Annotated in this window: 89 protein-coding genes and 2 pseudogenes; 48 read left to right on the top strand and 43 right to left on the bottom strand. The window is 76.7% G+C overall.

Translation table 11 applies throughout. The features are described 5' to 3' along the window. Positions 1-65: 65 nt before the first annotated feature. On the bottom strand, positions 66-527 hold the full coding sequence (locus LO771_RS01285; protein ID WP_230647434.1) for a hypothetical protein: 462 nt from the start codon (positions 525-527) through the stop codon (positions 66-68). A gap of 217 nt (positions 528-744) precedes the next feature. Here LO771_RS01285 and LO771_RS01280 point away from each other — a divergent pair, with 217 nt between their 5' ends. Together LO771_RS01280 and LO771_RS01275 are read left to right on the top strand one after the other, a co-directional pair. Beyond that, the gene (locus LO771_RS01280; RefSeq protein ID WP_230647432.1) at positions 745-1,275 is read left to right on the top strand and encodes a hypothetical protein; all 531 of its coding nucleotides are present in this window, start codon (positions 745-747) and stop codon (positions 1,273-1,275) included. Between the two features lie 165 nt (positions 1,276-1,440). After that, complete coding sequence (locus LO771_RS01275; RefSeq protein ID WP_230647430.1) at positions 1,441-2,763, top strand: SpoIIE family protein phosphatase; 1,323 nt, start codon at positions 1,441-1,443, stop codon at positions 2,761-2,763. 184 nt (positions 2,764-2,947) lie between these two features. Here the strand turns inward: LO771_RS01275 and LO771_RS01270 are convergent, their stop codons facing one another. The 3 genes from LO771_RS01270 to LO771_RS01260 all read right to left on the bottom strand — a co-directional run bounded on the left by LO771_RS01270 (position 2,948) and on the right by LO771_RS01260 (position 5,932). Next, positions 2,948-3,283 carry a putative quinol monooxygenase gene (locus LO771_RS01270; protein ID WP_230647428.1) on the bottom strand — a complete coding sequence of 112 codons (336 nt, stop codon included), beginning with the start codon at positions 3,281-3,283 and terminating at the stop codon, positions 2,948-2,950. A 146-nt stretch (positions 3,284-3,429) separates the two neighbouring features. Further along, positions 3,430-4,122 carry a type 1 glutamine amidotransferase domain-containing protein gene (locus LO771_RS01265; RefSeq protein ID WP_230647426.1) on the bottom strand — a complete coding sequence of 231 codons (693 nt, stop codon included), beginning with the start codon at positions 4,120-4,122 and terminating at the stop codon, positions 3,430-3,432. A 226-nt stretch (positions 4,123-4,348) separates the two neighbouring features. Further along, entirely contained in the window at positions 4,349-5,932 is a 1,584-nt protein-coding gene (locus LO771_RS01260) for a PucR family transcriptional regulator (RefSeq protein ID WP_230647424.1), read from the bottom strand. A gap of 135 nt (positions 5,933-6,067) precedes the next feature. Between LO771_RS01260 and speB the strand changes: the two genes are divergently transcribed. The 3 genes from speB to LO771_RS01245 are packed head-to-tail and all read left to right on the top strand — an operon-like array spanning position 6,068 to position 9,370. After that, positions 6,068-7,156 carry an agmatinase gene (speB, locus tag LO771_RS01255; protein WP_230647422.1) on the top strand — a complete coding sequence of 363 codons (1,089 nt, stop codon included), beginning with the start codon at positions 6,068-6,070 and terminating at the stop codon, positions 7,154-7,156. After that, entirely contained in the window at positions 7,153-8,691 is a 1,539-nt protein-coding gene (locus tag LO771_RS01250; protein WP_230647420.1) for a cytosine permease, read from the top strand. The genes speB and LO771_RS01250 overlap by 4 nt, the downstream gene beginning before the upstream one ends. Before the next feature lie 7 nt (positions 8,692-8,698). Further along, entirely contained in the window at positions 8,699-9,370 is a 672-nt protein-coding gene (locus LO771_RS01245) for a cyclase family protein (RefSeq protein ID WP_230647418.1), read from the top strand. A 377-nt stretch (positions 9,371-9,747) separates the two neighbouring features. Here LO771_RS01245 and LO771_RS01240 read toward each other — a convergent pair whose 3' ends face one another. Next, a complete protein-coding gene (locus LO771_RS01240; protein ID WP_230647416.1) occupies positions 9,748-10,269 on the bottom strand; it encodes a putative immunity protein in 522 nt (173 codons plus the stop codon). Between the two features lie 439 nt (positions 10,270-10,708). On the opposite strand from LO771_RS01240, the gene LO771_RS01235 reads away from it, so the two are divergent. After that, positions 10,709-11,152 (top strand): hypothetical protein, encoded by a 444-nt coding sequence (locus tag LO771_RS01235; RefSeq protein WP_230647414.1) that lies wholly within the window; start codon positions 10,709-10,711, stop codon positions 11,150-11,152. 131 nt (positions 11,153-11,283) lie between these two features. On the opposite strand, the gene LO771_RS01230 is transcribed toward LO771_RS01235, so the two are convergent. Continuing rightward, the gene (locus LO771_RS01230; protein ID WP_308188802.1) at positions 11,284-12,915 is read right to left on the bottom strand and encodes a family 10 glycosylhydrolase; all 1,632 of its coding nucleotides are present in this window, start codon (positions 12,913-12,915) and stop codon (positions 11,284-11,286) included. 278 nt (positions 12,916-13,193) lie between these two features. Beyond that, a complete protein-coding gene (locus LO771_RS01225; protein ID WP_230647412.1) occupies positions 13,194-14,294 on the bottom strand; it encodes a calcium:proton antiporter in 1,101 nt (366 codons plus the stop codon). A gap of 583 nt (positions 14,295-14,877) precedes the next feature. Here LO771_RS01225 and LO771_RS01220 point away from each other — a divergent pair. Then, a complete protein-coding gene (locus tag LO771_RS01220) occupies positions 14,878-15,126 on the top strand; it encodes a hypothetical protein (RefSeq protein WP_230647410.1) in 249 nt (82 codons plus the stop codon). Between the two features lie 60 nt (positions 15,127-15,186). On the opposite strand, the gene LO771_RS01215 is transcribed toward LO771_RS01220, so the two are convergent. From LO771_RS01215 to LO771_RS01205, 3 genes are all read right to left on the bottom strand, one after another. Then, positions 15,187-16,416 carry an aromatic acid exporter family protein gene (locus tag LO771_RS01215; RefSeq protein WP_230647408.1) on the bottom strand — a complete coding sequence of 410 codons (1,230 nt, stop codon included), beginning with the start codon at positions 16,414-16,416 and terminating at the stop codon, positions 15,187-15,189. 217 nt (positions 16,417-16,633) lie between these two features. Continuing rightward, complete coding sequence (locus LO771_RS01210; protein ID WP_230647406.1) at positions 16,634-17,692, bottom strand: NAD(P)-dependent alcohol dehydrogenase; 1,059 nt, start codon at positions 17,690-17,692, stop codon at positions 16,634-16,636. 247 nt (positions 17,693-17,939) lie between these two features. Further along, positions 17,940-18,329 (bottom strand): VOC family protein, encoded by a 390-nt coding sequence (locus LO771_RS01205; RefSeq protein WP_230647404.1) that lies wholly within the window; start codon positions 18,327-18,329, stop codon positions 17,940-17,942. 131 nt (positions 18,330-18,460) lie between these two features. Here LO771_RS01205 and LO771_RS01200 point away from each other — a divergent pair, with 131 nt between their 5' ends. Further along, on the top strand, positions 18,461-18,991 hold the full coding sequence (locus tag LO771_RS01200) for a MarR family winged helix-turn-helix transcriptional regulator (RefSeq protein WP_230647402.1): 531 nt from the start codon (positions 18,461-18,463) through the stop codon (positions 18,989-18,991). A 42-nt stretch (positions 18,992-19,033) separates the two neighbouring features. On the opposite strand, the gene LO771_RS01195 is transcribed toward LO771_RS01200, so the two are convergent. The 12 genes from LO771_RS01195 to LO771_RS01140 form a co-directional block, all read right to left on the bottom strand. Next, entirely contained in the window at positions 19,034-22,696 is a 3,663-nt protein-coding gene (locus LO771_RS01195) for a phosphodiester glycosidase family protein (RefSeq protein ID WP_230647400.1), read from the bottom strand. A 212-nt stretch (positions 22,697-22,908) separates the two neighbouring features. Continuing rightward, complete coding sequence (locus LO771_RS01190) at positions 22,909-23,592, bottom strand: nucleotidyltransferase family protein (protein WP_230647398.1); 684 nt, start codon at positions 23,590-23,592, stop codon at positions 22,909-22,911. Between the two features lie 96 nt (positions 23,593-23,688). Beyond that, complete coding sequence (locus LO771_RS01185; protein WP_230647396.1) at positions 23,689-25,101, bottom strand: FAD-binding oxidoreductase; 1,413 nt, start codon at positions 25,099-25,101, stop codon at positions 23,689-23,691. A 143-nt stretch (positions 25,102-25,244) separates the two neighbouring features. Beyond that, positions 25,245-28,619, bottom strand: coding sequence for a BTAD domain-containing putative transcriptional regulator (locus tag LO771_RS01180; RefSeq protein ID WP_230647394.1), 3,375 nt, complete (start codon positions 28,617-28,619; stop codon positions 25,245-25,247). Positions 28,620-28,736: 117 nt separating this feature from the next. Further along, positions 28,737-29,654, bottom strand: coding sequence for an LD-carboxypeptidase (locus tag LO771_RS01175; RefSeq protein ID WP_230647392.1), 918 nt, complete (start codon positions 29,652-29,654; stop codon positions 28,737-28,739). Further along, a complete protein-coding gene (locus LO771_RS01170) occupies positions 29,647-30,774 on the bottom strand; it encodes an ABC transporter ATP-binding protein (protein ID WP_230647390.1) in 1,128 nt (375 codons plus the stop codon). The genes LO771_RS01175 and LO771_RS01170 overlap by 8 nt, the downstream gene beginning before the upstream one ends. Further along, the gene (locus tag LO771_RS01165) at positions 30,771-31,910 is read right to left on the bottom strand and encodes an ABC transporter ATP-binding protein (protein ID WP_230647388.1); all 1,140 of its coding nucleotides are present in this window, start codon (positions 31,908-31,910) and stop codon (positions 30,771-30,773) included. The genes LO771_RS01170 and LO771_RS01165 overlap by 4 nt, the downstream gene beginning before the upstream one ends. After that, the gene (locus LO771_RS01160; RefSeq protein WP_230647386.1) at positions 31,907-32,890 is read right to left on the bottom strand and encodes an ABC transporter permease; all 984 of its coding nucleotides are present in this window, start codon (positions 32,888-32,890) and stop codon (positions 31,907-31,909) included. The genes LO771_RS01165 and LO771_RS01160 overlap by 4 nt, the downstream gene beginning before the upstream one ends. Next, complete coding sequence (locus tag LO771_RS01155) at positions 32,887-33,945, bottom strand: ABC transporter permease (protein WP_230647384.1); 1,059 nt, start codon at positions 33,943-33,945, stop codon at positions 32,887-32,889. Before LO771_RS01155 ends, LO771_RS01160 begins: the two co-directional genes overlap by 4 nt. Positions 33,946-33,949: 4 nt before the next feature. Further along, positions 33,950-35,827: an ABC transporter substrate-binding protein gene (locus tag LO771_RS01150; RefSeq protein WP_230647382.1), complete on the bottom strand. Its 1,878-nt coding sequence runs from the start codon at positions 35,825-35,827 to the stop codon at positions 33,950-33,952. A gap of 142 nt (positions 35,828-35,969) precedes the next feature. Further along, positions 35,970-37,340, bottom strand: coding sequence for a M20/M25/M40 family metallo-hydrolase (locus LO771_RS01145; RefSeq protein ID WP_230647380.1), 1,371 nt, complete (start codon positions 37,338-37,340; stop codon positions 35,970-35,972). Then, on the bottom strand, positions 37,337-38,380 hold the full coding sequence (locus LO771_RS01140) for a MurR/RpiR family transcriptional regulator (RefSeq protein WP_230647378.1): 1,044 nt from the start codon (positions 38,378-38,380) through the stop codon (positions 37,337-37,339). Before LO771_RS01140 ends, LO771_RS01145 begins: the two co-directional genes overlap by 4 nt. Before the next feature lie 113 nt (positions 38,381-38,493). Between LO771_RS01140 and LO771_RS01135 the strand changes: the two genes are divergently transcribed. From LO771_RS01135 to LO771_RS01120, 3 genes are read left to right on the top strand one after another with little or no spacing between them, the layout of a single operon-like run. Next, positions 38,494-39,285, top strand: coding sequence for a helix-turn-helix domain-containing protein (locus tag LO771_RS01135; protein WP_255743579.1), 792 nt, complete (start codon positions 38,494-38,496; stop codon positions 39,283-39,285). After that, on the top strand, positions 39,282-40,763 hold the full coding sequence (lysA, locus tag LO771_RS01130) for a diaminopimelate decarboxylase (protein WP_230647376.1): 1,482 nt from the start codon (positions 39,282-39,284) through the stop codon (positions 40,761-40,763). Before LO771_RS01135 ends, lysA begins: the two co-directional genes overlap by 4 nt. Then, entirely contained in the window at positions 40,760-42,898 is a 2,139-nt protein-coding gene (locus LO771_RS01120) for a prolyl oligopeptidase family serine peptidase (protein WP_304944745.1), read from the top strand. Before lysA ends, LO771_RS01120 begins: the two co-directional genes overlap by 4 nt. Before the next feature lie 128 nt (positions 42,899-43,026). Here the strand turns inward: LO771_RS01120 and LO771_RS01115 are convergent, their stop codons facing one another. After that, entirely contained in the window at positions 43,027-44,343 is a 1,317-nt protein-coding gene (locus tag LO771_RS01115; RefSeq protein WP_230647374.1) for a GH25 family lysozyme, read from the bottom strand. 421 nt (positions 44,344-44,764) lie between these two features. Between LO771_RS01115 and LO771_RS01110 the strand changes: the two genes are divergently transcribed. The 3 genes from LO771_RS01110 (at position 44,765) to LO771_RS01100 (ending at position 47,625) form a co-directional block, all read left to right on the top strand. Next, entirely contained in the window at positions 44,765-45,895 is a 1,131-nt protein-coding gene (locus LO771_RS01110) for a peptidoglycan-binding protein (RefSeq protein WP_230647372.1), read from the top strand. Between the two features lie 262 nt (positions 45,896-46,157). Then, positions 46,158-46,739, top strand: coding sequence for an AAA family ATPase (locus LO771_RS01105; protein WP_230647370.1), 582 nt, complete (start codon positions 46,158-46,160; stop codon positions 46,737-46,739). Between the two features lie 343 nt (positions 46,740-47,082). Beyond that, positions 47,083-47,625, top strand: coding sequence for a DUF1697 domain-containing protein (locus LO771_RS01100; RefSeq protein ID WP_230647368.1), 543 nt, complete (start codon positions 47,083-47,085; stop codon positions 47,623-47,625). 46 nt (positions 47,626-47,671) lie between these two features. On the opposite strand, the gene LO771_RS01095 is transcribed toward LO771_RS01100, so the two are convergent. The 6 genes from LO771_RS01095 to LO771_RS01070 form a co-directional block, all read right to left on the bottom strand. Continuing rightward, positions 47,672-48,520: an SDR family NAD(P)-dependent oxidoreductase gene (locus LO771_RS01095; protein WP_230647366.1), complete on the bottom strand. Its 849-nt coding sequence runs from the start codon at positions 48,518-48,520 to the stop codon at positions 47,672-47,674. A gap of 380 nt (positions 48,521-48,900) precedes the next feature. Next, positions 48,901-50,202 (bottom strand): MFS transporter, encoded by a 1,302-nt coding sequence (locus LO771_RS01090; RefSeq protein WP_230647365.1) that lies wholly within the window; start codon positions 50,200-50,202, stop codon positions 48,901-48,903. Between the two features lie 410 nt (positions 50,203-50,612). Continuing rightward, positions 50,613-52,235, bottom strand: coding sequence for a glycoside hydrolase family 3 protein (locus LO771_RS01085; protein WP_230647363.1), 1,623 nt, complete (start codon positions 52,233-52,235; stop codon positions 50,613-50,615). Between the two features lie 47 nt (positions 52,236-52,282). Further along, positions 52,283-53,770, bottom strand: a complete 1,488-nt coding sequence (locus LO771_RS01080; RefSeq protein WP_230647361.1) for a diaminopimelate decarboxylase — start codon at positions 53,768-53,770, stop codon at positions 52,283-52,285. Between the two features lie 105 nt (positions 53,771-53,875). Beyond that, positions 53,876-55,051, bottom strand: coding sequence for an exo-beta-N-acetylmuramidase NamZ domain-containing protein (locus LO771_RS01075; protein WP_230647359.1), 1,176 nt, complete (start codon positions 55,049-55,051; stop codon positions 53,876-53,878). Next, a complete protein-coding gene (locus LO771_RS01070; RefSeq protein ID WP_230647357.1) occupies positions 55,048-55,995 on the bottom strand; it encodes a GNAT family N-acetyltransferase in 948 nt (315 codons plus the stop codon). Before LO771_RS01070 ends, LO771_RS01075 begins: the two co-directional genes overlap by 4 nt. Positions 55,996-56,154: 159 nt before the next feature. Between LO771_RS01070 and LO771_RS01065 the strand changes: the two genes are divergently transcribed. Both LO771_RS01065 and LO771_RS01060 read left to right on the top strand, forming a co-directional pair. After that, positions 56,155-57,477, top strand: coding sequence for a serine hydrolase (locus LO771_RS01065; protein ID WP_230647355.1), 1,323 nt, complete (start codon positions 56,155-56,157; stop codon positions 57,475-57,477). Between the two features lie 235 nt (positions 57,478-57,712). Further along, positions 57,713-58,672, top strand: coding sequence for a MurR/RpiR family transcriptional regulator (locus LO771_RS01060; RefSeq protein ID WP_230647353.1), 960 nt, complete (start codon positions 57,713-57,715; stop codon positions 58,670-58,672). Between the two features lie 72 nt (positions 58,673-58,744). Here the strand turns inward: LO771_RS01060 and murQ are convergent, their stop codons facing one another. After that, entirely contained in the window at positions 58,745-59,656 is a 912-nt protein-coding gene (murQ, locus tag LO771_RS01055; RefSeq protein ID WP_230647351.1) for an N-acetylmuramic acid 6-phosphate etherase, read from the bottom strand. 240 nt (positions 59,657-59,896) lie between these two features. Here murQ and LO771_RS01050 point away from each other — a divergent pair, with 240 nt between their 5' ends. From LO771_RS01050 to LO771_RS01020, 7 genes and pseudogenes are all read left to right on the top strand, one after another. After that, a complete protein-coding gene (locus LO771_RS01050) occupies positions 59,897-61,723 on the top strand; it encodes an ABC transporter substrate-binding protein (RefSeq protein WP_230647350.1) in 1,827 nt (608 codons plus the stop codon). Positions 61,724-61,881: 158 nt separating this feature from the next. Further along, complete coding sequence (locus LO771_RS01045) at positions 61,882-62,874, top strand: ABC transporter permease (protein ID WP_230647348.1); 993 nt, start codon at positions 61,882-61,884, stop codon at positions 62,872-62,874. A gap of 2 nt (positions 62,875-62,876) precedes the next feature. Further along, positions 62,877-63,788 carry an ABC transporter permease gene (locus tag LO771_RS01040; RefSeq protein WP_230647346.1) on the top strand — a complete coding sequence of 304 codons (912 nt, stop codon included), beginning with the start codon at positions 62,877-62,879 and terminating at the stop codon, positions 63,786-63,788. Beyond that, complete coding sequence (locus LO771_RS01035) at positions 63,785-64,804, top strand: ABC transporter ATP-binding protein (protein WP_230647344.1); 1,020 nt, start codon at positions 63,785-63,787, stop codon at positions 64,802-64,804. Before LO771_RS01040 ends, LO771_RS01035 begins: the two co-directional genes overlap by 4 nt. Beyond that, positions 64,801-65,868 carry an ABC transporter ATP-binding protein gene (locus tag LO771_RS01030; protein WP_230647342.1) on the top strand — a complete coding sequence of 356 codons (1,068 nt, stop codon included), beginning with the start codon at positions 64,801-64,803 and terminating at the stop codon, positions 65,866-65,868. Before LO771_RS01035 ends, LO771_RS01030 begins: the two co-directional genes overlap by 4 nt. Before the next feature lie 194 nt (positions 65,869-66,062). Continuing rightward, positions 66,063-67,685 (top strand): D-alanyl-D-alanine carboxypeptidase/D-alanyl-D-alanine-endopeptidase, encoded by a 1,623-nt coding sequence (gene dacB / locus LO771_RS01025; RefSeq protein ID WP_230647340.1) that lies wholly within the window; start codon positions 66,063-66,065, stop codon positions 67,683-67,685. Between the two features lie 103 nt (positions 67,686-67,788). Then, positions 67,789-68,027 (top strand): annotated as a pseudogene (locus LO771_RS01020) (transposase); the annotation flags it as partial. Positions 68,028-68,081: 54 nt separating this feature from the next. On the opposite strand, the gene LO771_RS01015 reads toward LO771_RS01020, so the two are convergent. From LO771_RS01015 to LO771_RS01000, 4 genes are all read right to left on the bottom strand, one after another. Continuing rightward, positions 68,082-68,534: a hypothetical protein gene (locus tag LO771_RS01015; protein WP_230647338.1), complete on the bottom strand. Its 453-nt coding sequence runs from the start codon at positions 68,532-68,534 to the stop codon at positions 68,082-68,084. Between the two features lie 304 nt (positions 68,535-68,838). Next, positions 68,839-69,606 (bottom strand): alpha/beta hydrolase, encoded by a 768-nt coding sequence (locus LO771_RS01010; protein ID WP_230647336.1) that lies wholly within the window; start codon positions 69,604-69,606, stop codon positions 68,839-68,841. Between the two features lie 430 nt (positions 69,607-70,036). Continuing rightward, entirely contained in the window at positions 70,037-71,218 is a 1,182-nt protein-coding gene (locus tag LO771_RS01005; RefSeq protein WP_230647334.1) for an anhydro-N-acetylmuramic acid kinase, read from the bottom strand. A 177-nt stretch (positions 71,219-71,395) separates the two neighbouring features. Next, positions 71,396-72,415: a BadF/BadG/BcrA/BcrD ATPase family protein gene (locus tag LO771_RS01000; protein ID WP_230647332.1), complete on the bottom strand. Its 1,020-nt coding sequence runs from the start codon at positions 72,413-72,415 to the stop codon at positions 71,396-71,398. Positions 72,416-72,868: 453 nt separating this feature from the next. On the opposite strand from LO771_RS01000, the gene LO771_RS00995 reads away from it, so the two are divergent. Together LO771_RS00995 and LO771_RS00990 are read left to right on the top strand one after the other, a co-directional pair. After that, positions 72,869-74,218, top strand: coding sequence for a DUF2637 domain-containing protein (locus LO771_RS00995; protein ID WP_230647330.1), 1,350 nt, complete (start codon positions 72,869-72,871; stop codon positions 74,216-74,218). A gap of 254 nt (positions 74,219-74,472) precedes the next feature. Then, positions 74,473-75,552 carry a M4 family metallopeptidase gene (locus tag LO771_RS00990; protein ID WP_230647328.1) on the top strand — a complete coding sequence of 360 codons (1,080 nt, stop codon included), beginning with the start codon at positions 74,473-74,475 and terminating at the stop codon, positions 75,550-75,552. A gap of 133 nt (positions 75,553-75,685) precedes the next feature. Here the strand turns inward: LO771_RS00990 and LO771_RS31575 are convergent, their stop codons facing one another. Next, on the bottom strand, positions 75,686-76,201 hold the full coding sequence (locus LO771_RS31575; RefSeq protein WP_374228023.1) for a family 16 glycosylhydrolase: 516 nt from the start codon (positions 76,199-76,201) through the stop codon (positions 75,686-75,688). 219 nt (positions 76,202-76,420) lie between these two features. Between LO771_RS31575 and LO771_RS31570 the strand changes: the two genes are divergently transcribed. The 9 genes and pseudogenes from LO771_RS31570 (at position 76,421) to LO771_RS00940 (ending at position 90,877) form a co-directional block, all read left to right on the top strand. Further along, on the top strand, positions 76,421-76,573 hold the full coding sequence (locus LO771_RS31570; RefSeq protein ID WP_374228022.1) for a hypothetical protein: 153 nt from the start codon (positions 76,421-76,423) through the stop codon (positions 76,571-76,573). A 528-nt stretch (positions 76,574-77,101) separates the two neighbouring features. Further along, positions 77,102-80,719, top strand: coding sequence for a glycosyl hydrolase (locus LO771_RS31200; RefSeq protein ID WP_308188801.1), 3,618 nt, complete (start codon positions 77,102-77,104; stop codon positions 80,717-80,719). A 334-nt stretch (positions 80,720-81,053) separates the two neighbouring features. After that, positions 81,054-82,097, top strand: a complete 1,044-nt coding sequence (locus LO771_RS00970; protein ID WP_374228043.1) for a LacI family DNA-binding transcriptional regulator — start codon at positions 81,054-81,056, stop codon at positions 82,095-82,097. Between the two features lie 453 nt (positions 82,098-82,550). Continuing rightward, positions 82,551-83,867, top strand: a complete 1,317-nt coding sequence (locus tag LO771_RS00965; RefSeq protein WP_230647921.1) for an ABC transporter substrate-binding protein — start codon at positions 82,551-82,553, stop codon at positions 83,865-83,867. A gap of 100 nt (positions 83,868-83,967) precedes the next feature. Further along, on the top strand, positions 83,968-84,966 hold the full coding sequence (locus LO771_RS00960; protein ID WP_230647324.1) for a carbohydrate ABC transporter permease: 999 nt from the start codon (positions 83,968-83,970) through the stop codon (positions 84,964-84,966). Next, entirely contained in the window at positions 84,966-85,898 is a 933-nt protein-coding gene (locus tag LO771_RS00955; protein ID WP_374228021.1) for a carbohydrate ABC transporter permease, read from the top strand. The genes LO771_RS00960 and LO771_RS00955 overlap by 1 nt, the downstream gene beginning before the upstream one ends. 122 nt (positions 85,899-86,020) lie before the next feature. Further along, positions 86,021-87,469, top strand: coding sequence for a glycoside hydrolase family 1 protein (locus LO771_RS00950; RefSeq protein ID WP_230647322.1), 1,449 nt, complete (start codon positions 86,021-86,023; stop codon positions 87,467-87,469). Between the two features lie 184 nt (positions 87,470-87,653). Next, positions 87,654-88,889 (top strand): annotated as a pseudogene (locus tag LO771_RS00945) (glycoside hydrolase family 64 protein); the annotation flags it as partial. Between the two features lie 845 nt (positions 88,890-89,734). Beyond that, positions 89,735-90,877 (top strand): YhjD/YihY/BrkB family envelope integrity protein, encoded by a 1,143-nt coding sequence (locus LO771_RS00940; protein ID WP_304944744.1) that lies wholly within the window; start codon positions 89,735-89,737, stop codon positions 90,875-90,877. A gap of 195 nt (positions 90,878-91,072) precedes the next feature. Here the strand turns inward: LO771_RS00940 and LO771_RS00935 are convergent, their stop codons facing one another. Then, entirely contained in the window at positions 91,073-93,238 is a 2,166-nt protein-coding gene (locus tag LO771_RS00935) for a SpoIIE family protein phosphatase (RefSeq protein WP_230647320.1), read from the bottom strand. Between the two features lie 133 nt (positions 93,239-93,371). Beyond that, positions 93,372-94,964 (bottom strand): ATP-binding protein, encoded by a 1,593-nt coding sequence (locus LO771_RS00930; RefSeq protein WP_374228020.1) that lies wholly within the window; start codon positions 94,962-94,964, stop codon positions 93,372-93,374. Between the two features lie 152 nt (positions 94,965-95,116). Here LO771_RS00930 and LO771_RS00925 point away from each other — a divergent pair, with 152 nt between their 5' ends. After that, positions 95,117-95,503 (top strand): hypothetical protein, encoded by a 387-nt coding sequence (locus LO771_RS00925; protein WP_230647318.1) that lies wholly within the window; start codon positions 95,117-95,119, stop codon positions 95,501-95,503. Beyond that, positions 95,500-95,949 (top strand): response regulator, encoded by a 450-nt coding sequence (locus tag LO771_RS00920; protein WP_230647316.1) that lies wholly within the window; start codon positions 95,500-95,502, stop codon positions 95,947-95,949. Before LO771_RS00925 ends, LO771_RS00920 begins: the two co-directional genes overlap by 4 nt. A 93-nt stretch (positions 95,950-96,042) precedes the next feature. On the opposite strand, the gene LO771_RS00915 is transcribed toward LO771_RS00920, so the two are convergent. Together LO771_RS00915 and LO771_RS00910 are read right to left on the bottom strand one after the other, a co-directional pair. Continuing rightward, positions 96,043-96,921 (bottom strand): aldo/keto reductase, encoded by an 879-nt coding sequence (locus tag LO771_RS00915; protein ID WP_230647314.1) that lies wholly within the window; start codon positions 96,919-96,921, stop codon positions 96,043-96,045. Positions 96,922-97,166: 245 nt separating this feature from the next. Continuing rightward, entirely contained in the window at positions 97,167-97,355 is a 189-nt protein-coding gene (locus LO771_RS00910) for a DUF4236 domain-containing protein (protein ID WP_230647312.1), read from the bottom strand. A gap of 320 nt (positions 97,356-97,675) precedes the next feature. Here LO771_RS00910 and LO771_RS00905 point away from each other — a divergent pair, with 320 nt between their 5' ends. After that, positions 97,676-98,626, top strand: a complete 951-nt coding sequence (locus LO771_RS00905; RefSeq protein ID WP_230647310.1) for a DMT family transporter — start codon at positions 97,676-97,678, stop codon at positions 98,624-98,626. 81 nt (positions 98,627-98,707) lie between these two features. Here LO771_RS00905 and LO771_RS00900 read toward each other — a convergent pair whose 3' ends face one another. Next, positions 98,708-99,214 (bottom strand): hypothetical protein, encoded by a 507-nt coding sequence (locus LO771_RS00900; protein ID WP_230647308.1) that lies wholly within the window; start codon positions 99,212-99,214, stop codon positions 98,708-98,710. Positions 99,215-100,053: 839 nt separating this feature from the next. Here LO771_RS00900 and LO771_RS00895 point away from each other — a divergent pair. The 8 genes from LO771_RS00895 to adhE all read left to right on the top strand — a co-directional run bounded on the left by LO771_RS00895 (position 100,054) and on the right by adhE (position 110,057). Beyond that, the gene (locus LO771_RS00895; protein ID WP_230647306.1) at positions 100,054-101,769 is read left to right on the top strand and encodes a sensor histidine kinase KdpD; all 1,716 of its coding nucleotides are present in this window, start codon (positions 100,054-100,056) and stop codon (positions 101,767-101,769) included. Positions 101,770-101,860: 91 nt separating this feature from the next. Beyond that, positions 101,861-102,253: a roadblock/LC7 domain-containing protein gene (locus LO771_RS00890; protein ID WP_230647304.1), complete on the top strand. Its 393-nt coding sequence runs from the start codon at positions 101,861-101,863 to the stop codon at positions 102,251-102,253. A 6-nt stretch (positions 102,254-102,259) separates the two neighbouring features. After that, a complete protein-coding gene (locus LO771_RS00885) occupies positions 102,260-102,643 on the top strand; it encodes a DUF742 domain-containing protein (RefSeq protein WP_230647303.1) in 384 nt (127 codons plus the stop codon). Continuing rightward, a complete protein-coding gene (locus LO771_RS00880) occupies positions 102,621-103,259 on the top strand; it encodes an ATP/GTP-binding protein (RefSeq protein WP_230647301.1) in 639 nt (212 codons plus the stop codon). Before LO771_RS00885 ends, LO771_RS00880 begins: the two co-directional genes overlap by 23 nt. Further along, entirely contained in the window at positions 103,222-103,836 is a 615-nt protein-coding gene (locus LO771_RS00875; protein ID WP_230647300.1) for a GAF domain-containing protein, read from the top strand. The genes LO771_RS00880 and LO771_RS00875 overlap by 38 nt, the downstream gene beginning before the upstream one ends. 269 nt (positions 103,837-104,105) lie before the next feature. Further along, a complete protein-coding gene (gene pflB, locus LO771_RS00870) occupies positions 104,106-106,364 on the top strand; it encodes a formate C-acetyltransferase (protein ID WP_230647298.1) in 2,259 nt (752 codons plus the stop codon). A 98-nt stretch (positions 106,365-106,462) separates the two neighbouring features. Further along, on the top strand, positions 106,463-107,176 hold the full coding sequence (pflA, locus tag LO771_RS00865; protein WP_230647296.1) for a pyruvate formate-lyase-activating protein: 714 nt from the start codon (positions 106,463-106,465) through the stop codon (positions 107,174-107,176). Positions 107,177-107,429: 253 nt separating this feature from the next. Then, positions 107,430-110,057 carry a bifunctional acetaldehyde-CoA/alcohol dehydrogenase gene (gene adhE / locus LO771_RS00860; RefSeq protein WP_230647294.1) on the top strand — a complete coding sequence of 876 codons (2,628 nt, stop codon included), beginning with the start codon at positions 107,430-107,432 and terminating at the stop codon, positions 110,055-110,057. Positions 110,058-110,188: 131 nt separating this feature from the next. Here adhE and LO771_RS00855 read toward each other — a convergent pair whose 3' ends face one another. Beyond that, complete coding sequence (locus LO771_RS00855) at positions 110,189-110,638, bottom strand: SRPBCC family protein (protein WP_230647291.1); 450 nt, start codon at positions 110,636-110,638, stop codon at positions 110,189-110,191. Positions 110,639-110,894: 256 nt separating this feature from the next. On the opposite strand from LO771_RS00855, the gene LO771_RS00850 reads away from it, so the two are divergent. Next, complete coding sequence (locus LO771_RS00850; protein WP_230647289.1) at positions 110,895-111,317, top strand: hypothetical protein; 423 nt, start codon at positions 110,895-110,897, stop codon at positions 111,315-111,317. 160 nt (positions 111,318-111,477) lie between these two features. Here the strand turns inward: LO771_RS00850 and LO771_RS00845 are convergent, their stop codons facing one another. Continuing rightward, positions 111,478-112,356, bottom strand: a complete 879-nt coding sequence (locus tag LO771_RS00845) for a polysaccharide deacetylase family protein (protein ID WP_230647287.1) — start codon at positions 112,354-112,356, stop codon at positions 111,478-111,480. A 101-nt stretch (positions 112,357-112,457) separates the two neighbouring features. Further along, complete coding sequence (locus tag LO771_RS00840) at positions 112,458-113,708, bottom strand: DUF5685 family protein (RefSeq protein ID WP_230647285.1); 1,251 nt, start codon at positions 113,706-113,708, stop codon at positions 112,458-112,460. Between the two features lie 235 nt (positions 113,709-113,943). Here LO771_RS00840 and LO771_RS00835 point away from each other — a divergent pair, with 235 nt between their 5' ends. Beyond that, positions 113,944-114,153, top strand: a complete 210-nt coding sequence (locus LO771_RS00835; protein WP_230647283.1) for a DUF1918 domain-containing protein — start codon at positions 113,944-113,946, stop codon at positions 114,151-114,153. A gap of 382 nt (positions 114,154-114,535) precedes the next feature. After that, positions 114,536-115,222 (top strand): DedA family protein, encoded by a 687-nt coding sequence (locus LO771_RS00830; protein ID WP_230647281.1) that lies wholly within the window; start codon positions 114,536-114,538, stop codon positions 115,220-115,222. The last annotated feature ends 121 nt before the right edge of the window (positions 115,223-115,343 follow it).

Below are 115,343 nucleotides of genomic sequence, written 5' to 3'. Positions count from 1 at the left end.
GTCCGCACCCCGGGGCGGTGCGGCCGGGAAGGGGCCGGGCGGCCGGCGGGCCGGGGGGCGCCCGGTCACACCCGCTCGTCCCGGGCCCGCTCGCCCTGCCGCACCCCGGGGGCCGCACGCGCCGGACGCCTCAGCAGGCCGCCCGGGGCGGCCAGCGCCAGCACCAGCAGCAGGCCCTCGACCACCAGGCTCGCCACGCCCAGCGGCTCGCCCCAGTTGCCCACGTCGTCGTGGTAGTCCGGCAGCCCGGGCCCGCGGGAGAGCACGTACCCGAGGATCGGCCCCAGGGCGACGCCGGCGGCGAGCAGCCACCCCGTGCGGACGGCCCCCGCCAGGAGCAGCACCGCCGCCAGCACCGCGGCGATCTCCAGCGCGTGGTACCCGACGCCGATGTAGGAGGGGTCCTTGGACCCGGGGATCCCGCCCTGGTCCACCACGTGCACCGCGGCCACCGCCAGGCAGAGCACGGCGCCCGGCAGCCTGGTCCCCAGGGGGGACGTGCGGGGTGTTCGGTGGGGGGGCACCATGGCTGCTCCTCGGACGGGGGGTGCTCCGGACGCTGCACACCTGTGGAACCGGCGCCTGCCCGGTCACAGGGGTTGATGCGGCCCTGCGCGGAAAAAAGGGCAAAAGTGGAGTAAAGGCCCCGGCCTTCCCGGTCGCGCGGCGGGTGCCGGACGGCCCGCAGCGGGCAGGCGGCCACGGGAGAGGGGCCGACGGGGCCCCGCCCCGGAGGAGGACCCCATGGCGGAGACCGCCACCACCGCGACCACCGCGACCACCGCGAACCCCGGCACCGGACTGCTGGCCGTCTACCTCAACGACCACCTCACCGGCTCCGCCGCCGGGGTGGAGCTGGCCCGCCGGATGGCCCGGGTGCACGCCGGGACGGCCGTCGGCCCGGACCTGGCGCGGCTCGCGGCCGAGATCGAGGAGGACCAGGGGGCGCTCACCGACCTCATGCGGGCCCTCGGCGTCCCGGTGCGGCGGCACCGGATCCTGCTGGGCCTGGCGGGGGAGAGGGTCGGCCGCCTCAAGCCGAACGGCCGCATCGTCCGCCGCTCGCCGCTCAGCACCGTCACCGAGCTGGAGGCCATGCGCCTGGGCGTGCTCGGCAAGCTCCAGTGCTGGCGCGTCCTGCGCCACCGGGCGGAGCGGGACCCGCGCGTCCCGGCCGCCCGGCTGGACACCCTCCAGGAGCGGGCCGAGCAGCAGGCGGGCCTGCTGGAGGACCTGCGCCTGCGGGCCGCCGACCGGCTCCTCGCGGTGGACTGAGACGCCGCGCCGCGGCCCCGGGCGGGCCGCCCGCCGCCGGCCCCCCCGGGGAGGCCCGCCCGGGGCCGGCGGCGGGAGGCGGCACGGGTGGGCGGAGCGCCGGTGGGTCGCCTAGATTGTGGGGAGCGGACCTCGCCGCTGGACAGCGGACGGGCAGGTGAGGGTGTGACGTCAGCGGAGACCGACTACGCGGCGCTGTTCGCCGCCACGCCGAGCCCGTACCTGGTGCTGGGGCCCGACCTGGTCATCACCGACGTCAACGACGCCTATGTGGAGGCCACCGGGTACGGCCGCGCCGACCTGCTGGGCCGGTACGTCTTCGACGCCCTCCCCGAGAACCCCGTGCAGCCGGACACCGGCGGCGCGGCGGCCCTCAAGGCATCCCTGGACCGGGTCCTCTCCTCGCGGTGCCGCGACACCATGGCCGTCCAGCGCTACGACATCCCCGCGTGCGGCCGCCCGGGGGTGTTCGAGGAGCGGTGGTGGAGCATGGTGAACACGCCGGTCCTGGCCCCCGACGGCTCGGTGGCCCGGGTCATCCACCGCGCCGAGGACGTGACCGCGTTCATGTACTCCCGCCGCCGGAGGAGCCGGCCGCCGCCGCGGCCCGGGCCCGGCGGCCCCCCGGAAGCCGGCCCCGAACCCGGCCGGCGCCTCGACCCCGGCGCCGGTGGGCAGGCCGACCCCACGGAGTGGGAGCAGGTCATGGAGGCCGAGCTCTACGTCCGCGCCCGCGAGCTGCAGCGGCTCAACGAGCAGCTGCGGAAGGCCCACGCCCGGGAGCGCGAGGTCGCCCTCGTCCTGCAGAACTCGATGCTGCACGCCCCCGACCTGGGCCGCCACCCCGACGTGGCGGTGCGCTACCTGCCGGCCGTCGGGTCGCTGAACGTGTGCGGCGACTGGTACGACCTGGCCGACCTGCCCGGCGACCGCACCGCGGTCGCCGTCGGTGACGTCGTCGGCCACGGCCTGGAGGCCGCCAGCGTCATGGGCATGCTCCGCAGCGCGCTCAGCGCCGCGATCCGGGCCGTCCCCGGACCGGCCCAGGCGCTGGAGGTCCTCGGCCTGTACGCGCGGTCCGTCGAGGGTGCGCTCGCCGCCACCGCCGTGCAGGCCGTCATCGACACCAAGACCCGCATCGTCATCTACAGCAGCGCCGGCCACCCGCCGCCCGTGCTCCTGCACCCCGACGGCTCCCACGAACTGCTCGACGTCGCCACCGACCCCCCGCTCGGGGCCAGGCCCGAGCACGTCCCCCGCCCCCAGGCCAGCCGGCCCTACCGCCCCGGCGACACGCTCGTCCTCTACACCGACGGGCTCATCGAGCGGCGGGACGAGGACATCGACGCGGGGCTGCGCCGCCTGACCGACGCGCTCGCGTCCTGCGGCCGCATGGGGGTGCAGCAGCTCGCGGACACCCTCCTGGCCCGTCTCGGGGTCGGCGGCGGCGGCGCGGACGACATCGCCCTCCTCGCCATCCGCCTCTGATCCCGGCCTCCGGTCCCGGTCAGCCGGTCCGGCCGCGGGGTCCTGGCAGGGGCGGCCCGGCCGGGTGCGGTCCGGTACGGGAGCGGTCAGGCCGCGCCGTGGCCCCCGCCGGGTGGTCCGGCCACGGGGTCCGGCCCCGGCCCGCTCCGGGCCGGGGCCGGACCCCGTGGCAGGCGTCGGCGGCTCAGCCGACGGTGGTGACGACGACCTCGCGGTCCGCCAGGAGCGGGACGATGCGCTCCACGGCGATCTCGCGGAAGTGCGCGCTGGTCCGGTGCGCCTCCAGGGCGTCCCGGTCGGCGTACCGCTCCACGAGGACGATGTCGCCGTCCGCGTCGCCGTCCGGCCGGTACGCCCGGTAGCCGAGGCAGCCGGGCTCGGCCAGCGAGGCCGCGACCAGGCCGGGCAGCGCCGCGTCCACCTGCGCGCGGCCCTCGGGGGAGGGGGTCCAGCGGGCGATCACGACGACCTCGCCGGGGCGGGCGCCGGCCAGCGGCCAGGGGGAGGTGCTGTCGCTCATCGGGTGTCTCCTGCTCGTGCGGGTGCGGGTGCGGGTGCGGGTGCGGGTGCGGCGTGCGTGCGGTCGATGGCGCGGGTGCTGGTGCGGGGCTGCGGGGGCCGGAGCGGATCCGGCCCCCGCCCTGCGGGTGCCCGGCGCCGTCCGGGTCAGGCCTCGGCGGACCGGTCGAGGACCTCGGCCAGCGCCTCGCCGACGCCGGTGGCGGAGGCCGGGTTCTGGCCGGTGACCAGGCGGCCGTCGACGACGACGTGGGCCGCGAAGTTCTCGGCGGCGCTGTGCTCGGCGCCCAGCTCCTCCAGGCGGGTCTGCAGGTGGAAGGGGACGACGTCGGTCAGGCCCACCGCGGCCTCCTCGGCGTTGGTGAAGGCGGCCAGCCTGCGGCCGGCGACCAGGGGGGAGCCGTCGGACAGGGTGATGCCGACCAGGCCGGCCGGGCCGTGGCAGACGGCCGCGACGGCGCCGCCGGCCTCCCAGACGTCCCGGGCGATGCCCGCGAGGGCCGTGCTGCCGGGGAAGTCCCACATGGTGCCGTGGCCGCCGACGTAGAGGACCGCGTCGTAGTCGGCGGGGTCGACGTCCTCCGGCCGCCGGGTGGCGGCCAGCTGCGCGGAGATCCGCGGGTCGTCGAGGAAGGCCTGCTGGACCGGGTCGGAGGTGTCCACGCCGTCCATCGGCGGGCGGCCGCCGCGGACGGACACCAGGTCGACCTCGTGGCCGGCCCCGGTGAGGACCTTCCACGGGTGGGCGGCCTCGGAGAGGTAGAAGCCGGTGGTGCGGCCGGTGTCGCCGAGGCGGTCGTGGCTGGTGAGGGCGAGCAGGACCTTGCGGGTGCGGGGCATGTCGTTCTCCTGGGTCCGCGGGGGACCGGTGGGTCGTGCGGGGGAGGGGCGCGGGCCTCCGCGGACCGGTCGGGGTCCGCGGGGCCCGGCCGGGGGCCGCGGCCCCCGGCGCTCCCTCACCGTAGGCCCGCCCGCCCATCGACGACCAATGGGAAGTCCCGCACCGAGCCATAGGAGGACCGATGGCTCCGGCCCGCCCCGGGCGGCGCGCCTCCGCGGCGCGGCCTCACCCCGCCGACCCGCCGCCGGCCGGGTCCACCATCCCCAGCCGGTCCGCGGCGCGCAGCGCGAGCCAGACCTCGGTGAGCGCCGCCGTGGAGGACAGGTCGCGGCCGGTCAGCTCGGCGAACCGCCGCAGCCGGTAGGCGAGCGTGTTGGGGTGGACGTGCAGGACCGCCGCCGCCTCCTCCGTGCGGCGGTCGCGCTCCAGCCAGGTCCGCGCCGACACCAGCAGGCGGGTGCCGTGCGCCGCGTCGTACCGCAGCGCCGCCCCGAGGACGTGGTCGGCCAGCGCGCCCAGCGCCTGCGGGTCGCCCGGCAGCCAGCGGCCGGTGGCGTCGTCGCCGTAGTGGACCAGCGGCCGGCCCGACTCCGCGGAGCGGGAGGCCGCCCACAGCGCCTCCCGCTCCGCGACCCGCACGGGCTCCCCGGGCGTGAACGGGCGGCTCATGCCCGCGACCGCGCCGGGCAGCGCGGCGAGGGCCGGGGCGGCCCCGGGGGCGGAGAGCACGTACCGGTCCTCCCCGCGCCGCAGGACCAGGTGCGGGTGCTCGTCCAGCGCGCGGCCGAGCGCCTCGTCCGGCACGCCCCGGACGACCGACAGCGCCACCGGCCCGTCCTCCGGCAGCCCCAGCCGGGCCAGCCGCCGCCGGGCGGTGGCCGCGTCCAGGGCGTCCTGGAGCAGTTCGGCCAGCGTCTCGGCGCCCTCGCGGCGCAGCGTCTCGCGCTCGTGCCGGACCATGGCCAGCTTCAGCGCCGCGACGGCGGCCAGGTGCTGGACGACGGCCAGTCCGGCGGGCCGCGCGCCCTGCCGCTCGAAGGCGACCAGGTACCCGGCGGGCCCGCCCGGCGCGGGCACGGGCAGCACGAAGCCGCCGGGCACGCTCGGCGGCGCGTCGGCCTGCGTCGGCAGCACGGACAGGTCCGGGGGCGCGGGAGCGCCCGGCAGCAGCGGACGGCCCTGCGGGGTGCAGAGGAACACCTGGTACCCGCTCAGCCGCTCCAGGCGGCGGAAGAGCGCCGCCGTGTCGAGGTCCTCCTCGGCCAGCCAGCGCAGCGCCCCGAAGACCTGGAGCTGCGCGCCGAGCCGCTGCCGGGTGTCCTCGTGGACGGCGGCGGCGACCTCCTGGGCGATGGTGACGAACGGGACCGCGAGGGGCACCTCCAGCACCGGCAGCCCGCGCTCCTCTGCGGCGGCGAGGAACGCGTCGTGCAGGGGAGGGGTGCGCAGCTGCGTGCTGACCGCGAGCGCGGACACGCCCGCGTCGTCCAGCCGCTCCAGGTACGCGCGCTGCCCGGCCGCGTCCGCGGGCACGGCCATTCCCACCGTCATGATCATCTCGGCGCCGAGCAGCCACGGCGTCGGGTCCTCCAGCTCGCTGACGTGCGCCCAGGAGACCGACCGGCCCAGCCCTGCCGACCCGGCGAGCAGCCGCAGCTGCAGCGCCGGGTACGAGAGCAGGTCGCCGACGGTGACCCACTGCCGTCCGCCCCGCCGTGCCCCGGCCCGCCGGCCCTCCTCCGGTACCCGCTCCCGGCCCTCCTCCCGGGTCTGCTCCCGCCGCTGCCCGTCCTCCTTGTGTCCTGCCACAAACGGAGCCTAACTCTTCGTGTCCTGCACGATTGCCAGCCGGGAGCCCCACGGCGCAGACTCGCCCGGACCAGCGCCCCTCCCGCGCCGCCGTCCGGCGCGGGACGACCCGCACCCACCGAGAGGAAGCCCTCCATGACCGAGCCCCGGGGTCCCGTCGACTCCTCCCGGGTCCCGCGCTTCGCGGGCCCCGCCACCTTCGCCCGGCTGCCCCGCCTCGACGAGGTCGGCCGGGCCGACGTGGCCGTGGTGGGCGTCCCCTTCGACTCCGGCGTCTCCTACCGGCCCGGCGCCCGCTTCGGGCCGACGGCGGTCCGCGAGGCCAGCCGCCTCCTGCGCCCGTACCACCCGGGGCTCGACCTGTCGCCCTTCGCCGTCCAGCAGGTCGCGGACGCCGGCGACATCGCCGTGAACCCCTTCGACATCGACGAGGCCGTCGAGACCGTCGAGGACGCCGCGACCCGCCTCCAGGCCGACGGCACCCGCCTGGTCACCATCGGCGGCGACCACACCATCGCGCTGCCGCTGCTGCGCTCCCTGGCGAAGCGTCACGGCCCCGTCGCCGTCCTGCACTTCGACGCGCACCTCGACACCTGGGACACCTACTTCGGCGCCGAGTACACCCACGGAACCCCGTTCCGCCGCGCCGTCGAGGAGGGCGTCGTCGACACCGAGGCGCTCTGCCACGTCGGCACCCGCGGCCCGCTCTACGGCCGCCGCGACCTGGAGGAGGACCGCCGCCTCGGCTTCGGCATCCTCACCTCCGCCGACGTGATGCGCCGCGGCGTCGACGAGGTGGTGGACGCCCTGCGGCAGCGGATCGGCGGCCGCCCGCTGTACGTCTCGATCGACATCGACGTCCTGGACCCCGCGCACGCCCCCGGGACCGGCACCCCCGAGGCGGGCGGCCTGACCAGCCGCGAGCTGCTGGAGATCCTGCGCGGCCTGGCCGGGGCGAACCTGGTCGGCGCCGACGTCGTCGAGGTCGCCCCCGCCTACGACCACGCGGAGATCACCTCGGTCGCCGCCTCGCACGTCGCCTACGACCTGGTCTCCCTGCTGGCCCTCTCCGGGCCGTCCGGCGGTGGGCGGCCCGGCCACCCGCAGCAGTCCGGCCACCCGCAGCAGTCCGACCCGCAGCAGTCCGCCCGGGAACAGCCCCACCGGGACCAGCCCGCCCCGCAGCAGCAGGCCGCCCGGCAGCCCTCCGAGGAGCAGAGATGAGCGACTCCCCCGCACTCACCGAGATCGAGCAGTACGGGGTCGAGCGGATCCCCGACGCGGACCGCACCGCGTCCCCCGCCGACCTCTTCCGGGTCGCCTTCGGCGGCGCCAACACCTTCGCCACCTGCGTGCTCGGCGCCTTCCCGATCCTCTTCGGCCTCTCCTTCCTCCAGGGCCTCGCCGCGACCGTGTGCGGCCTGGTGGCGGGCGCGCTGATCCTGGCGCCGCTGGCGGTCTTCGGCCCGCTCAACGGGACCAACAACGCCGTGTCGTCCTCCGCCCACCTCGGCGTCCACGGCCGGGTCGTCGGCTCGTTCCTGTCGCTGCTCACCGCGGTCGCGTTCTTCTCGATCTCGGTGTGGTCCTCGGGCGACGCCCTGGTCGGCGGCGCCCACCGGCTGGCGGGCCTCCCGCAGAACGACGGCGTGTACGCGGCGGCCTACGGCGTGTTCGCGCTGCTGGTCCTCACGGTCTGCGTCTACGGCTTCCGCTTCATGCTCTTCGTCAACCGCATCGCGGTCGTGGCGGCGTCGCTGCTCTTCGTCCTCGGCGCGGTCGCCTTCGCGGGCGACTTCGACCCCGGCTACCAGGGCTCCTTCCCCTCCGCGTCGGCGGCGGGCTTCTGGCCGGCGTTCGTCGGCTCGGCGCTGATCGTGCTCTCCAACCCGGTCTCCTTCGGGGCGTTCCTCGGCGACTGGTCCCGGTACATCCCCGCCGCCACCCCGCGCCGCCGGGTGGTCGCCGCGGCGTTCCTCTCCCAGGTCGCGACCCTGCTGCCGTTCCTCTTCGGCCTGGCCACGGCGTCGGTCATCGCGGCGAAGGCGTCCTCGCACATGGACCCCGCCGCGCCCGACTACGTGGGCGGCCTGCTGGCGGTCGCGCCCTCCTGGTACTTCCTGCCGCTGTGCCTGCTGGCCCTGATCGGCGGCATGTCCACCGGCACGACCTCCCTGTACGGCACGGGGCTGGACTTCTCCAGCGTCTTCCCCCGGTTCAGCCGCGTGCAGGCGACGCTCCTCGTCGGCGTGCTGTCGACCGGCTTCATCTTCGCGGGCCGGTTCGCGGCCAACCTGTCGCAGAGCATCTCCACCTTCGCGACACTGATCATCACCTGCACCGCCCCCTGGATGGTGATCATGATGATCGGCTACGTCACCCGCCGCGGCTGGTACGACCCGGACTCGCTCCAGGTCTTCAACCGGCGCCAGCGCGGCGGCCGCTACTGGTTCCACCACGGCTGGAACTGGCGCGGCATGGGCGCCTGGCTCGCCGCGGCCCTCCTCGCGCTCCAGTTCGTCAACCTGCCCGGCCAGTTCGTCGGGCCGCTCGGCGGGCTCGCCGGCGGCGTCGACGTCTCGCTGCCGGTCGGCCTCGCGGTCGCCGCCGTCCTCCACCTGGCCCTGCTGCGGCTCTTCCCCGAGCCGCGGGGCGCCTACGGACCCGACGGCCCGCGCCTCGTCCCCGTCGCGGACACGCCCGTGCCCGCCATCACCCCGGCCGCCGGCGAGCCCGCCGACGCCACCGCGGGGGTGTGACCCGGCCGTGCGCCTCCTCGACCTCTCGCAGCCGATCGCCACGGGCATGCCCGTCTACCCGGGCGACCCGCAGGTGGCGGTCCGCCCGGCCCTCACCGCCGCCGCGGACGGCGTGAACGTGCTCCACCTGGACCTGGGCTCCCAGTCCGGTACGCACGTCGACGCGCCCTTCCACATCGACGACGCCCTGCCCGCCCTCGACGCCCTGCCGCTGGAGCGCTTCACCGGCCCCGCCGTGGCCGTGGACGCACGCGGCCTGCCGCCGCACGCCCCGATCGGGCCGGAGCGGTTCGAGGCACTCCTCGCCGGGCTCCGGGCCGGGGCCCGGACCGGGGCGCCGCCGATCGTGCTGGTCGCCACCGGCTGGTCCGCGCACTGGGGGACCGCCGCGTACCGGGACCACCCCCACCTCACCCGGGAGGCCGCGGAACTCCTGGTCGCCGCCGGGACCCGCACGGTGGGCATCGACGCGCTGAGCGTCGACCCCACCCCCGGTGAGGACTTCCCGGCGCACCGCGTGCTGTGCGGCGCCCACGCCGTCATCGCCGAGAACCTCACCGGCCTCGGTCCGGTGCTGGACGCCCAGGCGGCGGGCGAGCCGGTCGAGGTGTCCCTGCTGCCGCTGCACCTGCCGGGCGCCGACGGCGCACCCGTCCGGGCGGTCGCCCGGATCGGCTGAACCGGCCGCGCCCGCGCCGCGCCCCTGCCCGCGCCGGCCCGGCCGTGCGTGCCCGCCGCGCCCCGGGGCCGCCCGCCGCGCCCCGGGCCGCCTCCTACCGCCCGCCGGCCCCCGCCGGCGGGCGGTAGGCCGTCCGCGGCCCGCCGGCGGGACCCCCGGCCCGCGCCGGGTGAGGGCGGGCCGGCCGCCGGGGGCGGCGGTGTCCGGGTTCCCGTGCGGCGGGGCACAACCGGCGCCGCGCCCGCACGGCCCGGTGCCCGTGCCGATGCCGGGCACCGGCTCCGGCCGTCCCGCCCCCCGGGGCGGAGGACCTGCCGGAGGCCTCGCTCCCCACGACCCCCGGCGCACCTGCGCTCCGCGGCGGCGCGCCGTGCCGGTCAGCGGCGAAGGGCCGCGTCGAGCCGGTGGCGGAACGCGTCCAGCCGGCTGCGGCCGGGGCTGAAGACCGGCATCTGCCGCACGATCCCGCGCACGGCCGGCGAGGCGCGCCCGATCGCCCACCGGATCTCCTCGTCGCCGACGCCGGCGTCCCCGCCCGCCGCGAGCTCCCTCGCGCGGGCCGCCTGCATCGCAGGCCCGAGAGCGTGTTTCGCCTGGTGGGGGGTGGCCAAGGGGTGGATGTACGGGGCTGCCGCCGCATACCCCGCGGCGCGGGCGGCGGCTGCGGCGGCCGGATCGCCGACCTCCCGTGCGGCTGCGAGCGCCGCGAAGGCGAGGGGCCGCAGCGGACCCGCCCGCAGCTCTCCGCACGCGAAGGAGCGGATGCCCTCGAGGGCCTCGCGAGGGCGGGGGTCGGAGGGGGCCTTCTCCTCGAACAGGTGCAGGACCCGCTCGGCGCAGTCGGCAGCCCAGGCCCCGAGCAGCCGGCGGTCCTCCTCGCTGATGGTCACCTGGTCCACCGGCCCATCCTGCCGGTTCCGGTGCGCGCTGTCACCACCGGCCTCGTCTGCGGCCGCGCCGGTCCCGTCGGCCCCGCCGGCGCCTTTCGCCGCGACGTGGTGCGACGTGGCGCGGGGGCCCGGGGGAGGAATCCCGGTGGTGCCCGGTGCCGGCGGCGGGGCCGACCTCCGCCCCGTCCGCCCCCTGCCCGACCGTCCGTACCGGGCAGACGTGGACAACCGGTCCACCGGGATCCGGGCGAGGTCCACCCGCCCCGGGGCGAACACGGAGGCCCTCGGACGCGCCGCACGGCCCGCACCGCGGCGGGCCCCGTCGCCCTCCCCGGGCTGCAGCCGCCACCCCGGCACCCCGGCTGCCGGACCACCGCCCAAGGGCCGTGAGGGTGAGACCGGGGCCACGGCGGACACCCGCGGGCTCCCGGGGGATAGGTCTACCGGCATGAACCCTCAGCAGACCCAGGACCCGGCCCGCAGCGCCGACCCCCGGCACGACAGCCCCCGGCACGACAGCCCTCGGCACGACAGCCCTCGGCACGCCGACCCCCGGCACGACGACCCCCGGGAGGCGGGCGTCCGGTCCCGCGCCGAGATCGAGCACGCCCACGCGGCGCTCGACGCCGCGGCCGCCGGACCGGACCGGCAGACGCAGCTGTCGCGGGGATCGCTGGCGGCCTACCTGTGGGCGCTGGGCCTCGGTGCCCCCGCCCCGGTGACGGGGACCCGCGGCGACGGCGCCCCCGGCGCGGAGGCGCTGGCGGCCGAGCTGGACGCGGCCGCCTCCCAGCTGGAGGACCCGGCCCACCGCAGCGTGCCCCGGGACTACGTCCGCGGGGTGCACGACGCGCTGGCGTGGGTGTGCGGCCGCAGCGAGCGGCGCCCCTGACCCGCGCCGGGCCGCACGCCCGCTCGCCCGACTGCCCGCTCGCCCGACTGCCTGCTCACCCGACCGCCTGCTCACCCGCCCGCCCGTCCGGTCGGCCCGTCCGTGCGGACCGGCCCGACGGGCGGCGCCGGTCAGCCGTCCCCCTCCGGCTCCTCCGGTCCGGCGGCGACTGCGACCGCGGGGTGCCCCTCCTGCTGGTTGCGGTTGACCGCCGTCACCACGTACACCGCGCCCCTGCCGCCGTCCGGGTCCGTGAAGGTCCGCGAGGCGCCGCCGCCGGTGACCGCGAGGAGGGAGGAGGCGTCGGCCAGGGCGCACCCCGGCGCCCCGTGCCCGTCCAGGCGCGCCACGGTGTAGCCCTCGGGCGCGACGCCCGGGCCCGCCGTGATCCGCAGCTCCGCGCCTCCGCCCGGCAGCGGACGGGCGGTGACCCGCGGCCGGCCGGGCACCGGGCCGTCCAGCTTCGGCAGGGACGGCGCCAGCGCGGGCCGCCGCCAGTGCTCCTGCCGCACCCGGGTCATGCTCCCCAGCCGGTCCGCGGCCACGTCCTTCATGCTGAAGAACACGTCCCCCGAGACCTCCGGGTGCGCCGCGTCCAGGTCCAGGTGGGCGGAGAGCTCGCCGGGCTGCTGCCAGGCGGCGGGCTGCGCCGGGTCGCCCGCCTTGTAGGCGGCCTGCCCGATCCACAGCGCCGTGCCCGTGCCGCGCACCTGCTCCGACCACCAGGGCACCAGCGCGGCGTAGTCGGCGACGGGCAGGCCGATGTTCCAGTAGACCTGCGGCAGGACGTAGTCCAGCCAGCCCTTCTTCACCCAGCCGCGGGTGTCGGCGTTGAGGCCGTCGTACGCCTGGAAGCCCCCGGTCGCCGAACCGGCCGGGTCGGTGGAGGCGTTGCGCCAGATGCCGAACGGGCTGATGCCGAAGGCGGCCTGGGGCCTGGCGGCGTGGATCCGCTGCCGCATCTCGTCGACGAGCAGGTCGACGTTGTGCCGGCGCCAGGCGGCCCGGTCGGTGGACCCGGCGCCGTACGCGGCGAAGGAGGCGTCGTCGGGGAAGTCCTTCCCCGCCACCGGGTAGGGGTAGAAGTAGTCGTCGAAGTGCACGCCGTCGATGTCGTAGCGCGTGACGGCGTCCATCATGGCGTCCTCGACGAACCGGCGGGCCGCGGGCACGCCCGGGTCGTAGTACAGCTTGCCGCCGTAGGAGACCGTCCAGTCGGGGTGGACGCGCGCCGGGTGCGTGGGCACCAGCTTCGTCACGTCGTCCTGCATGGACACCCGGTACGGGTTGAACCAGGCGTGGAAGCGCAGCCCCCGCTCGTGCGCGGCCGCCACCATGAAGGCCAGCGGGTCGTACCCGGGGTCCTTGCCCTGGACGCCCGTCAGCCACTGCGACCACGGCTCGTACGGGGAGGGCCAGAAGGCGTCGGCCGTGGGGCGTATCTGCACGAAGACGGTGTTGAAGCCGCCCGCGACGGCCTGGTCCAGCAGGGCGGTGAAACCGTCCTTCTGCTCCTGCACGCCCAGGCCGGGGGAGGCGGGCCAGTCGATGTTGACGACCGAGGCGATCCACACGCCGCGCATCTGACGGCGCGGCAGCGCGGGGTCGGGCGTGCAGGGCCCGGTGCCCGCGGCCTGCGCGGCGGGCGGACCGCCCTCCGGCCCGGCGGCGGACGCCCCGGGGGCGAGCAGCAGGGACGAGGCGGCGGCGAGGGTCAGGGCGAGCGCGGCGGCGCGTCCACGTCCGTTCCTGGTGCGGGTCACGGCGGCTCCCGGTGGGGTGGCGGGCGGCGGGCGGAGCCGGTCGCCCGGGGCGTGCGCCGCGGGGGAGGGCTCGACCGGGCCTTTCTTCCACACGTCCGGCGGCGTGGTCAACGAGTACCGCAGAAGTTCCCCGTGGTGAAACTTTCCGCCCTCGCTGCGGAGCGGCGTGCGGTGCCGTGCCCGCCGTCCGGCAGACCGCGTGCCCCTCCGCGTACGGACCGGGGGCGCACCCGGCCCGGACCGGCCCGGCCCGGTCCACCCGTGCCGCTGACGGCGGTTCAGGGACTGACGGCGAGCACCAGGTACGCGGCCAGCACCGCGAGGTGCACCCCGCCCTGCAGCGGGGTCGCGCGGCCGGGGATCACCGTCAGCGTGCCGACGGCGACGGTGAGCGCGAGCAGCACCAGGTGCGACGGGCCGAGGCCGAGCACCAGCGGCCCCTTCAGCCACACGGACGCCGCCGCGACCGCCGGGACGGTCAGCCCGATGCTGGCCATGGCCGACCCCAGGCCGAGGTTGAGGCTCGTCTGCACCCGGTCCCGGCGCGCCGCCCGGACGGCGGCGATGGACTCCGGCAGCAGGACCAGCAGCGCGATCACCACCCCGACCACGGACGACGGCAGTCCGGCGGCGGCCACCCCCGACTCGATCGTCGGCGACTCCACCTTGGCCAGGCCCACCACCGCGACCAAGGAGGGGACCAGCAGCCCCAGGCTCGTCAGCGCGGCCCGCCGCGAGGGCGGCCCGGCGTGCTCCTCCGCGCCGGTGGTCTCGCCCTGCGCGGTGACGGGGAGGAAGTAGTCCCGGTGGCGGACGGTCTGCGTCGCCACGAACAGCCCGTACAGCACCAGGGAGGCGACCGAGGCGAAGACCAGCTGGGCGGTGGAGAACCGGGGGCCCGGAGCGCTGGTGGTGAAGGTCGGCAGCGCCAGGCTGAGCGTGGCGAGCGTCGCCACGGTGGCGAGGGCCGCGCCGGTCCCCTCCGGGTTGAACACCGCCACCCCGCGCCGCAGCGCACCCACCAGCAGGCACAGGCCGACGATCCCGTTGCAGGTGATCATGACCGCGGCGAACACCGTGTCCCGCGCCAGCGTGGCGCTCTTCCCGCCCCCGTCCGCCATCAGCGTGACGATCAGCGCCACCTCGATGACCGTCACCGCGACGGCCAGCACCAGCGACCCGAACGGCTCCCCGACCCGGTGGGCCACCACCTCGGCGTGGTGCACCGCGGCCAGGACCGCGCCTGCCAGGAAGAGCCCCGCCAGCACCACCACGGCCACGGGCAGGCTGCGCCCCCAGGTCAGGACCGTCAGGACGACCGCCAGCAGCGGGACGGCGACGGTCCAGTGCAGGACGCCCGCACGGAGGGAGGAGGCCATGGCCGGAGCTTCCCAGACCGCCGGGCCCCCGTCCGTGCGGATCACCGGAGAGCCACCGGAATGCCGGACACCGCCGCCCGGCGCTCCGGCTGCCTGCCGGACCGCCGGACCGGCCGCCTGCCGGCCTGTCTGTCCGTCTGCTTGTCCGGCCGCGCTCCCGCGGCGGCCTCCCGGACCCCGCAGGATCCCGAACCTCCGGACTTCCTCAAGTGCCGGTTCGGATGGTCCGCCCGGAGGCATGACCGCTTCCGACGGCGACGACCGACGGGGGAACGGCATGAGGGTGACGACGAGGACGGCGACGGCGACGGCGGCGGCGGTGCTCGCGGGGGCGGCTGCGCTCACCACGGCGGGGTGCGGCGGCGGGGGCGGCCCCGCGGATCGGACGCCGCCGGCGTCCCCGCACGCCGGCCGGCCGGCGGTCCCCGCGGCCTCGGGGAACGCCCCGTCGTCCGACGACCCGGCCGCCGCCGCACGGGCGGCATCAGCGCTGGAGCTCCCGCAGTCACCGTCCGGCGACGCCGGTGCGGGTGCCTCCGGATCCCGCGGTCCGGGCATCAGGGCGTCCGGCGCGCTCGACGCGATGGACCGCGACGAGTCCTTCGGCAAGGGGCTCAGGGTCCGCGTCCACGCCGCCTGCTCCGGCCGCGGGACGGTGGTCTTCACCGTCACCTCCGGCCGGGCCGCCGTCCGCCGCACCGTCCCCTGCGCCGACACGCCCGGGGTGGTCTCCTTCGACCTCACCACCGCCGCCACCGCCCTGTCCGTCGAGCGGAGCGCGGGCCGGGGGTCGCGCGGCGGCGCCGCCTACCGGGTCGACACCCTCGGGTAGGCGCCCCGCCCGGCCCGCTGCGGCGGCCGGCGCGCGCCCGCCGCCCCGGCGGGGCGCCCGTCAGGCGGCGCGGCGCAGGCTCGGGGGGACGGCGCCGGGATGCGGCCCGTGCCGCGGGTCGAGCTCGTGCAGGATCTGCTCGGCCTCGTCCAGGACCGACCCCTGGAGCGCCCACAGGGCGAGCGGTTCGCCCTCGCGCGGCTCCAGCTCCCGCGCCGCCGCCCTGTGGGCCTCCTGTCCGGACCGCAGCGCCTCGTCCAGGGCCTCGACGTGCGCGTCGACGCCGCGCACCCCCCGCTGGATGCCCGCCTGGGCCTCGAACCCCCTGGCGAGGGACTCCAGCAGTTCGGCCACCGGCTGCAGCCGCTCGCACATCCGCGTCCGCAGCTCCTCGTCCTCGGGCATGCCGCGGGCCCCGTGGGCCAGGTCGTCCAGACCCCGCACCACCGAGTGCAGCTGGCTGTGGGAGTGCTCCAGGCACCTCAGCGCCTCGCCGAGGCGCTCCAGCCCCTCCGGGTGGGCCCTCCTGCCGCGCCGCAGCCGCCACGGGTTCAGCCGCATGCCCTCGTCCGCCTCGTCGACCGAGCGCCGGGCCTGGGCGAGCAGGCCGCCGAGGGCGTCCAGCCGGGTCAGCCAGGCCCGCGTGGTGCGGTGGTCCCAGCCCTCGCGCAGGCCCTCGGACACCTCCCGGGTGGCGCCGGCCATCCCCTCCATCGCCGCGGCGACCCGGCCCCCGGCGCGGGTCAGGTGGGTCGGGGGAGCGGCCGCGAGGGTGACCGCGACACCGCAGCCGACCCCGATCAGGGTGTCCCACACGCGCGACACGCCGTACCCGCTGCCCGAGGAGAGCACCAGCAGCACCGTGGTCGGCACCTCGCCGGCCTGCGACCCCAGCCGCAGCAGCCGGCCCAGCCCCAGGCACACGCCCACCGCCACGCCGATCGTCACGGCCGTCGTTCCCGCCAGCTGGAAGAACCCCGCCGCGGCGCTCACCCCGGCCAGCACCCCCGCGAACTGCTTGAGCCCCTGACGCACCGTCCGGTAGACGGTGAACTGCACCGTCAGCAGCGCCGCCAGCGGGGCCACCACCGGCCACTCCCCGCGCCCCAGCAGCACGATCGCCGCCTGCCACGCCAGGCCGCACGCCACGGCGGCCTTCACCGCCTGCGCGATGCCCTCCCCGCGGGCGCGGCACCAGCGCCGGGGGTGCCGCACCGCCTCGACCAGCCCGTCCGCCGCCTCGCCGACCCGGGCGCGACCCTTCCGCCACCGTTCCCTGACTGCCTCCATCCGCGCCGCGTACCCGCCCGCGGGCCGGACATGACCCGCGGATCCGGCCGGATCCCCGCGCCCGGCCGGGGAGCGCGCCGGAAGGCGTCCGGCGGGCCGGTCGGCCGCTGCCGGGGGCGCGCACGGCGGCCCGAACGGCCGCACCCCCGCTCCCGGACGTGCCGGGGCGGGGGCGCGGGCGTGCGGGCCGCCGGTCGGTGCGGCCCGGCCGTGCGGCTCAGTCGTGCAGCGACGCGATGTCGATGACGAAGCGGTAGCGGACGTCGCTGGCCGTGACGCGCTCGTACGCCTCGTTGATGCGGTCGGCGGTGATGACCTCGATCTCCGCGCCCAGGCCGTGCTCCGCGCAGAAGTCGAGCATCTCCTGGGTCTCGCGGATGCCGCCGATGGAGGAGCCCGCCATGCTGCGGCGCATGCCGATCAGCGAGAACTGGTTGAAGCTGCTGGGGTGCTCCGGCGCGCCCACGTGCACCAGGGCGCCGTCCAGCCGCAGCAGCGACAGGTACGCGTCCAGGTCCAGGTTGGCGGAGACCGTGTTGAGGATGAGGTCGAAGGCGCCGGCGAGGCGGGTGAAGGTCTCCGGGTCGCTGGTCGCGTAGTAGTGGTCGGCGCCCAGACGCAGCCCGTCGTCCTTCTTGCGCAGCGACTGGCTGAGGACGGTCACCTCGGCGCCCATCGCGTGGGCGATCTTCACGCCCATGTGCCCGAGCCCGCCGAGGCCGACCACGGCGACCTTCCGGCCCGGGCCGGCCTTCCAGTGGGCCAGCGGCGAGTAGGTGGTGATGCCCGCGCAGAGCAGCGGCGCGGCGACGTCCAGCTCCAGGCTGTCCGGGATGCGCAGCACGAAGTCCTCGTCCACGACGATGTGCGTGCTGTAGCCGCCGTACGTCGGGGAGCCGTCAGGGAGCCGGCCGTTGTAGGTCTGGATGCTGCCCTCGAGGCAGAACTGCTCCTCGCCGGCGCGGCAGTTCACGCACCGGCCGCAGGAGTCGACCATGCAGCCGACGCCGACGCGGTCGCCGACCGCGTACCTGGTCACGCCGGGGCCGACCTCGGTGACGACGCCCGCGATCTCGTGGCCGGGGACCATCGGGAAGATGCCCTCGAACCACTCGTCGCGGACCTGGTGGATGTCGGAGTGGCAGATGCCGGCGTACTTGATCTCGATCGCGACGTCGCGCTCGCCCACCGGACGGCGGGGGACGGTGGTGCGCTCCAGGGGCGCCTTCGGCGCCGGGGCGGCGTAGGCGGTCACGGTCGTGGGGCTGGTTGCCATGTCCGGGGTCTCTCCTGTGGGTGGTGCCGGGATGGAGGGCGCGGGACGGCTGCCGCAGTGCCGGCCGCCGTCGGCGCGGCACGCGGGTCCGCCGTGGGCGGATCGGCCCCCGTCCCGTGCTCGCCCTCCGGATGCGGACGGTCCCCTGCCCGTCCTCGCGGCGCCGATGCCCCGGTCCGTCCGTGGTCCTCGTCACGGTCCCCTCGCGGTCACCGTCACGGTCCGCGTCCCCCCGCCGGCCGGCCCGTCAGGCGTCCTGGGGGTACCAGCGCAGCTCCACCGTGTTGCCGTCCGGGTCCTCGACGTACAGGGACACCGCCGTGCCGCGGGCGCCGAACCGGCGGCCGGGGCCGTCGACGACCGTGAACACGCCCGACCGGGCCACCTCCTCCCAATCGAGGGGCTCGACCACCAGGCAGAGGTGGTCGACGTTGGAGCCGTGCTCCGCGCCCTCGGGCCGCCGCACGAGGTCGATGATCGTGTCCGGGCTCACGCGGACGGAGGGGAAGGGGGCCGTGCCCGCCCGCCACTCCTCGACGCGGACGGGGGCGAGGCCGAGCGGGCCGCAGTAGAACGCGAGGGAGCGCTCGACGTCCGCGACGTTCAGGACGAGGTGGTCGAAGCCGATGACGCGCACGGGGGCCTCCGGGGAGCGGCGGTGCCGGCCCGGGAGGGGCCGGCGGGGCGGGCTGGCGAAAGCAGCTTAGCGGTAAGCTACTTGAAGGCAAGTGTGTTTCCTCCGAGCGATCCTGTGCGAGACTTCGTCGCATGGACCGCACCACCCCCGTCCGTCCCGGCTCCCCCGACCGTCCCGACCCCGTGGACCTCGTCGTCGAGCAGTGGGCGCAGGTCCGCCCCGACCTGGAGACCGGCGCGATGGCCGTGTTCGGCCGCCTCTACCGGATCGCCGACGCCATGGGCGCCCGCATGCAGACCGTGTACGGGCGCCTCGGCATCGGCCGCGGCGAGTTCGACGTCCTCGCCGCGCTGCGCAGGGCGGGCGAGCCGCACGTCCTCTCCCCCCGGGAGCTCACCGCCACCCTCATGCTCACCACCGGCGGCATGACCGGCCGCCTCGACAAGCTGGAGCGCGCCGGGTACGTCACCCGCTCGCCCGACCCGCGCGACCGGCGCGGCCTGCGCGTGACCCTCACCCCCGCCGGACTGGAGCTGGTCGAGGAGGCGGTCGGCGCCGGCCTCGCCGTCCAGCGGCAGGTGCTCGGCGCGGCCCTGGCGCCCGACGAGGCGGCCGAGCTCGACCGCCTGCTGCGCCTCCTGCTCGCCTCCGCGGCGGGCTGACCGCCGGCCGGCGCCCCGGTGCCGGGGCGGCGGCCGGTCCGGTCAGCCGGAGGACGCCCGCCGCGCGGCGGCGGGGCCGGCCCCCACCTCCACGCGGGCGGACGCGGTGAGGCTTCCGGAGCGCACCGTCACGTCGGTGCCGCCGGGGCGGACGGCGGTGAGGCGCAGGGTGCGCCGGTCCAGGACGGCGACCACGCCGGGGCGCCGCAGCGCGGCGGCCAGCGCCCGGTCGTCGGCGACGACGGCCAGGTGCGCGCCGGACCAGGCGGCGGTCGCCGGGTAGCGCAGCGGGACGGTCCGGCCGCCCATGCCGTCGTCGACGGCGGTGGCGGAGACCTGCCCGGAGTCCCCCGGGGAGAGCTGCGGGGGGACTGCCAGGCCGATGCGGTCCAGCAGCGGACGCACCTCCGCCCGGAACCACCCGGCGCCGCGCGGGTCCGGCCGGTCGGGGGTGACGCGGGCGGCCTCCGGGTCCAGGGTCACCAGCGACCAGGCGGCGAAGCCGCCGTGGCCCGCGTCCCCGTACGGGGTCTTGCCGACCACCGGGGCGTTGAACTCCAGCAGGCCGTCGGCCCGCCGCACGTGCGCGGTGTGCGCGTGCCCGGTCACCAGCGCGACCTGCTTGCCGGTGCGCCGCCGGAAGTCCGCCAGCCACTGCTCCAGCAGCGCGCCCTCGGAGGGGTCGGACAGCTGGCTGGCGCCGGTCCCGGTGGGGTCGAGCACGGGGTGGTGGACGGCGACGACCACGCTGTCCACGGCCGGGTCGGAGGCGGCGTCCGCCAGCCGCTCCCGCAGCCATCCCAGCTGGGACCAGTCCGACAGGCGCAGCGACCCCAGGGTCGAGTCGAGCAGCACGAACCGGGTGCCCGCGTGGTCGAAGGACTGCCGGGTCGGCCGCCCGGTGGAGGCGGTGAACTGCTCCAGGGTGCCGCCAGCCACCGCGCCCGACTCGTGGTTGCCCACCGCCCAGTACAGGGGGACGCCGGCCGGCAGGTGTTCCGTCAGAAGCCGCTGGAACAGGGCGAAGTCGGCCGGCCGGTCCTGGTCGACGCCGTCCCCGGACAGCAGCACGAGGTCCGGGCGGGCCGCGGCGATCTCGTCCAGCGCCCGCGCCGTGTGCCGGTAGGCGTAGGAGCCGGTGCCGCCGTCGGCGTTGACGTGCGTGTCGGACAGGACGGCGAACCGCCACGCCCACCGCCCCGGCGCGGGGAGGCCGTCGGCGTCCTCGACGACGGCCGGGTCCGGCTGGTCCGGCCGGTCCGGCAGGTCGAGGCGCACACCCACCCGGGCGTCGAGCAGGGCGAGGTCGACCGCCCCGGCGGTCCGCCGGGTGGGGTCGGTCTGCACCAGGTAGAGCCGCTCCAGCGTCAGCGGCGCGGTGAAACCGGTCGGGACCGGCCCCTCGACGCGGCGCCAGCCGGTCCAGTCCACGGCCAGGGAGAAGGTGAAGGGGACGTTCGTCGTGCCCTGCGAGCGCAGCTGCGCCCGCAGCCAGTGCCCCGAGCCGTCGCCGCGGACCCACAGCGCGAGCCGCTGGGCGCCTGCGGGCACCGCGAGCGGCTGCCGGGCCACCGCGTACGCGGCCGAGGTGCCGGTCGGCTGGCCGGTCATGTCGTAGGCCAGGCGCAGTCCGCGCTCCCCGGGCGCGGCCCCGGGCCGGTCGCCGGTCGCCACGGAGGACACCGACGCCGTCGCCTTCGCGCCCGCGGCCGACCACGCGGAGGCGTCGGCGAGGGGGTCGAGCGGCGTGTCGGCGAGGCCCACGGTCACCGGCAGGCGCAGCACGCGGCCCTGCACCGTCGCGGTGACCACCGTGCCCCGGCCGTCGCCGCCCGGCAGGCCGGTGACGCGCAGCGTGCCGTCGGGCCGGGCCGCCACCGAGGCGACGGCGGGGTCGTACTCCAGGTGCACGTCGCGGGGTTCGACGGGGGCGGCGAAGCCCTCGGCGTCCCGGCCGGTCACCGTGACGTCCCGGAAGTCGCCCGGCTCCAGCGACAGGGCCGGGACGTCGGCCTCCAGCCGGTCCAGCGGGCCGAGCACCCGCAGCGGCACGTGCGCGGACACCGCCCCGCTGCGCGCCTCCAGCGTCCCGCTGCCCGGCCGGGCGCCGCGCAGCACGGCCGCCCCGTCGGACCGGGCCAGGCCGCCGGGCACGGTCCGCCACCGGGCCGCGCCCAGCGGTGCCGCGCCCAGCGCCTCGTCGTAGCCGGACGCGGCGACGTCCCGCGACAGGCCGGGGAAGAGCCGGTCCGAGCGCAGCCGCACGTCGATGCCGTGCAGCCGCCCGGAGCCGGCCGGCGGGACCAGGCCCACCGCGTTGGGCACGACCCGCTGCGCGCCGTCCGAGGGGGCGTTCACCACCTCGGCGCCGGTGCCGCCGGGGCGGCGGGCCACGAGCTGCGAGGAGCCGCCGCCGTCGAGCATCACCGCGTCCACCGCCCCGAGCGCCCTCATGCGTTCGGCGAGCTGGAGGGCGGTGAGGCCGCGGGAGCGGCTGGAGGAGCCGTCGGCGACGTACAGCACGAGCCGCCGGTCCGCCGTCCAGCCCATCGCGGTCCGGGGCTTGAGGGCGCTGTTGCCCGCGTCGGAGGTGTCGACGGGGGCGACGGCGCCGCCGCGCACCAGGACCAGGTGGGCCCCCAGGGCCAGCGAGAACGGCGAGGGCGCCGAGGTCCGGGCGTGGTACTCCACCGCCGCCGGGGTGCCGGGGGCGGTCCGCGCCAGGGCGTCCGCGGTGCTCCCGGTGGCGAGGAGCACCTGCGCGCCGTCCGGTACCGGTGTGCGCCCGGCCCCCTCGTGCACGGCGGCGACCCTGCCGTCCCGGACCTCCAGCTCGACGGCGTCCGCGCCCGCCGGGACGGCGAACCGCCGGTCGCCGGGGCCCCAGTCCGGGGTGTACAGGGCGAGGGCGTCGGCCGGCACCGAGCCGGGGTTGAGCCCCGCCAGGTCGTGGCGCACCCCGCCGACGGTCGCTGCGCCCTCCAGCAGCAGGTCGGCGATGCGGCCCACGCCGTCCTGTCCGACGCCGGCGACCGGGGCCGGTGCGGCGCCCGCCTTCAGCAGCGCGCCGTCCCGCACCTCGGGGCCGATCGGGGCGTTCGTGGTGTCGATGGCGAAGAAGTCGCCGTTCACGGCGGCGGCCGCGCCCGCGCCGTCGGCGAGGGCGGTCGGTGCGGAGGTGCCGCTCACGGTGGGGGCGAGCAGCCGCGGCCGGGTGGGTCCGTCCAGGTCGGCGCGGAGCACGTACCCGTCGAGGAACCCCGCCGGGTCGACGGTCCGCTCGCGGGTCAGCGTCACCCCGGGGGCGATCGTCCGGGTGGACGAGGAGACGTCCAGCGAGTCCGCGGACCCGGCCGCCGCCTCCGCGGCCCGTCCGCGCGCCGCCGGTGCGGTCCGGGTCCCCGCCCCCACCCCGGCCCCGTCGTCCGGCGGCACCGGGACGCGCGGGCCCGCCGGGACGGGGCCGCCCTCCCCGTCCGCGCTGCCGGGGCGGGCGGCCCGCACCGGTCCGTCCGCGACCGCGGCGACCGTCCGCACGGCCGCCCCGCCGCCGCGCTGCGGCCCGGTCGGTGCGGCGGCCGCCCCGACCACGGCGAGGGCGGCGAGCAGGGCTGCGGGCACGCGCAGTCCCGCGGCGGGCAGCGGAGGACGGCCGCCGGGCAGGACGCCCGGCGGCCGCACGGCAAAGGTACGTGTACGTCGCATGGGTGGGACAGTAGGGCCTCGTCGCGGCCTGCGGACCGTGTTCGCGGGGACGGTGACGGATCATCGGGGTGAACATCCGGTTCCCCGGCCCGGCTCCCCGCCGCCCCCGCCGGCCGTCCGCCCCCACCGCCGGCCGGCCCCCGCGGGCCCCGCGCCCGGCCGGCGGGCCCGCCGGCGCGCGGCGGCGCGCGGCGGCCGGCCGTGACGCACCGTCACCTAGCGGGCCGCCCCGCCCGTTCCGGTCCGCCGCCGCGGCGGGGCCCGCCGCGCGGCGGCTGCCGCCCGCCCGGGTCCGACGGCCAGTCCAGCACGGTCAGCTCCGGCCACTGCCGCCGCCAGCGCTCCGTCTTCGCCTCGTACACCTCGCGCGGGGCGAGCACCGGGTTCGGCCGCACGACGAGGCCGAAGACGTCGGAGAGCCCGTGCGGCGCGTAGACCCGCCACCGGCCGCCGGTCTCCAGCCGCACTCCCACGCAGCAGGTGGTCGCGGCGAAGCTGTCGATGGCCGCCTCCGTGGAGCCGTGCGGGGCGCACGGGACGCCGAACCTCTCCTCGTACCAGAGGTGGACCCGGGCCTCGTTGCGGACCTCCACCTCGGCGGTCAGGCCGCCGAAGGCGTCCCCGGCCGCCCTGACCACCGCGTCCTCCGCCTCCCACGAGAGGTCGCGGTCGTCGAAGAAGAAGAGGTCGTAGTCCTTGATGCCGTGGGCGGGCGGCCTGCCCGTGACGGCGTTCCACACCGTCTGGACGACGCATCCCCCCGTCAGGTACCAGCCGGGGAGGTCCAGTCCCGCCGCGCGGTCCAGCACCTCCAGCAGCACGCCGTTGCGGGAGAGGGCCGACCGCAGCGCGGCGGCCCCTCCGTCCGGGGGGAGGCGGGGGAGGAGAGGGGGCACCGTCCCTCCCTACCACACGGCGCGCCGCCCGCCCGGGCGGGCGCAGCGGCCCGCCCGGCCCGGAGGCGGGCCGGGCGGACCGGTGGCGGCGCCGGGTCAGGCCGCGGCGGACGGGCGGATGTTCTGGTTGAGCCGGAAGAGGTTGGTGGGGTCGTACGCGTCCTTGACCCGCACCAGCCGGTCGTACACGGCCTCCGGGTAGGACGCGCGCACCTTGTCCTCCGCCGCGTCGCCGGTGAAGTTGACGTACATGCCTCCCCCGCCGTGCCGGGCGACCTCATCCCGGGCCGCGCGCGCCCACGCCACGTGCCCGTCGAAGCCCTCCGGCCCGGGGGCGCGGGCGATCACGTTGCACAGGACCTGCGCGTCGCGCCGGCTGAAGGGGGTCGCGTCCGCGGGGACGCGGCCGCAGGCGCCGCCGAGCTGGTGCAGGTGCAGCTCGCTGGAGGGCGTCGGCGTGGTGCGGTGCAGCCGCAGCACCGCGTCCAGCGCGGCGTCGGACGGCTCGACGAACGTCGAGGTGAAGTAGTTGTGCGCCCCGGGCGTCCACAGCGGGTCCAGCAGCGTCTGCATGGCGGTGTAGGGCAGGGGGCCGACGAGGTCGGTGATCGGCGTGCCCAGCGTCCGCAGCGGGCGGACCGCCTCCTCGGCGTCCGCGAGGGCGCCCGCGTACATGCAGCCGACGGCCACCACCCGGGTGCCGTGCACCTCCTCGGGCAGGAACGGCACCGGCGGCGCCGTGGTCATCACGACCATGGTCGTCAGCTCGTCCGGCGCCCCGGCCGTCAGGTCCCGCCACCGGGTGACGACCTGCCGCGCCTCGTCGAGGGGGTAGAAGACCAGGCCCGCCATCACCTGGGGCCCCACCGGGTGCAGCGCGTACTCGAACGACGTGACGACGCCGAAGTTGCCGCCGCCGCCCCGCAGCGCCCAGAACAGGTCGGCGTTCTCCTCCGCGTCCGCGTGCACCAGGCGGCCGTCCGCGGTGACGACGTCGGCCCCGACCAGGTTGTCGCAGGTCAGGCCGTACCGGCGGACCAGCCAGCCCACCCCGCCGCCGAGCGTGAAGCCGGCGATTCCGGTCGACGAGACCAGGCCCCCGGTCACGGCCAGGCCGAACGCCTGCGTCTCGTTGTCGAACTCCGCCCAGGTCAGCCCCGGCTGGGCGAACGCCCGGCGCCGCGCCGGGTCGACCCGCATCCCCTTCATCCCGGACAGGTCGACGACGACGCCGCCGTCGCAGGTCGAGAACCCGGCGATGCTGTGCCCGCCGCCCCGCACCGCGACCAGCAGGTCCTGGCTGCGCGCGAACTCGACCGCCCGCACCACGTCCGCCGTCCCGGCGCACCGCACCACCAGGGCCGGCCGCCGGTCGTGGGCGCCGTTCCAGACCGTCCGGGCCTCGTCGTACGAGGCGTCGCCGGGCCGCACCACCGTGCCGCGCAGCGCCGCCTCCAGCTCGCCGATGGTGGCGTCCCCGAGGACACCCCGCTCCGTGTCGATCGACATGTCGGCCTCCCTGGGTGGAATCTCGTTCCGACGCCTGGGACGCTACGGCGGGGCGCTTAGCACCGGCTTAGCAGCCGCTGTGCACCCCCGCTGTGCATTCCCGCCGGGCCCGTTCGCGCCGGGCCCGTTCCCGCCGGTCGTGCTCACGCCGGCGCCGCCCCCGCCCCTCGGCCCGCCGGTGCGGCCGCCGCCGGGCCGGTCCGGCGCAGGTGGGCGAGGCCGCGCGCGTCGCCGGGCCCGGTGAAGAGCGCCCTGGCCCGGGCGGTGGCCGCGTCGGCGCCGACGCGGTCGCCCGCCTCCTCCGCGAGCCGCGCCAGCACGACCGCCACCCACCCGGCGGCGCACCGCGACCCGGCGACGTGCTCCAGCTCCTGGGCGCGGACGAGCAGGGCCCGCGCAGCGGCGGTGTCGCCCGCCGCCCGGGCGACGAGCCCGAGGTGGAGCAGGCTGTTGGTCCGGCCCGGGACGTCGTCGGCCTCCTCGAACCCGGCGAGCGCCCGGCCGACCGCCGCCCGCGCGCCGTCGAGGTCGCCGGCGGACAGCGCCAGCAGGCCGAGGCAGCCGAGGGTGATCCCGACCTCGCGGCGGTCGCCGAGGCGCCGCCTGACCGCCAGGCTCGCCTCCAGGTGCCGCCGCGCGGCGGCGCGGTCCCCGCGGGCACGGCAGATGTTGCCGAGGGCGTTGAGGGCCAGCGACTCCCCGCGGGGGTCCCCGAGGTCCCGGAAGCACGCGGCGCTCCGCTCCGCCGCCGCGGCGGCCCCGTCCGTGTCGCCGTCGAGCCGGGCGGCCCACGCCAGGTTGGCCAGCGCGTACCCGCGGGCCTGCGCCGCGCCCACCAGCCGCCCCGCCAGCACGGTCTCCTCGAAGTACACCGACACGCGGCCCCCGGCGCCTTCCTCCACGACGTAGCCGGGCGTCATGACGGGGAGGAACGGCCCGGTGGCGCCGTCGAGGTCCGCCAGCAGGTCCAGGCTCCCGGCGAACGCGGCCCGGGCGGCCGCGCCGTCGCCGAGGGAGGCGGCGCGGATCCCCCGCTGGTACGCGGCGGCCGCCAGGACGGCGGGCACGCGGGCGGTGGGAGCGCCGCGGGCGAGCGCGCACGCCTCGTCGAGCGCCCGGTCCGCCGCGTCCCAGGCGCCGCACATCCACAGCAGGACCGACTGCCGGTGGAGGGCGTAGGCCAGCGCGGCCCGGTCCCGGCCCGCCCGGTGGACCGCCACCGCCTCCGCGGCGGCCGACACCGGCCGGGAGCAGTCGCCGAGCCGGATCGCGAGCACGGCCAGGGCGGCGAGGGCCCGCGCCCGCAGCGGGGTCGGCTCCGGGGCGGCGGCGAGCGCCGACTCCAGCCGGTGCCGGCCCTCGGCGAAGTAGCCGCGCTCGGTCCAGAACAGCCGCAGGGCGACCGCCAGCCGCAGCGCCGTCTCCGGGTCGCTCCCGAGGGCCGAGCCGAGCGCGGCGCGCAGGTTGTCGTGGTCGGCCTCCAGCTGCACCGGCGTGCCGCCGGGGACCCCGGCCCCCTGCCCCTGCCCGTGCCCCTGCCCGCGTTCCGACCCGGCCCCGGGCTGCGGCTCGGGCTCGTAGGCCTCGGCGAGCGCCAGGTAGAAGCGGCGGTGCCGCCGTTCGGTCCCCGCCTGCTCCCCGGCCTCGCGCAGCCGCTCCCGCGCGTACTGGCGGATCGTCTCCAGCAGTCGGTAGCGCGCCTCGCCGCCGTGGCGCTCCACGAGGACGAGCGACTTGTCGACAAGGCGGCCGAGGGCGCCCAGCACGCCGTCCGGGTCGCCGTCCTCGCCGCACACCTCCTCGACGCCGGCCAGGGAGAAGCTCCCGGCGAAGACCGCCAGCCGCCGCAGCAGCCGCCGCTCCCCGGGGTCGAGCAGCCGGTGGCTCCACTCCAGGGTCGCCAGCAGGGTCCGCTGCCGCGTCACCGCACGCCTGCCGCCCTGCCCGAGGAGGGTGAGCGCGTCGTCGAGCCGGTCGGCGACCTGCCGCGGCTCCAGGACGCGCACCTGCGCGGCCGCCAGCTCCAGGGCCAGGGGCATCCCGTCCAGCCGGAAGCAGATCTGCGCCACGGCCGCCGCGTTGCCGGGGCCGAGCCGGAAGCCGGGCGCCACCTCCGCCGCCCGCTCCGTGAACAGCCGCACCGACGCGAAGCGGCCGAGCGCGGCCGGGGCCGGCAGCCGGCGCGGGTCCGGCAGTCCGAGCGAGGGCACCCGCCAGGTGCGCTCGCCGTAGGCCCGCAGCGGCTCCCGGCCGGTCGCGAGCACGGTGACCCCCGGGCAGCGGGCCAGGACCTCCGCGACGAGGGCGGCGCACGCGTCGACCAGGTGCTCGCAGTTGTCGAGCACGAGCAGCAGCTCCCGTCCGGCCAGCCGGGCGGCCAGCGCCGCCGCCGTCCCGCCGGACCGCGGCAGGCGGACGCCGAGCACCTCGGCGACCGCGTCCGGGACGAGCCCGGGCTCCGTGAACGCGGCGAGGTCGACGAACCACACGCCGTCGCGGACGGCGCCGGTGCGGCGGGCCGCGACGGCCAGGGCCAGCCGGGTCTTGCCGCAGCCGCCCGGCCCGGTGAGGGTCACCAGCCGGCTCCGGGCCAGCAGCTCCTCCACCTCGGCAGTCTCGCGCTCCCGGCCGACGAAGCTGGTCGTCTGCGCGGGCAGGTTGTGCCGGGGCGCGGGGCCGGGCCCGGGCCCCCCGTCCTCGCTCCCGTCCCCGTTTCGGTTCCCGTCCCCGATCGCGTTCCCGTCCCCGTCCCCGTCCCCGTCCCCGTCCTCGACCGAGCCCGCCAGCAGGGTGCGGTACAGCCGCCGGGTCTGCGGGTCCGGGTCGGACCCGGTGCCGCTGCGGAGCGCGTCGCGCAGCCGCTCGTACACGGCCAGCGCCTCGCGCCGCCGCCCCGCGGCCGCGAGGGTCCGCATCAGGGCCCGGCGGACCGGCTCGTCGAACCCGTCCTCGGCGGCCAGGGCCTCCAGCACCTCGACCGCCTCGGCGGGGCGGCCCTCCCGCTCCAGCGCCCCGGCGAGGCCCGCCCGCAGCCGGGTGCGCCGCACGTCCGCGGCGTCGCGCGCCTCCTGCGTCCACGGCTCGTAGGCGTCCTCGGGGAGCAGCTCGCCCCCGGCCAGGTCGAGCGCGGCGCGGTACTCCGCCGACCCGCCGCCCGCGGACGCGCGCCGGGCCGCCTCCTCCAGGTCGTCGAGGTCGACCCGGACGCCGCCCTCCGGGCCGAGGACGACCGTGTCGTCGCGCAGGACGACCACGTCCCCGGGGGCCCCGGCCGCGGTCAGGGCGCGCCGGGCGGCGTGGAGCACCTGGTGCAGGTTGTTCGCGGCGGCCGCGGGGTCCAGGTCGGGCCACAGCAGGTCGTAGACCCGGTCCCGGTGCAGCCGGTGGCCCGGGGCCAGGGCCAGCAGCTTCAGCAGGGTCCTGGCCTTGCGCAGCCGCCACTCCCCGGCGGCGACGGGGCGGTCCCCGACCACCACCCGGAAGCCGCCGAACAGGCTGATGCGGACGTTGTCGGACATATCTGCCCCCACCGCACCCTACCGGCGGCCCGGAGCCCCGTCCACGGCACGCGGGCCCCGGTGCCCGTCCCCGGTGCGCCCCGGCCCGGCCGCCGCGCACCGGGGACGGGCGCCGGGTCAGGTGAGCGACGGGTCGAGCAGCCGCACGGTGCCCCGGTCCGCGTCCAGGCGGGCCCGCACCCCGATCGGGAAGGTCCGCATGGGCACCCCGTGGCCGACGTCGGCCCCGGCCAGGACGGGCACCCCGAGGTCCCCGAGGCGGTCGCGGAGCAGCTCCTCCACCTCCTCCGGGGCGCCGCAGCGGGTGAAGGTCCCGCAGACGATCCCGGCCACGCCGTCGAGGTACCCCGAGCGGCGCAGCTGGGTGAGGATGCGGTCCAGCCGGTAGACCTCCTCGTCCACGTCCTCCAGCAGGAGGACCGCGCCCCGCGCGGGCCGGGAGGTCGCCGACCCGAGCGAGGAGGCCAGCAGGGTGGCGGTGCCGCCCGCGGTGACGCCCTCCGCCGTGCCGGGCACCAGGGCCCGGGCACCGGGGAAGGCCAGCTCCCGCACCGAGGCCGGGTCGGTGAGCAGCCGCGCCAGGTGCCCGAAGGCCGGGCTGTCCGGGTGGAAGCCGTCGCAGGCGGGCATGGGCGCGAACAGCGACGCCCAGCCGAGTCTCACCGCGACGGCCTCCAGCAGCGCGGTGACGTCGGAGTACCCGACGACCGCGCGCGGCGCCGGGGCGCCGACGCGCTCCCAGTCGACCAGCTCCAGGGTGCGCTGGGCGCCGTACCCGCCGCAGGCGAGCAGGACGGCCCGGTAGGACGGGTCGGTCAGCGCCCGGGTGAGGTCGGCGGCCCGCAGCGCGTCGGAGCCCGCGAGGTACGCGCCGCCCGCCCGGGCGGAGGGCAGGACGTCGGGCTCCAGGCCCAGGCCGCGCAGCGCGGCCAGCCCCCGGTCGAGGGCGGCCTGGTCGGGCGGCCCGCTGGCGGCGGCGACGGCGACGCGGTCGCCGGGGCGCAGCGCCGGGGGCCGCAGCAGGGACTCAGCCACGGCCGTCCTCCGCCCCGGGTGCCTGCGCCGCGCCCCCCGGCGCGCCGGCCGTCCCCGCCCCGCCCGCCGGCGTGTCCGCCGCCGCGTCCACCAGGTGGCAGGCGGCCTGCCGCCCGGCGCCCGGGTCCGCCGTGAGCACCGGCAGCTCCCGCACCGTGCACCCCGCGGCCTCCCGGCCCGGTCCGTCCAGCGCCGCCCACGCTGGGCAGCGGGGGTGGAAGCGGCAGCCCGCGGGGACCGCGGTCGGGTCGGGCGCCTCGCCGGTGAGGACGGTGGGCCGCCGGCCGCGGTCGGGCCCGGGCAGCACGGAGAGCAGCGCCCTGGTGTAGGGGTGCACCGGCCGCAGCAGCACGTCCTCGACGGTGCCGACCTCGACGATCCGGCCGAGGTACATCACCGCCACCCGGTCGGCGATGTTCCAGGCCAGGCCGAGGTCGTGGCTGACGACCAGCGCGGAGAGCCCCAGCTCGTCGCGGAGCCGCAGGACCAGCTGCAGGATCTCGCCGCGCACCGAGGCGTCGAGGGAGGCCACCGGCTCGTCGGCGACGACGACGGCCGGGTCCAGGGCGAGCGCCCCGGCGATCACCACGCGCTGCTGCTGGCCGCCGGAGAGCTGGTGCGGGTAGCGGGCGAGGAAGTCCTCCGGGGGGCGCAGCCCGGCCCGGGAGAGCGCCGAGCGCACCCGCTCCTCCAGCCCCTCCTTCAGCCCGTGCAGGCGGGGGCCCTCGGCGACCGCGTCGAACACGGTCTGCCGGGGGTTGAGGGCGCCGCCCGGGTCCTGGAGGACCAGCTGGGTGTGGCGGCGGTACGCCTTGAGGGCGGAGCCGGTGTACCGCAGGGGCGTGCCCCGGTACAGCACCTCGCCGGAGGTGGGCCGGGTCAGGCCCACCAGGGCGCGGGCCAGGGTGCTCTTGCCGCAGCCCGACTCGCCGATCAGGGCCAGGATCTCGCCCTGCTCCAGCCGCAGGTCGACGCCGTCCACGGCCCGGGCGGGGCCGCGGCCGCCGCGCGGCGGGTGCACGACCGTCAGGCCGCGGACCTCCAGGGCCGCCGGTGCGGCCTCCGCCGGGCCGGCGGAGGCCGTCGGCCCGGCGGCGGATGCGGGTGCCGATGCGCTCATGACTGTCCTCCTGCTGACGTCCCGGCGGCCGGCTGCGGCGCGGCCTGCTCCTCGGCCTGCTCCCCGGCCCGCTCCCCGGTCGCGTCCGCGCCGCCGGGCTCGGCCGGCACCGCGTCCGCGCCGTCCGCGGGCCGTTCCGCGGCGCCGTCCCGCAGCGCCCCGTCCGGCAGCACCCCGTCCGGGAGCACCCGCAGGCAGGCCGCGTCCCGTCCCGGACCGGCGGGCCACAGCTGCACCGCGCCGGTGCGGCAGTCCGCGTCCGCCTCCGGGCACCGCGGCGCGAAGGCGCAGCCCGCGCCCAGCTGCGCCTGGTTGGGCGGGTCGCCGGGCAGCCCCGAGGGGGCGCGGCGGGAGGCCGGGTCCCCGATCACGGGGAACGCCCCGGCCAGTGCCCGGGTGTAGGGGTGCCGGGGGTCGGTGAGCAGCTGCGCCGACGGCCCGGTCTCGACGAGCTGCCCGGCGTACATCACCGCGAGCCGGTCGCACATCTGCGCCAGCACCGACAGGTCGTGGCTGATCATCAGGACGGCGATCCGCTCCTCCTTCACCAGGTCGGCCAGGAGCTGCAGGATCTGCGCCTGGACCATGACGTCCAGGGCCGTGGTGGGCTCGTCCGCGATGATCAGGTCGGGGCGGCAGGCCAGCGCCATCGCGATCATGATCCGCTGCCGCTGGCCGCCGGAGAACTCGTGCGGGTAGCCGTCGAGCCGCCGCACGGGCACGCCGACGCTCTCCAGGAGCTCCCCGGCCCGGCGGCGGGCCTCGCGCCGGGTCGCCCCCTCGTGCAGCACGATCGGCTCGCAGATCTGGTCGCCGACGGTGCGGACCGGGTTGAGCGCGCTGAGCGCGCCCTGGAAGACGACCGACGCGCCGGCCCAGCGGACCGCCCGCACCCGGCTCCACTTCGCGGTGAGCAGGTCCTCGCCCTCCCACCGCACCTGCCCCTCCACGCGGGTGCCGGCGGGCAGCAGCCGCAGCAGGCTCAGCGCGAGGGTCGACTTGCCCGAGCCGGACTCGCCGGCCAGGCCGAGCGTCTCGCCGCGGTCCAGCGTGAGGTCCACGCCGCGCACGGCGGGCACCTCGCGGCCGCCGCTGCGGTAGGAGACACCGAGGCCGCGCACCTCCAGCAGGGTCATGACGCCCCTCCCGTCCGGGGGTTGAGCAGGTGTTCCACGGTGCGCCCGGTGAGGGTGAAGCCCAGCACCACGAGCAGGATGGCCGTGCCGGGCGCCATCAGGTACCACCACGCGCCGTAGGTGACCGCGCCCTGGGAGAGGGCCGCGCTGAGCATGGAGCCCCAGGTGACGTCGGTGGGGTCGCCGAGGCCGAGGAAGGTCAGGGTCGCCTCGGACAGGATCGCCGAGGCCACGGTGAGCGTCGCGGAGACCAGGATGATCGGCGTGACGTTCGGCAGGATGTGACGGAACATCACCTGGGCCTCGCCCGCGCCCAGGGCCCGCGCCCGCTCGACGAACGGCCGCGCCCCGACCGCGATGGTCTGGGCCCGCACCAGGCGGGCGGTGGCGCTCCACGAGGTGACCGCGATCGCGATCGTGATCGACACCGGGCCCTGCCCGATCACCGCCGCCAGCGAGATCGCCAGCGGCAGGCTCGGCAGCGCGATGAACCAGTCGGTGACGTGCATCAGCGCCCGGCCGAGCCGCCCGCCGTAGTGCCCGGCGACCAGGCCGACCGCGCTGCCCAGCAGCACGGTGAGCACGGTCGCCACGCAGCCGACGGCCAGCGAGGAGCGGGCGCCCCAGACGGTGAGCAGCAGCACGGACCGCCCCGCGTGGTCGGTGCCCAGCGGGTACGCGCCGCTCGGCGGGGCCAGCAGCGGCCCGTCGACGCGGGTGACGTCCAGCTGGCCGTCGCCGATGTACAGGGGCGCGGTCAGCGCCAGCAGGGCGGCCAGCACCAGGATGCCCAGGCCCGCGGCGCCGGCGCGCCGGGCCAGGTAGGCGCGGGCGAAGCGGCGCAGCGCGGCGGCGCGCGGCGGCCGGTACGCGGGGGCGGGGCCCGGGGCGCCGTCCGCCCGGAGGCCGTCCGCCGGTGCGCCGTCGGCCCGGGTGCCGTCGGCCCGGGTCCCGTCCGCCCGGGTGCCGGGGGCCGTCACTGGGCACGCACCCGGGGGTCGAGGAAGCGGTACACCACGTCCGCCAGCAGGTTCATGAGGATCACCGAGGCACTGAAGACGATGAAGGTGCCCTGCAGCAGCGGCAGGTCCGGGACCTGCAGGGCCTGGTAGGTGAGGAAGCCGAGGCCGGGCCAGGAGTAGACGGTCTCCACCGTGATGGCGCCGCCCACGACCGTCCCGAGCTGCAGGAAGATCACGGTGACCGACGGCAGCAGCGCGTTGGGCGCCGCGTGGCGGTTGCGGACCTGGCTGTCCATCAGCCCCTTGGCGCGGGCCGTCAGCAGGTAGGGGTTGCCCAGCTCGTCGATGACGGACGAGCGCATGACGGTCACGTACTGGGCGAAGACGACCAGCACCATCGTCAGGCAGGGCAGCACCAGGTGGTGCGCCACGTCCAGGACGTGGCCGAAGCCGCTGGGACTGTAGGCGTCGCTCATGCCGCCGGCCGGGAAGAGGCTGGGGATCGGCCCCAGGCCGGTGCTGAGGACGACCAGCAGGATCATGGCCAGCCAGAACGTGGGGACCGACCAGAGCGTCAGCGAGATCCCCGAGGTCAGCCGGTCGAACCGGCTGCCGTGCCGCCAGCCGCTGTGCACGCCCAGCCACAGGCCGAGCACGACGGAGAGCAGGGTCGCGGTGCCGGTCAGCAGCAGGGTCGGCCACAGCCGCTCCCCGATCAGGGAGGCCACCGGCTGCTGGAACTGCCAGGAGTCGCCGAGCCTCCCCTGGAGGGTGTCCCCGACGAAGGAGAGGAACCGGTGCCACACCGGCTGGTCCAGGCCCAGCTGGTGGCGCAGGTGCTCCATCTGGGCGGCGCTGGTGGGGCGGCCCCGGGTCAGCGACTGCACCGGGTTGGCCGGCATCAGGCTGAACAGCACGAAGCCGATGACCAGGGTCACGGCGAAGCTGACCAGCGCGGCCGCCACCTTGGAGGCGAGGTAGCGCAGGAACGGTGCGGGGGACCGCCCCGGGCGGGAGGAGCCGGCCGGCTCCTCCCGCCCCGGGAGGGCGACCGCGTCGAGCAGGTCGCTCACGGGGTCACTCCCGGTCGTCCGAGGCGGAGCGGCGCCGCATCGCGAGGACGGCCACGCCGGCCGCCACGAGCACGGCCACCAGGCCGCCGCCGATCAGCGCCGCATTGCTGCCGGAGCCGTCCTTCGCGCCCTTCGCGGGCGGGGCGGCGGTGATGTAGTTCCAGAAGGTGGTCTGCGACGGGTACAGCCCCGCCGCGTCCGCCTTGCCGGTCACCAGGTTCTGCACGGTGTCGGTGCGCACGGCGTCCAGGCCGTTCGCGTAGAACAGCATGATGTCGCTGTTCGCCTTGTAGAGGATGTCCTGCATCTTCCCGATGACCTGCGCCCGCTCGCCCTGGTCGAAGGTCGTGACCTGCTGCTCGAACAGCTTGTCGTACTCCGGGTCGCAGAAGAAGGCGTCGGTGCTGCCGCCGTTGCCCTGGTCGTCGGGGAGCGCGTCGCAGGTCTGGATGCCCAGCAGGTACGTCGGGTCGGGGCCGGTGCTCCAGCTGTCCATGAGCATGTCCCAGTCGCCCTTGGCCAGGTCGTCGTTGAGCTTGCTCATCGACAGCGCCTGGATGTCGACCTTGACGCCGATGTCCTTCAGCCACCCCGCCAGGTAGGCGCTCGCCTGGGTGTCGCGCGGCCGGTCGGAGTGGATGCCCAGGCGCAGCACCAGCGGCCTGCCGGTCTTCGGGTCGGTCCGCACGCCGTCCCCGCCGCGCTTGTACCCGGCGTCGTCCAGCAGCTTGTTCGCCTTCGCCGGGTCGTGCTCGGCCTTGCCCCCGGCCGGGCTCCACGCCCACTGCGGCCAGGCGGGCGGCAGGTAGCCGGCGCCCGGCTTGCCGAGGCCGTCGATGACCTTGGCGACCAGGGTGTCCCGGTCGACCGCCAGGGCGATGGCGCTGCGCACGGCCGTGTCGCCCAGCGCCGGGCTGCCGGTGCCGAGCTTCTTCCCGGACTTCGTCCGGGCGCCCGCGTTGAGCTCGACGCCGAACCAGCGGTTGCCGACCTCCTGGAAGGCCTTGACGTCCTTGTCGCCCTTCAGGGCCTTGTACTGGGCGGCCTCGATGTTGTTGACGTAGTCGAGCTGGCCGCTGCGCAGGGCGGCGACCGCCGCGTCCGGGCTCTTGAAGCTCTGCTCGACCAGCCGGTCGAACTTCGGCGCGCCGAGCACGAAGTCCTTGTTGGCGGTGAACTTCGCGTACTGCTCGGTCCTGAAGTCGGTGAGCGTCCACGGCCCGTACCCGACCAGCGGGAAGGTGTCGTTCTTGAAGGACTTGAGGTCGCCGGTGTGCTGCTCCCACACGTGCTTGGGCACGATCGGGATGCCGCTGACCGGTATGGAGACGTAGGGGACGTTCGACTGCGGCTTCTTGGTCCTGATCACCAGCGTGGTGGCGTCCGGGGCGGTGACCTTCTCGAAGTTGGCGACGAGCGAGCCGTTGGCGGTGGCAGCCGTCTCGTCCGTCATGATCAGGTTGAGCGTCCAGGCGGCGTCCTCGGCCGTGATCGGCTTGCCGTCGCTCCACTTCAGGCCGCTGCGGAGGGTGTACGTCCAGGTGAGCTTGTCGTCCGACGGCTTCCAGGAGGTCGCCAGGTACGGGCCCGGGGTGCCGTCGGGCTGCAGCGAGTTCAGCGTCGGGTAGACCGAGCCGAAGATGTCCAGCGCGCCGTTGAAGTAGGCGAGGAACGGGTTGAGCGTGTCCACCCCGGAGAAGGACATCGCGGCGCGCAGCGTCGTCGGCTGGTCGGCGGCGGCCGCCGCGGGCGCCCCGGCGACACCGGCGGAGCCCGCGAGGGCGAGCGCGGCGAGGGCGGCGGCGGCGCGGGAGGCCCGGTTGCGGGTCCGGGCGGTGCCCGGTCTGGCGGAGGGGGTGCTGCGGTCGGCGTCGGTCGTCACGGAGGCTGCTCCTCGTGTCTCGGGGAAGGGTGCCGCAGGGAAGGGGTCTCGCAGGGGTGTCGCAGGGAGGGGCTGTCGCAGGGAAGGGGTCTCGGGGCGGAAGGGGGACCGCAGGCGGAGGGGCCCGCCGGCGGGGAGGGGGTCAGGCGGGGTCGCGCGGGTCGGTCCGCAGGTAGCGGTCGAGGACCGCCGCGCCGAAGGAGAGGCTCGCGAGCGGCACGTGCTCGTCGACGCCGTGGACGTAGTCCCACACCGGGAAGCCCGGCGGGGTGCTGCCCGGCGCGAAGCCGTAGCAGGCGATGCCGAGCCGGGCGAACGCCTTGGCGTCGGTGCCGCCCGACATGCAGTACGGCAGGACCAGCGCCTCCGGGTCGGCGGCGCGCAGCGCCCGCGCCATCGCCGCGAACTCCGGGGAGCGGTGGTCGGCCGAGACGGGCGCGGTGAAGCTCGCGAAGGAGCGGTCCACGCCCTCCTCGCGCAGCACCGCGTCGACCGCGGCGAAGAAGGCGTCCTCGGCGCCGGGCAGGATGCGCCCGTCCACGCCCGCCGTCGCCTCGCCCGGGATGACGTTGTGCTTGTAGCCGGCCTGCAGCATCGTCGGGTTGAGGGTGTTGGACAGGGTCGCCTCCACCAGGGAGGCCGCCTCGCCGAGCGCGCCGAGGAACGCCGGGTCGGCGGGGTCGGCCGCGAGGCCCAGCCGCTCGCCCAGGCCCTCCAGGAGCGCCGTGACCACCGGCGTCGGGTGCACGGGCCAGTCGAGCGAGGAGAGCCGGTGGACCGCCCGGACCAGCCGGGCCACCGCGTTGTCCGGGTTGGCGCGCGAGCCGTGCCCGGCCGTCCCGCGGGCGGTCAGCGTCATCCAGGCGCTGCCCCGCTCGCCCGCCGCGACCGGGTACAGCCGGCCGCCGTCCGGCAGGTGCACGGTGAAGCCGCCGGACTCGCCGATCGCGGTGGCGACGCCCTCGAACAGCTCCGGGTGCTCCTCCACGAGGAAGCCCGCCCCGTACGCGCCGGTGTCCTCCTCGTCGGCGACGAACGCGAGGACGACGTCGCGCGGCGGCCGGTACCCGTCACGGGCGAAGCCCCGGGCGACGGCCAGCATCATCGCGTCCATGTCCTTCATGTCCAGGGCGCCGCGGCCCCAGACCGCGCCGTCGCGCACCTCGCCCGCGAACGGGTCGAAGGACCAGTCGGCGGCCTGCGCGGGCACCACGTCCAGGTGGCCGTGGACCAGCAGGGCGGGGGCGGCCGGGTCGGTGCCGGGGATGCGGACCACGGTGCTGGCCCGGCCCGGCGCCGACTCCAGGACGACGGGGTCGAGGCCGGCCTCCGCCAGGGTCTCCGCCACCCACTCGGCCGCCGCGCGCTCCCCGCGCGAGTCGCCGCCGCCGAAGTTGGTGGTGTCGAACCGGATGAGGCGCGAGCAGAGCTCCGCCGCGTCCTCGCCGAGCAGGTCGGCGGCCTCCCGGGGTGTCTCCCGGGGCGTCTCCTGCGGTGCGGTGCCGGTGCTCATCGGCCCTCCTCCTCCGTGTCCCTGCCGCCGTCGCCGGCAGCCCCGTCACTGGCAGCCCCGTCGTCGGCAGCGCCGTCACCGGCCGGGTCGCCACCGGCAGCGCCGCCACCGGCCGCGGAGCCGCCGTGCGGCGGGCCGTAGTGCGCCGGGCCGCCGTGCGGCGGGCCGTCCGGTGCGTGACGGGCCGCCAGCGCCCGGTGCACCTCGGCCCGGCGGCGCTCGCGGCGGGACGCGCCCTTGGCCCCGGCGGCGGCGAGCACCGACAGCAGGTGCCCCACCGCGGTGACGGCGGCCGGCGAGGGCAGCGGCTCCCCGTCGGGGCCCGCCACCGCCAGCACGTGCGCCGCGTACTCGGCCAGCGGGCCGTCCGGGTCGTCGGTCACCGCGACCACGGTCGCGCCCAGGGCGTGGAACTCCCGGGCCGCCCGCACCGCCAGGTCGCCGTGCGGACGCAGCGCGAAGACCACCAGCACGTCACGGACGTGCGCGTCGCACAGGGCGTCGGCGGCCGGTCCCGCGCCGGGCTGCACCAGCGTCACGTCCCGCAGCGACGCCGCCAGGGCGTCCGCAAACAGCACGGCGTGGCCGAAGCACCCCAGGTCGCCCAGGACCCAGCGCCGCCGGCCCGCCAGGACCGCCTCCGCGGCCAGCTCCAGCGCGCCGCCCGACTGCAGCGCGTCCAGGACGGCGCCCAGGTTCTCCCGCTCCCTGGCCACGGCGCGGCGCAGCCCGGTGCGCCCGGTCCCCGCGCCCTCCCGTTCGGTGAAGCGCAGGTCCGGGGCGGCCAGCCGGAGACCGGTCTCCTGCCGGGAGCGCAGCCGCAGGTCGTCGGTGTCCGTGAACCCCGCCGTGGCCAGCAGCCGCTCCAGGTCCGCCGCCGTCGCGGACGCGCTGCGCAGCAGCCGGGCGGGGCGCTCCTCCAGCGACGCGGGGTAGTCCGCCGCGATGGCGGCGAACAGGCGCGCACCGGCCTGGCCGCAGACGCCGGCGGCGTCCCGCAGGTGGGTCAGGACGGGGGTGGGGGCGAGTGGGGGCCGCATGGAGGTGCCCTTCGGTCGGATCGGCACGGGGCTGCAGGGGTGGCGTGTACCGTCAGTTAACGGCTCCGGCGGATTGCTTGATCTAAAAGTTGGGCGAGTATTACTGTCGGCATATGACCTCGTCAAGGGATCACCAGCTCCCGCCCACTTCCGAGGACGACGGGCCGTCACCCTCCGCACCGCGGTCCTCCGACGGACCGTCGACCGGCGGCACCCACGCGGTCGACGCGCCGTCACCCGCCCTTCCGGAGCGCACCGCTCCGGGGCCCGGCCCCGGTCCCGCCGAGCCCGATCCCGTCGAGCCCGGTCCCGCCGGTCCCGCCGCCGAGCTGCCCGTGCCGGCCGCCGACCGCGCCGCCGCCGAGGCGGGGCGCGCGGTCGCCCGGATCCGGCGGGGCGCCGGGCTCACCCTGAGCGCGGTCGCGGCCGCCTCCGGCCTGTCCACCGCGTACATCTCGCAGATCGAGTCCGGCACGGCCAACCCCACCGTCCGCACCCTCGCCCAGGTCGCCGAGGCCCTCGGCGCCTCCCTGGGCGACCTGTTCGCGCCGGGCGCCGAGGAGCGGCCCGGACCGGGCTTCGCCCCCCGCTTCGCCGCCGTCCCGCCCCTGGCCCGCACCCCCGGCCACCGGGCGGTCTGGGACCTCACCGCGCACGGCTCCGAGGCCCTGTCCCTGCGGCTCGTCCACGCCGACCCCGGCGACCACGGCGAGCCCGTCCGGCACGCGGGGGAGGAGGCGGTCGTCGTGGTCGCCGGCCGCTGCCGGCTGCACGTCGGCGACACCGCGCGGACCCTCGGACCCGGCGACGCCTGCCACTTCGACGCGGGTGCCGAGCACCGCGTCACCGACGCCACCGACGACCTGCTGCTGCTGGCCGTCCTCACCGGGAAGCAGGAACCATGACCCCGACGGGCACCGCCCCGCCGCCCCCCCCCCCCGCCGGGGCCCCCGACGCATCCCACGCCTCCGAGGGCCCCGACGCCCCCGAGGCCCCCGACGGCCACGAGGCCCCCCACGCCGGCCCGGACGCCGCCGGCGCCGCCCTCGCCGAGGCCGCCGGCCCCGACCGCGCCCCCGAGGTCTGGCCGCTCACCGCCCGCACCGTGGACGGCGTCCTCCACGTCGGCGGCGTCGCCCTGCCCGACCTCGCCGCCGCCTGCGGCACCCCCCTCTACGTCGTCGACGAGGCGGACTTCCGTGCCCGCGCCCGCGAGTGGCGCGCCTGCGGCGCCGACCGCGTGCACTACGCCTCCAAGGCCTTCCTCTGCGCCGAGGCGGTCCGCTGGGTCGACTCCGAGGGCCTGCACCTGGACGTGTGCAGCGGCGGCGAGCTGCGCCTCGCCCTGGACGCGGGCTTCGACCCGGCGCGCATCGTGCTGCACGGCAACAACAAGGCGCCCGAGGAGCTCCGGGCCGCGGTCGCCGCCGGCGTCGGCACGGTCGTCGTCGACTGCCTGGAGGAGATCGACCGGCTCGCCGCCCTCGCCCGGGCCGCCGGCCGCGTGCAGGACGTCCACGTCCGCATCGCGCCCGGCGTCACCGCCGCCACCCACGCCTACATGGCCACCGGCGGCGACGACGTCAAGTTCGGCTTCCCCGTCACCGGCGGCCGCGCCGAGCGGGCCGTCCTCGCCGTCGCCGCCGCCGGGTCGCTGCGGCCGGCCGGCCTCCACGCCCACCTCGGCTCGCAGCTCCTCGACGCCGCCGGACTGCGCCTGTCCGCCCGCCGCGTCGCCGCGTTCGCCCGCACCCTCGCCGAGCGCCACGGCGTCCGCGTGCGGGAGCTGGACCTCGGCGGCGGCGCGGGCATCGCCTACCTCCCCGGCGAACGCCGCCTGCCCGCCGCCGAGTTCGCCGCCGCGCTCCGGTCCGGGATCGCCGACGTCCTCGACCCGGCCGGGACGGCCCTGGCCGTCGAGCCGGGCAGGTCGCTCATCGGCACCGCCGGGGTCACCCTGTACCGGGTCGGCGCCGTCAAGGACGGTGTCCGGCGCCGCTTCGTCTCCGTGGACGGCGGCATGAGCGACGCCCTGCGCCCCGCGCTGTACCAGGCCCGGTACACCGCCTGGAGCGCCGGGCGGGGCCTGCAGGGCCCGCCGGTGCACAGCGTCGTCGTCGGCCGCCACTGCGAGAGCGGCGACGTGGTGGTGCCCGACATCGCCCTCCCCGCCGACCTCGCCGCCGGGGACCTGCTGGCGGTGCCCGCCACCGGTGCGTACCACCACGTCATGGCCAGCAACTACAACTTCCAGCCCCGCCCCGCCGTGGTCTCCGTCCGCGACGGGCGGGCCCGCCTGATGGTCCGTCGGGAGACCCCCGAGGACCTGGCGCGGCGCGACGCGGGCGGCGCGGAGATCGACCTGGAGAGGGCGGCACGATGAGCAGCGAGCAGCACGACGGCGGCGCACGGGGTTCCGCCGCACAGAGCCCTGCCGCACAGGGCCCGGCCGCACAGGACCCCGCCCCGCGGGGCGGCGCCCGGCCCTCACCGGTCACCGCCGCGCACGTGGCCGCCGGCTCCGGCAGCAGCAGCTGGCCGTCCGGCGCGGGCGAGGAGGCGTGGTGGTGCGCCTCCGACCCGAGCACCGCCACCGTCCGCCTGCGCCGCGCCCTGCCCGGCGGCGCCGCGCAGGACGTCCTCGGCGGCACCTGGTCCGTGCGCAACCGCTCCCTCGGCTACGGCGGCCGCCCCTACCTCGTCGCCCCCGACCCGGACGCCGGCCACCTCCTGGTCTTCACCCACCACGGCGACCAGCGCCTCTACCGCACCCGCGTCCCGGCCCTGCGCCCCGGCGGACCGGCGGAGGCGGCGGACGAGCCGGTCCCCCTCACCCCGCCCGACGAGGACGGCACCGAGACCTGCTACGCCGACCCGGTCGCCGCCCCCGGCGGCGGGGAGGTCTGGTGCGTCCGCGAGACCACCCGCGCCGCCACCGGGCCCGACGACGCCGACCCGGCGCCCCGCACCGCCCGCGCGATCGTCGCGGTGCCGCTCGACGGCTCCGCCGCCCACGACCCCGCCCGGGTGCGGGTGGTGGCCCGCTCCCACCACTTCCTCTCCGGCGTGCGGATCAGCCCCGACGGCACCCGGCTCGCCTGGATCGGCTGGGACCACCCCCGCATGCCCTGGGACGAGACCCGGCTCGTCGTCGCCCGCCTGGAGGACGGCACCGCCGTGGAGCAGGCCGAGGTCCTCGGCGGCCCCGGCGTGTCCGTGCCGCAGGCCGAGTGGCGCGACGCCGACTCCCTCTACGCGATGGCCGACCCCGACGGCTGGTGGAACCTGCACCGCGTCGACCTGCACCCGGACGGCACGGCGACCGCCGCCTGCGTCCTGCCCATGGAGCGGGAGTGCGCGGACGCCCTCTGGCGCGTCGGCGCCACCTTCTTCGCCGTCACGCCGCGCGGCGTGGTGCTGCGCCACCGCGACGGCGACGAGCAGCTCGCCCTGTGGGAGCCGGGGAGCGGCACCCTCACCGCCCTGGCCGACGGCTGGACCGAGTTCGGCTCCGACCTGTGGGCCCGCGACGGGCACGCCCTGGTCCTGGCCGGGGCCGCCGACCGCTCCACCGCCCTGCTGCGCGTCCCGCTGCCGCCGCCCGGCGGGCCCGTCGAGCCGCCGCTGCGCTGCGTCCCGGCCGAGCCCGACCCGTACGCGGCCGTGCGCCCCGTCGGCGAGCGGCGCACGGCGACGGCCGCCGACGGGCAGCGGGTGCACTACGTGTACTGGGCGCCCACCGGCCCCGACCCGCGCGGCACGGACGCCGGGGAGGGCCAGGCGCCGCCGCTGCTGGTCCACGTGCACGGCGGGCCCACCAGCTCCACCTCGGTCACCCCCGACACCGAGACGGCCTTCTTCACCTCCCGCGGCTTCGCCGTGGCGAGCGTCGACTACGGCGGCTCCACCGGCTACGGGCGCGCCTACCGCGAGCGGCTGCGGCACTCCTGGGGCGTGGTGGACGTGCAGGACAGCGTCACCGCCGCCGCCGACCTGGCCCGCCTCGGCCTCGCCGACCCGGCCCGCACGGCGGTCCGCGGCGGTTCGGCGGGCGGCTGGACGGCGCTCGCCTGCCTGTCCTCCACCGACGCCTTCTGCTGCGGCGCCGTCTACTACCCGATCAGCGACCCGGCGCGGTGGTCCGGCGGCGAGACCCACGACTTCGAGTCCCGCTACGTCGAGGGCCTGGTCGGCGAGCTGCCGCGCGACCGGGAGCGGTACGACCGCGTCTCCCCGCTGGGCAACGCCGGCCGCATCACCCGGCCGCTGGTCATGCTCCAGGGCGCGGACGACTTCATCTGCCGCCCCGACCAGGCCGAGCGGATCGTGGCGGCGGTGGCCGCGCGCGGGCTGTGGCACCGGTACCTCGTCTTCGAGGGCGAGGGGCACGGCTTCCGGCGGGCGTCCAGCGTCGCCGCCTCCCTGGAGGCCGAACTGGAGCTGTACGCGCACGCCATGGGCCACGCCGCGGAGGGCCCCCGGGAGCCCGCGGCGGCCGGGGGAGCCGCGGCCGGCTGACCCGCCCCGGCGGCCGGGCCCGCGGGGGCGGGTCCGGCCGCCGCACCCGCGGGCCCTGCCGTCCGCGGGCACGCCGCGGCGGGCGTGCCGGTCCTCCCGGACCCGCACGCCCGCCGCGGCCGGCGCCGTCAGGCGACCAGCGCCAGCCACGTCGGCTTCTGCACGGTGGCGTCGGCGGGCAGCCCCTGCGCGACCTGGTAGGAGACCACCGCGTCCCGGGTCGCCGGTCCGAAGCCGCCGTCCACGGTCAGCGACGCGCCGTGGGCGTCCAGCCCGGTCTGGGCGGCCTTGACGGTGCTGCCCGACGCGCCCTCGCCGACCGTCGACACCAGGGCCTGCCAGGTGCGCGGGCCCACCACGCCGTCGGCGGACAGGCCCTGCGCGCTCTGGAAGGAGACGACGGCGGAGCGGGTGCCCGGCCCGAAGTCGCCGTCCACGGTCAGCGACGCGCCGTGCGCGTTGAGCAGGTGCTGCACCATGCTCACCCGGTAGCCCGTCTGCCCCTGCTGCACGGTGGGCCAGGACAGGGCCGGCGGCGCGGCGGGGGTCCCCCCGGTCCCGGCGGCGAAGGCGGCGAGGTCGGCGGCGGTGCCGTTGAAGACGTCCTGGTCCCCGGGGAGGACGCCGGAGTCCGCGTACTGCCAGATGTGCTGGCCCGTCCAGCCGGCCGGCAGCGGCGCGGGGGAGCCGTTGTAGTTGGCGACGAAGAGCGGGTCGGCGGCGGCCGAGGGGGAGTTGCCGGTGCAGGTGGTCCACCAGTCGGTGGTGGTGTACAGGCTCGGCGTGCGGCCGGTCCGGGCCTTCACCTCGTTGCCGAAGTCGGCGATCCAGGCGGTCATCGCGGCCTGGCTGAGGCCGAAGCAGGTCGGTCCGTAGGGGTTGTACTCGATGTCGAGCAGCGGCGGGAGGGTCCGCCCGTCGGCGGTCCAGGTGCCGCCGTGGTCGACGAAGAAGTCCGCCTGCGCCTTGCCGCCGGAGCGGTCCGGCAGGGCGAAGTGGTAGGCGCCGCGGATCAGCCCGGCCGAGGCCGAGCCGTTGTACTGCTGGGAGAAGGTGGGGCTCTGGTACGTGACGCCCTCGGTCGCCTTCACGTACGCGAACGAGGCGCCCTTGGCGGCGGCAGCCGCCCAGTCCACGCTGCCCTCGTAGCTCGCCACGTCCACGCCCAGCGGCCGCGCGCCCGCCGGGAGCGCCGCCGCGAGGGCCGGCGTGGCCGTCGCGGTCGACGTGCCGGTGGGGGCGGTGGGGGCGGCGGCGCGGTCGTGGGCGCGGCCGCGGAGGGTCGAGCCGAGGTGGTCCGCGTCCGGGTGGCTGATCGGCGCGGGCGCCGGCCTGCCCAGGGCGGCGGCGGGGGAGCCCAGCGCGGTGGCGCCGAGCGGCAGGACGGCGGCGGCGAGCACGGCCGCGAACCGCAGGCGCGGCGACGGCGGCAGGGGGTGCGGCATCGGGTGTCCTCCTGGGAAGGCCGCGGTGCCGGAGGGGGGAGGCCTCCGGAGGGGCTGGAGAACAGTAGTGCGGAAATTGACCGTGAGGGCAAGGGCTCGGTCGAAAAGTTTCGTCGACTCCCTGGTGCGGGACCGTGGCGCGCGACCACCGGGTCATCCTCGCCGGACGGTCCGTCAGTTCGGTTTCCGCACTGGTGGGAAAGGTCGTCGCTCCCGGCTTTGACCCGCCGGCGCGGCCGGGGGGCGGCCGTCGCAGCACGACGGCGCCCGTTTTCCCTTCGGGTGCGAAGGAAGAAAGTTTGTGACGGAGGCCTTGCCGGGGACACCCCGGATCGCGACACTCGTGCCCCGTCGGCCGCGTCCTCGCCGCCGGCGGCGCCGGCCGCACGCCCGGCGCCCCCACGCCCACCGGAGGTCGTCGATGCCGTCGATGCGCCCGCTCCGCCGCACCACCGCCCCCGGCACCACTCCCCGCACCGCCCGCACCCCCGCCCGCGGACGCCTGCGTTCCGGCCGCCTCCTCGCCGCCGCCGCGGCGGCCTGCTGCCTGCTCGCCGGCACCGCCGCCACCGCCCAGGCCGCACCGGCCCCCGTCCCCCTCACCTCGTCCTCCTGCCCCTCCGTCATGGTCCAGGGCGAGAACGACGGCTGCGTCACCGAGCTCCAGAACCTGCTGGACACGCACGGCTCCAGCATCGCCGTCGACGGCGACTTCGGCCCCACCACCCTCACCGCCGTCAAGAGCTTCCAGTCCGCCGTCGGCCTCACCGTCGACGGCCAGGTCGGACCGTCCACCAAGAGCGCCCTCTACGCCTCGCCGCTCACCGCCGTCCGGCTCACCTCGCCGCACTGCGCCGTCGTCGTCCGGCAGGGCGAGCACGACGGCTGCACCACCGAGCTCCAGCGGCTCCTGAACCAGCACGGCGCGTCCCTCACCGTCGACGCCGACTTCGGACCCGCCACCCTCGCCGCGGTCAAGGCGTACCAGTCCTCCGCCGGGCTGCCCGCCACCGGCGACGTCGACGCCGCCACCAAGGCCGCCCTGTACGGGCAGCCGGTGCCGCCCGCCCCCGTCGACCAGGGCGCCGGCCGCTACGCCGCCGTCGTCGGGTACGCCCAGGCCGCCCTGAACGCCTACCTGCCGTACGTCTGGGGCGGCGGCCACGACGACGCGGCCACCGGCCCCTCGATCGGCACCTGCCAGGACTACACCGGCGTCATCCAGCCGTGCCCCGCCGACCACACCGTCGGCCTGGACTGCTCCGGGCTGACCCGCTGGGCGTACTGGCAGGCCGGCGTCGGCGACATCGGGCAGGTCACCGACGACCAGATCGCCAACCCCCGCTTCCACGCGGTCACGCAGGCCGCCGCCCTCCCCGGCGACCTCGTCTTCTTCGGCACCAGCCGCACCAGCCCGGCGCACGTCGGCATCTACACCGGCACCTCCTCCGGGGTCCCCACGATGATCGACGCCCCCGCCACGGGCAGCTTCGTGAAGTCCGAGCCGGTCGCCAACCACTCCGGCCTGATCGGCTACTACCACTACAGCTGAACCCGGCATCCCGTCCGCCTGCCCGGTCCCGCGACCGGCCGGCGGACGGGGGCCGTCCGCCTGCCCGGCCGCGCCCGCCCGGCCGCGGTACGGTGCACGGGAGGAGACGGCCCGGCGGGCCGCCGGACTGCCCGGTGCACCGCGCCCCGTCGTGGACGGACGTGGACAGCGGGGTCGCCGTGCCCCGCCGGCCGAAGGAGGCGACCGCGGAACCCCGACGCCCCACCCTTCCACCGCCGGCCGGCGACCCCGGAGGTGCGCCGTGACATCACCCGTCCTGGCCGTGGTGAGCGGTGGGCCCGGCACCGGCAAGACCACCCTCGCCCACGCGCTCGCGCGCGAACTCGGATGCCCCGCGGTCGTCCGCGACGAGATCAAGCAGGGCATGGTCCTGTCCACCCCCGGACACCGGAGCGGAGGCGACGACCCCCTCAATCGCACCACGCTGGAAGCGTTCTTCGACGTCCTGGAGGTGCTCCTCCGGGCCCGGGTGACCGTGGTCGCCGAGGCCGCCTTCCAGGACCGGCTGTGGCGGCCCCACCTGGAACCGCTCGCCGGACTCGCGCACGTCCGCGTCATCCGCTGCACGGCACCCGCCTCCGTCGCCCACGACCGCATCGTCCGACGCGTCCGGACGAGCGCGCACCGGGCCGCACACGCCGATCGGGACCTGCTCGACGCCGTCGCCGCAGGGGAGCACTCCCTGGAGTCCTTCGTCCCGATCTCCCTGGACGTCCCCACCCTCGCGGTGGACACCTGCAACGGCTACAGCCCGGGCCTGGACGCCGTCGCATCCTTCATCCGGGCCTCCCCGGCCACGGGCCCGTCCGCGGGCAGCGGCTGACGGGCCGGGTCCGTCGTGCCCGTTCCGGCACGGCCGGCGCACCGCCCCGGGTCCTCCGGGCGGCCGGTCCTCCGCCGCCCGGTCCCGTTCCGGACCGGTGCCCGGGCCGCGCAGGGGCCGGCCCGCGGCGTCCGCCCCACCGGGGGACGCCGCCGGACGGCGGCGGGGGACGGGGCCGGTCCCGCGGCGGCACACCGGACGTGCGCCGCGCTCCCGCAGCCCCCGGGTACGATCCGCAGCACGCCGCCCGCCCCCGCGACCGCCCCCCGGTGCCCGGGCCGTCCGGCGGTGCGACGAGCGGTCCGCGCCGGTCGCGGACACACGACCGAGGAGGTGGCCGGGCATGCCGGTGCACATCGCGCTGCTGCGCGGCGTCAACGTCGGGGGCCGCACCAGGGTCGGCATGGCCGACCTGCGCGAGCTGTTCACCGGCCTCGGGCACGGGGACGTGCGGACGTACCTGCAGAGCGGCAACGTGGTCTTCACCGCCGCCGCCGACCGGGACGCCCGGACCCTCGCGGCGGAGGCCGAGGAGCGGATCGCCGCGGAGCTCGGGGTGGACACCGCCGTCCTGCTGCGCACCGGCGGCGACCTCGCCCGGATCCTCGCCTCCCACCCCTTCGCCGGCGAGGAGCCGGACCCCGCCGCGCTGCACGTCACCTTCCTCGCCGAGGAGCCCGCCCCCGACCGGGCGGCCCGCCTGGAGGTGCCGCCCGGCGAGACCGCCCGGTTCTCCCTCCAGGGGCGGGAGGTCCACCTCCACTGCCCGGACGGGTACGGCCGGACGAAGCTGAACAACGCCTTCGTCGAACGCCGCCTCGGCGTCGCCGCCACCACCAGGAACCGGCGCACGGTCACCGCGCTCCACGCCCTCGCCGCGTCCTGACGCCCTTGCCGCGGCCGACGGCGCGGGCACGCCGTCCCTCGCCGGATCAGGTGGAGACGTCCACCTGGTAGCGGCGGGCCAGTTCGGCGACGTGAAGGCTCCGGCCGGTCATCGACATGAGTTCCGCGTCGTCGGCGAGTGCGGCCACGACACGCCCCACACCCCGGGGGGACTGGGAGTCGTCCAGGTCGAGGTGGTCCGCGAACTGCATGACGCCCTCCGTGCGGACCAGGCCCGGGTACAGCGCCACGGACGCCACCCCGTCCGCGGCGAACTGCCGGGCCATCGCGGCGGCCAGGCGGTCGTCGGCGGCCTTGGCGACGCTGTAGGCCACACCGTGGGCGCCCGTGTCCATGTCCGTGTCCGTGTCCGTGTTCGCGTTCGCGTCCGCGTCCGTCTGTGCGGCTCCGACGTCCATGGACACCGTGACGACCGCACTGCCCGCGGTCCGCCGCAGCAGGGGTGCGCACAGCGCGCTGCTGACGTAGTGGGTGCGGACACCGGACCCGATCATCGCGTCCCACAGCTCCAGCGGCTGGTCCCAGAAGGGGGCGTTCCACTCGGCCCAGGCGCCGGCGTTGAGCCGCTCGTAGCCGGCCCAGGCGTTGTTCACCAGCAGGTGCAGCGCACCGGATTCGGCGTCGATCCTCCGGACGGCAGCCCGGACCTGTTCGTCGTCGCGGTGGTCGCAGACCACACCGATGCCGCGGCCGCCGGCGGCCGTGACGGCCTCGGCCGTCTCCTCCACGCTGCCCGGGAGGTGCGAGGTCGACCCGGCAACCCGGGTCGAGCGCGCACTGACCCACACCGTCCAACCGGCCCCGCCCAGCGCCAGGGCGATCCCCCGCCCGACGCCCCTGCTCGCCCCGGTCACCCACGCGATTCTCTCCGCCACGGCCCGCACCTTACCGGCGCGGCCCGGAACGCCTCCCCTGTAGCGCAGCTGACACCAAGTCGGATCCGGCACCCCCGGTCACCCCCGGTCACCCCCGGTCATCCCCGGTCATCCCCGGTCATCCCCGGCGGACGGGGCCGCCCCCGACCGCCGGGGCAGCGGCCCCGCCGGTGCCCGTCGGCGAAGGCCGGACACCCCCCGGGCCGCCGTCCTCCCCCGCTGCCTGGTCCTCCCCGGCACCGGCCGGGCCGGCCCCGCCCACGTCCGCGTCCGTCCCTGCGCCACCGCCACCGCCACCGCCACCACCCGCGACCGGCGCACCGGTCACCGCGCTCCACGCCCTCGCCACGGCCTGACGCCCGCACGGCGCAGGGCCCGTCTCACCCCGGTCCCGTCCCGGACGCCCCCGCGGACGCCGTCCCCGCCGGAGTGCCCGGCGCCGGGGCCTCCGCGGCGGGGGACTCCGCGGCGGGAGCCGGCCGTCCGTGCGGCAGGTGCCGCACCGTCCGCGACGCCAGCGGCGCGGCCGCCGCGGCGGCGTACACGGCCCCGGCCGCCACCGCCACGGCGGGCCCGCCGAACCGGTCAGCGAGCGGCCCCACCGCCAGCTGCCCGACGGGGATCGCCGCGAAGGACAGCAGGTCGTCGATGGACGACACCCGGGACAGCGCGTGCGGCGGGACGTGCTCCTGCAGCGAGGTGTCCCAGCCGACCGCCGCGATGCCCGACCCCAGCCCGGCGGCGAGGGCGGCGGCGACCAGCCACGGGGCGTCCAGCCGCGCGCCGAGCGCCAGGAGCGGCAGCGCGCCCAGCACGCTCGCCGCCTGGCCCAGCCGCAGCAGCCGCCGGACCACCAGCCGGTACGCCAGCGCGCTCGCCGCCAGCAGGCCCGCACCGCGCGCGCTGAGCACGAACCCCCACGCCGCCTCGCCGCCGCCCTGCCGGGTCAGCACGGGACCCAGGACCTGCCAGGTGCCGACCTGCACCAGGTTGACCGCGCAGAAGCCCAGCGACACCGTCCACACCCAGCGGATGCGCCGGTACTCGGCCCAGCCGTCGCGGATGTCGGCCGCCAGGCCGGAGGTGCGGGGGCGGGCGGGCACGGCCGCGAGGGGGGACAGGCAGGTGAGGCAGCCCGCCGCGACGAGGTAGGTCAGCGCGTCGAAGGCGAGGGCCGGACCGCCCCCGGCGGCCTCGGCCAGCACGCCCGACAGGCTCGGGCCCAGGACCTTCGCGGTGTTGCGCACCGACTCCAGCAGCGCGTTCGCCTGGCGGATCCGGTCGCCGGGGACGAGTTCGGGCACGATGCCGCGCAGCGCCGGGGTGGTGAACGCGGCGAGGATACCGTTGAGGAAGCCCAGGGCGGCCACGGGCGCCAGGGCGTACCGGCCGGTGAGCAGCAGTGCGGCGGTGGCGCCCTGGGTGAGCCCGGAGCCCAGGTTCGCGGCCACCAGCACGGCCCGGCGCGGGAGGCGGTCCGCCGTAGCCCCGCCCACCAGGAGGAACAGGAGCAGCGGCACCATGTGGGCGGTGAGGACCACGCCGAGGTCGCGCGGCCGCCCCGAGGCGTCGAGGACCGCGAACGCCAGCGCGACCGGCGCCATCGAGGTGCCGGCCAGGGACACCGACTGCGCGGTGAGGAAACGGCGGAAGTCCCGGTGGCGCAGGAGCGGTGGGAGCATGCACCGCAGTCTGCCGAGGCCGACGGTACGGGTACAACTTTTTCCCGGGGGTCCGGGGGACGACGGAGGGCGGCGCCGCTGCGGCTGGGCCCGCAGGACCGGTCCCGGGCCCGTTCCGCCCTGCCGCCGCCCGCCGGGGCGCCCGCGCCGGTGACGGTGCCGGGCGCACCGCACGTCGGCCCGGCACGGCCGGGCGGCCACCCGGCCGGTTCGGGCTCCCACCCGGCCCGGCCGGGCGCCACCCGGCGGTGCTGCGCGAGGCCGGGCTCGCCGCCGGGACGAGAGCCCGCCGGCGGGTGGTCCGCCGACGGGTGGTCCACCGGCGCACCTCCCCCGGCGACGCCCTTGCCGGGGGAGGGGGCCTCCGGATCCCGGGGGAGCCGGGCGGCCTGGCCGGTCGGGCCGGCCGGTCAGGGGCGTCCCCGCAGGTGCGCGAGCACGGCCTCGACGGCCGCCTCGCCGCAGACCCGGGCGGCGCCGTGGGTGGCCACGTGGACCGCTCCGCACGGGGGGAGTCCGGGGAGGCCCATCTCCACCACGACGGCGTCGGGGCGGCGTCCGACCAGGTCGAGCAGGGCGTCCCGCATCCAGGCGTGGCGGTGGGCGTCGCGGACCACGAGGACCAGCGGCCGCCCGGCCGCGGCCGCCGCGACCCGGTCGCCGGTGCCGGTGCCGGTGCCGGTGTCGAGGCCCGGGCCGTGGTCCGCGTCCGCGGCCGTGAGCACCTGGGAGGTGGTGCCCGGCAGGACCTCGGCGAGCCGCCCGGCGACACCCCAGCGGGTGAAGGCGTCGACGGCCACGGTGGCCGCCGGACTGAACTCGGCGACGTGCGGCGCCCCGGCGGGCGGCGCGGTCACGGCGGCGCCGCCCGTCCGCACCCGCAGCGCCCGCCGGGCGGCCTCCAGGCCGACCGCCCGGTCCGACCGCCCCGCCCCGCCCGTGCCGCCCGTGCCGCCCGTGCCGCCCGCCGTGTCCGCCGGCTCCGTACCGTCCGCCGGACCCGCGGTCGCGAGCGCGTCGGCCTGGAGCTTGCGGGACCAGGCGGCGAAGCGGGCGACCCGGTCGGCGGCCTCGGCCAGCCGCTCCTCGGCGAGGACGCCCTCCGCCACGGCGGCGGCGACCGCCGACCGCAGCTCCTCCATGACCCGGTCCCCGCCCCGGTTGCCCACGCAGACGAGGTCCGCCCCGGCGGCCAGGGCGCGGACCGCGGCGCCGGACACCCCGTACCGGTCGGCGACCGCGGCCATCTCCACGGCGTCGGTCACCACCAGCCCGTCGAAGCCCAGCTCCTCGCGGAGCAGCCCGGTGAGGACGCGCCGGCTGGCCGTCGCCGGGTGGTCCGGGTCGAGGGCGGGCAGCAGCAGGTGCGCGGTCATCACCGCCCGCGCCCCGGCGTCGACCGCGGCCCGGAACGGCGGCAGCGCGACCTCGGCCAGCTCCTCCCACCCCGCGTCGACGACGGGCAGGCCGTGGTGGGAGTCGACGGAGGTGTCGCCGTGGCCGGGGAAGTGCTTGGCGCAGGCCGCCGCGCCGCCCTCGTGCAGCCCCCGCACCCAGGCGGCGGTGTGCCGGGCGACCAGGGCGGTGTCGCCGCCGAAGGAGCGCACCCCGATGACCGGGTTGCGGGGGTTGCTGTTGACGTCGGCGTCAGGGGCGTAGTCGAGGGTGATCCCGGCGGCGGCCAGGTCGCGGCCGACCGAGCGGGCGACGGCCCGGGTCAGCTCCTCGTCGTCGATCGTGCCCAGCGCCAGGTTGCCGGGGTAGGAGGAGCCGGTGGCCGCCTCCAGCCGGGTGACGTCGCCGCCCTCCTCGTCCACCGCGACGATCACGTCGGGGTTCTCGGCCCGCAGCTGGGCGGTGAGGGCGGCGGTCTGCGCCGGGCCGGTGGTGTTGCGGGCGAAGAGCAGGACGGAGCCGAGGCCGCCGGCGATCCGGCGGCGCACCCAGTCCGGGGCGGTGGTGCCGGTGAAGCCGGGCTGGAGGACGGCGTCGGCCAGCCGGAGCAGGCCGGGGTCGGAGGCGCGGTCGGGCATGGGCGGTCCTTGCGTGGTCGGGTGGCCGGGCTGGGGCTGGCGGTTCGTCAGGAGGGCCCGTTGCGGGGCCCGTCCTCGCCGAGGGTGCGGGCGACCACGTCGGCGACGGTCTCCTGACGGTGCAGCAGGGTGAAGCGGACCTCGCCGCCGTCGTCCACCTCGAAGCCGTGGACGGCGGGAGAGGGCAGGCTGTTGTAGTGGAACGGGGTGGAGAAGTAGTAGGCGCCGGTGTCGGGCAGCACCACCAGGTCTCCGGGTTCCAGCAGCGGCAGGTCGCGGGCGCGGGCCACCAGGTCGCCCGCGAAGCAGCACGGGCCGGCGACGTCCTGCGCCACCGTCTCCCGGCCGCCGCCACCGACGCCACCGCCGGCACCGCCGCCCTTCAGCGGGACGCCGTCGGCGTCGTACGCCAGCACCCGCAGCGGCCAGGAGTCGGGCAGGAAGACGGTGCGGGCGGCGACCTGCACGCCCGCGTGGGTGAGGGCGACGGCCCGGCCGCCCGCGCTCTTCGTGTACTCCACGCGGGAGGCCATGAAGCCGTTCTTGGCCAGCAGCGAGCGGCCCGGCTCGGTGACCACCCGGTACCGGCCGCCGAAGAGCCCGGGGGCGCCGGCGCGCAGCGCCGCCACCTGGTCGGCGAAGGTCGGGTCGTCGCGGTCGCCCGTGAAGTCCACCGGCAGGCCGCCGCCGATGTCGATGCCCTCGACCCGGTCGGCCCCGCACCGCCGGTCGACCTCCTCGGCCAGGCCGACGACGGCGGCCACCCCGGCGGCGGCCAGCTCCGGCGGGCAGCCCTGCGAGCCGACGTGGACGTGCAGCCAGCGCAGCCAGGGCCGCTCCAGGAACGCCCGGACGATCCGCTCGCGGTTGCCCGGGTCGTCCAGCGCGAAGCCGAACTTCGACTCGCTGCCCGCCGTCGACATCGCCGCGATCGAGCCCAGGCCGACCTGCGGGTTGATCCGCAGCCCGATCCGGGAGCGGCTGCCGGGACCGGCCATCACCGCGTCGACCCGCTCCAGCTCCTGGAAGTTGTCGATGTTGACGGCGACGCCCGCCGCCAGCGCGGCCGTCAGCTCCGGCCGGGTCTTGGCGGGGGAGTCCAGCACCAGCTCCTCGGGCGTGAACCCGGCGGCCAGCGCCTGGGCCAGTTCGCCCGGACTGGCGACCTCGCAGCCCAGGCCGTGACGGCGCATCAGGCGCAGGACGGGGACGAGGCTGTTGGCCTTGGCCGCGAAGGCGTGCCGCACGGACACGGACGCCGGCCACGCGGCGTGCAGCGCCGCGGCGCTCGCCGCGATGCCGTCGAGGTCGAGGAAGGCGGCCAGCGGGGAGTCGTCCGGGTCCAGCAGCCCGGCCCGGACGGCGGCGCGGACCGCCAGGTCGCGCCGCGCCGCGCGGCCGGGGCCCGCCGGTGTGCCGGGGGCGTGCGGGCGGTCCGCGGCGTGCGGGCGGCCGGGGGCCTGCGGGCGGTCCGGGGCCTGCGGCCGGCCGGGGGCGTCCGGGTGGCCGGGGGTGCGCCGGGAGGTGCCGTCCATGCTGCTCCTGGTCTGTGCGGTGGCGGGGCGGGGGCGCGGTGCGGGGTGCGGGGTGTGCCTGTCCTGCGGGGTGTACCGGTACGGGTCCAGGATGCGGGGTGCGGGTCACTCCGCGGGGTAGAGCAGGTGCCGGGCGCGGACGGCGGCGAAGGCCTCCAGCTCCGGCTGCCAGGAGGCGGCGGCCTCCTCCGCGGAGGCCCCGGCCTCCAGGGCGAGGCGCAGCCGGCCGCTCCCGGACAGCAGGTCCAGCATGCGCGGCCGCAGGACGAGCCGGTCCGGCCACAGGTCGCGGACGGCGGTGAGCAGCTCCAGCCCGGTGCGGACCGGCTCGAAGACCGCCGGGTCGGTGACGTGCAGCTGGACGCCGCACAGCCGCTCGCCGGCCAGGGTGTCGGAGGCGGGGGTGAAGTACGCCTCCCGGAACCGGACGCCCGGCAGCCCCCGCCCGTTCATCCGCCGCGCCAGGCGGCCGTCGATCCAGGGCGCGCCGCACAGTTCGAACGGGGTCGTGGTGCCGCGCCCCAGGGAGAGCTCCGTGCCCTCCAGCAGGCAGGTACCCGGGTAGGCCAGGGCGGTGGCGGGCGTCGGCATGTTGGGGGAGGGCGGCACCCACGGCAGGCCGGTGGCGGGGAAGAGGTCGGCCCGCCGCCAGCCGCGCATCGGGACGACCTCGGCGGGCGGGACGTCCAGCAGGGCGCAGAAGAGCCCCGCCAGTTCGCCCATCGTCATGCCGTGCCGCACCGGCACCGCCGCGCGCCCCACGAAGGACGCGTGCGCGGGGTCCAGGACCGGCCCGGCCACCGCCAGGCCGCCCACCGGGTTCGGCCGGTCCGGCACCACCACGGCCACCCCGGCGAGCGCCGCGGCCGCGAGGGCGTCGTGGAGGGCCGACTCGTAGGTGTAGAAGCGGGCGCCGGTGTGCTGGAGGTCGACGACCAGGACCTCCGCCCCGGACTCGGCGAGCATCGCGGCCAGCTCCGGCACGCCCCGCTCGTAGGTGTCGTACACCCGCAGTCCCGTCGCCGGGTCGGTCCGGTCGTCCTCGGAGGCGCCGGCCTGGGCGGTGCCGCGGAAGCCGTGCTCGGTGCCGAACACGGCGGCGACCTCCACGCCCGCCCCCAGCAGCGCGTCCAGGCCGTGGCGCAGGTCCGGCAGGACCGCCGCCGGGTGGGTGAGCAGGCCCACCCGGCGTCCCTCCAGCAGCCGGAAGCCGTCCTCCGCCAGGGCCTCCAGGCCCGTCGTGACGCGCGGCCGGGGCCCGGGTGCGCCCGCCCCGGTCACGCGGGCTCCTTGGCGTAGGTGCGGAAGACGCGGTCCAGGCGGGAGCCGACGGTGCGGGCGTAGAAGCCGACCGGGCCGGTCCAGCCGATCTCGGCCCCGGTGAGCCCCGCGTCGCGCTGGTCGCGCAGGCAGCGCCGCAGCAGCACCGCGCCCACACCGCGACCGCGCTGGGACTCCGCCGTCCCCATCGGCCCGAACCAGGTGCGCCGGTTGACGCCGTGGCAGGCGAAGCCGACGAACTCCTCCTCCGGGCCCTCGCCCTGCACCGCCACGTGGCAGCGCGGCGGGTCGTAGGTGAGCGCGGTGGCCGCCTCGGCCTGCCAGGTGCCGCCCCAGGAGCGCATCCAGGCGCTGAACCGCGGCTCGTCCCCGGCCTCCAGGCGGCGCACCCGGACCCCGGCCGCGGCCAGCCGGCGCTCGTCGGCCCCGGTCTCCAGGTCGGCGGCGCCCAGGTCGGTGGACATGTTGAAGGCGTCGGCGGTGCGCTCGTACCCGGCGGACTCGGCCAGGCAGACCGCCGGGGTGTAGCGGATGTCGATGCCCGGCCAGGCGTAGTGGGGGGCGCTGCCGCGGATCACCAGGCGCCCGGCGCCGGCGGCGGTCAGCCGCTCCTCGATCCCGGCGAGCAGGGCCCGGCCGTGGCCGCGGCCGCGGTGGTCCGCCGCCACGGCCAGCAGATTGGTGTGGCCCACCCGGGGCGGGGCGGTGCCGTCCGGGGCGGGGGCGGGCCCGGGGCCGAGCGAGCCCAGGGCGAAGCCGGCGACCCGGCCGTCGACCTCGGCGACGATCCGCAGGTCGGGTCGGTCGGCGGTCCCCTGCCAGAGCAGGTCCAGGACGTCGGCGGCGTCGGCGTCGTACCGGAGCGCCTCGGCCGCGATCCCGTGCAGCAGGGGGAGGTCGCCGCGGCGGGCGGTGCGCAGGGAGGGCTGTCCGTCGTCCGGCATGCTGTCGGCCCCATTCGTTGCTTGCTAACATGGGAAAACTTTCGAGCGGTGGAAACTTACCAACGATCGTCCGGGCCTGCCAGAGTCCGGCCGTCCGGGTCCCGACCCGTCGGCGGACGATTCCGGCAGGCCGGGACCCGTCCCCCCGAAGGGTGCGACGTGCCCCCAGCCGACCACCTCGCCCACGACCGCCCCGCCCACGACCGGCCTGCCTCCGACCGGCCCGCCTCCGACCGGCCTGCCCCCGACCGGCCTGCCCCCGGCGGGCCCGCCTCCGACCGGCCCGCCCCGGGGCGTCCTGCCGACGGGCCTCCCGCAGGCGGCGCGCCCGGCCCCGTCGCCCCCGGTGCACCCGCCGACGGCCGCCTCGCCCGCGGTGCCGCCGCCGCGGCCGCCCTGGTGGAGGCCGCCGTCTCCTCCGGCCGCCTGCCCGGCGCCGTCCTGGCCGTCGGCTCCGGAGCCGACGGCGAACCGGTCGTCCGCGCCTTCGGCCGCACCGCCGTCCACGGTCCGTCCGCCCCCGTCACCCCCGACACGGTCTACGACCTCGCCTCCCTCACCAAGGTCACCGCCACCCTCCCCGCCGTGCTGCGCCTGGTCGACGAGGGCGCCGTCGGCCTCGACGACCCGGTGCGGCGCCACCTGCCCGGCTTCACCGGACCCGGCAAGGACCGCGTCACCGTCCGCCACCTCCTCGCCCACTCCTCCGGGCTGCCCCCGCACCGCCCCCTGCACGAACTCCCGGGCGCGCCCGCCGACCGCCTCGCCGCCGCGCTGGCCGAACCGCTCGCCACCGCGCCCGGCACCGCGGTCGCCTACTCCGACCTCGGCTTCCTCGCCCTCGGGGAGGTCGTCCGCACCGCTGCGGGCGCCCCGCTGGACCGCGCCGTCGCCGAGCTCGTCCTCGACCCCCTCGGGATGGACTCCACCCGCTACCTGCCCCCCGCCCCGTGGCTCCCGCGGACCGCCGCCACCGAGCCCGGTGCCGACGGCGTGCCGAAGGCGGGCGTCGTCCACGACGAGAACGCCGAGTCGCTCGGCGGCGTCTGCGGCCACGCGGGCCTCTTCGGCACCGCCCCCGACCTGGCCCGCTACCTGCGGCGCTGCTGGCTGGACCCCGACGGCCCGGTGCTGTCGCGGGCGGTGCGGGCCGAGGCGCTGCGCTGCCAGACCGCCGGCCTCGACGGCCGCCGCGGCCTCGGGTGGACGCTGCGCGGCGACCGCTGGGACCACATGGCGGCGCACTGGCCCGCCACCGGCGCCGGGCACACCGGCTTCACCGGGACCGCCCTGGCCCTCGACCCGGTGAGCGGCCTGTGGGCGGTCCTGCTCACCAACGCCGTGCACCTCGGCAGGGAGGCGTCCACCGTCGTCGCGCTGCGCCGCGCGGTCTCCGACGCCCTGGCCGGAGCCGCCCTCGCCGAGGGCACCCCGGCCGAGGACACCTCCGCCCCGGGCCCGTCCGTCAGGGCCCGCCCGTGAGCACCCGGTCCGTGCGCACCCGGCCCGCGGGCACCCGGTCCGCGGGCACCCGGTCCGCGGGCCGCCCCGGGCCGCGGACCCCGCCGGCTCCTCGGCCCCCCTCGGGCCCGCGGAACCCTCCGTGGGCGTGCGTCAGGACCGGTCCGCCGCCGGCCGCCCCGACCGCCCGGACGGCCTGTGGCGCCGCCGCGGCGTTCGGCATACCATCCATCCCCCTTCTCCGTAGGATTTCCACATGACTGCAGTCGATGGGCCCCGGCCGAAGCGCAGGCCGGCGCCGCGCAGGAGCGCCGGGACGCGTGCGCCGTCCGCCGCCCCGGAGGGCCCGACCGGCCCGCCGCAGACGGTGCTCGTCCACATCCGGGCCCTGCTGCCCTCCCTCCCGCCCGCCGAGCGCCGGGTCGGCGAGGCCGCGATCGCCGACCCCGCGAGCGTGGCGGCCAAGACCATCAGCGAGCTCGCCGCCGAGTGCCGCACCTCCGAGACGACCGTCGTCCGCTTCTGCCGGGCCATCGGCCTCAAGGGCTACCCGGACCTGCGGATCGGCCTGGCCTCCGCCGCCAGCGTCGAGGACAGCACGGCCGGCTGGAGCACGGTCGGCGCCGACATCGGCCCCCGCGACTCGCTCGCCGACGTCGTCGCCAAGCTCGGCTTCGCCGACGCCCGCGCCGTCGAGGACACCGTCGGCCAGCTGGACCTGCACGTCCTCAAGCGGGCCGTCGACGCGCTCGTCGCCGCCGACGTCATCGACCTGTACGGTGTCGGCGCCAGCGGCCTGGTCGCCCTCGACCTCCAGCAGAAGCTGCACCGCATCGGACGCCGCGTCAACGCCTGGGTCGACCCGCACATCGCCCTCACCTCGGCCGCCCTGCTGCGCGGCGGCGACGTCGCGGTGGGCGTCTCCCACACCGGCGACACCACGGCCACGATCGAGGCGCTGGCCGAGGCCCGCAGCAACGGCGCGACCACCGTGGCCATCACCAACTTCCCCCGGTCGGGCATCACCGAGGTCGCCGACCACGTCCTGACCACCGCCGTGCGGGAGACCACCTTCCGCTCCGGGGCGATGGCCAGCCGCATCGCCGCCCTCACCGTCGTCGACTGCCTCTTCGTCGGCGTCGCCCAGCGCAGCCACGCCCGCACCCTCAAGGCGCTGGAGCGCACCTACACGGCGGTGCGCAGCCGGGGGCTGTGAGGCGCGCCCCGCCCGCGCGGGGCCGTTACCCGCCGCCCGGGCGGGCGGCGGGCGGCCACCCCGCCCGACCGCTCACGCGGGCTGCCCCGCCACGGCGACGCCGACGCGCCCGCCGGAGGCGGCCAGCCGCTGCCGGCCCTCCTCGGGCGGGCAGTCCGCCAGCAGGCACACCAGGGCCGTCTTCAGCTCGCCGTCGGAGGCGGCCAGCGCCGCCGCGCAGGGCCCCTCCTCCAGGTCGGTCGCCGCCATGAGGATGGTGACCAGCCGCCCGCGCAGCTTCTCGTTGCTCGCGGCGACGTCGACCATCAGGTTGGAGTACGTGCGGCCGAGCGCGACCATGACCGCGGTGGACAGGCCGTTGAGGACCAGCTTCTGCGCGGTGGCGGCCTTGAGGCGGGTGGAGCCGGCGATGGCCTCGGGCCCGGTGTCGACGCCGAGGTGGACGTCGGCCAGGTGCGCCAGCGGCGCCTCGGGGTTGGAGCTGACCAGCACGGTGAAGGCCCCGGCGGCGCGGGCCGCGGTCAGGGCCCCCGCCACGTACGGGGTGCGGCCGCTGGCGGCGATGCCCACGGCGACGTCGGCCGCGGTCACCCCGGCGGCGTCCGCGGCGCCCAGGGCGTCGTCGTCCTCGGTGCCCTCGACCGGCTGGACCAGGGCCTGCGGTCCGCCCGCGTGGTGGGCGACGACGACGCCCGGGGGCAGCGAGAAGGTCGGGATGAGCTCGGCGGCGTCCATCACCGCCGTCCGGCCCGAGGTGCCGGCGCCGAAGTAGTGCAGCCGCCCCCCGGCCCGCAGCCGCTCCGCGGTGACCTCGACGACCCGGGCGAGGAGGGGGAGTACGGCGGCCACGGCCCCCGGGACGGTCGCGTCCTCGGCGTTGAGCAGGCGCAGCGCCTCCAGCGGGGTGACCTGGTCGATGCGGAGGGTGCGGGGGTTGCGCCGCTCGGTGGGCGCCGTGACACGGACGGAACGACTCGTACTCATCAGGGGGTGTCCTCTCGGTCGCTGCCATCGTGCTGCGCCGGAAGTCATTTTGCAACATCCCCGCCGATCGGCAGGTGGCTTTCCAACCTCCGGCCCAGCAGGGCGGAGGAGCGCCGTTCAGGTCGTCAAGTTACGAAAAGGAAGACTTCCGTGTAACTCATTGACTAGGGGTCGCCCGTGCTCCTACGGTCGGCACACTGCAGCACAGCCCCCACCACGGTCGATCGGAGTCCCACTCCCATGAAACTCGTCAGACGTGCGGCGCTCCCCCTCGGCGCCGCGCTCCTCCTCTGCGGCGCCGGTGCGTGCTCCACCCCTGCGGGCGGCAGCTCGGCGGCGGGCCAGGTCTTCACGACGATCGACGGCAACAACCCCATCACGGCCGGCGCGCCGATGAACCCCTTCAACGCCTCCGGCAACAGCTTCCTCGGCTACGACCAGATGCAGCTGGGCTTCAGCAAGAAGAACCCGGCCGACCCCAACGACTTCTTCCCCGGCCTCGCCAAGAGCTGGACCGCCGACGACACCGGCCTCACCGTGGAGCTGCAGCCGGGCGCCAAGTGGTCCGACGGCACCCCCGTCACCCCCGAGGACGTGAAGACCTCGATGGCCATCGCCCTCACCCAGGGCAGCGCCACCGTCGGCGCCGGCGTGCTCACCCAGGGCCTGGACGTCGCCGACGTCAAGGCCGTCGGACCGCACACCGTCCGCCTGGAGCAGGTCGCCGGGGCCCACAACATCCACTTCCCGCGCCTGGTGCTGACCCAGAAGATCGTGCCGAGGAGCGTCTACGGCCCGCTGCTGCCGGCCGACGTGTGGGACACCGTCCACGCCAGCCAGAACCCCGACAAGGGGGCCGCGAAGGCGGCCCAGGCCGCCGTCGACAAGCTCAACGCCGTGGGCCAGAAGGTCTCCGCCTTCGCCCCGGCCAAGGACGTCTCGGCCGGCCCCTTCGTCATCACCCGGGTCAACCCCGGCTCCGCGGTCCTCGACCGCAACCCCCACTTCTACGCCGCGGACAAGATCGCCCCCAAGCAGGTCGTCATCCGCCACTACACCGGCAACGAGCAGATCTGGGGCTACCTCACCAACGGCGAGCTCGACGCCGCGCCCTACACCTCCATGCCGACCAACGTGCTCAACCGCATCCTCAAGGCGGGCAACAAGCGGGTCGACTCGGTCAGCTACGTCGACGCCGCCATCGCCTTCAACCAGAGCGTCGCCCCGTACGACAAGCTCGCCGTCCGCCAGGCGCTGGCCCACGTCATCGACCGCGAGGCCGTGACGAAGGTCGCCGAGCCCGTCGGCGGCACCGCGTCGAAGACCACCACCGGCCTCATCCAGCCGATGGTCGAGAAGTGGCTCACCCCCGACCAGCAGGGGAAGCTCGACCCCTACGCGCACGACCCCGCCAAGGCCGAGCAGCTGCTCAAGGGCGCCGGCTTCAGGAAGGGCGGCGACGGCAAGTGGCTCCTGCCCGACGGCAAGCCCTGGACCATCACGCTGCAGACCGTCAACGGCTTCAGTGACTGGATCTCCGCGGCCACCGTCATCGCCAACGAGCTGTCCTCCTTCGGCATCCCCACGAAGCCGGCGCTCACCGCCGACTTCAGCACGTACAAGAAGGAGATCGCCGAGGGCAAGTACGCCGTCGGCTTCTGGCTGACCGCGCTCGGCCCGCAGACCGACGCCGCCTTCCAGCGCCTGTACGGCGCCGACGACGGCTACACCGCGGTCGGCACCAAGGTCACCCACAGCACCGGCAAGGGCTCGGGGAACTGGCAGAACACCGCCACCTCCTTCACCGTGGACGGCGCCACCGTCGACCCGGGCGCCCTCACCGCGAAGCTGAGCACCCTGGAGCCCGACGCGCAGAAGCCGATCGTCCAGCAGCTCGCCGCCGCGACCAACCAGCAGCTGCCGGTGATCCAGATCTGGGATTACACCAACGTACAGTTCGTCAGCGGCAAGCGGTTCGCGAAGTTCCCGCAGCAGGGCGACAACGCGCTGCTGGCGAACCCGCCCGGCGTCTGGATGATGCAGGGATACGTGCAGTCCGCCAAGTAGCAGGGGCGGCCCGCGCCGCCGCCGCACCGCCCGGTGCGGGGCCCGCCCCGGGGGCCCCCCCACCCCGCCCCGCCCCGCACGCACCGCCCCCCACCGCCCCCCGCCCAGCACCGCACCCCGGACGAGGAGTAGCGCATGGACCGCCCCAGGGAGAGCACATGAAGGGCTTCCTCCGCAGACTCTCGGTGAGGCTCGCCGCCGGCCTCGTGATGACCGCCGTCGTCGCCACCTTCACCTTCTTCCTGATCCACGCCCTCCCCGGCAACCCGGGCGACGCCGCCTACGAGCAGTTCGTCATGCAGGGCATGGCCCCCGAGCAGGCCCGCGCCAAGGTCGCGGTCATCTACGGGTTCACCTCCCACGAGTCGCTGTTCCAGCAGTACACGAGCTACATGGGGCAGCTGCTCCGGGGCAACCTGGGCGTCTCCATCTCCTACAGCGGCGTCCCCGTCTCGCACGTGATCGCCTCCGCCGCCCCCTGGACGATCCTGCCGGTCCTCACCGGCCTGCTCGTCAGCTTCCTGGTCGGGGTCACCGCGGGCGTCGTCGCCGCCGTGCGGCGCAGCTCCCGCTGGGGCGGCCTGCTGTCGCTCTCCGGGTCGCTCATGGCCGGCGTCCCGTCGTTCGTGCTCGCCCTGCTGCTGGCGTTCCTCTTCCACACGCTCTGGGGCCTGCTGCCGTTCGGCGACACCAGCGACGTCACCCTCACCCCGGGCCTCAACGCCGCGTACATCGGGTCCGTCGCCACCCACGCCGTGCTGCCCGTGGCCACCTACGCGCTGCTCAGCTACGGCGGCTGGCTGCTGTCGATGAAGTCGAGCGTGGTCTCCGCCCTCGGCGACGACTTCATCCTCGCCGCGGAGCTGCGCGGCATCACCCCGGCCACCCGCATGCGCTACATCGGCCGCAACGCCGTGCTGCCGCTCTTCACGGTGCTGGCCCTGTCGTTCGGCTTCATGTTCGGCGGCTCGGTCATCATCGAGCACATCTTCGACTACCCCGGGCTGGGGAGCCTGCTGCTGCAGAGCATCGGCAGCCGCGACTACCCGCTGATGGGCGGCGCCTTCCTGCTCATCACCGTCGCCATCGTCCTCGCCAACATCCTCGCCGAGACGCTGTACTCCGTGATCGACCCCCGTGTGAGGCGATGACCGTGACCGCCACGACACCCGCCGCCGCCGTGCCGGCGCGGCCCCGCACCGGCCGCCGCGCCCCCTGGGCCTCCGCCCTGCGCGTCCTGGTCCGCAAGCCGGGCCGCATCGTCGGCCTCGCCATCCTGGTGTTCTTCGCCCTGATGGGGGTCTTCGGCCCCTACCTGTACCCCGGCGACCTCGCCGTCGACCCCGAGGCCATCTACGCCCCGCCCAGCGCCCAGCACTGGCTCGGCACCGACTTCGCCGGCTCCGACGTCCTCCAGGAGCTGGTGGTCGGCGCCCGGTACGTGCTGCTCACCGCCGCCGTGGCCGCCCTCGCCACCGTCGTCATCGGCACCACCGTCGGCCTGGTCGCCGGCTACCACCGCGGACTCGCCGACTCGGCGCTCATGCGCGCCACCGACTTCGTGCTCACCATCCCCGGCCTGCCCCTGCTGATCGTCCTCTCCACCCTGTGGAGCTTCGGCCAGCCCCTCCAGATGGGCCTGGTCCTCGGCGTCACCGGCTGGGGCGGCGTCGCCCGCGCCGTGCGCTCGCAGACCCTGTCGCTGCGCGAACGCGGCTTCCTGGAGGCCGCCCGCGGCCTGGGCCTGCCCACCCGGCACGTCATCGTCCGCGAGCTGCTGCCCAACATCGCCCCCTTCGTGGCGATGAACCTGCTGCTGGCGGTCATCCAGTTCATCGGCGCCGAGGTCGCCCTGTTCTTCCTCGGCGTGGTGCCCTTCTCCAGCAGCAACTGGGGCGTGATGCTCAACCAGGCGGTCTTCTCCGGCGGCGTCATGAACAGCCCCGAGGCCCTCACCTACCTGCTGGCGCCGCTGGTGTGCATCCTGCTCATCACCCTGGGGATCGTGCTCTTCCTCGACGCGATCGACGAGCTGTTCAACCCGCGACTGAGGGAGCGGTCATGACGGAGACCCTGCAGACCCCCGCGGCCACCGAGGACCGCAGCGCCGAGGTCAGCGTCCGCGACCTCACCGTGGTCTACCGCACCGACCGCGGCGAGCTTCCCGCCGTCTCCCGCGCCGGCATCGAGCTGCGCGCCGGCGAGATCACCGGCCTGGTGGGGGAGTCCGGCTCCGGCAAGTCCACCCTCGCCCTCTCCCTGCTCAACGCCGTGCCCGCGCCCGGCCGCATCGCCTCCGGCAGCGTCGAGGTCGCCGGCGTCGGCGACGTGACCAAGCTGGAGGGCAAGCGCCTGCGCCGGGTCCGCGGCGGCGCCCTCGGCTACGTCTTCCAGGCCTCGCAGAACTCCCTCAACCCGCTGAAGACCGTCGGCAAGCAGCTCCTCGACCTCGGCCGCTCCCACGAGGTCGAGGACCTCCAGGGCCTGGTCCGCCGGGCCCGGGAGCTCGCCGAGCGCATGGGGCTGGACGCCGACCGCGTCCTCGACTCCTACCAGCACGAGCTCTCCGGCGGCATGCGCCAGCGCGTCGGCATCGTCCTCGCGCTCGTCCTCAACGCCCGGGTGCTCATCCTCGACGAGCCCACCACCGCGCTCGACATGATCTCCCAGGCCGCGGTCCTCGACATCGTCCGCGCCGTCCACCGCGAGAACAACCTCGCCACGCTCATCGTCACCCACGACATGGGCGTCGTCTCCGAGGTCGCCGACCGGCTCGCCGTCATGTACGGCGGGCGGATCGTCGAGCACGGCCCCGCCCTGGAGGTCCTCCAGCGCCCCTCCCACCCGTACACCCGCGCCCTCATCGGCGCCACCGCGCGCATCGTCGGCGACACCACCCGGGCCCGCGCGCTGCCCGGCAGGCCCCCGGACCTCACCACCCTCGCCACGACGGGCTGCGTCTTCCGCGACCGCTGCCCGCTCGCCTCCGCCGTGTGCGAGGAGGAGGACCCCGCCCTGGTGGAGTGGACCCCCGGCCGGTACCGGGCGTGCCACGCCGACCCGACAGGAGACCGGCCGTGATCGAGGCCAGGAACATCACCCGCACCTACCGCACCCACGGCGCCTTCACCGGCCCGCGCACCGTCCACGCCCTGCGAGGCGTCGACTTCACCCTCCCCAAGGGCGGCGCGGTCTCCTTCATCGGCGAGTCCGGCTGCGGCAAGACCACCCTCGGCAAGATCCTCACCGGCCTGGAGACCTTCGACGGCGGCGAGCTGGTCGTCGACGGCACCGAGCTGTCCGGCCTCTCCCCGCGCCGCCGCGCCCCGTACTTCCGCCGCATCCAGATGGTCCACCAGGACCCGTACTCCGCGCTCAACCCCACCCGGACCGTCGGCCAGATCCTCGGCGACCCGCTGCGGATGCGTGCCAAGGAGACCGGCGCCTCCCGGCGCGAGCAGGAGGACCGCGCCGCCGAGCTGCTGGAGCTGGTCGGCCTCCAGCCTGACGGGGTCCTCGGCAAGTACCCGCACCAGCTCTCCGGGGGCCAGCGCCAGCGCGTCGTCATCGCCCGCGCCCTCACCGTCGACCCCGAGGTGCTCATCGCCGACGAGGCCGTCTCGATGATCGACGTCTCCATGCGGCTCGGCATCCTCTCCCTCCTGCGCGACCTGCGCGAACGCCTCGGCATCTCGCTGCTCTTCATCACCCACGACGTCGCCACCGCCCGGTACGTCGGCGAGGGCGGCGAACTGCACGTCATCTACCGCGGCCAGGTCATCGAGCGAGGCCCCACCGACCGGGTCATCCAGGCGCCCGTCCACCCCTACACGCAGTGCCTGCTCTCCGCGATCCCCGTGCTGCGGGGCATCGAGGAGCCCGGCCCGGACCGGCTGGTCCCGCTGGCCTCCCTCGACGAGCGCACCGACACCCCCGGCTGCCTCTTCGCGCCCCGCTGCCCCTTCGCCACCGACGCGTGCACCGCGGAGCGGCCCGCCCTCGTCCGGCTCGGGGACGGCGCGGGCGGCGCGGACGACCCGGGCGGCGCGGACGGTGCCGCCGGTGCCGGCGACGCCGGGGACCACCGCCACGCCTGCCTGCACCCCGAGGCCCGGCACGTCGTCGCCGTCGAGGCCGCCGTCTGACCGGTCCGCCGTCCCGGAGCCCGAGCGCGCGCCCCGGGACGGCGGACCCCGCCGCACCGCCCGCACCACCGGCACCGCCCGCACCACCGGCACCGCCTGCACCGCCCCGCACCGCCGCACCAATGCACCACCGGCACCGCCCGCACCGCAGCACGGCCCCGCTCCCTCCCCGCCGCACACGCCCAGGAGAAGCCTTGCCCCGGACCAGGTACCGCCTGCTCGTCCCCGCCGTGACGGCGGCGCTCACCCTCGGCGCCCTCGGCACCGCCCACGCGGGCGCGCCCGCCGCGGCGCCGAGGGCCGCCGCCCAGACCGCCGCCCAGGACGGCGACCCGACGCTCCGCGCCGACCTCGACCGCATCCTCGCCGACCCGCGCGCCGCCGGCGCCCGTGCCGGCGTGGTCGTCGAGGACGCCGACACCGGCCAGGTCCTCTACGAGCACCAGGCCGACGAGCACCTGCTCCCCGCCTCCACCCTCAAGACCTTCACCTCCGCCGCCGCCCTCCACCACCTCGGCACCGACCGCCGCTTCGGCACCGACGTGCTCGCCGCCGGCGCCCGCCACGGCGCGGTCCTCGACGGCGACCTGGTGCTGCGCGGCGGCGGCGACTTCAGCCTGCAGCCCGCCGACCTCGACGCCCTCGCCGCCCGGGTCGCCGCCTCCGGCGTGCGGACCGTCACCGGCCGCCTCACCGCCGACGACACCCGGTACGACGCCGAACGCCTCGGCTCCGGCTGGTCCTGGGACGACCTCTCCTACGACTACGCCCCCCAGATATCCGCCCTCACCCTCTCGCCCACCGACGACGACGCCATGGACACCGCCGTCGTCACCCTCACCCCCGCCGCACGGGCCGGCGACCCCGCCACCGTCACCGTCACCCCCGCCGAGGCGCCGATCCACCTCACGGGCCAGGTCACCACCGGCGCGCCCGGCAGCGGCTACTCCGCCTCCGTCCTGCGCCGCGAGGGCGGCAACGAGGTGGTCCTCTCCGGCTCCCTCGCCGCCGACAACGGCCCCGACACCAACCTCGTCACCGTCGACGACCCGACCGGCTACACCGCCGCCGTCTTCCGCGCCGCCCTCGCCCGCCACGGCGTCCGCGTCCTGCACGGCACCGCCGAGCAGGCGGCCCCCGCCGGCGCCCGCGTCCTCGCCCACCACGACTCCGCCCCCCTCGGCGAACTGCTGAAGCCCTTCCTCAAGGAGAGCAACAACGGCATCGCCGAGCACCTGGTCAAGGAGACCGGCCTCCAGGTCTCCGGTGAGGGCAGCTGGTCGGCCGGACTGAAGGCCGTCTCCGACTACGTGCGCGGCAAGGGCGTGGACACCTCCCAGATCCGCCAGGCCGACGGCTCCGGACTCACCCGCTACGACCAGGTGACGGCCCGCCAGACCGCAGTGCTCCTGCGCGCGGTGCGCTCCGAGCCCTGGTTCGCCACCTGGTACGACGCGCTGCCGGTCGCCGGCGTGCCCGAGCCCGAGGGCGGCACCCTCACCAACCGCATGCGGGGGACCGCAGCCGCCGGGAACCTCCACGCCAAGACGGGCTCCATGACCGGGGTCACCGCCCTGGCCGGGTACGTCACCGGCCCCGACGGCCGCAGGCTGATCCTCGTCGCCGACTTCGACGGCTACCTCGGCTCCAGCCCGCGCCCGCTCCAGGACGCCATCGCCGTCCGCCTCGCCGGCGGCCCGGCCGCCGCGGCGCGGTCCGCCGCCGCGCCGCCGCGGACCCTGCCCGCCCCGCACCCCGCGAAGACCCGCGGTCCGGGCGCCGACCCGGACCGCTGCGCCCTGCGCCCGGCCTGCTGACCAACCCCCGCACACCCTGCACCCTGCCGCCGGCCGCCGCCCACCCGTGGGCGGCGGCTGCGGCGCGCCCGGGCCCGCCGGACCTGGTCACCCCTGCCATGCCATGCCCGGCCCGCTCGTCGTGCCTGCCGCAGGGCGGGGTGATCCGGAGAGGGGCGAGCGGGCCCGGCCGGAGCCGCACCTGCCCGAGGGCGGCCGGCGGGGCGGGCGGTGGAGCGAGAGCACCGCAGGGTGGTCGACGGGATCACGTTCCGGCAGTGGACCGGCGTCCCGTGGCGGGACCTGCCGGAGCGGTCCGGGAGCGGGAGGACGGTCCGCCAGCGGCACCGGTGCCGGTCGGCGGGCGCCGGGGGTCACTGCCCCCGCCGCCCGCCCCCGTCCGGGGACCGGACGTGACTACGCGTAGACGTAGGTGTCGTAGCCGGTGCAGACCTTCTCGGTGCCCTTCACCAGGCAGGCGTCGAGCAGCAGCCGGGTCCCCTCGGTGAGGTCGCCGGTCTGCCACGGGGTCGTGTAGGGGGAGGAGTGCCCCTGCGTCGAGGCCACCCGGTAGGTCCAGGCGTCCATGACGGTGCCCTTGACGCCCCAGCCGTCGGCCCCGCCGTCGTGCGCCCGCAGCGCGTCCCCGGGGGCGTCGCCCGTCGGGTCGGCGTTCCAGTTCACGTATCCGGCGTAGTCGCCGTCGGCGTAGAGGTAGATGACCACCGAGTCGCCGTTCTGGTATGTGCTCGTGGTCGTGGTGAGCCGGGGCGCCGCCGAGGCGCTGCCCGCGCCGGAGCCGAAGGAGGCGCCGACCGCCACGGCGGTCGCCGCCAGCAGGGTGGCCATCCGGTTCCTCGTCCTGGTCATCCGGGTCCTTTCCGCACCTAGGTGATCAAGGTCGGGCGTGATCCTGTCATGTCCTATCTGACGGTTCAACAGGAAATTCCGCGGTCGGCGCCTCGCGCCACCGGGCCGGCGCCTGCCCACCCCGCCCCCAGGACCGGACGGCGCCTCCGGCACCACGCGCCGGACCGGCACCTGCCGCCGCCCGGCACCTGCCGCCGGACGGACCCCACCGCAGCGGGCAGCCCGTCCGGCCGGATGCGCGGTCCCGACCCGGGGCCGCGGTCGCGGCGTCCGGCCCGTCGGCCGGGCGCCGCGATTGCCCGCGTCAGGCCTGCGCGGTGACCGTCCGGCCGAGGTGCCGGGCGAGGAACCGGGCGGCGCTGTCGGCCTCGAACCGGGGCAGCTCCTTGTGCCTGCCCGAGTTCACGTGCAGGGACTTCTCCTTCGAGGCGAAGGCGTCGAACAGCGCGAGGCCCGCCTCGCGCGGGATGTGCTCGTCGTCCCACTGCAGGTCGAACTCGACCGGGACGGTGATCTGCTTCGCCTTCTCGGCGAGGGCGTCGGGCCAGTGCTGGCCGAAGACCGCAGCGGTGATCCGGGGCTCGACCGCCACGAACGGGATGCCGATCGCGGTGCCCATGTTGATGCCCCAGAAGCCGACCGGCCCGTCGGGGCCGATCTCCGGGAGCTCCTGGAGGGCGTCCAGCATCGCCCGGTACTCGGGCACCGCCAGTTCCGCCAGGTGGTCGTTGTAGCGCACGACGATCGGGCCCTCCGGCTCGCCGGCCGCCCGTGCCGCGAACAGGGCGGCGACCTCCGCCTCGTCGTGCGCGGTGCGCGGCCGGTCGCCGTGGCCGGGCGCGTCGAGGACGGCGACGTGGAAGCCGCAACCGGCCACCAGGAGCCGCGCGCGGCCGGACATCGACGGGTGCTTCCTGTGGGTGCCGCCGCCGTGGGCCATCAGGACCAGGGGCGCGCGGCCGGCCGGGTCGGAGGCCGGCGACCAGAGGACACCGGGGACGCCGCCCACGGTGAAGTCGCGCTCGACCATGCCGTTCGACGACGACTCGGACGTGACCTGCAGAGAGTGCATGGGATGGTGCCTTTCGGGAGTGCCTTGGTGTCGAGGCGCTCCCGGCGGCACCTGCGTCAGCCGCCCGACCGCGACGGGAGAGGGAGCACCCACATCGATACAGCGTTCACGGGTCCCACCTCCTCGGCCGGCGTCTCGGTCGCGTGAAAGCTACCAGCCCGGTCATCGGCCTGCCCAGCCCTTTCCCCACCACGTGATCCCGGACGACCCGTCCCTCCGGACCGGCGCCCCGCCCAGCCGCGTCAGGAGTCCTTCAGGTCCCGGTCCGGTGGCGCCGCACGGCGTCGGCCCCGCTGCCCCCGGACGTCCTCGGGGAGGCCGCCGCCGCGCCCGACCGCCGCCACCGCCCCGGTGCCGCCGGCCGCGCGGACGAGCACTACCCGGTCCGGGCCGGGCCGCCGGGCCTTGTCGGGCGTCCGGTGGCGTACCGTCAGTCCGACGGGGCCGCCTCGACCCGCAGCAGCCGCGGCGGCGCGGCGGCAGGCTCCGGCAGGCGCAGGGGCCCGCGCCCCGGGGTGATGCTGCCGAGGACCGCGGCGCGCCGCGCCCCCGTGCACGACGGCAGCGCGCCGGGCAGCCCGTGCACCGTCAGGAACCCCAGCACCGCGAAGGCCAGCGCCTCCTTCGCCGCCGCCGGCACCCCCAGCCCGTCGCTCGGCCGCAACGGCACGCCCGGCAGCTCCTCGCCGAGCATCCGCAGCATCACGGGGTTTCGGACGCCGCCGCCGGAGACCACCAGCTCGGTGACGCCGCGGGCGCGGCAGGCCTCCGCCGCCGTCACGGCGGTGAGGCGGGTGAGCGTCGCCAGCACGTCCTCCGGGCGGCCGACCGGTTCGGCGGCCAGCGCGTCCAGCAGGTACGGCAGGTGGAAGTGCTCCTTGCCGGTGCTCTTGGGCGCGGGCCTGCGGTAGTACGGATCCTGGAGCAGCCGGTGCAGCAGACCCGGGTGCACCCGCCCGGCGGCGGCCCCCCGGCCGTCCTCGTCGTACTCCGCCGCACCGCCGCTGAAGTGCCGCACGGCCGCGTCCACCAGGGCGTTCGCGGGTCCGGTGTCGAAGGCGACGGGGTCCGCGCCCTGCGGCACCACGGTGACGTTGGCGATGCCGCCCAGGTTGAGCGCGGCGGGCGTGCCCGGACGCCCCCGCAGCAGCAGCGCGTCGACCGCGCCGACCAGCGGCGCGCCCTGGCCGCCCGCGGCCACGTCGGCGCTGCGCAGGTCGGACACCACGGGCAGCCCGGTGGCCTCGGCGATCCACGCGGGCCGGCCGAGCTGCAGGGTGCCGTGGACCCGGCCGTTCTCGACCCAGTGGTGGACGGTCTGGCCGTGCGAGACCACCAGGTCGGCGGCGCCGCCGCACAGCTCCTCCAGCGCGCGGACCGCCGCGTCCGCGAAGGCCCGGCCGATGCCGGTGTCCAGGCGGCACACGTCCTCGACGCTGGTGGCGGCCGGGGGGAGCGCGGCGGCGATCCGCGCCCGGAGGTCCGGCGGGTACGGGGTGCCGAGCGCGCCGACCGGGCGCATCACCAGCGCGTCGCCCTCCAGGCGGAGGTCGGCGGCGGCCGCCTCGATCGCATCGTGGGAGGTGCCCGACATCAGGCCGATCACGCGCACGGGGGGCCTCCTGGCCTGGGGGTGCGGACGGGGGAGGGGGGAGCGGGCCGGACGGCCGGGGGAGGGGCGGCGGGCCCGACGGCAGGGGTCCGGACGGTTGCGGCGCAGGGGCGGGAGCAGGGCACCGCGGCACGGGCCCGGCGTCCGACGGTGCGGACGGGCGTCCGTCGGTACGGGTCAGGCGTCCGGCCGTGCGGGCCCGGCGGGGCGCCGCAGCCGGACGACGGACGCCTCGTGGGGGGTGTCCCGGGCCGCCGCGAGCACCCGGGCCCCGGCCAGCGGGTCGCCGAGCGCCTCCCGCAGGCGCAGCGGCGGGTCGCAGCGGTCGAGCAGTGCGCCGAGCGGCTCCGTCAGCGGTGCCCCGAGGCGCAGGAGGCCGCCGGTGAGCGCGACGGGCACGGGGCCCGCCCCGCCGGACCGCCGTGCGGCGGCCGCCACCGCCCCGGCCAGGGCCTCGGCCGCCTCCCGCAGGATGCCGTCGGCGACCGGGTCCCCGTCGGCGGCCGCGCGGGCGACCGCCGGTGCGAACGACGCGGCGGTGCGCGCCGGGTTGGCCTCCCGGCCGAGGACCGCGGGCAGGCCCGGGAGCGGTCCGAACCGGTCTGCCGCGGCCTCGCGCAGGGCGGTGTCCGGCCCCCGTCCGTCGTGCGCCCGCAGGGCCGCGCGCAGGGCGGCGAGCCCGATCCACGCCCCGCCGCCCTCGTCGCCCAGCCAGGGGCCCCAGCCGTCCACCAGGGCGAGCGTCCCGTCGGCGCCGACCGCCACGGCGACCACCCCCGTCCCGGCGGCGAGCACCACCCCGGGGCCGCCGCCGAGGGCCCCGGCGTGGGCGGTGACCGCGTCGCTTGCGACCGCGGCCTCCGCGACGGGGAGCGCCGCCAGCAGGCGCTCCGCCAGCTCCCGGGCCGCGTCGGGTGCGGCGGCCGCGCCCGCGGCGCCCACGCACACCGCGGCGAGCGGTCCGCCGCCGCTCCCGGACCTCCCGTCGCTCCCGCCCCCGTCCCCGCCGTCGGCTGCGGCGAGCAGCGGGGCGGCGGCCGCGAGCACCGCGGCCTCGGCGGCGGCCACCCCGCCCGCCTGGGCGAGCCCCGGGGCGCCCGCGGCCTCGTGGACCGCGGCGGGCGCGTCGGCGGGGCCGGTCCACAGCGCGGCGCGGCAGCCGGTCTTGCCGAGGTCCACGGCCAGCAGGGCCTTCATGGGCGCGCTCTCCTCCCGGGGCGGGTCGGCCGGATCGCGGCCGCGCGGCGGCCGGAACGGCCGGGTCCGCGGTCCAGCGAGTATCGGAAGCGCGGACTCCCGATGTCAAGAAGCAACAGAAATCGAAGGAGATCGTAAATATCCCACGGAAGGGCCGGTGTGGTCCGGGCACCCCGCCTCCGGGTACCCCGCCTCCGGGCGCCCCGCCTTCGGGGCGCCCGGCCCCGCGCCCCCGGCCCGCGTCCGCCCGGCCTCCGCCTCCGCCCGGCCTGCGCCTCCGTGCGCGCCGCCGCCGGGCCGCGCCGGAGGGGGGCCGACGGCAGGCATCGGGAGTCGACAAAGCGCATCCCATCACTCTTTCACGTCACCAAACGTCAGAAGGTTCTCACTGTTGGACAATTGGGTGTGCAAAGCTGAGCCGTCAGCAGACCCCGAAGCAGGGAACGAACAGCTGTGGCTCACCCGCGCATCACCCGCGCCCACCGCGTCCTGGCCGGCATCGTCCTGGCCGGCGCGGTGCTCATCGCGGGCATCGGCTTCGCCGGCTCCTACGGAGCGGTCCGCAACCTGGCGTACCACAAGGGCTTCGGGGCCTTCTCCAACGTCATCCCCGTCGGCGTGGACGCCGGCATCATCGTCCTGCTCGCGCTCGACCTCCTGCTGACGTGGCTGCGCATCCCCTTCCCGCTGCTGCGCCAGTCCGCCTGGGCGCTCACCGCCGCCACCGTCGTCTTCAACGCCTCCACCGCCTGGCCCGACCCGGTGGGCGTGGGGATGCACGCCATCGCGCCCCTGCTGTTCGTCGTCATCGTCGAGGCGGCGCGGCACGCGGTGGGCCGCATCGCCGACCTCACCGCCGACCGCCACATGGACTCGGTCCGCTTCGTGCGGTGGCTCCTCGCGCCGTACTCCACGGCGAAGCTGTGGCGGATCATGAAGCTCTGGGAGCTGCGCTCCTACGACACCGCGATCGGCCACGAACGCTCCAAGCTGATCTACCAGGCCCACCTCAGCGCGCAGTTCGGCCCCGACTGGCGCCGCAAGGCGCCCGTGCAGACGCTGCTGCCGCTGCGGCTCGCCCGCTACGGCGTCCCCCTCGCCGAGACCGCCGGCGCGGGCCTGGCGGCGGCCGGCATCGACCCCGCGGTCCTGCCCCCGGCGGTCCACGGCCTGCGCCACGGCGGCGAGGCGCTGCCGTCCGCGCCCTCCCGCCGGCCGCAGGCCGGCGCTCCCGGCACGGACCCCGGCGCGGCGGCCGGCCGGCCGCTGTGGCTGCCCGCCCCCACCGCGCACGACCAGGCGGCGTACGACCCCTCCGCGCACGACGCCTCCGCGCACGACCCCTCCGTGCAGCCCTGGGACCGGCCGCAGGACGTCCCGTCGCACGGCTCCCCGGACGCGCCGTCGGACGACCCCCGCGCCGAGGACAGCGGCGCCGCCGGGCAGACCACGGCGCCCGACCGGTACTACGCGGCGTGGCGCCGCTACATCGCCCGTCACGGCGAGGAGCCCAGCGGCGACCAGCTCTCGGCCTGGCTCGCCGAGCACAACGTCATGGGCCGCCACGGCAACCCCGTCAGCCCCGGCAACCTCCGCCGCTACCTGCCCGAGTTCCGCTACTACGAGGCCTGGCGACGCCACGCGGACGAGTACGGCGAGATCCTCACCGCGGCCGAGCTCTCCGACCACCTGGCCCGCGTCGGCATCCCCCGCAACGGTGAGCGGGTCCCCGCCGAGGTCCTGGAGTCGATGCTCCCCGACTTCCACCGGCGCCGCGCCGTCGAGTCCGCCCTCGCCCTCTGAGCCCGGACGCCGGTCCGCGCTCCCCGTCCGCACCCCGCCCCGCCCCGCTCCCGGCCCTCCCGGGGCGGGGCGGCTGCCTTCCGGCCCGTCCCGCCGTCCGCCCGGGCCCGCCCGTCAGCCCGCGCGGGCGGCGCGCCGCGGGGGCTGGTCATCCGCCCGCCGACAGGGCATGCTGCCGGACCAAGCTCCGCCGCGGTGCGGCGAACCACCGCCGCCCCGCGCGTCCGCCGACCCGGCACGCCCTGGAGGACCCCTTGCGCCGCCCCGCCCCCGGCCCGCAGACCCGCTCCCGCCTGGCCGCACTCGCCGCCGTGACCGCCGCCGCGGCCTCGCTCGCCGCGCTGCCCGCATCCCCCGCCGCCGCCCGGCCCGCCCCCTCCGGGACGGCCGCCCCCGCCGTCGGCCGGGTGTTCATGGTCAACCCCGTCCAGTCCTCCGGCGACGAGGCGCTCACCGACGCCAAGGACGCCGACACGGCCGTCCCCGCCGACGCCTACGCCACCGTCCCGCTGCGCAACCTGGACGGCAGCGGCACCCTCACCGGCCGCTGGGCCACCGTCAGCTCCAGCACCGGAGCCCTGGCGTCCTCCGCCACCGGCGACTTCCGCTACACCCGCAGCGCCGACCAGTTCGAGCAGGTCATGGCGTACTTCTGGGTCAACGAGGCCCAGGAGTACCTGCAGGGCCTCGGCTTCGGCAGCGAGCTGCCCGGCGCCAACGACCGCGCGCAGCCCGTGCGCATCGACCAGTGGGGCGCCGACAACTCCTTCTTCACCGACCGCAAGGCCGAGATCCGCTACGGCAAGGGCGGCGTCGACGACGCCGAGGACGCCGAGGTGGTCGTGCACGAGTACGGCCACGCCGTGCACGCCGCCCAGGTGCCGGGCTTCGGCGCCTCCGAGGAGGCCGGCGCCATCGGCGAGGCCTTCGGCGACTACCTCGCCGTCGAGGTCGGCCTGGCCGCCGACGCCCGGTACGGCTGGCCGCGCCGCACCCCGGACGCCTGCGTCGCCGACTGGGACTCCACCTCCTACACCTCCGCGACCCCCCACTGCCTGCGCCGCATCGACACGGACAGGACCTACGCCGACAAGGTCGGCGAGGTGCACGCCGACGGCGAGATCTGGTCCCGGGCCCTGTACGACATCCGCAACGCCCTGGGCGCCCGCACCGCCGACCGGATCATCGTGGACGCGCAGTTCGGCTTCGCCCCGGACACCGACTTCGCCGCCGCGGCCGCCACCACCGTCGACACCGCCCGGCGCATGTACGGCGCCGGGGCCGCCGACGCGGTCCGCCGGGCGTTCGCGGCCCGCGGCATCCCCGGCGTCTGACCGGTCCGCGCCGCCTGCCTCCGCCCCGGTCGTCCCCCGCCCCCCTGTGGGCGGGGGACGGCCGGGGCGGGGCGCGCCGCGGGACGGGACCGGTGCCCGGAGCCGGCCGGTCCGGCTCCGGGCACCGGTGGCGTCAGGAGTTGAAGACGGCCACGTAGTCGACGAGCATCGGCACCCCGGAGGCGGTCGAGCGGGTCGGGGTGGGCTGGTTGGAGAAGGCGTTGGGGAAGGCGCCGCCCATGGCCACGTTCAGCAGGAGGAAGTGGCCGTGGTGGGTGGCGTTCGCCCAGGTGGTCGCGTCCATCCGGTCCGACGTCACGCTGTGGTGGAGCGTGCCGTCGACGTACCAGCGCAGCGCCTCCGGGGTCGTGCTGCGGTCCCACTCGAAGCCGTAGGTGTGGAAGGCGCCCTGGCAGGCGGTGGCGGGGCAGGGGGTGCTGGCGCCGAGTCCGCTGGTCTCGTTGCAGGGGCCGCCCGGGTCGGTGCCGCAGTGCAGGGTGCCCCAGACCGAGTTGACGCCGTTGACGTTCTCCATCACGTCGAACTCGCCGATGCCCGGCCAGTTCTGTTGGTTGCCCCGGTACGCGTCGCCGAGCGTCCAGAAGGCCGGCCAGTGGCCGGCGGCGGCGGAGCCCGTGACGGCGTGCATCCGGATGCGGGCTGGATGAGCGCCTTGCCGCCCGGGGCGGCCTGGAAGTCGGTGCGGCGGGTCTCGATGCGGCCGGAGGTCCAGCGGCCGCGGCTGTCGCGGATCGGGGTGATCCTGAGGTTGCCGCTGCCGTCCTGCTGCAGGTTGGCGGGGTCGGCGGTGCAGGACTCGACCTCGCCGGTGCCCCAGTTGGCCGCCCCGCCGGGGTAGGAGGTGCCCGTGTCGACGATCCAGTCGGCGGACGAGGGCGCGGACCCGGCGGCGCCGCTGAAGTCGTCGCTCCAGGTCTCCGTGCAGCCGGAGGGCGCCGGGGGACGGTGGCGGATGCCCCGGGGCGGATCCCGTCAGCACCGCGGCTGCGGTGAGCAGTGAAGTCATGAACAGGACAGGTGCACGCACGGTGGATCTCCAGGGCACGGGTGGGGTGGGGGCGGGATGCGGTGGTGGGGGCTCGGCATCCGTGGGGGTCACTGTCGTGTTGCACCGGCATGGCGTCAATACCTGTTGCCTGAAAACGCTCTCAGGATCGTTCCGGCATCAAGAAGTCGAGAGAGTGCGCGGCCGCCGGGACGCCCCTCCCCGCCCCCGCGGCCGACCGGAGGGGCCGCGATTCCGGGTGGTTTGCGCGACTGTGGGGCGTCGACCAGCGGCGTCCGTCGCAACCAATCTGTTACGTGCTCATTTCATTGACGCAACGTCAGGGTGATCGTAGCCTCTCGTTCCTGAGAGCGCTCTCAACCCTTGTTCCGCACCCCTGGGGCGAGGTGCCCTCCGGGTCAGGCCCCCGTCCCAGGCCGGCCGGACCGGCGACCTGTGCCCCCGTGCAGTGCCGTTCCGTACTCCGAACCCGCCGTGCCGCCGCACCCGTGCACGGCGACGACTCCTCACGCGGAGACCACGATGAGACCCCACCCCGACCGCCCCCCGGCGCGCCGCGCCACGCACCCCGCCGGACCCGTCCGCGCCGTCGCGGCCCGCCCCGTCCGCTCCGGCACCACCCCGCCCCGCCGGGGCGCACGGCGCCGGACGGCCGCCGCCGGAGCGGTGCTCTCCCTGCTCCTGGGCCTGCTGTCCCTGCTCACCACGCACCCGGCCTACGCCGCCACCGTCGGCGCGGGCAGCTACGCCACCACGGCCCCCGGCCCCCTGCCGTCCGGCTGCGGCCAGATCACGGGCAACCCCCGCCAGTGGGCCACCGCCAACGCGCCGGCCGGAGCCGTGCCCACCAACGACTGGTGGTCCTCCATCCTGTGGAAGCGCACCAACTGCGCCTACGGCGAGCCGCTCTTCGCCCACCCGCTCGGCTTCCGCGCCGGCGTCTCCGGCCTCGGCTTCTCGTACACCACCACCCCCGCCATCAGCGGCAGCTCCACGGGCGTGGGGGAGTACCACTTCCCCTACGCCGAGGACTTCACCGCCGGCGTCGCGGGGCTGAACGCGCCCGAGGTCAAGGTCGACGACTGGACCGACTGGACCGTCAGCCCGCTGCTCACCGACGGCACGCACACCCTGCGCGCCACCATCGGTGAGGGCCTGCCCTTCGCCTACTTCCGCGCCACGGGCGGCAACGCGCAGATCACCGCCGCCTCCGGGTCGAGCCTGACGGTCTGGTCCAACACCGGCTCCTGGGTGGGCTACACCGTCAACGGCCACGACTACGCCGCCTACGCCCCGACCGGCGCCACCTGGACGGCCTCCGGCGCCGCCCTCTCCTCGTCCCTGGCCGGCAAGGACTACTTCTCCGTCGCCGTCCTGCCCACCACCTCCTCCACCAGCGCGAGCGACCGCGCCGCCCTGGCGGCGTCCTACGCCAGGTACGCCCACAACCACGTCACGGGCACCAAGGTCTCGTACCGCTACGACGAGGCGACCAGCAAGGTGACGACCACCTACGCCTACACCACCGCCGCCCGCGAGGGCAGCGCCACCGGCACGGTCGTCTCCCTGCTCCCGCACCAGTGGCGGTACCTGGCGGCGGGCACCCCGCTGCCGCAGACCTACGTCTCCGCCCGCGGCGCCCTCAAGATCCTCACCGGGGTCACGTCCTTCACCACGTCGATGGTCTACCACGGCGTGCTCCCGGAGGTGCCCGCCGTCGCGGACGCCTCCGGCGCCGACGCCACGACGCTCCAGAACCACCTGAACGCCGAGAAGGGCGACCCGGCCAAGCAGGTCAGCGACGACACCTACTGGACCGGCAAGGGCCTCGGCCGCGCCGCGCGGCTCGCCGAGATCGCCGACCAGACCGGCAACGCCGGCGTGCGCGACGCCGCCCTGGCGGTGGTCAAGTCCAAGCTCACCGACTGGTTCACGGCCTCCGCCGGCAAGACCGCCCACCTCTTCGCCTACGACAAGAACTGGGGCACCCTCATCGGCTACCCGGCCTCCTACGGGTCCGACCAGGAGCTCAACGACCACCACTTCCACTACGGCTACTTCGTCGCGGCGGCGGCCACCCTCGCCAAGTTCGACCCGGCCTGGGCCTCGGACTCCCAGTACGGCGGCATGGTCGACCTGCTCATCCGCGACGCCGACAACTACGACCGCACCGACACGCGGTTCCCGTACCTGCGCGACTTCGACATCTACGACGGCCACGACTGGGCGTCCGGCCACGGCTCCTTCGCCGCCGGCAACAACCAGGAGTCCTCGTCGGAGGGCATGAACTTCGACAACGCCCTCATCCAGTGGGGCGAGGCCACCGGCAACACCGCCGTCCGCGACGCGGGCATCTACATGTACACCACGCAGGCCGCGGCCATCCAGGACTACTGGTTCGACTCCGCGGACCAGAACTACCCGGCGAACTTCGGCCACCGCGAGGTGGGCATGGTCTGGGGCGACGGCGGGGCCTACTCCACCTGGTTCTCCAGCGCCCCCGAGCAGATCCAGGGCATCAACCTGCTGCCCGTCACCGGCGGCCACCTGTACCTCGGCTACGACCCGGCCTACGTGCTGGCCGACTACAACGACATGCTCACCCAGAGCGGCCACACCAAGCCGACGATCTGGGCGGACATCTGGTACGAGTTCCTCGCCCTCGGCGACGGCGACAAGGCGCTCACCGCCCTGCGCGCCGACGCCGGCTACACCCCCGAGGAGGGCGAGAGCCGCGCCCACACCTTCCACTGGGTCCGCAACCTGGCCGCGCTCGGCCACGTGGACACCACCGTCACCGGCGACCACCCGCTGAGCTCGGTCTTCGAGAAGGCCGGCAAGCGCACCTACGTGGCCGCCAACATCACCGCCGCGCCCCTGACGGTCCACTTCTCCGACGGCACCGTGCTCGACGTGCCCGCCGGGCGGACCAAGGCCTCCGGCGCCGTGAACTGGACCGGCGGCACCGCGTCCGGCGGTATCCCCCCCACCGGGTCCCCCTCGCCGTCCCCCAGCGACACGGCGACGGACACCGCCTCCCCGAGCCCCTCGGACACCGCGTCCCCCTCGCCGAGCGACACGGCGACGGACACCGCGTCCCCCAGCCCGAGCGAGACCATCCCCACGCCCCCGCCGGGCTCCGGCTCCCCGGTGATGTACCTGCAGACCGACGGCAGCGTGCAGGGCACCAAGGGCACGGCGGGCAGCGTCACGGTGGCCTCGGCCGGCGGCGCCACCCACGACGGCACGCCCTCGAACCCGGTGACCTACACCTCGACCGGGCTGACCATGCCGTACAACGGCGGGAAGACCACGTTCGACCTGGCGGTGGACGCCGGGACGGCGGTCGGCAACGCCCCGCAGGTGCGGGTCTCCTACGACTGCACCGGTGACGGCAGCTGGGACTGGAGCGAGACGTACCACTACTTCGCCACGGACCCGGTCGCGGGCTGGGAGCACTACACCCAGGCCGCCGGCCTCGCCTCGGCGAACGGCACGATGTGCGACCTGAGCAACGGCACGGTGCGGGTCGAGGTCTGGAACGCGCTGGGCAACGCCGCCACGACCCTGGGCACCGGCGACACCTCCGTGGTGAACCTGCCCTACACCGCGGGGACGGCCACCCCGACCTCCTCGCCCACGGCGACCGGGACCCCGACCGGCGGCACCTCCTCGCCGCTGCTGTACCCGCAGACCGACGGGAGCGTGCAGGGCCTCGCCGGCCCGGCGGGCAGCACGACGATCGCCTCCGCCGGGGGCGCCAACCACGACGGCACGCCGACCGGCGCGCAGACGTACACCTCGACCGGGCTGACCATGGCCTACAAGGGCGGGGCGACCGCCTTCGACCTGGCCGTGGACGCCGGGACGGCGGTCGGCAACGCCGTCCAGGTGAAGGTCTCCTACGACTGCACCGGTGACGGCAGCTGGGACCGGACGGAGACGTACCGCTACTTCGCCACGGACCCGGTCGCGGGCTGGGAGCACTACACCCAGGCCGCCGGCCTCGCCTCCTCCAGCGGCACGATGTGCGACCTGGCGAACGGCACGGTCAAGGTCGAGGTGTGGAACGCCCTGGGCAACGCGTCGACCACCCTCGGCACCGGCGACCGCTCGGTCGTCACCCTCCCCTACAACTGAGGCCCCGCACCCGGGACCCCCACACCTGAGGCCCCCGCGCGACGGCGGGGGCGGGAAGGCCGCGGCCCGCGCCGTCCCCCGGCCCGGCGCCCGGCCGGGGAGCACGGCGGTGAGCACGGCCGGGGAGGGCAGCCGGGGAGCGCGTCCGGGGAGCGCGGGAACGGCGTGGCGGGACCCTTCCGGACGCCTGCGAACCAGCGTGTGAGAGCGCTCTCGAAACCGCCTGCCGCAGGGTACGCTCATCCCGAAGCCCCGGCCGGACGCGTGGAGCACCAGGCGCCGCGGGGAGAGGACCGGCAAGGAGCAGCAGGTGACCGACGCGCCAGTACGCCAGGTGCAGCCCAAGCCGACCAGGCCGACCCTGGAGGAGGTCGCCGAGTTCGCGGGCGTCTCCCGGGCGACCGTCTCGCGAGTGGTCAACGGCGGTGCCGGGGTCCGGGCGGCGCTGCGCGACAAGGTCGAGCAGGCCGTCCGCGAGCTCGGCTACGTCCCCAACCAGGCCGCCCGCACCCTCGTGACGCGCCGCAACGGCGCCGTCGCCGTCGTGATAGCCGAACCCGAGAGCCGCGTCTTCTCCGACCCGTTCTTCGCCCAGCACCTGCGGGGGATCAGCAAGGAGCTGGCCGCCGCCGACTCCCAGCTCGTCCTGCTGCTCGTCGACGACAGCAGCGACTACGACCGGGTCGGGCGCTACCTGTCCGGCGGCCACGTGGACGGCCTCCTCCTCTTCTCGCTTCACGTGGACGACCCGCTCCCGGCGATGGCGCGCCGCGCGGGCCTGCCCACCGTCTTCGGCGGCCGGCCCGGCTGGGCGGGCGCGGAGGCCGACCGCTCGGTCCTGTACGTCGACACCGACAACCGCGGCGGCGCCCAGCTGGCCGTCCAGCGCCTCCTGGACCGCGGCTGCCGGCGGATCGCCACCATCACGGGCCCCCTCGACCAGACGTCCTCCACGGACCGCCTGGACGGCTACCGGGACCTGCTGCCGGGCGCCGACCCGGCACTCGTCGCCGAGGGCGACTTCACCCCCGAGGGCGGCCGCCGGGCCATGGCGGCGCTCCTGGAGCGGTGCCCCGACCTGGACGGCGTCTTCGCCGCCTCCGACGTGATGGCCGCCGCGGCCCTGCACGTGCTGCGGGCGGCCGGCCGCCGGGTGCCGGAGGACGTGGCGGTGGTCGGGTTCGACGACCTGGAGTCGGTCGCGGCCTGGACGGACCCGCCGCTGACCACCGTGCGGCAGGACGTCGAGGGCATGGGGCGCCTGATGGCGCGGCTGCTGCTGCCCCGGCTCCCCTCGGACCAGGGGGCGCCGCGGATCGCCGGCGCGCTCTCCTCGGTCGTCATGCAGACCGAGCTGGTGGTCCGCGACTCGGCCTGAGCGGCCCCCGCCGACGCACCCCGCCGACGCATCCCCCGCCTGCGCCCGCGCCGGCCCCTGCGGGCCCTCCCGGATCCGGAGGGGCCCGGGACGGTGTCCCGACGCGTTCGACGCGCCCGGCGCAGCCGTGGGAGGCCGCAGGCCGCTCCGGACCCGGTGCCGCGCCCGGTGCCGCAGCCGGTGGTGAGCAGAATTTGGGAGCGCTCTCATGGTTTCGTCGCGCCCACCCCGCCTCCGCATATCGCCTCAGCCGTCGGATTTGTGCCCGAAATGCAACCTATCCATGGTTTCTGAGGGGTCGTCGCTCTCGAACCGATCGCAATCCCGCGCAACGTCTTGACGCGCGGGGGAGGGCCGGGCAATCTCCTCCTCGTCAGGTTTTGAGAGCGCTCTCAACTCTCTGGGCCACCCCCCTCACGACCCCTCGTCCGCATGAACACGAAGGAGGCCTCCATGGCCACCGCCGGAGCCGCACGCACCAGAGCGGTCACGCTCGGATCCGCCGTCCTCGTCCTCGCCCTCGCGGCCGGCTGCAGCTCCTCGACCTCCACCAAGTCCGCAGGCGGCGACACCGCCAAGGACGGCAAGGTCACCCTCAACGTCGACCTGTTCGGCACCTTCGGCTTCAAGGAGGCCGGCCTCTACGCCGAGTACCAGAAGCTGCACCCGAACATCGAGATCAAGCAGACCGACACCCAGGACGAGGCCCAGTACTGGCAGGCCCTCCAGACCAAGCTGGCCGGCGGCGGCGGCCTCGCCGACGTCCAGGGCATCGAGGTCGGCCGGATCGCGAGCGTCGTCCAGAAGCAGGCCGACAAGTTCACCGACCTCAAGAGCCTCGGCCTCGGCCCCGCGAGCGACGAGCTGGTCCCGTGGAAGGGCTCCGCCGCCACCACCCCCGACGGGAAGCTGCTGGGCCTGGGCACCGACATCGGCCCCGAGGCGATGTGCTTCCGCGCCGACCTGTTCAAGCAGGCCGGCCTGCCCACCGACCGCGACCAGCTCGCGCAGAAGTGGTCCACCTGGGACGGCTACCTCGCGCTCGGCAAGCAGTACGCCGCCAAGGCCAAGGCCGGCAACACCTGGACCGACAGCGCCGCGAGCGTCTTCGCCGCCGAGGTCGGGCAGCAGCGGGTCCGGTACTTCGACGAGCAGGGCAAGCCCGTCTACGAGACCAGCCCGGCCGTGAAGGCCGCCTGGAACACCTCCGTCTCCCTCGTCAAGGACGGCCTCAGCGCCGAGCTGCCCGAGTGGACCCCCGAGTGGAACAAGGCGTTCTCCACCGGCAAGTTCGCCACCCTCAGCTGCCCGGCCTGGATGGGCGGCTACATCAAGGGCCAGGCGGGCGACGCGGGCAAGGGCAAGTGGGACGTCGCCCCCGGCCCCGGCAAGACCGGCAACTGGGGCGGCTCCTACCTGGCGATCCCGCGGACCTCCAAGCACGCCAAGGAGGCCGCGGACCTCATCAAGTGGCTGACCGCCGAGGAGCAGCAGGTCACCCTCTTCAAGAAGCTCGGCTCCTTCCCGTCCAACAAGGCCGCCCAGGCCGCCATCAAGGACGTCAAGGACCCGTACTTCAGCGACGCGCCGATCGGCCAGATCTTCAGTGAGGCCGCCGCCGCGATGCCGGCCCAGGTCCTCGGCGCGGACGACCAGGTGGTCACCAAGGCGTTCACCGACGCCCTCGGCGAGGTCGAGCGCACCAAGACCGCCCCGGACGCCGCGTGGAAGCACGCCATGGACAACGTCCGCAACGCCACCGGCGGCTGACCAGGCAGCAGGTCGCCGGTCCGGCCGGCACCGCCTCGACGACCGGCGCCGCCCGCCCTCCTGACAGGGGCGGGCGGCGCCACCCGAGCGAAGGACCCCCATGGCTCTCTCCACCTCCGCCCCGAACCGGGGCCCCGACCCGGCCCCGCCGCCCTCCCCGGCGCCGGCCCCCGCCCGCCCCCGGCCCGCCGCCGGCCTGCGGGCCCCCCTCTTCCGCTGGGACCAGAAGGCCGCACCGTACGCGTTCGTCGCCCCCTTCTTCGCCTTCTTCGCCGCGTTCGGGCTCTTCCCCCTCCTCTACACCGCCTACGTCTCGCTGCACCGCGTCGAGCTGCAGACCTCCGACCGGATGGAGTGGCTCGGCCTGCGCAACTACACGCGGCTGATCGAGGACCCGTTCTTCTGGAACGCCCTGCGCAACACCTTCACCATCGGCGTGCTCTCCACCGTCCCGCAGCTGCTGATGGCCCTCGGCCTCGCCCACCTGCTCAACTACCGCCTGCGCGGCCGCACCTTCTTCCGCGTCGCCATGCTGATGCCGTACGCGACCTCGGTGGCCGCCGCCACGCTCGTCTTCGCCCAGCTCTTCGGCCGCGACTACGGCCTGATCAACTGGCTGCTCGGCACGGTCGGGATCTCCCCGGTCGACTGGCAGGCGAACACCGTCGCGTCCCAGATCGGCGTCTCCACCGTCGTCACCTGGCGCTGGACCGGCTACAACGCGCTGATCTACCTGGCGGGCATGCAGTCCATCCCCGGCGAGCTCTACGAGTCCGCCGCCATGGACGGCGCCTCCCGCTGGCAGCAGTTCCTGCACGTCACCGTGCCGGGCCTGCGCCCCACCATCCTCTTCACGGTGGTGGTCTCCACCATCGGCGCCACCCAGCTCTTCGGCGAGCCGCTGCTCTACGAGGGCAGTGCCGCCGGCGGCGTCTCCCATCAGTACCAGACCCTCGGCCTCTACATGTACGAGCAGGGCTGGGGCTTCTTCCACCTCGGCCGCGCCGCCGCGATCGCCTGGGTGATGTTCCTGCTGATCGTGGTCCTGGTCGCCGTCAACGCCGCGATCGCGCGGCGGCGCAGCCGGACGGAGGGGTGATGGGTACCGACACCGCACAGCCGCAGACCCGGGGGAGCGGCACCGCCCTCGCCCCCCGGCCCGCCCCCGCCGTGACGGCGCCGCCGAAGTCCCGCCGCCGGGGGGCGGCCGGCCGGCGCATGGACGGCGGCCCCCTCGCCTACGCCGTGCTCGGCGTCGCCACGCTGATGTTCGTCTTCCCGTTCTACTGGACGGTGGTGGCGGCCAGCCGCAGCAACGCCGAGCTCAGCGCCGTCCCGCCCGCCCTCACCCCCGGCGGCAACCTCTTCCACAACATCGGCGAGGCGCTGCAGCAGGCCGCCATCGGCAAGGCGCTGCTCAACTCGCTGATCGTCTCCACCACCGTCACCACCGGCACGGTGCTCTGCTCCACCCTGGCGGGCTTCGCCTTCGCCAAGCTGCGGTTCCGCGGGCGCGGCGCGCTGCTGGCCCTCACCGTCGGCACGATGATGATCCCCCCGCAGCTGGGCGTGATCCCGCTCTTCATGATCATCGCCAGGCTCGACATGCAGGGCAAGCTGCCCGCCGTCATCCTGCCCACGCTCGTCTCCGCCTTCGGCGTCTTCTTCATGCGGCAGTTCCTCTCCCAGGCGCTGCCCGACGAGCTGATCGAGGCCGGCCGCGTGGACGGCGCGTCCCACGCGCGGATCTTCCGCTCCATCGTGCTCCCGGTGGCCCGGCCCGGCATGGCCGTCCTCGGCATGCTCACCTTCATGGCCACCTGGAACGACTTCTTCTGGCCCATCGTCGCCCTCAACTCGCAGAACCCCACCGTGCAGGTCGCCCTCAAGTCGCTCGGCCAGGGCTACGTCCCCGACCAGTCGGTCGTGCTCGCCGGCACCCTCCTCGGCACCCTGCCCGTCCTGGTGGTCTTCGGCCTGCTGGGCCGTCAGATCGTCGGCGGCATCATGCAGGGCGCCGTCAAGGGCTGACGCCGTCAAGGGCCGGCGCCGTCAAGGGCCGGCACCGCCGGCGCCCGGCACCGCAGCCGTCCGACACCGCCAGGGCCCGACGCCGCCCAGGGCCGACCCCTCCCCACCTCCCAGGAAGTCCCATGACCCTCGACACCCTCCCGTCCCCCGCCCCGTCGGCACCCGTCTTCCCGCCCGGCTTCCTCTGGGGCACCGCCACCGCCGCCTACCAGATCGAGGGCGCCGCCGCCGAGGGCGGCCGCACCCCCTCCATCTGGGACACCTTCAGCCGCACCCCCGGAAAGGTCCGCAACGGCGACACCGGCGACATCGCCGCCGACCACTACCACCGCTTCCGCGACGACGTCGCCCTCATGGCCGACCTCGGCCTCTCCGCGTACCGCTTCTCCCTCGCCTGGCCGCGCGTCGTCCCCGGCGGCAGCGGCCCGGTCAACCCGGAGGGCCTCGCCTTCTACGACCGCCTGGTGGACGCCCTCCTGGAGAAGGACATCACCCCCGTCGCCACCCTCTATCACTGGGACCTCCCCCAGGAGCTGGAGGACGCGGGGGGCTGGACCGAGCGCGCCACCGCCGAGCGCTTCGCCGAGTACGCGGCCGCCGCCGCCCGCCGCCTCGGCGACCGCGTCGGCATGTGGACCACCCTCAACGAGCCCTGGTGCTCGGCCTTCCTCGGTTACGGCAACGGCGTCCACGCCCCCGGCCGCACCGACCACGGCGACGCCCTGCGCGCCCACCACCACCTGATGCTCGCCCACGGCCTCGGCACCGCCGCGCTCCGCGCCGAACTGCCCGCCGCCGCCCAGGTCTCCCTCGTCCTCAACCTCGCCGCCGTGCGCGCCGCGGGCACCACCCCGGCCGACCTCGACGCCGCCCGCCGCATCGACGGCCTCGCCAACCGGATCTTCCTCGACCCGGTCTTCCACGGCCGGTACCCCGAGGACGTCCTGGCCGACACCGCCCACCTGCTCGACTGGGACGCCCTCGTCCGCGACGGCGACCTCGCCGAGATCAGCCGCCCGCTCGACGCGCTCGGCATCAACTACTACACGCCGACCCTCGTCGCCGCGGCGGAGGACGGCGACGCGGTCCGGCGGACCGGGCCGCGCGGGGACAACCACGCCGGCGAGCTCACCCCCTGGCCCGCCTCCGAGGGCGTCCGCTTCCTCCCCGCCCCCGGCACCCGCACCGCCATGGACTGGCCGGTCGACGCCGACGGCCTGTACGAGATCCTGACCCGCCTGCGCGACGAGCTGCCCGGCACGCCGCTCGTCGTCACCGAGAACGGCGCCGCCTACGACGACTACACCGACCCCTCGGGGGAGGTCCACGACCCGGAGCGCGTCGCCTACCTCCACGCCCACCTGGCCGCGGTGGCGCGGGCGGCGGCCGACGGCGCCGACGTCCGCGGGTACTTCCTCTGGTCGCTGCTGGACAACTTCGAGTGGGCGTACGGCTACGGCAAGCGCTTCGGCATCGTCCACGTCGACTTCGCCAGCCAGCGCCGCACCCCCAAGGACAGCGCCCGCTGGTACGCGGAGGTCATCCGCTCGGGCGTCCTGCCGGAGGACTGAGCCGCCCTCCGCCCCGCGCGCCGGCGCGGCCGCACCGCCCGCGGCCGCGCCGGCGCCCGCCGACCGGCCGCCGCACCTCCGGAGACGCGTCCCGGCCCGGAGGCGCGGCGCCGTCCACGCCGGTCGCACCGCTCACCGCTCACCGCACGCCCCGACGCACCCCACCCTGCCGAGGAGGACACGCATGACCGTGAGACGGACACCCCCCAGGGCACCCGCCCGCAGACCCCTCCGGGAGACGCTGCGCCGGGCCCTGGCCCCGACCGCCGCCGCGGCGCTCCTGGCCGGCGGCCTCGCCCTCGCCGCCCCGGCGCCCGCCGCCCGCGCGGCGGTGCCCGACACGATCCCGCTGACGCTGACCAACCACTCCGGCCTCGACCAGCCGGTCTACCTCTACGACCTGGGCACCGAGCTCTCGACCGGGCGGCAGGGCTGGGCCGACGCCGACGGCGTCTTCCACCCGTGGCCGGGCGGCACCATCCCGCCCTCGCCGGCCCCCGACGCCTCCATCCCCGGCCCGGCCGACGGCGCGTCGGCCACCATCCGCATCCCGAAGTTCTCCGGCCGGATCTACTTCTCCTACGGCCGCAAGCTCGACTTCCGGCTCACCACCGGCGGACTGGTGCAGCCCGCGGTGCAGAACCCCACCGACCCCAACCGGGACATCCTCTTCAACTGGTCCGAGTACACGCTCAACGACGGCGGGCTCTGGATCAACAGCACGCAGGTCGACATGTTCTCCGCCCCCTACGCGGTCGGGGTGCGGCGCGCCGACGGCACCACCGCCACCACCGGCCACCTCGTGCCCGGCGGCTACCAGGGCTTCTTCGACGCGCTCAGGGCGCAGCCCGGCTGGGGCGGCACGATCCAGACCCGCGCCGACGGGACGGTCCTGCGGGCCCTCGCGCCCGGCCACGCCATCGAGGCCGGCACCCTGGCGCCCACCGTGCTGGACGACTACATCGACCGGGTCTGGAGCAGGTACTCCACCGCCACGCTGACGGTGACCCCTTTCGCTGACCGGCCCGACCTGGTCTACCGCGGGAGGGTCTCCGGCGACCACATGGACTTCACCGACGGCTCCGGCGCGGTCGTCACCTCGTTCCAGAAGCCCGACTCCGACAGCGTCCTCGGCTGCTACAAGCGGCTCGACGCCCCCAACGACCTGGTGCGCGGGCCCATCGCGCGCACGCTCTGCGCCGGCTTCAACCGGACCACGCTCCTGACGAACCCCGACCAGCCGGACACCTCGGCGGCGGGCTTCTACGCCGACCCGGTGACCAACGTCTACGCGCGCGAGGTCCACGCACGGATGGCGGACGGCAGGGCCTACGCCTTCGCCTTCGACGACGTGGGCGCCCACGAGTCACTGGTGCACGACGGCGACCCGCAGGCGGCGTCCATGACCCTCGACCCGCTCGCGGACGGCCCCGCACCCACGCCCACCGACAGCGCGTCGCCGACCTCCACCTCGTCGCCGACCCCGACCGCTTCCCCCACCCCGACCTCGTCGCCGACCCCGACGGCGTCGCCCACCCCGACCTCCTCCCCGACGGCCACCTCCTCGCCGACCCCGACCCCGACCGCCACCTCCCCGACCCCCGTCCCGGTCACCGGCGGCACCCTCTACCTGCGCTCCGGCGGGCAGCTGGCCGCCACCGAGGCCGCCTCCGCGTCGGCCGACACCGTCCCGTCCGCCGACGGCGCCAACCACGACGGCACCCCGTACCACCCGCTCGTGTACGAGGTGCGCAACGTCCGGGGCACCTTCAGACCGGGATCCGCGACCGAATCCCGCCTCGGGGTCGACGCGGGCACGACCGTGGCCCTCGCCCCGCAGGCCAGGGTGTCGTACGACCTGACGGGCGACGGCACCTTCGACCGGGTCGAGACCTACCGCTACTTCGCCACCGACCCCGTCCCCGGCTGGGAGGAGTACACCGGCTCCCGCAGCGGCCTCCTCTCCGCCTCGGGGACCCTCGGGAACCTCGACGGGGGCACGGTCCGGGTGGAGGTCTGGAACGCGATCGGCAGCGGGCCCTCCACCCTCCGGGTGGACGCCGGCTCCGTCCTCACCGTCCCCTTCGGCTGAGCCCGCGGCCCGGCGCCCGCACCGCGGCCCGGCGGCGCGCCGCCCGCCGGGCCGTCCCCGCGGACACCGCCGGCAGCCCGTGCGCCGGACCTGCCCCCGCCGCCCCCATGACCGGGGGCGGCGGGGGCAGGAGAGGGCGTACGGGGACGGTGTCCGGACGGCGAGGAGGACGGATGCGCGCGGCGGCCCGGCTCGACCGCTTCCAGCGGCGGCACGCCTGGGCGGCCGTGCCGCTCGCGGTGGTGTACAAGTTCGCCGACGACCAGGGCACCTACCTCGCCGCCCTCATCGCCTACTACGGGCTGCTGTCGCTGTTCCCGCTGCTGCTCCTGCTGGTGAGCGTCCTGGGCTTCGTGCTCCGTGACGACCCCGCCCTCCAGGAGCGGGTGCTGCACTCCGCGCTCAGCCAGTTCCCCGTGATCGGGGACCAGCTCGGCAGCAACATCCACTCCCTGCACGGCAGCGTCCCGGCGCTGGTCATCGGCCTGGCGGGCAGCCTCTACGGCAGCCTCGGCGTCGCCCAGGCGGTGCAGAACGCCCTCAACCGGATCTGGGCGGTCCCCCGGTACGCCCGGCCCAACCCGCTCACCTCCCGGCTGCGCAGCCTCCTGCTGCTGCTCATCCTCGGCGCGGGCCTGGTGCTGACCACCCTCCTGGCCTCCTTCACCACCAGCGCCCACGCCTACGGCGCCGCGGCGGGGACGGGCCTGCGCGTGCTCGCGACCGCCTGCTCCGTCGCCCTCAACACCCTGCTGGTGCTGCTGGTCCTCAAGTCCCTCACGGCCCGGTACGTCCCGCTGCGCCGGCTGAAGCGGGAGGCGGTGGCCGCCGCACTCGCCTGGCAGGCCCTGCAGACCGTCGGCACCTACTACGTCGGCCACGTCCTCCAGGGCACGAGCGCCACCTACGGCCTCTTCGGCATCGTGCTCGGCCTGATCGCCTGGCTGTACCTGGCCGCCCTGGTCTTCGTGCTGTGCGCGGAGGCGGGCGTGGTGCGCATCCGGCACCTGTGGCCCCGCAACCTCCTCACGCCCTTCACCGACCGTGTCCACCTGACCTGGGGGGACCGGCGGGCGTACGCGTCCTACGCGGCCACCGAGACGCACAAGGGCTTCGAGGACGTCGAGGTGGACTTCCGCCAGCGCCCGCCCGAGGGCGGCCCGCACGACCGGCCCCACCCGCACGACCGGTCCGTGCCGCCCGACGAGCCCGGCGGCCCCGGGAGCCCCGACGCGCCCGACGCCCCCGGGAGCGCCGGCTCCTCCGGCCGCCCCGGCCGCCGCGATCCGCAGGACCCGCCGGGGTCGGCCGCCTGACCCGCGCCCCGCGCACGGCGGGCCCGCCGACCGCCGGGTCGGGCGCGTCGTCCGCACCCGCGGGGCCGCCGCCTCCCGCCCCGGCCCCCGACGCGCCCGGGGCCGGCGCCTGGCCCGGGGCCCGGGCCGGGGTCACTCCCGGCCCGGCCCCCGACGCGCCCGGGGCCGGCGCCTGGCCCGGGGCCCGGGCCGGGGTCACTCCCGGCCCGCGGCCCGCAGCAGCAGGAGGGCGGTGTCGTCCGTGCGCCGCCCGCCCGGGAGGGCGTGGTCGAGCAGGTCGTCGGCCAGCGCCTCCAGGTCCCGGCCGCACACCGTGTCCAGGTGCAGGGCGAGGTCCGCCGTCGCCCGGTCGAGGTCGGTGCCCGGCTCCTCGACCAGGCCGTCGGTGTACAGCGCCAGCAGGCTGCCGGGCGGCATCGGCACCTCGGTGAGGGGGTAGTCCGCGCCGGGGTCGATGCCCAGCAGCAGCCCGGGCGGGACGTCGATCGGGCCGGCCGGCCCGCCCGCACCGCACAGCAGCGGCGGCGGGTGGCCCGCGTTCGCCAGGCAGGCGCGGTGGCGGGCGAGGTCGATCCGGGCGTAGAGGCAGCTGGTGAACAGGCCCTGGTCGAGGTCGGTCAGCAGCCGGTTGGTGCGGGCGAGGACCTCGTCCGGCGGCGCGCCGGCCATCGCGTACGCGTGGACCGCGGTGCGGACCTGGCCCATGAGGGCGGCGGCGGCCACGTTGTGCCCCTGGACGTCGCCGATGACGGCGGCCGCGGTCGTGGCGTCGAGCCGGATCAGGTCGTAGAAGTCGCCGCCGATGTCCATGCCGCGGGTGGCGGGCAGGTAGCGCGCCGCCACCTCCAGTCCGGGCAGGGAGGGCAGGGCGCGGGGCAGCAGCCCCCGCTGCAGGCCGCAGGCGAGCCGGTTCTTGGCGTCGTACAGGCGGGCTCGCTCCAGGGCCTGTCCGAGGAGGCCGGCGAGGGAGGCGAGCACGGCGCGCTCGTCGACGCCGAAGGGCCGGGGGCGGTCGTAGGCGAGGACGCAGCAGCCGACCGGGCGGCCGGAGGCGACCAGCGGCAGGAACGCCCACGCCTGCCTGTCGCTGCCCCGGCGCACCGCGGGGTGGACGCGCTCCAGCTCCTCGGGCGAGGCGAAGAAGACGGGCGTCCCGCTGCGCAGGGAGCGCACCGCCGGGTCGGAGGTGTCCCGCAGGGACAGCCCGCCGAGGTGGTCGGCCGTCCCGGCCGGGTAGCCGCGCCTTCCCACGGTCCGCAGCCGGTCCCCCTCGACGGTGGCCATGGTCAGCGACTGCGCGCCGAAGGCGGGCATGATCTGGTCGGCGACCAGGTCCACCACGTCCTCGACCCCGGTGGCCTCTGTCAGTGCGGCCGCCAGGTGCATGAGCCGGTACAGCCGGCCCGCCCCGGCGTGCCCGCCGCCGGGTGCGGGCTCGGGGACGGGCTCCGCGGGCCGGGGGCCGGTACCGGCGGAGGTGACGCGCACGCTGATGCCGCCGGCGTCGGGGTACAGCCGGAAGCGCAGCCAGCGGTCCGGGGGCCGGCAGGCCGTGAAGGAGGCGGGCCGGCGGCTGATGACCGCGGAGCGGTAGCGGTCCTCGTACAGCGGGTCGTCCAGCCAGGGCAGCGCCCGCCAGGGCAGCTCCCCCAGCAGGTCCTCGGCGGGACGGCCGAGCAGGCGGGCGGCGCCGAGGGTGACGAAGGTGATCCGGCCCTCGAGGTCCAGGGCGCAGGAGCCCCCGGGCAGGCGTTCGGCGAACGCGGCCGCCGTCTCCCGCGGCTGCCGCACGCCCCGTCCGGCCGCCGCCGGCAGCACGCGCGGCTCGGCGGGGGGCTCCAGGGGGGCGTCCGCCGCGGCCCGCTCGTCCAGCAGCGCCGCCAGCCGCGCGCAGGTGCGGCCGACGGCCGAGCGCTCGCGGTCGCTCTCCGCCGCCGGACGCTCGCCGGGCCACACGAGGAGCACCGCCCCCCACCGCCGCGCGCCGGTGACGGGGGCGGCGGCCAGCGAGAACGCGTACGGCAGGACGAGGGCGGTGCGCGGGTAGCAGCGGACCAGGTCCTCCTGGCCGCCCACCCACACCAGGCGCTGGTCGCGGACCGCCTCGGCCACGGGCAGCGGCGCGGTCGTCCCGATCCTCGTCCAGGGGGCGATGAACTCCGGCGGCAGGCCGCACAGCACCGCCAGCACCAGCACCCGCCGGTCGGCCGAGAGCAGGTAGAGCCAGGCGGCGGCGGCGCCCGTCTCGCGGAGCGCCCCGAGCAGCGCCGCGTCCAGCGGCCAGGACTCCTCGCCGTCCGGGCCGGCCGCCCCGGTCACCGCCCCCACCCCCGGCCCGCCGTGGCCCGTGCGCGTGGGCACCCGGGCACGGGGGAGCCCCGTACCCGCGCGCGCCGTGCATCGCCCATACCCGGACGTTACGCCCGCGCCGGTGCCGCGGCACGCCGGAGGCGCCCCGGCGCCCCGGCGCCCGCCGGGGACCGCGGGCGGCCGGTCACCCCGGGTCCGGCGGGCCGTCCGCGGGCAGGGTGAAGACGACGCGGGTGCCCGGGGCGTGGGCGGTGTCGACGCCGATGGTGCCGCCGTGGAACTCGACGACCTTCCGGCACAGCGCGAGGCCGATGCCGGTGCCGGGATACGCGTCCCTGGTGTGCAGGCGCTGGAAGATGACGAAGACCTTCTCGGCGTACTCGGGCTCGATCCCGATGCCGTTGTCGGTGACCGAGAAGCGCCACATCCCGCCGTCCCGCTCCACGCCGACGCGGATGCGCGGCGGCCGCTCCGGGCTGCGGAACTTGACGGCGTTCGACAGCAGGTTCTGCCAGAGCATGCCCAGCTGGGTCGCGTCCCCGGTGACCACGGGCAGCGCCTCCGCCCCGACCTCGGCGCCCGACTCCTCCAGGGCCACGCCCAGGTCGTCGAGCGCCGCCGCGAGGACGGCGCCGAGGTCGACGGCGGCGCGCTCCTGGTGGACGCGGCCCACCCGGGAGAAGGCCAGCAGCTCGCTGATCAGGGTCTGCATGCGGTTGGCGCCGTCGACGGCGAAGCCGATGTACTGGTCCGCGCGCTCGTCCAGCCGCCCGCCGTAGCGGCGCTGCAGGAGCTGGCAGAAGCTGGCGACCTTCCGCAGCGGCTCCTGCAGGTCGTGGGAGGCCACGTAGGCGAACTGCTCCAGTTCGGTGTTGGACCTCCGCAGCTCGGCGGCCTGCGCGTCCAGGGCGCGCCCCGCCTCCTCGGCGGAGGAGAGCTCGTCGGCCAGGCGGCGCCGCATCGCCTCCACGTCCGCCGCGAGCAGCCGCAGGTCGGCGGGGCCGGTGGGGGTGATGGGCCGGTCGAAGCGGCCCTCCGCCACCTGCCGGGCGTCCGCCGACACGCGCTCCAGCGGGCCGGTGACCCCCCGGCGCAGCCCCTCGAACGCCAGGACCGCCAGCAGGAGGACGACCGCCGCTATCGCGGAGAAGGTCCAGTCGCGCACGGCCAGGGCGTGGTCCAGGTCCGCCCTCGCCCGGGCCTGCTCGTCCCGGAGGTGCCGCTGCAGGTCGGCGGAGGCCCGGCGCACGGCGTCGAACGCGGCCCGGCCGGCCTCCGCGCGCTCGGAGGCCAGGGCCACCGGCGCGCCGGCGGGGGCGGAGGCGACCGGCCGGGCGAACCCCTCCTGCCACCGCCCGGCCCGGGACAGCACCGCGTCCAGGTCCGCGCGGGCCCGGGCGTCCCCGCCCGCCAGGGAGCGCAGGCGCGCGGCGGCCGCCTCCTCCTCGGCCAGGCCCCGGGTGTACGGCTGGAGGAACTCCCGCCGCCCGGACAGCCCGTAGCCCCGGATGCCGGTCTCCTGGTCGACCAGCGCCGTCTCCAGGCGCACCGAGGCGACCAGCGCGGGGGACCCGGTGTCCGCCAGCTGCCCGATGGCCGTGGTCATGCGCGCCAGCGTCCACGCGCCGAGCGTCCCGAGCAGGGCCAGCACCGCCAGCGCCGCGGCCACGCCGGCCCGCAGCCACTGCCGGGTGGTCCACGCGGGCAGGCGGCCCGCGCCGCCGCCGGGCGCCGCCTCCTCCGCACCGGACCGCGCCCCCGCGGTCTCGACCGCCACCCGCCACCTCCCGCGCCGCCGTCCCGCCGCCGACGGGCCTGGGCCTGCGCACGGACGACGCACCCCCGCCGTCCTCGCCGGGGCAGGGACACAGTACAGGCAGCCGACAACACCTGTTGTCGGGCCGGGGGCGGTCTGTCTACTCTGTCCCCATGCCCGGCACCCCCTTCCCCCTGCGCCTCACCGAGGAGGAGATCGCCGCCCTCCTGGAGGGCGCGCTCGACGACCTGCTCCAGCGTCTGGCCCGCCGGGCCTTCCACCCGGTCGGTGTGCCGGGCGGCGGGGACGGGCAGGTGTGCACCGGCGACACCGGACCGGCCGAGGCCCTGGCCCGCCTCCACCTGCTGGTCCACCTCCAGCGGGCGGCCGACCGCCTCGTCGACCGGGCGGCCCGCGAGGCCGCCGAGGCCGGCGCCGGCTACCCCCAGCTCGGACAGGCCTGCGACATCAGCCGGCAGGGGGCCCGGCGCCGCTGGCCCGGCCTCGTCGCCGCACCGCCCCACCGCCCCGCCCCACGCACCTCCCGGAGCCCACGATGACGGCCGCCCTCACCTCCTTCCGCGACGTCCTGCCCTACGACGTCCTGCTCGTCGAGGACGACCCCGCCGACGCGCTGCTCATCGAGGACGCCCTCCTGGACCGGGGGGCGGCCCGCAGCCTCGCCCAGGTCCAGGACGGCGTCGAGGCGCTCGAATACCTGCGCGACCCGGCCAGGCCCCGGCCCGACCTCATCGTGCTGGACCTCAACATGCCCCGCATGAACGGCCGCGAGTTCCTGTCGGTGCTGAAGGACGACGACGGCCTGCGGGCCATCCCGGTGGTCGTGCTCACCACCTCCGCCGCGCCCGACGACGTCTCCGGCGCCTACCGGGAGCGCGCCAACGCCTACGTCACCAAGCCGGTCAACCTCGACGACTTCACCCGCGCGGTCCGCAGCATCGACGCCTTCTACCTCGACGTCGCCGCCAAGCTCCCCCGGGACTGACGCCGCGGGACCGCGCACGCGGCACGCGGCACGCCGCAGGCGGGGCCCGCGCCGTGCGCGGGCCCCGCCTGCGGACACCCCCGGACCGGCCCGTCAGACCGCGTCGGTGAGGGCCTCGTACTCCGCGTCCGTCAGCTCGATGCCGGCCGCCGCGATGTTCTCCTCCACGTGCGCCACGGAGGAGGTGCCCGGGATCGGCAGCACCGCGGGGGAGCGGCGCAGCAGCCACGCCAGGGCGAGCTGGGCCGGGGTCGCGCCGTGCTCCCGGGCCGCCGCGTCGAGCGGGCCGCCGGGCCGGGCCAGCTCGCCGGTGGCGATGGGGAACCACGGGATGAAGGCCAGGCCCTCACGCTCGGCGTACTCCAGCACGTCCTCGGACTTGCGCTCGACGAGGTTGTACAGGTTCTGCACGGAGGCGATCTCCGTGACCGTGCGGGCCTCCTCGATCTGGGCCACCGTCACCTCGGACAGGCCGATGTGGCGGATCTTGCCGGCCTCCCGCAGCTCGGCCAGGGCGCCGAGCTGGTCGGCGAGCGGGACCTGCGGGTCGATGCGGTGGAGCTGGTAGAGGTCGATGCGCTCCAGGCCCAGGTGGCGCAGGCTCAGCTCGACCTGCTGGCGCAGGTACTCGGGCCGGCCCACCGGCTCCCAGACGCCCGGACCGGAGCGGGTGAAGCCGCCCTTGGTGGCGATCACCAGACCGTCCGCGTACGGGTGGAGGGCCTCGCGGATGATCTGCTCGCTGACGAACGGGCCGTAGGAGTCGGCGGTGTCGATGAAGTCCACGCCGAGCTCCACGGCGCGGCGCAGCACCCGGACGGCCTCGGCGCGGTCGCGGGGCTCGCCCCACACGCCCTGGCCGGTGAGCTGCATGGCGCCGTAGCCGAGACGGGTGACCGGCAGGTCGCCACCGATCCGGAAGGAGCCGCTCGCGGCGGCCGGACGCGCGGTGCCGGTCGTGTCGTTGCTCACGTGCCGTGTCCTCTCGTGACGTCGTTGTCCTCCCTCGGCCAACCCGCCCTGCCGGAGATCCATTCCCGGGGCGCGGAGGCCCTGCCGGACCCGGCCGGCGCCGGCGCCGCCCCCGCGTGCGCCCCGGTCCGCGCCGGGCGCGACGCGTCCCGGCAGGGTGCCCGTCCCCGCCGCACCGTGATGCGCCCCGGCCGTGGCGGAACCCGGACCGGGGTCCGCCACGGCCGGGGCGCGGCGTGGGCCGGTCAGCCGCGGCGGGTGGTCCGGCGGTAGCCGAAGGGGCCGGGCAGGTCGGCGGAGGTCGTCGTGCGCCCGGTGGTCGACCAGGTGCGGTGGGCGCCGTTGCGGCCCAGGGTCAGCGAGAGCGACTTGCGGTTCACGTTGAGCCGTACGCCGGGCAGGATCGTGAAGGACTTGCGGAAGGTCAGGGGCATCGCGCTCTCCTCGGTCCGGTGACGGTTCGTCATATCGCCGGAACGGTCCGGCCCGCCGCACCTACCCTGCGGCGGCGGGCGCATGTGCGCGGCCGTGCGCTTCCCGCGGGGGCGGCGGACGTGCGGAGGCCGCGCCCCGGCGGCTCCGCGGGGGTGCTCCCGGGGCGGACCCGCCCGCCCGGCCGGACCCGCCGGACCCGCCCGCCCGGCGGCGGGCGTGCCGCGGACCCGTCTCGGCCGGCGCCCCGGACACCCGGCCCGGGACGGGAGGCGCGATATGCCGTTGAACCCCGAAACGTCCGCGTCCTAACGTCTGCCGCATGACAGAACCCCCGCACACCGGCGGCCGCAGGGCGTGGCCCGCCCTGGCGGCGGCCGCCGTGACCGTCGTCCTCTGGGCCTCGGCCTTCGTCTCCATCCGCAGCGCGGGCGCGGCCTACTCGCCGGGCGCCCTGGCGCTGGGGCGGCTCCTCACCGGGTCCCTGGTGCTGGGGGCGTTCGCCCTGGTGCGCCGCACGGGGCTGCCCGACCGCCGCGCCTGGCCCGGGATCCTCTGCTCGGGGGTGCTGTGGTTCGGCGCCTACATGGTCGTCCTCAACTGGGGCGAACGGGAGGTCGACGCGGGCACGGCGGCCATGGTCGTCAACATCGGGCCGATCCTCATCGCGCTGCTCGGCGCCCGGTTCCTCGGCGAGGGGCTGCCGCGCCGGCTGCTGGCCGGGATGGCGGTCTCCTTCACCGGCGCGGTGGTCGTGGGCGCCTCGATGTCGGGCGGGGGGCGCTCCTCCGTGCTCGGCGTGCTGCTCTGCCTGCTCGCCGCGGCGGCGTACGCAGGCGGGGTCGTCGCGCAGAAGCCGGCGCTCCGGTACGCGGGGGCGCTGCAGGTGACCGTCCTCGGCTGCCTCGTGGGGACCGCGGCCTGCCTGCCCTTCGCGGGCGTCCTCGTGTCGGAGGCGGCCCGCGCGCCGCTGTCCGCGACGCTGAACATGGTCTATCTGGGGGTCTTCCCGACCGCCCTGGCCTTCACCACCTGGGCGTTCGCCCTGGCCCGCACCACTGCGGGCCGGATGGGCGCCACCACCTACGCGGTGCCGGCCCTGGTGGTGCTGATGTCGTGGCTGCTGCTCGGTGAGGTGCCGGGTCCGCTGACGCTGGCCGGCGGCGTGCTCTGCCTGGCGGGTGTGGCGGTGTCCCGCCGCGGGTCCCGCGGGGGGCGGCCGTCGGGCGCGGCCGGGGAGGGGTCCGGTGCGGCGCGGGTTCCCGCCCGCTGAGCCGCGGGCGTGCCGCCGCCCTGGTCCGGGCGTCCGCCCTGCGGCGTCCCGCGCTGTCGCGCCCCGGTGCGGGCGGGACGGTCAGAAGTGCCAGATGTTGACCTCGAGGCCCTTGGCGGCGGCGCGGGTGTACGGGTTCCACACATGGGTGCCGACGGTCTCGTGGTTGACGAAGTTGGAGTCGACGACCTTGAAGGTGTGCTTGCCGACCTTGGCCACGATGATCGCCGTGTGCATGCCGCTGCGGAAGGAGTCGGGGCTGCCGGGGACGTTCAGCTGGATGACGTCGCCCTTGCGTGCCTGCGCGGCGCCCACGTGCTTGCCGCCGGCCCGCACGTAGTCGGAGTAGTAGCCGCCGCCCAGGGCGGCGCCCGCCACCCGCTGGACCATGTCGTTCACGAACTGCTTGCACTGGCCGCCGTGGGTGCCGACGCGGGCGAGCGCGGTGTCGGCGATGCCGGAGGAGCCGGCGGCGGCCTTGGTCGCGGCGGTCCCCTGGGCGGGGGCGGCATAGGCGCTGACCGGGATGGCGGCGCCGGCGAGGCAGAGGGCGGAGACGGCGGCGGCGCGGGTGAGCATCGAGGGCATGTACTTCTCCTGGTGCTTCGGGGCGGGGGCGGTCTGCGTCGATCCGTCCTCCGGAGCGGAGTGCCGCACGACGGGCGGCGAGGTTTCTTCGCCCCGGAGGTTTCCGTCATCGTGTGGGGGGTATGGACAGAGCGGCAAAGAGCGCCGTTACGACGTGCCGTCGTAGGCGTACGCCTCCTCTTGACACGGCGCGGAACCGGGTGCGGGTCCGGTGCCCCCGCCGCCCCGGGTGCTGTCACCCCTCCTGAGCTGCGCGGACGGCCTCCGTCCGGCGCCCGTGTCTCATTTGCCGAGAATGCCCTTTCCGCGCCTGCGGGCCGGGTCCGCCCTCCGACCGGGTACTACGGACCGTCGGAGGACCCGCGGCCCCCGTGACGGACCTCACCTCCCAGGCCGGTTTCCGTCCCTCTCCGGACCGCGCCGGGCTCCTCCGCCGGGAGGCGCGAGACCCACCGGGAGCCGCCCCGGCCCCCCGCCGCCCGTGCCCGCGCACCGCCTGTGCCCCGGCCGCGCCCCTGCCCCGGCCGCACCGGGGGGCCGGGGCACGGTGCCGGGCGGACCCGCGGCGCGGCACGGCCGTGCGATCCCCGCCGCCGGTTGCCGGTCGTCCGCCGTCGGTCGTCCGCCGCCCGCCGCCCCGCTCACCCCTCCCCGGCCCGTCCCCCGGGCCGCCGTCCGCAGGCCGCGGAAGGCCGCGGAACGCCGCGGTGACCCCGCCCCCGACCGCCGAGGCAACGGTTGGATCTCTCCTGTCCGCGGGGGCTGACGCGCGGGGCGGCGGAGGGTAACGTGCGCCTCTACCTTCACGGATCGATCACCGCCACGCCCCAGGGACCCCGATGCCTGATCCTTCGATGCCGCCGGCCGGCCGTCCGGCCTGGACCGCCCCGGCCCCCGTGCCGCCCGCGGCGGACGCCAGGTCCCTGAGGCGGCGTCTGGTGCTGCTGTCCGTGCTGCCGCCCGGGGTGGTGGCCCTCGCCGGCGCCGCCACCACCGCGCTGGCCGCCGGCGGCCGGCTGGACTCCGCCGAGCAGGGCGCCGTGTTCGGCGGCGCGGCCCTCCTGGGCGCCGTGGCCGCGGGTGTCGCCGGCATGCGGGCCTCCGCGGAGGCCCGCACGGTCTCGGTGCGCTGGGCGCAGCTGTCCCGGTCGGCCGGCCAGGAGCGGACCGCGCTGGACCACGAGCGCGCCGTGCTGGAGCGCGACCGGAAGGCCGTGGACCGGGACCGGGCGGCGCTGGACCGGGACCTGGACGCGCTGGAGGGCCTCGTCCGGGCCGTGGCCGACGGCCGGGCCGGGCTCGCCGAGCTGCGCCGCGGCCTGGAGGAGGGCGGCCGCCCCGTGCGCCCCCGCCGCGAGCCGTCGCCGCGGCCAGGCCCGGACGCCCTGTCGCGGCTGGGCCACGAGATCGCCGAGGCCCGGCGCGAGGCGGAGACGGCCGTCCTGGAGGCCGCCGCCCGCGCGGGCGGCGAGGAGCACGGCGCCCGCCTGGAGCGGTTCGAGGTGTTCGCCAACCTCGCCCGCCGCCTGGAGTCCCTGGTGCACCGCGAGATCGGGCTGCTGGACGACCTGGAGAACGAGGTCGAGGACCCCGACCTGCTCAAGGGCCTGTTCCGGGTCGACCACCTCTCCACCCGCATCCGCCGGTACGCCGAGAACCTGGCCGTGCTCGGCGGCGCGGGCTCCCACCGCCAGTGGACCCGTCCGGTCGGCCTCACCGACGTGCTGCGCTCCGCCGTGGCCGAGATCGACCAGTACGCCCGGGTCAAGCTCGTCCCCCCGATCGAGGGCGCGGTCGGCGGCCACGCCGTGGTCGACGTCGTCCACCTGCTGGCGGAGCTGGTGGAGAACGCGACGGTGTACTCCCCGCCGCACACCGCCGTGCAGCTGCGGGTGGAGCCGGTCACCGCGGGCGTGGCGATCGAGGTCGAGGACCGGGGCCTGGGCATGTCCCCGGCCGAGCGCGGCCGGATGAACGCCCTGCTGTCCTCGCCGGACACGGTCGCCCTGGGCGACCTGCTCCAGGACGGCCGGATCGGCCTGTACGTGGTCGCGGCCCTGGCCCGGCGGCACGGCATCGCCGTGCGGCTGCAGAGCAACGTCTACGGCGGCACGCAGGCCGTGGTGGTCCTGCCGCCCGCCCTGCTCGGGGCCGGGTCCGCCGGGGAGCCGGAGCACCGGCCCGAGCCGGCCGCGCGGACGGCGTCCGCGCCCGCCGCCGTCCCGGCGCAGGCACCCGCCCCCCGCGGGCCCGGCCGGACCCCGGACCCGGACGCCGCCCCGGTACCCGCGCACGCCGCCGCGCCCGCGTCCTCACCCGGGCACCGGGCCGCCACCGAGCCCCGGCCCGGGCCCGCCCCCGCGGCGGACGGCCGCCCCCCGCTGCCCCGCCGGCGCCGCCGGGAGGACGACGACGACGCCGCGTGGCGGCAGCCGCCCCGCGCCTCCGCCGCCCCGGAGGACGTCGAGCACGACCCCGGCCTGATGGCCGCCTTCCGCAGCGGCTTCAGCCTGGCCGAGGAGGCCGGCGCGTCCGGGCCCGCGGGGGAGTCCTGAGCGGCGGGGGAGCCCGGGCGGAGGAGCCCGGCGGGGTCGGGACGCCCCGCCCACCGAGCCGTTTCCGGTTGTCGAGGAGGAGTACACGATCGTGGCGAGCGAAGACCTTTCCTGGCTGTTGGCGGGCCTCGTGCAGAAGGTGCCGCACACCCGCAGCGCCCTGCTGCTGTCCTCGGACGGCCTGGTCAAGGCCGCGCAGGGGCTCGACAAGGACGCCGCGGACCACCTGGCCGCGCTGGCCGGCGGCCTCTACTCGCTGGCGCGCAGCGCCGGCCGCCGCTTCGACGACGGCGGCGACGTGCGGCAGGTCGTGACCGAGCTCAGCACCTCGATGCTGTTCGTCTCCGCGGCCGGCCACGGCGCGGTGCTGGCGGTGCTGGCCGGCCGGGAGGCGGACGCGGCGGTGCTGGGCTACGAGATGGCGATGCTGGTCAAGAGCGTGCGCCCGCACCTGGCCACCCCGCCCCGCCAGCCGGTGGGGTAGCCGGCGATGCCGGACGTCACGGACGGCCCGCTGCTGGACGAGGCGGCGGGCCGGCTCGTCCGCCCCTACACCGTCAGCGACGGGCGGACCAGGGCCACGTCCCACTTCACGCTGATGACCATGGTGCGGGCCACCGGCGCGCCGGCGCAGGGCACCTTCGGCCTCGAGCACGCGCAGGTGCTGGAGCTGTGCGAGCAGCCGGTGAGCGTCGCCGAGGTGGCCGCCCGCATGCGGGTGCCCGCGGCCGTGGTCAAGGTCCTGCTCTCCGACCTGGCCGAGGGCGGCGCCCTGGTCTCCCGCGACCTCGACCCGGCGCCGCCGGGCCGCCACGTCCTCCCCGACCCCCACCTCCTGGAAGCGGTGCTCGATGGCCTTCTCCGACGACTGTGACCCGGACGGCCCCGGCCGGGCGCCCGGCGACGTCCTGCCGGTGGGCGTCAAGGTGCTGGTCGCCGGCGGGTTCGGCGTGGGCAAGACGACGTTCGTCAACGCGGTCAGCGAGATCGAGCCGCTGAGCACCGAGGAGATGCTGACGGCGGTCAGCGCGGCCACCGACCGGCTGGACGGGGTGGAGGACAAGGCCACCACCACGGTCGCCATGGACTTCGGCCGCCTCACCCTCGGCCCCGCCCACGTGCTCTACCTCTTCGGCACGCCCGGCCAGGAGCGCTTCTGGTTCATGTGGGAGGAGCTCTCGCAGGGGGCGCTCGGGGCCGTGGTGCTCGCCGACACCCGCAGGCTGGACCACTCCTTCGCCGCGGTGGACTTCTTCGAGCGCCGCGGCATCCGCTTCGTGGTGGCCGTCAACGAGTTCGACGGGGCGCACCGCTACGGGCCGGACGAGGTGCGCGCCGCGCTCGACCTCCGGCCGGAGGTGCCGGTGGTGCTGTGCGACGCGCGCGTCCAGAACTCCGGCATCCGCGTGCTGCTCTCCCTGGTCCAGTACCTGATCACGACAAGGAGTCCCGATGGCAGCGATGCCGAGCACCCCCTCCTCCGGGCCTGAGCCCGGGATCGCCCTGCGCCACCTGCTCCTCCCCCCGGAGGACCCGGAGGTGCGCGCCCGCACCGAGCGGCTGCGGGAGCTGGGCATCGACGCCCGCCCCGACCCGGAGCTCGACGCCTTCGCCCGCGAGCTGGCGATCCGCACCGGCGGCTGCTACTCCGGCGTCAACCTCTTCCTGGACGCGGACCGCCAGTACTTCGCCGGCCTGTACAGCAAGGCGCAGGACACCACCGTGCACACGGGGGCGCCGCTGCTCGACGACCCGGTGCCGGGCCGCATCATGCCGCGCAACATCGACATGGGCATCTGCCCGCACGTGGTCCGGCGCCGCCGCGCCCTGGTGCTGGAGGACGTCCGCGACTTCCCGCGCTTCGCCGGGAACCCGGTCATCGACGCCATCAACGTCCTCTCCTACCTGGGAGCCCCGCTGATCGACAGCACCGGCGTCGTCCTCGGCACGGTCTGCGTGGTCGACCAGGACCCGCACCCGTGGGGACGCGAGGGCCTGGAGACCATCAAGGGGATGGCCGCCGAACTGGTGCAGCGGATCGAGGCGCGGGGCCGGCAGCGCGGCTGAGCGCCTCCCGGGCCCGGGCCGGGCCGCCGCACCGGCCCGCCGCCGCACCGGCCCGTCCGCCGTCGCCCTACCGGCCCGTCCGCCGCCGCCGCCGCTGTTGCTGCACCGCCCGCCGTCCGCCGCCGCACCGCCGTGCCGCCGGGGCCCGAACGTCCCGGGCGGCCGGCCCGGACGGCCCCGCACTCCTGCCCCGGCGGGCCGTGTCCCGCCGCGGACCGCGGGCCGAGGATGGCCGTGCAGGCGTTCCCGGCCACCGTGCGGAGGCAGTGATGACAGTGACGGCACCTCAGGCGACGGCGGAGGGGACCGCCTGGCGGGGCTTCACCGGCTCCGGCTGGCGCGGGCGCGTCGACGTGCGGGACTTCGTCCAGGCCAACTACACCCCCTACCCGGGCGGTCCCGGCTTCCTCCAGGGCCCCACCGACCGGACCCGCACGGTGTGGGGGAAGGTCAGCGCCCTCTTCCCCGAGGAGCGCCGCCGCGGCGTGCTCGACGTGGACGCCTCCACCCCCTCCACCATCACCTCGCACCGCCCCGGCTGGATCGACCGCGACCGCGAGCTGGTCGTCGGGCTGCAGACCGACGCGCCGCTGAAGCGCGCCATCATGCCCAACGGCGGCCTGCGGATGGTCGAGAACGGCCTGCGCGCCTACGGCCACGAGCCCGACCCGAGGGTCGTGGAGGTCTTCACCAGGTACCGGAAGACCCACAACGCCGCGGTCTTCGACGCCTACACGCCCGCCATGCTCCGCGCCCGCCGCGCCGGGGTCATCACCGGCCTTCCGGACGCCTACGGCCGCGGCCGCATCATCGGCGACTACCGCCGGGTCGCCCTCTACGGCGTCGACCGCCTCGTCGAGGCCAAGCGCGCCGAGAAGGCCGCCCTCGACGGCGAGCCGTCCACCGAGGCCGTGATCCGCGACCGCGAGGAGCTGTCCGAGCAGGTGCGCGCCCTCGGCGAGCTCAAGGAGATGGCGTCCTCCTACGGCTTCGACGTCTCCGGGCCGGCCGCCACCGCCCAGGAGGCCTTCCAGTGGCTGTACTTCGGCTACCTGGCGGCGGTGAAGGAGCAGAACGGTGCCGCGATGTCGCTCGGCCGCACCTCCACCTTCCTCGACGTCTACCTCGAACGCGACCTCGCCGAGGGCCGCATCGACGAGGTGCGCGCCCAGGAGCTGGTCGACGACTTCGTGGTCAAGCTGCGGATCGTCCGCTTCCTGCGCACCCCCGAGTACGACGAGCTGTTCTCCGGCGACCCCACCTGGGTCACCGAGGCGATCGGCGGCGTCGGCACCGACGGGCGGCCGCTGGTCACCCGCACCTCCTTCCGTTTCCTGCAGACCCTCTACAACCTGGGTCCCGCCCCCGAGCCCAACCTCACCGTGCTGTGGTCGCCGCGGCTCCCCGAGCCGTTCAAGCGGTTCTGCGCACAGGTCTCGGTCGACACCAGCTCCATCCAGTACGAGTCGGACGAGCTGCTCCGCCCGGTCACCGGCGACGACACCTCCATCGCCTGCTGCGTCTCCGCGACGGAGACGGGCCGCCAGATGCAGTTCTTCGGTGCCCGCGTCAACCTCGCCAAGGCCCTGCTGTACGCCGTCAACGGCGGCCGCGACGAGATGACCGGCGAGCAGGTCGGCCCCGAGCTCCCGCCCCTGACCGGCGCGTACCTCTCCTACGACGAGCTCGCCGCCGCGTACGACCGGATGCTCGACTGGCTCGCGGAGACCTACGTCGACGCGCTCAACGTCATCCACGCCATGCACGACAGGTACGCCTACGAGCGGCTGGAGATGGCCCTCCACGACCACCCCGTCCGGCGCACCCTGGCCTGCGGCGTCGCCGGGCTGTCGGTGGCCGCCGACAGCCTCTCCGCCGTACGGCACGCCCGGGTGCGGGTGGTCCGCGACGCCTCCGGCCTCGCGGTGGACTACGAGGTCGAGGGCGACTACCCGGCGTACGGCAACAACGACGACCGGGCCGACGCGATCGCGGTGGACCTGGTGCGCTCCTTCATGGCGAAGATCCGCCGCCGGCCGGCCCACCGGGGCGCGGAGCACACCCTGTCGGTGCTCACGATCACCTCCAACGTCGTCTACGGCCGCCACACCGGCGCCACCCCCGACGGGCGGCCGGCGGGCGCCCCCTTCGCGCCCGGCGCCAACCCGATGAACGGCCGCGACCGCCACGGCATGGCCGCCTCCGCCCTCTCCGTCGCGAAGATCCCGTACGACGAGGCGCGTGACGGCATCTCGCTGACCTCCACCGTCACGCCGGAGGGCCTGGGCCGCGCCCCCGAGGAGCGGGTCGTGAACCTCGTGGGCCTGCTGGACGCCTACACCGCCTCCGGCGGCTACCACCTCAACGTCAACGTCCTCGACCGGGCGACCCTGGAGGACGCGATGGAGCACCCGGAGAAGTACCCGGACCTCACCGTCCGCGTCTCCGGGTACGCCGTCCACTTCGTGCGGCTGACCAGGGAGCAGCAGCGCGACGTGCTCAGCCGCACCTTCCACGGCGCCCTGTGACCGGGCGCCCCGTGGCCGGGCACCCGGCGACCGGCGGTCCTGCGGACGGGCGTCCGGCGGCCGGCGGTCCCGGGCGCGGCGCTGCCGTCACGGGCCGGGTGCACTCCTGGGACCTCTCCACCGGTGCGGACGGTCCCGGGACCCGGTTCGTCCTCTTCACCGGCGGCTGCCCGCTGCGCTGCCTGTACTGCCACAACCCCGACACCTGGCACATGCGCGACAGCCGCACCGCCACCGCCGACGAGGTGCTGGCGCAGGTCGGGACGTGCGCCGCCTTCCTGCGGGCGGCCGGCGGCGGCGTCACCGTCAGCGGCGGCGAACCGCTGCTGCAGCCCGCGTTCACCGCCGAGGTGCTGCGCCGCTGCAAGGGCCTCGGCCTGCACACCGCCCTGGACACCTCCGGGTTCCTGGGGGAGCGGGCCGGGGACGCGCTCCTCGCCGACACCGACCTGGTGCTGCTGGACGTCAAGTCCTTCGACGCGGCGGTGTACCGGCGCCTGACCGGCGGGGAGCTCGCCCCGACCCTGCGCTTCGCGCGGCGGCTGGACCGGCTCGGCACGCCCACCTGGATCCGCTACGTCCTGGTGCCGGGCTGGACCGACGACCTCGACGCCGTCGACGGCCTGGCGGACTTCGCCGCCGGGCTGGAGTGCGTCCGCCGCGTGGACGTGCTGCCCTTCCACCGCCTGGGCGAGGCCAAGTACCGGGCGCTCGGGCTGCGCTTCCCGCTGGCGCACACCCCCGCGCCCGCCCCGGAGCTGGTCGCCCGGGTCCGCGACCGCTTCACCGCCCGCGGACTCGAGGCGTACTGAGGGGCCGTCGGGCCGACCGGCGCCGGGACGGACAGCCGCCGGCGCCGGGTCGGCAGGTCCCCCGGGGCGGGACCTTCGGCACCGGACCGCGGCGGGCGCCGGGCGCCACAGTGGGGCGGGAGCGCCGGAGGCCGTCGCGGCGCCCCGGGCCGCCCGCCCGGCTGGCCCCGCCCGCCCGTGCGGCGCGCACGGCCCGGCACGGCCCGCCGCGCACACCCGCACGGCACGCATCCCCACCACGGAGGGTTCCGCCATGACTGCCCACGACGTCCCGCAGGCCGAGGCCCCGCCCTCGGACGCGGCGATCGCCGTCGACCGTCTCGTCGCCGCCGGCCTCAAGGCCCTCGCCGACTTCGAGCGGCTCGACCAGGAGCAGGTCGACCGGATCGTGAGGAAGGCCGCGGTGGCCGCCCTGGAGCGCCACACCGACCTCGCCCGCCTCGCGGTGGAGGAGACCGGCCGCGGCGTCCTGGAGGACAAGGCCGCCAAGAACATGTTCGCCTGCGAGCACGTGGTGCACTCCATAGCCCCGCTGCGGACGGTCGGCGTCATCGACCGCGACGACGTCGGGGACATGGTGCGCATCGCCGAGCCGGTGGGCGTCGTCTGCGCGGTCACCCCGGTCACCAACCCCACCTCCACCACGGTCTTCAAGGCGCTGATCGCGCTCAAGACCCGCAACCCGGTGGTCTTCGCCTTCCACCCCGCCGCCCAGCGGTGCAGCGCCGAGGCCGCCCGCACCGTGCGGGACGCCGCGGTCGCCGCGGGCGCCCCGGAGGACTGCGTGCAGTGGATCGAGGACCCCTCCGTCGAGGCCACCACCCTGCTGATGCGCCACCCCGGCACCGCCCTCGTCCTCGCCACCGGCGGCAACGCGATGGTCAAGGCCGCGTACTCGGCGGGCAAGCCCGCCCTCGGCGTCGGCGCGGGCAACGTGCCCGCGTACGTGCACCGCAGCGCCGAACTGCGGCGGGCGGTCAACGACATCGTCCTGTCCAAGGCGTTCGACAACGGCATGATCTGCGCCTCCGAGCAGGCCGTGATCCTCGACGCCGCGGTCCACGACGACGCCCTGGAGCACTTCCGCGCCCTCCACGCCCACCTGGCCACCGCGGAGGAGAAGCGGCTGCTGGAGGCGTACCTCTTCGGCGGCGGCCGCACGGCGGACGGCGAGCCCCGCGTCAACCCGGCGGCGGTCGGCCGCAGCCCGGCGTGGATCGCTGAGCAGGCCGGCTTCGCCGTGCCCGCGGACACCTCCGTCATCCTCGCCGAGGTCGCCGGGGTCGGCCCCGACGAGCCCCTGACCCGCGAGAAGCTCTGCCCGGTCCTCGCCGTCCTGCGGGCCGGCTCCACCGAGGAGGGCATCGCCCTCGCCGCCGCCATGGTGGACTTCCACGGCCAGGGCCACAGCGCGGTCCTCCACGCGGACGACCCGGGGCTCGCCGAGGAGTACGGCCGGCGGATCAGGGCGGTGCGGATCCTGGTCAACGCGCCGTCGTCGCAGGGCGCCATCGGCGGCGTCTACAACAGCCTGCTGCCGTCGCTGACGCTCGGCTGCGGATCGTGGGGGTCGACGTCCGTGTCCGACAACGTCTCGGCGGCCGACCTGCTCAACATCAAGCACGTCTCGAACCGGCAGAGCAACCTGCAGTGGTTCAAGGTGCCGCCGAAGGTCTACTTCGAGCCGCAGTCGGTCCGCTACCTGGCCTCCATGCCGGACGTCCACCGCGTCACCGTGGTCACCGACGCCACCATGACCCGGCTCGGCCTCGTCGACCGGGTGCGCCGGGTCCTCGACCGGCGCCGCGAGCCGGTCGTCGTCCAGGTGATCGACTCCGTGGAGCCGGAGCCGGGCATCGACGCGGTGCGGCACGGCGCCGCCCTGATGCGGGAGTTCCGCCCCGACACCGTCATCGCGCTCGGCGGCGGCTCGCCCATGGACGCGGCCAAGGTGATGTGGCTGCTGTACGAGCACCCCGACGTGGACTTCTCCGACATGCGGCAGAAGTTCTCCGACATCCGCAAGCGGGCGTTCCGCTTCCCCGCCCCCGGCGGACGCGCCCGGCTGGTCTGCATCCCCACCACCTCGGGGACGGGCGCCGAGGTCACCCCGTTCGCGGTGATCACCGACAGTGCGACCGGCACGAAGTACCCGCTGGCCGACTACGCCCTCACCCCGAGCGTCGCCATCGTCGACCCCCTGTTCACCGCCGACCTGCCGCCCGCGCTCGCCGCCGACAGCGGCTTCGACGCCCTCACCCACGCCACCGAGGCCTACGTCTCGGTGTACGCGAGCGACTTCACCGACGGCCTCGCCCTGCACGCGATCCGGCTGGTCTTCGGCAACCTGGAGCGGGCCGTCCACGACCGGACCGGCGGCGCCGGGGCCCGGGAGCACATGCACAACGCCGGCACCATCGCCGGGATGGCCTTCGGCAACGCGTTCCTGGGCATCGTCCACGCCATGTCCCACACCCTGGGCGCGACCTTCCACCTCGCGCACGGCCGCACCAACGCGGTGCTGCTGCCCCACGTGGTCCGCCACAACGGCACCGTGCCGTCCAAGCCGACCGGCTGGCCCGCGTACGGGCACTACCGGGCCCCCGAGCGGTTCCAGGAGATCGCCCGGACCCTCGGCCTGCCCGCCGCCACCCCGCAGGAGGGCGTCGAGTCCTACGCCGCCGCCGTGGAGCGGCTGCGCGGGGCGGTGGGCATCGAGCCGTCCTTCCAGGCCCTGGGCGTCGACGAGCAGGCGTTCCTCGCCGACCTGCCCCGGCAGGCCCGCAACGCCTTCGACGACCAGTGCGCCCCGGCCAACCCCCGGATGCCGATGCTCGACGAGATGGAGGCGCTCATGCGCGCCGCCTACTACGGCGGCTGACCCGCCGCCGGCCGCCCCCCGGACCGCCCCGCCACCGGCCCTCCGGCACCCGGTGGCGGGGCGCGGCGCGCCGGGAGGCCCGCTCCCGGCGCCCCGCCGCCGGCCTGGCCGGACCGCCGCCGGTCCGGACGTCAGCCCAGCCGCCGGGCCAGGATCCGGGCCCGGGCGGCCTGGACCGCGCGGGCCCGCGAGGCCGCGAAGCGCAGCAGCCCGACGGGCGCCCGCAGCCGCAGCACGTCGGTGACGGCGCTGCCGTCCCCGTCCCGCACGACGGTGTACCGGTAGGACAGCCGCACCCCGCCCGGGCTGCGCACCTCGCCCCCGATCCCGGCCGCGTCGGGCAGGCCCGTCCCGTCGGCCTCCAGCGTGACCCGGATGGCGTTGTCGTACCGCAGCGGCCCCAGGACCCGGAACCGCTCGACCGCCGTGCAGTGCACGGTCCCGCCCTCGCGGCGGACGTCGCGCACGGCGACGACCAGGGGCGAGAGGCCCACGTAGTTCGCCGGCTCCGCCAGGTGCGCGAACACCCGCTCGGGCGACGCGCCCACATGGAAGACCCGGCGCAGTTCGACCCCCGGCATGCCTGCCCCCTCCGGTCCGGTGACGTCGCGTGATCCTCGCACCCCGTCCGGCGGGCACGCCAGGGCGGCGGCCGAGGGGCCCGGCGCCCCGGCCCCCGGGCGCCCCGGTGCGCCGGCAGGACGCCGACTTCGCCGCTCCCTGCATCCGGACGGCGGCCCCGGGGCGAATCCTCAGCGGGGAACGGACGGCGGGCCGCCGCCGGAGGGTCGGCGGCCCGCTCCGCCCGGGTCCCCGATCGGACCGGAGGAGGGCGTGGTGGCCGTGGACGGAACCGGCGAAGGAGTGACGGAGGGCCTGGGGCGGCGCCTGGCCGTCCTGGAGGCCGAGGTCGAGCGCCTGCGCGAGGAGGTGGCCTGCGCCCGCGCCCTCGCCGCCATGGCGGACCGGGACACCGCCGACCTCCGCGCCGACCTCCGGGCCCACGGCCCGCTCCGCACCGCCCTGCGGACGGCCGGGCCGGACCCGTGGGCGTGCCCGGCCGAGCCGCGGGCCGCCGAGCCGCGGGCCGCCGAGCCGCCCCACCCCGCCGCGTCCGATCCCGGCCTGGACAACCTGGTCCAGGCGGTCGGCTGCCTGGCCGCCGGCCAGGCCGACCACAGCCGCCACCTCGCCGCCCTGGTCCGCGGGCAGGAGCAGATCCTCACCGAGCTGCGCCGCCTGGCCGGCGGGAGCCGGTGAGCCGCCACACCTGGTGGACCGTCGCACCTGGTGGACCGCCACGCCTGGTGAGCCGTCGCACCTGGTGGACCGTCGCACCTGATGTGCCGTCACACCTGGTGTGCCGAACCACCCCGGCGCCGTGCGGCTCCGCACGGGCCCTCCCGGCGTCCGCGGCGGCTCAGGGCTTGTAGACCCGGCCCGGCTCCGGCACCGCGGGGGCCAGCAGCTGGGAGAAGGTGACGACGGTGTAGCCGCGCTGCTTCAGCCCGGCGAGGATCCCCGGCACGGCGGGCACCGTCCCCGGGTAGATGTCGTGGAGCAGGACGACCCCGTCGCGTCCGGCCTGGTCGAGCACCCGCTTCTCGATCACCGCCGGGTCGTCCGTCGCGTAGTCCTTGGCGCTCACGCTCCACAGGACCTGCGCGAGTCCGAGCTCGCGGCTGACCCGGGCGACCTTCCCGTCCGTGCGCCCCTGCGGCGGCCGCATCACGGCCGGCCTGCGGCCGGTGATCCGCTCGACGGCGTCCTGCGTGCGGGCGAGCTCCTCGCGGACCTGCGCCTCCCCGATGCCGGTGAGGATCCGGTGCGACCAGGTGTGGTTGCCCAGCTCGTGGCCCTCGGCCGCGATCCGGCGCACCGTGCCGGGGTGCTTCATGACGTGGTTCGCGCCCAGCAGGAAGAACGTGGCGTGGACGTGCTCGCGCTTCAGGACGTCCAGCAGCCGGGGGGTGTCCTCGCCGGGCCCGGCGTCGAAGGTCAGCGCGATGCACTTGGCCTTCCGGCAGTCCACGGCGCCCGGCGGGAGCCCGGCCGCGTCCCCGGAGCCGCCCTTCCCGGCGGACGGCGGCCGGTCCGCGGCCTGCTCCCGGGCGTCGCGCGGCGCGGTGGTCTCGTACGAGGCGCAGCCGCCCAGCAGCGCCGCCGCGAGCAGGGCGGCGCCCGCGGCCAGGGCGCGGGCCCGGCCGGGGCGGCGGGCGGCGGGCGCGGTGCGGGACGGCCCGGGCGCGGGCGTCCTGGCCACGGGAGCAGCACCGGGCATGGGTATGGCGGAGGGCATGGAGGGGCTCTCTCTCGGGTGGCGGCGGCATCCTGCACCGGTCCGCCGGAGGTCGGGTGGCCGCGGGACCGGTGCCCGCGGGTCCTGCTGGTCGCGGCCTGTCAGCAGTCGCAGCCGCAGTCGCAGCAGTCGCAGTCGCAGCAGCCGTCGCACCCGCAGCTGTCGCACCCGCAGCCGTCACAGCCGCAGCAGCCGTCGCCGCTCCCGCAGCAGCCGCCGGATCCGCAGTCGCAGCAGCCGCCGGATCCGCAGTCGCAGCTGCTGCAGTCGCTGCAGTCGCAGCAGTCGGCCTCGTGGCAGCACCCCTGCCGCTTCTGCCGGCTCCACGGGCCCTCGTACTCCTCGCTGCAGCACAGCCGGCAGGTGCAGGCCAGGTACGCGGCCATGGCGCAGCCCGCGAGCAGCCCGCGCCGCCGCGGCGGGGGCGGCGCCGGCAGGTGCGCGGCCCCCGGCGCCTGCGGCGAACCGTGGGAGGCGCTCGCGCAGGCGTGTGCGGAGCCGCCGAGGACGCGGTCCACCGCGCGTCCGGTCTCGTGCGCCAGCAGCCGGTGCACCAGCGCCCCGTCGGTGAACTCCGCGTCCCGCAGGGCCAGCCGGATGCCGTGCACGGCGTCCCGGCACAGCCGCTCCGCCTCCTCCGGCGCGGTGCCGGTCGCGGCGAGCGGGTTCCACGCCCCGCGCTCGGCGTCCTCCCGGAGGTCCTCCGCCGCGTCCAGCAGGTGGGCCAGCCGGCCGAAGAGGCGGCCCGCCTCGGCCAGCGGCGCCGCGTTGCCCGGCCGCCCGGCCAGCACGGCGGTGTGCGCGAACGCCGCGGCCGTCGCGGTCTCCGTCGGCTCGGTGACCCGCAGGACCGGCGTGCCCGGCCCCGCCGCCCGCTCCAGCTCCCCCTGCCGCGCGGCGGCGTCCAGCAGCACGCCCGTGTCGAAGCCGACCACGGCCGCGCCGCCGGCGCTCTGCCGGCCCCACCGGTCGGCGACGGCCCGCGCCCCGGCCGCGACCGGGCGGCGGGCGAACGCGCCGTCCCGGTCCTCCACGTGGTCGCGGACCTTGACCGCCGCCAGCGCCAGCGAGACCGCCGCGGCGAGCCGGGCCCCCTCGCCGCGCGCCACCTCGGCGGTGCGCATGCCGCGCAGCGGGCACGGACCGGCGGTGCGGCGCCCCGCGGAGGGGTCGCGCTCCGCCTGGGCCTCCACGAGGACCGAGACGATCAGCCCGTCGTAGTTGGTGGCGGTCCGGGCGAGCTGGCCGTGGTCGTCGCGCAGCGCCAGGCACAGGCCGCACAGGTGCGCCGTCCACGACGCCCGCAGCCGCTCCGAGAGCCGGTGCCGGCACGGCCGGATGATGCCGAACATGTTCCCCCCGCTTCCCCGCCCGTCCCGGCGGCCCCCTGTGGACGCGCCCCAGCATAGGGGCGGCCTCGAACGCGCCTCCGTACGGGTCTGCGGGACCCCGGTGCGGACGCGGCGGCCGGCGGCCGGGCCGCCGGGCGGTCCGGGCCGTGCGGAGCGCGTGCTCCTGCGGGTGACAGGGCCGCCCGGTCCTGATACCAACGAAGGGAGAGCCATCGCAGGGAAAGGAGGGATCGCCATGCACGCCGCCATCGGGGACATGGTCCACATCCACGGCCGCACGGTGGGCGCCCACGACCGGATCGGCCGGGTCGTCGAGGTCCGCGGGCCCGGCGGCTCCCCGCCGTACCTGGTGCGCTTCGACGACGGTCACGAGCGGCTGATCTTCCCCGGCCCGGACTGCGTCGTGGAGCACCTGGCCACCCACCCCGGACCCGGAGCACGCTGACCCCGAGCACACCGACCCGCAGCACACCGACCCGCAGCACGCCGACCCGGAGCACGCCCGTCCGGGGCGGCGGCGCCCCCGGAGTCCGGACCCCGGACCCCGGACATGCAGGCTGCGCCCGGACGGTCCTCCTCCGGCCCCGCGGACCCGGCCGCCGGCCGTCCCCGCGGGGCCGGACGGGGGGCTGCCCTCCCGCCGCCCCCTCCCGCCGCCCCCGGCCCGCCGCCTCCCGGGGCGTCGGCGCCCGCCCGCACCCGGGGGCGTGCGCGCGGTGCGGTGCACGTGCGGGGCCGCCCGGCGCCGCCCCGCCGGGTTAGGCTTCCCGGGCAGGCAGCAGCACTTCACCGCCCGCAGCACTTCACCGCCCACGGAGGTAGCGGCGTTGCACATCGACGCGTGGATCGAGAGCGTTCCGCCGGGGGCGGTCTACGCACTGGTCGGACTGATCATCGGACTGGAGAGCCTGGGCATTCCGCTGCCCGGCGAGATCGCCCTGGTCACCGCGGCCCTCCTGGCCTCGCACGGCACGGTCGACCCGCTGCTGGTGGGCGTCTGCGCCACCCTCGGCGCCGTCCTGGGCGACTCCGCCGGGTACGCCATCGGCCGCAAGGGCGGCAAACCGCTCTTCGACCGGCTCGGCCGCCGCTTCCCGAAGCACTTCGGCCCCGCCCACCTGGCGACCGCCGAGCGGTCCTTCCAGCGCTGGGGCATGTGGGCGGTCTTCTTCGGCCGGTTCGTCGCCCTGCTGCGGATCTTCGCCGGCCCGCTGGCGGGCGCCCTGCGCATGCCGTACTGGAAGTTCCTCACCGCCAACGTGCTCGGCGGCGTCGTCTGGGCGGGCGGCACCACGGCCGCCGTGTACTACCTGGGCGTGGTGGCGGAGGACTGGCTCAAGCGGTTCTCCTGGCTGGGGCTCGCCCTCGCCGTCTGCCTCGGCGCCGGCTCGTTCCTGCTGGTGCGCCGCCGGGCGGTCCGCGCCCACGCCGAGCACGAGCGGAGCGGGCGGGCGCAGGACGACGCGGACGCGGACACCGACGCCGAGCCGGTGGCCGCCCCCGCGCGCGACTGAGGGGACCGCCGTCCGACGTGCCGGTGCCCCCGGCGGCTCCACGCGGAGCCGCCGGGGGCACCGGCACGGCGGGCTCAGGCGAAGGTGGGGGCCCCCACGGCCGCGACCGCGACGGTGCCCG

It is taken from the genome of Streptacidiphilus sp. ASG 303, from assembly GCF_020991365.1.
In the GTDB taxonomy this organism is placed as follows: Bacteria; Actinomycetota; Actinomycetes; order Streptomycetales; family Streptomycetaceae; genus Peterkaempfera.
The sequence above is the reverse complement of the archived record's forward strand: the minus strand, read 5'-3'. Positions and strand labels throughout refer to the sequence as shown.

Excerpts from the sequence above, each read along its gene's own strand:
- LO771_RS01285 (WP_230647434.1), bottom strand. The coding sequence starts at position 527 with ATGGTGCCCCCCCACCGAACACCCCGCACGTCCCCCCTGGGGACCAGG.
- LO771_RS01280 (WP_230647432.1), top strand. The coding sequence starts at position 745 with ATGGCGGAGACCGCCACCACCGCGACCACCGCGACCACCGCGAACCCC.
- LO771_RS01270 (WP_230647428.1), bottom strand. The coding sequence starts at position 3,283 with ATGAGCGACAGCACCTCCCCCTGGCCGCTGGCCGGCGCCCGCCCCGGC.
- LO771_RS01265 (WP_230647426.1), bottom strand. The coding sequence starts at position 4,122 with ATGCCCCGCACCCGCAAGGTCCTGCTCGCCCTCACCAGCCACGACCGC.
- speB (WP_230647422.1), top strand. The coding sequence starts at position 6,068 with ATGACCGAGCCCCGGGGTCCCGTCGACTCCTCCCGGGTCCCGCGCTTC.
- LO771_RS01250 (WP_230647420.1), top strand. The coding sequence starts at position 7,153 with ATGAGCGACTCCCCCGCACTCACCGAGATCGAGCAGTACGGGGTCGAG.
- LO771_RS01235 (WP_230647414.1), top strand. The coding sequence starts at position 10,709 with ATGAACCCTCAGCAGACCCAGGACCCGGCCCGCAGCGCCGACCCCCGG.
- LO771_RS01225 (WP_230647412.1), bottom strand. The coding sequence starts at position 14,294 with ATGGCCTCCTCCCTCCGTGCGGGCGTCCTGCACTGGACCGTCGCCGTC.
- LO771_RS01220 (WP_230647410.1), top strand. The coding sequence starts at position 14,878 with ATGGACCGCGACGAGTCCTTCGGCAAGGGGCTCAGGGTCCGCGTCCAC.
- LO771_RS01215 (WP_230647408.1), bottom strand. The coding sequence starts at position 16,416 with ATGGAGGCAGTCAGGGAACGGTGGCGGAAGGGTCGCGCCCGGGTCGGC.
- LO771_RS01210 (WP_230647406.1), bottom strand. The coding sequence starts at position 17,692 with ATGGCAACCAGCCCCACGACCGTGACCGCCTACGCCGCCCCGGCGCCG.
- LO771_RS01200 (WP_230647402.1), top strand. The coding sequence starts at position 18,461 with ATGGACCGCACCACCCCCGTCCGTCCCGGCTCCCCCGACCGTCCCGAC.
- LO771_RS01195 (WP_230647400.1), bottom strand. The coding sequence starts at position 22,696 with ATGCGACGTACACGTACCTTTGCCGTGCGGCCGCCGGGCGTCCTGCCC.
- LO771_RS01185 (WP_230647396.1), bottom strand. The coding sequence starts at position 25,101 with ATGTCGATCGACACGGAGCGGGGTGTCCTCGGGGACGCCACCATCGGC.
- LO771_RS01180 (WP_230647394.1), bottom strand. The coding sequence starts at position 28,619 with ATGTCCGACAACGTCCGCATCAGCCTGTTCGGCGGCTTCCGGGTGGTG.
- LO771_RS01170 (WP_230647390.1), bottom strand. The coding sequence starts at position 30,774 with ATGAGCGCATCGGCACCCGCATCCGCCGCCGGGCCGACGGCCTCCGCC.
- LO771_RS01165 (WP_230647388.1), bottom strand. The coding sequence starts at position 31,910 with ATGACCCTGCTGGAGGTGCGCGGCCTCGGTGTCTCCTACCGCAGCGGC.
- LO771_RS01145 (WP_230647380.1), bottom strand. The coding sequence starts at position 37,340 with ATGAGCACCGGCACCGCACCGCAGGAGACGCCCCGGGAGACACCCCGG.
- LO771_RS01140 (WP_230647378.1), bottom strand. The coding sequence starts at position 38,380 with ATGCGGCCCCCACTCGCCCCCACCCCCGTCCTGACCCACCTGCGGGAC.
- LO771_RS01135 (WP_255743579.1), top strand. The coding sequence starts at position 38,494 with ATGACCTCGTCAAGGGATCACCAGCTCCCGCCCACTTCCGAGGACGAC.
- lysA (WP_230647376.1), top strand. The coding sequence starts at position 39,282 with ATGACCCCGACGGGCACCGCCCCGCCGCCCCCCCCCCCCGCCGGGGCC.
- LO771_RS01120 (WP_304944745.1), top strand. The coding sequence starts at position 40,760 with ATGAGCAGCGAGCAGCACGACGGCGGCGCACGGGGTTCCGCCGCACAG.
- LO771_RS01115 (WP_230647374.1), bottom strand. The coding sequence starts at position 44,343 with ATGCCGCACCCCCTGCCGCCGTCGCCGCGCCTGCGGTTCGCGGCCGTG.
- LO771_RS01110 (WP_230647372.1), top strand. The coding sequence starts at position 44,765 with ATGCCGTCGATGCGCCCGCTCCGCCGCACCACCGCCCCCGGCACCACT.
- LO771_RS01100 (WP_230647368.1), top strand. The coding sequence starts at position 47,083 with ATGCCGGTGCACATCGCGCTGCTGCGCGGCGTCAACGTCGGGGGCCGC.
- LO771_RS01090 (WP_230647365.1), bottom strand. The coding sequence starts at position 50,202 with ATGCTCCCACCGCTCCTGCGCCACCGGGACTTCCGCCGTTTCCTCACC.
- LO771_RS01085 (WP_230647363.1), bottom strand. The coding sequence starts at position 52,235 with ATGCCCGACCGCGCCTCCGACCCCGGCCTGCTCCGGCTGGCCGACGCC.
- LO771_RS01080 (WP_230647361.1), bottom strand. The coding sequence starts at position 53,770 with ATGGACGGCACCTCCCGGCGCACCCCCGGCCACCCGGACGCCCCCGGC.
- LO771_RS01070 (WP_230647357.1), bottom strand. The coding sequence starts at position 55,995 with ATGCCGGACGACGGACAGCCCTCCCTGCGCACCGCCCGCCGCGGCGAC.
- LO771_RS01060 (WP_230647353.1), top strand. The coding sequence starts at position 57,713 with ATGACTGCAGTCGATGGGCCCCGGCCGAAGCGCAGGCCGGCGCCGCGC.
- murQ (WP_230647351.1), bottom strand. The coding sequence starts at position 59,656 with ATGAGTACGAGTCGTTCCGTCCGTGTCACGGCGCCCACCGAGCGGCGC.
- LO771_RS01050 (WP_230647350.1), top strand. The coding sequence starts at position 59,897 with ATGAAACTCGTCAGACGTGCGGCGCTCCCCCTCGGCGCCGCGCTCCTC.
- LO771_RS01045 (WP_230647348.1), top strand. The coding sequence starts at position 61,882 with ATGAAGGGCTTCCTCCGCAGACTCTCGGTGAGGCTCGCCGCCGGCCTC.
- LO771_RS01035 (WP_230647344.1), top strand. The coding sequence starts at position 63,785 with ATGACGGAGACCCTGCAGACCCCCGCGGCCACCGAGGACCGCAGCGCC.
- LO771_RS01015 (WP_230647338.1), bottom strand. The coding sequence starts at position 68,534 with ATGACCAGGACGAGGAACCGGATGGCCACCCTGCTGGCGGCGACCGCC.
- LO771_RS01010 (WP_230647336.1), bottom strand. The coding sequence starts at position 69,606 with ATGCACTCTCTGCAGGTCACGTCCGAGTCGTCGTCGAACGGCATGGTC.
- LO771_RS01000 (WP_230647332.1), bottom strand. The coding sequence starts at position 72,415 with ATGAAGGCCCTGCTGGCCGTGGACCTCGGCAAGACCGGCTGCCGCGCC.
- LO771_RS31575 (WP_374228023.1), bottom strand. The coding sequence starts at position 76,201 with ATGCACGCCGTCACGGGCTCCGCCGCCGCCGGCCACTGGCCGGCCTTC.
- LO771_RS31200 (WP_308188801.1), top strand. The coding sequence starts at position 77,102 with ATGAGACCCCACCCCGACCGCCCCCCGGCGCGCCGCGCCACGCACCCC.
- LO771_RS00965 (WP_230647921.1), top strand. The coding sequence starts at position 82,551 with ATGGCCACCGCCGGAGCCGCACGCACCAGAGCGGTCACGCTCGGATCC.
- LO771_RS00960 (WP_230647324.1), top strand. The coding sequence starts at position 83,968 with ATGGCTCTCTCCACCTCCGCCCCGAACCGGGGCCCCGACCCGGCCCCG.
- LO771_RS00955 (WP_374228021.1), top strand. The coding sequence starts at position 84,966 with ATGGGTACCGACACCGCACAGCCGCAGACCCGGGGGAGCGGCACCGCC.
- LO771_RS00950 (WP_230647322.1), top strand. The coding sequence starts at position 86,021 with ATGACCCTCGACACCCTCCCGTCCCCCGCCCCGTCGGCACCCGTCTTC.
- LO771_RS00940 (WP_304944744.1), top strand. The coding sequence starts at position 89,735 with ATGCGCGCGGCGGCCCGGCTCGACCGCTTCCAGCGGCGGCACGCCTGG.
- LO771_RS00925 (WP_230647318.1), top strand. The coding sequence starts at position 95,117 with ATGCCCGGCACCCCCTTCCCCCTGCGCCTCACCGAGGAGGAGATCGCC.
- LO771_RS00920 (WP_230647316.1), top strand. The coding sequence starts at position 95,500 with ATGACGGCCGCCCTCACCTCCTTCCGCGACGTCCTGCCCTACGACGTC.
- LO771_RS00910 (WP_230647312.1), bottom strand. The coding sequence starts at position 97,355 with ATGCCCCTGACCTTCCGCAAGTCCTTCACGATCCTGCCCGGCGTACGG.
- LO771_RS00905 (WP_230647310.1), top strand. The coding sequence starts at position 97,676 with ATGACAGAACCCCCGCACACCGGCGGCCGCAGGGCGTGGCCCGCCCTG.
- LO771_RS00900 (WP_230647308.1), bottom strand. The coding sequence starts at position 99,214 with ATGCCCTCGATGCTCACCCGCGCCGCCGCCGTCTCCGCCCTCTGCCTC.
- LO771_RS00895 (WP_230647306.1), top strand. The coding sequence starts at position 100,054 with ATGCCTGATCCTTCGATGCCGCCGGCCGGCCGTCCGGCCTGGACCGCC.
- LO771_RS00885 (WP_230647303.1), top strand. The coding sequence starts at position 102,260 with ATGCCGGACGTCACGGACGGCCCGCTGCTGGACGAGGCGGCGGGCCGG.
- LO771_RS00880 (WP_230647301.1), top strand. The coding sequence starts at position 102,621 with ATGGCCTTCTCCGACGACTGTGACCCGGACGGCCCCGGCCGGGCGCCC.
- LO771_RS00875 (WP_230647300.1), top strand. The coding sequence starts at position 103,222 with ATGGCAGCGATGCCGAGCACCCCCTCCTCCGGGCCTGAGCCCGGGATC.
- pflB (WP_230647298.1), top strand. The coding sequence starts at position 104,106 with ATGACAGTGACGGCACCTCAGGCGACGGCGGAGGGGACCGCCTGGCGG.
- adhE (WP_230647294.1), top strand. The coding sequence starts at position 107,430 with ATGACTGCCCACGACGTCCCGCAGGCCGAGGCCCCGCCCTCGGACGCG.
- LO771_RS00855 (WP_230647291.1), bottom strand. The coding sequence starts at position 110,638 with ATGCCGGGGGTCGAACTGCGCCGGGTCTTCCATGTGGGCGCGTCGCCC.
- LO771_RS00845 (WP_230647287.1), bottom strand. The coding sequence starts at position 112,356 with ATGCCCTCCGCCATACCCATGCCCGGTGCTGCTCCCGTGGCCAGGACG.
- LO771_RS00840 (WP_230647285.1), bottom strand. The coding sequence starts at position 113,708 with ATGTTCGGCATCATCCGGCCGTGCCGGCACCGGCTCTCGGAGCGGCTG.
- LO771_RS00835 (WP_230647283.1), top strand. The coding sequence starts at position 113,944 with ATGCACGCCGCCATCGGGGACATGGTCCACATCCACGGCCGCACGGTG.